This window comes from Bradyrhizobium sp. 170 (genome assembly GCF_023101085.1).
GTDB lineage: Bacteria > Pseudomonadota > Alphaproteobacteria > Rhizobiales > Xanthobacteraceae > Bradyrhizobium.
Genome location: NZ_CP064703.1, coordinates 7,474,573 through 7,586,267, shown reverse-complemented (window position 1 = coordinate 7,586,267; position 111,695 = coordinate 7,474,573). Strand labels below are relative to the sequence as shown.

The following is a 111,695-nucleotide window of genomic DNA, read 5'->3' as shown; positions in this document are numbered from 1 at the left end:
GTCTCGCGGTCGGCAAAATGCTTGTAGGGCGCCGGCTGCGAGACGCCGAGTTTTTTCGCAAGCGCGCTGATGCTGATCGCTTCGGGGCCGCCGAGCTCGACTTCGTGCAACGCGGCCTGAACCAGGGCATCACGAAGATCCCCATGGTGATAGGCGTTCAGCGCTTTGCGTGCGGGTCGAGGTGGCATTTCAATGTCATGATCTATAACTTTTGACTTGACAGCACAACGGCGAAGCGAATGTAATACGATATAACTTCGCGAGGTGCCGGCGGGTCTGCGCCGCCGTGTCGACAGAAGAGCAACGATAGAAAAACACAGCGTGCAATGCGCGCTAAAAAGGGAAACGCTGCGATGGCTGGAACGCTCAGAATCCGCGTCGACCAGGACAAATGTCAGGGCCACGCGCGCTGCAAATCACTGGCGCCCGAACTGTTCGACCTCGATGAATTCGGCAACGCGCACGAAGTCGGCGACGGTTCCGTGCCCGCGGGCCTGGAAGACAAGGCCTGGCTCGCCCAGAGCAACTGTCCCGAGATCGCGATCGAAGTGACCGAGGAATAGCCGATCGCGAGATCGATTAATCCACCTGGATCTGAACGAACCAAGCAGAGGAATTGCTCCGATGTCCGATTCCGCCAGCATTATGCCCGAACATCCTCCGGTCACCGACTGGGTCAACGATTTCGACCACACCGATCCGACCTGGACGGAAAACCCGTTTCCGATCTGGGAAAAATTGCGCGCGGCATCAGCCGTCGTTCATACCGAGCGGTTCCTCGGCTGCTACATGCCGACCACCTATCAGGCGGTAAAGGAAATCTCCTACGATACCGAACACTTTTCTTCCCGGCGCGTCATCGTGCGCGACATTCGCCCGGAAATCACGGCGCGGGCGCCGCCGATCACCTCCGATCCGCCGGAGCACAAGCCGGCCAAGCAATTGTTGTTGCCGCCATTCACGCCGGACGCGATGAAGAAGCTCGAGCCGCGGGTGCGCGCCATCTGCAACGAACTGATCGACGAGTTCATTGCCGACGGCAAATGCGACGCCGCCGCGCGCTACACCAAGCACGTTCCGGTCCGCGCCATTGCGCACATGCTCGGTATCCCCGAGAAGGATGGCGATCTCTTCATCAAGTGGATTCACGGCATCCTCGAACTCGGCATCAAGGATGACAACGCGCTGATGGAGGCGGTGAGAGAGATGACCGGCTATTTCGCCGGCCACATCGAGCATCGCAAAAAGCATCCGACCGACGATCTGATCACGACGCTGATGAACGCGCGGGACAAGGACGGCAACCCGCTGGCGGACGAGCATGTGCTGGGTTCGCTGCGGCTGCTTCTGATCGCGGGCATCGACACCACCTGGAGCGCGATCGGCTCCTCGCTGTGGCATCTGGCGAAGACGCCGGCGGACCGCGAGCGCCTTGTCGCGGAGCCCGAACTGATGCCGCTGGCAGTCGAGGAACTGCTGCGCGCCTATTCGCCGGTGACGATGGCGCGCGAGGTGATGAAGGAGACCACCATCAGCGGCTGCCCGGTCAAGCCCGGCAACATGGTGCTGCTGTCCTTCCCCGCCGCGAACCGCGATCCGGCGATGTTTCCCGATGCCGACAAGGTGGTGATCGACCGCAAGGAAAATCGCCACGCCGCGTTCGGCCTCGGCATTCACCGCTGCGTCGGCTCCAACCTGGCGCGCATGGAAATGACGGTCGCGATCGAGGAATGGCTGAAGCGGATTCCGGATTTCAAGCTCGATCCGGCCGGCAAGGTCACTTGGTCGGAAGGTACCGTGCGCGGCCCGCGTCAGTTGCCGATGCTGTTCGGCAAGGCGAGCTGAGCGCTCGAAAGGTTCTGCGGGGAGGGTCGATTGTCTCGACCCTCCCTTTGCGTCTCGTGGCTACCTGACCTCGATCTTCGCGTCACTTGCCACCTTCTTCCAGGCTTCGATGTCGCGCGCGTTGATGTCGCGCTGCTGATCTCCGGCGATGAAATCGGCGGAGATGCCGAGTGCCAGCAGCTTCTCGATGATGTCGGGCTCGGCCAGAGACGCCTTCAGCGCGCCAGAGATTTTTTGCGCAATGGAAGCGGAAACGCCCGCGGGCGCATACATCACCCAGGACAGGCTCCGTTCGAAATCGACGCCTTGCTCCTTGTAGCTCGCCACGTCAGGCAGGCTCGGAGATCGTCCGCCGCAGACCGCAAGCGCCTTCAGCTTGCCATCCTTCACCAGCGGCGTCCCGGTCGCCATGTCGACCAGGCCCACCGAGATGTGCCCGCCCATCAGGTCGTTGGCGAGTTTCGCCGCGCCGCTGAACGGGACATGCTGCAGGCGGACACCCGCCTTCTGGGAAAGGATTTCGCCGCAGAAATGCCCGGTCGAGCCGACGCCCCAGCTTCCATACTGGATCGGCTCACCCTTCTTCGATAGCTCGGTCAGCCCGCGCAGATCGTTGGCGGCAAAATCCTTCGTTGCGATGAGAAGGATGGACGACGTTCCGATGCGGCCGATGGTGGTAAAATCCTTGATCGGATCATAGGACAGGTTCGGATAGACCGCCGGCGCGAGCACATGGGTGGTCATGCCGCCGATCGTGACGGTGTAGCCATCGGGCGGGGAGGTTGCCGCCTGCTGCGCGCCGATGGTGCCTGCGGCGCCGGTGCGGTTTTCGACGTAGATGGTCTGGCCGAGACGGTTGCCCATCCGGTCGGCCAGCAGCCGGCCGAGCACGTCGCCGCCGCCACCAGCCCCGAATGGCAACAGCATCTTGATCTTCTTGGAGGGGTACTCGGCCGCGTCCTCGGCGCGTGCCGAACATGGCAATGACGCGAGCGCAAGCAGCGAAAGCATTATCGCGCGTAACTTCATTTACTCACTCCCTGGGTTTCCCGTTTGCCTTTTTGTTTTGGTCGTTCTTCGCCGGTCGTGGAGATCTCCGTCGCGTGATCAGGGCGCCCGAGGCTTGGCGCAGGAGTGCCGAAGGATGAAACGTGTCGGCAGGTAGACCGGCCGGATCTTGCGGGCCTCATCGCCGCGGCGAATCCGATCGAGCAGGATGTTGGCGGCGACCCGGCCCATCTGGTCCAGATCCCATGTCAACGCCGAGATGCCCGGTGTTGCATATCGGGCGAGATCGGTGTCGCCGATGCACACCAGCGACATGTCGTCGGGATAGCGCAGGCCATTGCTGGCAAGTGCGTCCATCACGCCGGCCAGCATGTGCGTACCTAACGTAATGATTGCGGTCGGACGGTCGGGGCCTTGCAGCAACTGACAGACGTCGCTGAACGCAATGCTGGAGCCTTGCGTCTGCGGCCGGATCAGGTCGGGATCGACCTCGAGCTTCGCCTCAGTATGGGCCTGCCGATAACCGGCTAGGCGCTCCGAACTCGGCAGCAACGCGGCGCGTCCGGTGAGAAGCGCGATGCGGCGATGGCCGAGCCCGATGAGATACCGCGTGATTTCGAGGCCACCGCCGCGATGATCAGCACGCACCGAGGGGACGCCCGGCACCTCGCGATCGATCGCCACGCAGGGCAGGTCCAGGTTTGCGAGCGCGCCGGTGAAGTCGGTATGCGCGTTGTCACCCGCAAACAGCAGCAACCCGTCCATCCGCCGCCGGCGCACCGCTGATACGAACGCCGTCTCGCGGTCTTGCTCGTGCCGGGTAGCCGCAAGCATCAGCACGTAGCCGGCGCGCTGGAATTCCTCCTCCGCGCCGTTGATCATCTCGCTGTAGAGCGGGTTGGACAGGTCGGCGACCATGCAGCCGATCGTCTTGCTCTCGCGCGAACGCAAGGCCTGCGCCGCCGAATGCGGCTCGAAGCGCAGGCGGTTCACCGCCCGCATGATGCGGGCGTGCAATTCCGGGCTGATGTGCGGCTCGCCGTTCATGACGCGGCTGACGCTGCTGACCGATACGCCGGCCTGGGCTGCGACGTCGCGAATTGTGGCACGTGCAGGCTGGGCCTGGCGCAACGACATTGCAGAGTTCCCTTGAGCATCGCCGCTCGGGCGTAGATGGACCAAATCCTAGCGCATTCTGGAAACGATATATAAGCTGAAAACCTATAAAAATCTACCTTGAACAACACTGTTAGACAAAGTATGGAAACGTTTTCAAGAAATGCCGGGGGAGCAAGGCGGGCACGCCGTTGTTCCCGCGCGACACCAAACCGGCCGAATGGCCGCAGGCGGGAAACGGGACCGAGGCATGATGCGGCGTGTCGAAGGAAAAGTCGCTTTGGTGACCGGTGCCGCCAACGGCATCGGACGCAGCGCAGCCCTGGTGCTGGCGCGCGAGGGCGCCACGATCGTCGCAACCGATCTGCAGGACGACAAGGGCGAGGGCCTGCTGCGCGAACTGCGCGCCATGGGATGCGAGTGCGAGTACTACCACCACGATGTGACGCGCGAGGAGGACTGGCAGTCGATCGTGGTCCAGACCCGTGGACGGTTCGGCAGGCTCGACGTTCTCGTCAACAATGCCGGGATTGGCCTCTCCGGACCCGTCGTCGACATGGCGTTCGCCGACTGGAAGCGGCAGATTGCCGTCAATCTCGACGGGGTCTTCCTCGGCGTAAAGCATTCGCTGCCGCTGATGCGGGCAGGCGGGGGCGGCAGCATCATCAACGTTTCCTCGATCGCAGGCATCAAGGCGTCGCCGAACGTCTCGGGCTATTGCGCGACCAAGGGTGGCGTGCGGCTGTTCACGAAATCGGTCGCGCTGGAATGCGCAGCCGCCAAGGATGGCGTGCGCGTCAACTCGCTGCATCCTGGCATCACCGAAACCGCGATCTGGGACACGCTGATCGGCACCGTCGAGGACGGCTCGAACGGCGGACGGGAGCGCGGTCCGACGCTGGATAAGCTGACCGAACGCGCCGTCCCGCTCGGGTACAAGGCCGCGCCAGAAGATATCGCCAACGGCATCCTGTGGCTCGCCAGCGACGAGAGCCGCTACGTCACCGGCACCGAACTCGTCATCGACGGCGGCAGGTCGATCGGCTGAACGCGAAAGACGAATGAGAAGGCGGAAACGATGTACCGCCGATAAACACACGGAAGGTCGTCATGAGCCGTATCTTTGGTGCAGTCTGCCAGAACGGATATATCGTGCGGGACATCCGCGCCGCCATGGACCACTGGGTCAACGTGATGGGCGTCGGGCCCTGGTACTATATCGATCGGGTCAAGACCGATTACTTCCGCCACCGCGGCCAGGACTCCGCCATGGAGATGAGCGTGGCGCTCGCTAATTCCGGCGATCTCCAGATCGAGCTGATCCAGCAGCGCAACGACGCGCCCTCAATGTACAAGGAATTTCTCGACTCGGGCCACGAAGGCTTGCAGCATATGTCGTATTGGACGCGTGATTATCAGGCCCTCTACGACCGTGCGCTGTCGCTTGGCTATAAGGTGGGGCACGAAGGACAGATCGGCGGCGAAAAGGGCCGCTTTGCCTATTTCGATACGCAGGCCCATCCCGGCACCGTTGTCGAAATATCCGACATCAGCGGTAGCAAGGGGAGTTTCTTCGAGCATATCCGCAAGGTCGCCGCCGGTTGGGACGGCTCCGATCCCATCCGCGAAGTCGGCGGACGCTGAGCGATGCGCGTATCGCGCGGTAATAGTAAGTTCGGGCCCGTGCGCGGAAGCGCGCAGCGGTAGAAAGAAACAAAAAACGTAAGGAACAAGCGGATGGCAAGACTTCCTTTGATCGACCCGGCGGCAACCAGCGGCGACGTGCGCACGTCCTTTGACAGGATGCCGGTCGTTCTGAACATCTTCAAAATGATGGCGCATGCCGAGGCCAATTTCATTCCGGCGATGCGGTTCGCCAATTCGATCCTCCATCGCCAGAAGCTCAGCCATGTCAATCGCGAACTGCTAATTCTTCAGGTCGCGCAGTGGGAGCACGGCGTCTATGAATGGCGACAGCATGTGCCGATCGCGCTCGGCGTAGGCGTCACGCAAAAGCAGATCGACTGCATCGAACAGGGCAAATACGAGGACGCCGCGTTCAATGCCGCCGAACAGGCGCTGCTGGCGTTCGGCCGGGAAGTCATCGAGAACGTGCGTGTTGCCGCACCGGTGTTCGCCGCGATGCGCCAGCATTTCAGCGAGCAGGAGATCGTCGAGTCGATCCTGGCGATCGGTTTCTACATGACGATGGCGCGCCTGACGGAGGCAACCGAGGTTGACCTCGACCCCGCCGCCGGTATGACCGTCTTCGAGAGCAGCAAGAAGCGGTCGGGCTGACCGCGCGCCAAGGATCAGCCGATGGGTGTGTCATCAAGCGCAATGTCGAGAAGCGCTTCCGCCCCCCGGCTGACACCGCACATTGACCACGCCGCCGGTTGCAGCGATCATCAGCGGGGTAACGATGACGTGGAGCACAGGCAATGACGGGTGAGCCGGGGGCGGACGGTCCGCGACCATTAGGCGAGATCGCGAGCTACCACGCCCATATCTACTACGATCCGGCGACCACGCGGGCCGAGGCCGAGCAGCTGCGCGCCTGGATCGGGGAGCGTTTCTCGGTCACGCTCGGACGCTGGCACGACGTCAAGGTCGGCCCGCACGATCAGGCCATGTACCAGGTGGCCTTTGCCCGGGAGATATTCCCCGAACTGGTGCCCTGGCTGATGCTCAATCATGGCAAACTGAGCGTTCTGGTCCATCCAAACACGACCAACCCGCGCCGGGATCATGAGGCCGATCCGATCTGGATCGGACCGGCGCTCGCAGTGCACGCCGACAAGCTACCGGAGCACGCCGAGATGGAAGTGGCGCCCGCGCCGAATACCAATCCGGTTCTGCGGCCCTGAGTGTGGCCCCGCCTGGGAATCCCGGCCCGGTTTACCATTACATGGCTTGAATCCGCCAATTCGGCCGGTCATGATGGCGGCATGGCAGCGAGCGCTTGTCTCGATTATGCCTTACTTTGGTTTGCATTATGGTGGGACTTATTCGGTGAATCCATTAGGAATCAGACGTGATTCCGAAGCGCCGAGCCGGGGACGGATGGATAGAAGGACGACCAGCACAGCCGGGCCTGCTTCGAGCCGCGGTACCCGTTTGCTCCGCGAAGCGGCATTCGGCACAGCGGCGCTTGCGATGGCGCTGGGGCTGGCCGCGTGGGTAACCGATTTCGATCCGGCTGCCTGGATCAATCCCGCATCCGCGAATGTCGGCAGCACTTCCTCGTTCGACGAGCGCTTTGGCCCGGGCTCGGCGCGCCGTTCGCTCGCCATCAACTACCCCTGGCGTCCCGCCGCCCGTTCGGAGCGCCCGGATTTCGATGCGCAGTTCGGCCACATCGAAAGCATGTTGGGGAGGCAATCGCCTGAGGAGCAGAATGCTGAACCCGCGCCGTCCGCTCCGACGGTCGAGGCGGCAATCCCGCTGCCAAGAGCCCGGCCGGTCCTGGCCAATCTTCAGTCAACGGGAAGCGCCCCCGCGCCGGTTTCGTCGGATAACCGCACCATGTTCGAGAAGCTCGCCGATCTGGTGCCGATGCGCTTCTCGCTGGCATCGCTGACGCCGGGGGATGGGCTGCTCGGCGAGCGCAAGGATCTGACGGCGCTCGGCTACGACGGTCAGACGGCGGTCTACGACATTTCGGCCCGCGCCGTTTACCTGCCGAACGGCACCAAGCTCGAGGCACACTCGGGGCTGGGCGGCCTGATGGACAATCCGGCCTATGTCGACCAGCGGATGGTCGGCGCGACGCCGCCAAACGTCTACGACCTCAAGCCGCGTGAAAAGCTGTTTCATGGCGTCGCGGCGCTGCGCATGACTCCGGTGGGCGAAAACGAAATGCACGGGCGAACGGGCCTGCTCGTGCACAGCTATTTGCTTGGTCCCAACGGCGATTCCAACGGCTGCGTCTCGATCAAGGATTATGACAGGTTCCTGACAGCGTACCGGAACGGCGAGGTCAAGCGTCTCGTCGTCGTGCCGAGCCTCAAGGAAGGCCTCACCGCGTCGCGGCGTTCACCGTCCCCGTCATGACAGTCGTCGCAAGTGGCGCTTCCGACTGCGACACTCCGTTGCGGGCGGTCTTCAAGATCAACCTGAACGGCAAGACGGTATCGATCGGGACCGTCGGCCAGGCCTACCGGTTCATCACCAATCTCAGTTCGATCGAATGGATCGAGTTTCGCTCGCTGCATGCCGATGCCGTGAGCTCCCTGCATGGCGCCGCCGGCAACGCGATGCTGACCGTGCAGGCGACCAACGCCCTGCGCGCACTGTTCGTCCGCGCGAAGCTGTTGTGAAGGCGCCGGGGCGTTAGCTAACTCCCCGGTCTACCCGACTTGTCAGCGGGCGTCCGCCGCGGCTATGTCTCATAGACGCTTGAGAAATACGTCCCAAGGGGAAACGCCCGCATGCCCGGAAGTCACGCCGAGATTGAAGATGACCGCCTGATCCGGGAATTGCTGCAGAACTGGGCGATCTGGCGCGATGCCGGCGACTGGGAGCGTTTTCGCACGGTCTGGCATCCCGACGGCCGCATGATGGCGACCTGGACGCAGGGCACCGGCGACGAGTTCATCGAGATCAGCAAGCAGGCATGGGCCAAGGGCGTCAGCATCCTGCATTTCCTCGGCGGCATCTCGGTCGACCTCGCCGGACACCGCGCCATCTCGCAGACCAAGATGACGATCTCGCAACGCGCCGAGGTCGAGGGCGTGCTGTGTGACGTGCTCTGCACCGGGCGGTTCTACGACTTCCTCGAAAAGCGCGAGGGCCGCTGGGGCATCGTGCTGCGCCAGCCGATCTATGAGAAGGACCGCATGGACCCGGTCACGCCCGGCACGGCGCCCGTTCTCGACAAGGCGCTGCTCGAGCAGTTTCCGCCGGGCTACCGGCACCTCGCTTATTTGCAGACCCGCATCGGCTACACCGTGAAGCGCGACATGCCCGGCCTGAAGGGACCGGAGGTCGAGGCTCTATATGCCCGCGGCGCGGCGTGGCTGCAGGGCAAGCCGCTTAGCTGATCTCCTTGCGGACGATCGCCGCCGCGTCGCACATCGCCTTCAGTTTTCCGAACGCTGTATGGCGCGGCATGTATTTCATGCCGCAATCGGGCGCGATCACCAGCCGGTCGGCGGCGACATGCTTGAGGCCGTTGCGGATCCGGCCAGCCACGACATCAGCGGATTCGATCTCGGGATTGCCGAGGTCGAGCACGCCGAGCATGATCTTCTTCGACGACAAATCCCTGAGCACGCCGAGGTCGAGCTTCGGCTGCGCCGCCTCGATCGAGATCTGCTCGGCGCTGGTATCGGCGAGTTCGGCGAGGAAGGAATAGCCGGCCGGCTTGGTCGAGCCGGGCACGACCGCGGCATAGCCGAAGCACAGATGCACCACGGTCGGCACGGTGATGCCCTCCAGCGCGCGGTTGATCGCCTTCACCGCATAGCGGCGGGCAAGGTCGGGATTGTTGCGCACCCAGGGCTCATCGAGCTGGATCACGTCGGCGCCGGCCTTTTGCAGGTCGAGCGCTTCGGCGTTGACGGCGGCGGCGAAGGCCATCGCCAGTTCCTCGTCGTCTTTGTAGAATTCGTTCTTGGCCTGCTGGCTCATCGTGAACGGGCCGGGCAGGGTGATTTTTGCTGCGCGATCAGTGTTCTGGCGCAGGAATTTCATGTCGTGCAGCTCGACCGGGCCGCGGCGTTTCACCGGGCCTGTGACGCGCGGCACCGGCGTCTGGTGCCCGCTGCGCGAGGTGATCATCGCCGGATTTTCGTCATCGATGCCTTCGAGCGCCGTCGCAAATCGGTTGGAGTAGCTCTCGCGGCGGATTTCGCCATCGGTCACGATGTCGATGCCGGCCCGCTCCATGTCCCTGATGGCGACAATAGTGGCGTCGTCTTGCGCCTCCTCCAGGTGCTCGGCCGGCAGCCGCCACATCGCATGCAGGCGCGTGCGCGGCACCACCTTGGACAGCATCGCGCGATCGACCAGCCATTCCGGCTGCGGATAGCTACCGACGACGGTGGTCGGCAGCAGGTGCTTTGGCAGGTTCATGAGTATCTCCTTGCTCTTGTCATTTTCCCGCTCACTTCAGGCGGCGCGCGTCGCAGCGGCCGCGGCCTCATCCTTGACCGGATTGCGCAGCACGCCGATGCCCGACACCTCGACCTCGACCACATCGCCATCCTTCATCCAGAGCGGCGGCGTGCGGTAGGCGCCGACGCCACCGGTGGTGCCGGTCACGATGACGTCGCCGGGGACGAGCTCGGTGAAAGTCGAGCAGTAGGCGATCAGGGCAGGGACGTCGAAAACGAGGTCCGAGATTGGGGCTGCCTGCACCTCGACGCCGTTGAGGCGGGTCGCGATGGTCTGCTTGCTGATGTCGGGGATCTCGTCTGTCGTGACCATCCACGGACCGAAACCACCGGTGCCGACGAAATTCTTCCCCGGTGCGAATTGCGAGGTGTGGCGCTGCCAGTCGCGGATGCTGCCGTCATTGTAGCAGGCATAACCAGCGACATGCGCCAGCGCTGTCTCGCGCGAAATGCGGCGGCCGGCCTTGCCGATGATGACGGCCATCTCGCCCTCATAGTCGAAGCGCTCGGACTCGAGCGGCCGGATCATCGGCTGGCCGCCGCCGACCTGGCTGTTGGCGAAACGGGTGAAGATCATCGGGTGCGGCGGGGTGGGATGGCCGCTTTCGGCGAGATGCGTGGCGTAGTTGACGCCGATGCAGAATATCTTGTCCGGATCGGGAACGGTCGGCAGCAACTCGATTTCGGCAAACGCGTAGTCCGGCCGTTCGCCTTGCAGCGCGCCGAGGGCATTGAGCGATCCGTTCGCGAGCAACGTCTTCAGGGTTGGCCACTCCTTCAGCCGCTTGCCGGCGTCGATGATGCCGGCATTTGTTACCAGGCCGTATGTTGCCGTCGGACCTGCCTTGAAACTCGCGATCTTCATTATTCGGTACCTTCTTCGATAGAGGACACATAGGGTTCGATGGATCGCACGATTTTGCCCGAACGGATCGGAACGCAATCAGGCGGAAAGTCCTGGTGGAAGCGCGCGCCGGCTTTCCCGGCGCGGTCGATAAAACATTCGAGATGGTTCATCGCGCCGCTGGGCAGGTCGTGCAGAACCATGAGGCTCCACGGCTGCGACCGGCACTGCTCCAGGGCCCGGTCGGCCCAGCCGTCCGGATCGTCCCAGTCGCGCGGGATCGCGTTCCAGAGCACGCAACTATGCTTGTTGCGGGCGAGATATTCGACCACGGAAGGCTTCAGCAGCCGCGCGTCGAGATTGCCGCCGCCGCCGAACGGCCGGAACCATCGCTGTGGGTGCGCGAGGTCGCCGATCGCATCCTGCGTCCGGCCGATCTCATGCTGTGCCGCATCGGGATCATGTTGCTGCCCGAGTGGCACCGTGTGCGTAAAAGTGTGATTGCCGATCCAGTGGCCCTCGCCGTGTGCGCGCGCCGCAAGCCGACGGCGTTCGGGGTCGCCAAGCTTTTCGCCGATCACGAAGAAGGTCGTCTTGATGCCGCGTTCGCGCAGGATGTCGAGCACGCGCGGCGTCACGCCGGGCTCGGGACCATTGTCGAATGTCAGCGTCAGATCGAACACGCCGCTGCTCCGTCAGGTCGCAGGCTGGATGGCGCCGGCGGTGATCTCGTCGGCGGCGCGCTGGCCGGAACGTGACCCCGTCTGCCAGATTGCGGCCTTGCGCTCGATCCATTTGATCGCGGCGTTGAAGGCAATCGCCATCGCAAGCACCAGGAGAACGCCGGCAAACACATGCGGGCTGTCCAGAATGGTGCGGTAGCGCGAGATCAGATAGCCGATGCCGGCGGACGAAATCAGCATCTCGGACACGACAACGCCGACGATCACGAGTGCGCCGCCGACGCGCAGGCCCGACAGCACGGTCGGGATTGCCGCCGGAATGATCACGCGAACCAGCCGCTGGCTCAGCGTCGCGCCCATGCTGCGGGCGGCGAGCAGCAATTGCGGATCGATGGTCTGGATGCCGGCGGCGGTCGCCAGCATCGTCGGCAGGAAGCCGTAGATCGAGGCGAATGCGATCTTGGATTCCGAGCCGATGCCGAGCCACACGGTGAAGACGGGATAGAGGATGACCAGCGGCACCGCATAGAGGCTCGAGACCATCGGCATGATCAGGATGCGCGGCCGCGGCAGGCTGCCGACGATGGCCCCTAACAGGATGCCGCCGCCGCAGGCGAACGCCATCGAAATCGCGACCTCGTAGAGCGTCACGGCAAGGGCATGGCCGTATTCGCCCGCCTCGTTCCAGCCAGCCGCGAGTGTCGACGACAGCGATGGCAGGAACAGTTCGGGAATGAGACCTGCGCGCGGCAGGATTTCCCACAGCGCAATCAGGCCGATCACGATTAATCTGCGAAGCGTTGCAGCGCTCATGTCAGCCTCATGCCGATTTGCGGATATGCCGCCAGATGCGGTCGCGCAAGGTGCCGAACGCGTCGCCGCTCAGCATCTCATAGGTGCGCGGGCGGGGCAGCGAGACCTGCAGATGATCGACGATGCGGCCGGGGCGTGGCGACATCACGATCACCTCGTCGGCGAGATAGACCGCTTCGGTCAGGCTGTGGGTGACGAATACCACGGTCTTGCCGGTGGCCGCCCAGATCCGCAGCAGCTCGTCGCCCATGGTCATGCGGGTCTGTTCGTCCAGCGCGGCGAACGGTTCGTCCATCAGCAGCACCGGCGGGTCCTGCACCAGCCCGCGCGCGATCGAGACGCGCTGCTTCATGCCGCCGGACAATTCATGCGGATGGCGCTTGCCGAAACCGTCGAGGCCGACGAGTTTGAGCGCATCCTGCGCCTTGGCGCGGCGTTCGCTCTTGGCGACGCGGCGCAGCGCCAGCGGAAACTCGACATTCTCTTCCGCCGTCAGCCAGGGAAACAGGCTCGGCTCCTGAAATACCACGCCGACCCGGTTCGGGTCGGGCTCGGGGATCGGCGCGCCGCTGATGGAGATGGTGCCCGAGGTCTGTTGGCGCAGGCCGGCCATCATCATCAGAAGCGTCGACTTGCCGCATCCGCTCGGGCCGACCAGCACGACGAAGCGGCCGGGCTTGACGTCGAGCGAAACGTCCTCCAGCGCGACGACGTCCTGCGTCGTGGTCTTGAAGATCTGCCCGACATTGCGGACCTCGACCGCGCCGGCCGGCTTCAGCGGGGTTATGTTCGCCAATGGCTGCATCGTGTTTCCACCCATCTGACCAGTTCATTGAAGGCAATCGCGATGGCGGCGATCATCAGCACGCCGGCCAGCAACTGCTTCATCTGAAAATTCTCGCCCCAGGTCGCGATCTGATGGCCGATGCCGTCGCGCGAGGCGTACATTTCGGCGAGGATCACGCCGGTGAGATTGAAGATCATCGAGATCCGCAGCGCCTCCAGCAGAACGGGGAGCATGCTCGGCAGATAGACGCGGAAGGCGGTCTGCATCGGCGTCGCGCCATAGGAGCGGGCGACCGTTAGATGCTCGACCTTGACCGACTCGACCGCCGTCGTGGTCGACATGATCACGATGAAGATGGTCGAGAAGAAACCGAAGCCGACCTTCTGCGCAAAGCCGACGCCGAACACCAGGATGAACATCGGCAGGAAGATCGATTTCGGAATGCTGAAGGCGAAGAACAGCAGCGGCTTTGCCACGTCGGAAAAATAGCGGTTCTCCGCGATTAGGAAGCCGATCAGCGCGCCGACGGGAACGGCGAGCGCGAACGCGGTCACCACTTCTGTTGCGGTGACCGCAAGATCCTTGCGCACGCTCGCCCGCTGCAGCAGCTCACCGAGCGTTGCCAGCGTGTCGGAGGCGGAAGGGAGCAGGCGCGGATTGACGATGCCACTGCGCGACAGGATTTCCCATACCGCAAACAGCGCCACCACAATGGCGACCCGCGCCGCCTTTACGCCTAATCCGCGCATCGCGCCGCCTCAGGGCTTGGTCGGAACCGGCTTGAACTGCGTCGAGATGATCTCCGCCGCCGGCCCAAGATCCTTCATGCCGCCGGCCTTGGCCATGTCGAGCGCGAGCTGGAGCTGCTCAGGAATCTTCGCACCCTCCATGCTGCCGTCGGTTTCCAGCTTCAGAATCGTGTTTTCATATTCCAGCGCCGCGATCTCGGCGGGGATTTCATAGAGCTCGGTAATCAGTTTGACGGAGGCTTCCTTGTTGGCGCGCATGAACATCAGCGCGCCATAGAGCGCGTTCAGCGTCTTCTGGACCATCTGCGGCTTGTCCTGCACGTATTTGTCGAGCGCGATCCAGCCGGCGGCGAGGTTCGGCGGCACCTCCCTGGAGAAGTCGAGGATGGTGCGCGCTTCGCCCGATTTGGAAATCTGGAAGCTCAGCGGTGAGTAGACCACGGCCGCGTCGACATTGCCGGCGAGCAGGTTCGGCACCAGCCCGCCGCCGCCGACGGGCACACGGGTGAATTCGACCTTCTTGTCCTGCTGGGTCCACAGCGCCAGCAGGTCCGAGCCGGAGCCCGCGGAGGTGATGGCGACCTTCTTGCCTTTCAGATCGTTGACGCCGAGCGTCGATTTCGAAAGCGTCATCAATTGCCAGCCGTAATAGCCCGTGGCGGCACTGGCGAGCACCTTGGAGTTCACGCCCTTCTTGCGCCCGGCCGATACCAGCGAGGTGGCGTCGAGAATGACGTCGGCGGCGCCTGCCGCCATCGCTTCAAAAGTCTCGGCGCCGCCGCGATAGATCGTAAGCTCCGCCGCGATGCCTTCCTTCTCGAACAGTTTTTGGCGTACCGCGGTTTCCGCGATCGTGGTCGGCCAGTAGGTTTTAGTGGGAAGGCCGATGCGGACGGTGTCGGCGGCCTGCGCCATGCCCGATGCGCCAAGCACGGTGGCTATCGTGATCGTTGCCAGGATGTGGCGTCGCGTGATCTTCATTGTGACGTTTCCCTTTTGCTTTTTTCTTGATTGGTTTGGTCTTCGAGCGGTCAGGCGGTGTCGCCACCTCCGAATGTTTTCGGCGTGGCGAGCTCGACGAGGTGCATGGTCGTCATGAAATGCTTCGAGAGCGCCGCGACCGCGGCATCGGCATCGCGCTTGAGGGTGGCCCGCACGATGGCCGCGTGTTCGGCCTCGACGTTGCGGGATTTTTCGCTGTTGCGCCGGATCGCGAGCCGCCGATATCGCTCGCTCTGCTCGTGCAGCACATCGCGAAAGCCGAGCAGCCATTGCGAGCCGCAGGCGTTCACCAGCGTGCGGTGGAAGACGCGGTGCCGCACCACCCATTCCTCATAGTGATGCGTCGGATCGTCGGGATAGGTGTGGGGAACGGCGCACAGCGCCGCGAACGATTTCTCCACCGAGGCAAGCCATGCCGCGTCGCCGCGCTCGATCGAGCGCCTTAGCGCCAGCCCTTCGATATCGACGCGGGTTTGCGTCACGTCGCGAAGGTCGGCTGATGATACCGGGCTGACGCGAAAGCCGCGCTGGTCGGAGGCCTGCACCAGCCCGTCGGCGACCAGCCGCGACAGTGCCTCGCGCACCGCGGCGAGACTGACCGAAAACTGCTTGGCGAGCCCAGCGATATGCAGCTTCTGGCCGGGCAACAGCCGAGTCGAAAGAATATCCGCGCGCAGCCGCTCCTGAACGGCGGATGTCAGGCTTCGCGGCCGTTCGCCGGCAGGGTTCTCACCAAAACTCAACCCGATGCTGCTCATGGCGGCGCAGATTGGCGAGGGAACCTGAAAGCGTCAATCGAAAATCGATTTTTCTTCTAGCGCATTGGTAATGCTTCAGTTTTCTAATCTGGCTGCGGCGCCCCGGCGCCGTTTGTCGGGGATCAGGATTCAGAAATCATGGTGACAATGGTCCGGCGCTAACGTAGATAGTTCGCATGCGAAATAAAATCCCTGGCCCGGTTTTCTGATGACCGCACGTCGCGAGCATCGCCTGGTGTTCCTGCTCAACGTTGCGCAGCGCCGGCTGCAGCGCTGGATGGCGGCGCGAACCCAGCACAGCGGGGTAACGGCAGCTCAGTCCGGTTTGCTGTTCATTCTGGGTCGGCGCGATGGCGTGTTGATGGGCGAGGCGGGCGCGGCGCTCGATCTCGGACCACCGGGCATCAGCGGGCTCGTTGACCGGATGACGGCGGCGAACCTGATCAAGCGGCGGGCCGATCCGGATGACGGGCGCGCATGGCGTCTCTGGCTGACGCCGGCCGGTCGCGCGGCGATGGCGCAGTCGAAAGCGGGGCTCGCTGAGGTCAACGCGCGCCTCACGGACGGATTTACGGACGCCGAGATCGACGCCGTCGCGCGCTGGCTCACCACCATGCAAATCAGATTTCCCAGAGGAGAAGACGAATGACCGAGCATATCAAGATCGAGAAGAGCGACGGGATTTTGAGCCTGACGATGGCCCGCCCCGACAAGAAGAATGCGCTGACCAATGCGATGTACGGCGCGCTGGCTAACGCAATCGAAGGCGCGGAGACCGATCCATCCGTCCGCGTCCTCCTGATCCGCGGCGAGGGCGACATGTTCACCGCAGGTAACGACGTCGGCGAGTTCGCCGCCATCGCGACAGGCGCGGTTCAGGGCGAGCGGCATGTCGGCCGTTTCCTGCAGGCGCTCGCCAAATCGAGCCGCCCACTGGTCGCCGCCGTCCAGGGGCGCGCCGTCGGCATCGGCACCACGATGCTGTTGCATTGCGATCTGGTCGTGCTGGCCGAGAACGCGCTGCTGTCGACGCCGTTCGTCAATCTCGCATTGGTGCCGGAAGCGTCTTCCAGCCTGTTGATGCCGCTCCGCATCGGCTATGCGCGCGCCTTCGAAATGTTCGCGCTCGGTGACGCCGTCGATGCCAGGTCCGCGTTTGCGTGGGGGATCGCCAACCGGGTGGTGCCGCTCGACAAACTCGACGCTGAAGCGAAGGCGTTGGCATCCCGGCTGGCGAAACAGCCGGCGGGTGCCGTCAGCACGACGAAACGTCTGATGCGCAATCCGGAGCTTCTCATGGCGCAGATCAAGGCGGAAAGCGAGCAGTTCGCGGCACGCCTGAAAACCGCCGAGGCGCGCGAGGCCTTTGTCGCGTTCGCCGAACGCCGGCCGCCGGACTTCCTGAAACTCGCAAAACAGCCGGCGTAACCGCTTTCTCCCCGCCCGCGACCGGGAGGCAATTGACCGCCCGTGACGGCCCCGCTACCTCTCTCGGGTTGCGTGCGGGGAAACAAATGAACAAGAACAATGAAGCTGCCGAATTCGACTACGTCATCGTCGGCGCCGGCTCGGCCGGATGCGTGCTCGCCAATCGCCTGAGCGCCGACGGCAAGCATTCTGTCTTGCTGCTGGAGGCCGGACCGAAAGACAGCAATCTCTGGATCCACGTGCCGCTCGGCTATGGAAAACTGTTCAAGGAGAAATCCGTCAACTGGATGTACCAGACCGAGCCCGAGCCGGGCTTGAACGGCAGGCAGGTGTTCCAGCCGCGCGGAAAAGTGCTCGGCGGTTCGAGCTCGATCAACGGCCTGCTCTATGTGCGGGGCCAGCACGAGGATTACGATCGCTGGCGTCAGCGCGGCAATGCCGGCTGGGGCTATGACGACGTGCTGCCCTATTTCAAGAAGGCCGAGAACCAACAGCGCGGTCCGGACAAATACCACGGCAGCGGCGGCCCGCTGCCGGTTTCCGACTGGCGTCACGCCGACCCGCTGTCGGAGGCTTTCGTCGTCGCCGCCGCCGAGACCGGCATTCCGACCAATCCCGATTTCAACGGCGCAACCCAGGAAGGCGCGGGATTTTTCCAGACCACGACAAGGCGCGGCCGCCGCGCCAGCACGGCGTTCTCCTATCTGCGTCCGGCGAAGAGCCGCAGCAATTTGCACGTCGAGACTTCGGCGCTGGCGCAGCGCATACTGTTCGAAGGGCGGCGCGCGAAGGCGGTCGAATACAAGCAGGACGGTCGCGTGCGCACCGCGCGGGCGCGCAAGGAAATCCTGGTCTCCAGCGGCGCGTATAACTCGCCGCAGCTGCTGCAGCTCTCCGGCGTGGGACCGGCCGACTTGTTGAAGCAGCACGGCATCGAGATCGTGCTCGACGCGCCGGGCGTCGGCAACGATCTGCAGGATCACTTGCAGGTGCGCTTGATTACGCGCTGTGCGCAGAAGGTCACGCTCAACGACGTGGTCAACAATCCGGTACGCAGGGTGATGGCGGGCATTCAGTACGCCGCCTTGCGCAAGGGGCCGTTGACGATTGCCGCCGGAACTTCGGGCGCGTTCTTCAAGACCAGTCCGCGGCTGGCCTCGCCCGATATTCAGATTCACTTCCTGCCGTTCTCGACGGACAAGATGGGCGAGAAGCTTCACGCGCTTTCCGGGTTCACCGCATCGGTCTGCCAGTTGCGCCCCGAAAGCCGCGGCTCGCTGCGCATCAAGAGCGCCGATGCTTCCGTGCCGCCGGAAATCCGCATCAACTATCTCGCAACAGAAACCGATCGCCGCGCCTTCATCGACGGCATCCGCATCCTGCGCAAGATTCTCGCAGCACCCGCGCTGAAGGCCTACGCAGTCGCGGAGGTCGATCCCGGTCCGAAGGTGCAGAGCGACGACGAGTTGCTGGATTTCTGCCGCCGCACCGGCAGCACGGTCTATCACCCGACCTCGACCTGTCGCATGGGCAGCGATGCGCTCGCCGTCGTCGACCAGCGCTTGCGCGTGCGCGGCATCGAAGGCCTGCGCGTGGTCGATGCGTCTGTTATGCCGGACCTGATGTCGGGCAATACCAACGCGCCGACCATCATGATCGCGGAGAAGGCGTCCGATATGATCCTGGAGGATGCGCGGTAAGGCACGCCGCCCGCGGCAAATACCGTTGTCATCATCCGCGAAGGCGGATGATCCAGTACGCCGTGACATCTCGATTCAAACTGCGGCCGGCGATTACTGGATGCCCGCCTTCGCGGGCATGACGACGGTGTCAGACGTCACCCCTTATACCCCCGCACCCGCTTCAGCATCTGCTCGACATGGGCGATCGGGGTTTCCGGCTGGATGCCGTGGCCGAGGTTGAAGATCAGCCGTCCAGCTGCGTAGTTCGCCAGCACGTCGTCGACGGCGCGGTCCAGCGCCGCACCGCCCGCGATCAGCGCCAGCGGATCGAGATTTCCCTGAACCGCGACGCGGCTTTGCACGCGCTCGCGGATCATGGAAGGCTCGGCCGCCCAGTCGATGCTGACGGCATTGACGCCGGTCGCTTCCACATAGGCCGGCAGCATGGCGCTGGCACCGCGCGGAAAGCCGATGATTTTCGCGTCAGGCGCTTTCGCGCGCACGCCCGCGACGATGCGTTTCGCAGGCTCAATCGACCAGCGCTCGAACTCGCGCGGCGGCAGTACGCCGGCCCACGTGTCGAATATCTGCAACGCGTCCGCGCCGGCCTCGAGTTGGCCGAGCAGATACTGGATCGAGTTCTCGACCAGCACGTCGATGATTTCAGCGAACGCTTCGGGATGGCGATAGGCCATCATTCGCGCCGGCGCCTGATCCGGCGTGCCTTGTCCCGCAACCATGTAGGTTGCGACCGTCCACGGCGCGCCGCAGAAGCCGATCAGCGCGACCTCAGGCGCGAGTTCGCGCTTCACGCGACGCAGCGCCTCATAGACCGGCTCGAGCTTGCCGAAATCGGCATCGCGAGCCAGCGTGGTCACCTGCTCCGGCGTGTCCAGCGGATCGAGCCGCGGGCCTTCGCCGGCCTCGAAGCGCACCGAGCGGCCGAGCGCGTAGGGGATCACGAGAATGTCGGAAAAGATGATCGCGGCGTCGAAGTTGAAACGGCGGATCGGCTGCAGCGTCACCTCGGTGGCATATTCCGGCGTGAAGCAGAGGTCGAGAAAACTCCCGGCCTTGGCGCGTAGCTCGCGATATTCGGGGAGATAGCGGCCAGCCTGGCGCATCATCCACGCAGGCGGCACCTTCTGCCTGCGGCCGGACAGCACTTCGATAAAAGGTTTCACGGCGGATTTCTGGGACAATCTAAAGGTTCCTGCGGGACGGCGGAGATTTGCGCCTCTGATACACGCAGGTTCCTCCCGGGCCAAGGAGGGATACCGGAGCGAAATATGGAACTGGCGTAAAACCGCGCCGTTATCTCATCCATGGAGGTCCCCGATGGCTCAGAAATTCAATCCTGCGGCGCATGACAAGCACGCCGAAGATCCCCGTGAAGCGCAGAAAGCCGATCGGGAGACCCACGAAAAGCTCGAGGCCGGGCTGGTGGATACGTTTCCGGCGTCCGACCCCGTGAGCGCCGCGCAGCCTGCACCGTCGAAAGCCGATGGCGATCGTGCAAGCGAAACGCTGTGGGACAAGGTCCGCGCCGTCTTCCGCTGACGCAAATCTCAGTAATGCGGCGGCGGCTCGTTCGCAGGACCCGGCGCGTTGCTTTCGGCTTCCTGAAGGCGCTCTTTCAGTTCGGCAACCTGGCGCGTCAGCCTGTCGATCTCAACCCACTGCGCGGTGATCGTCTGGTTCAGCGTCTCGATGGTCACGTCCTGATAGGTCAGCCGCATTTCCAGCGCGTCAATGCGCTCGCTTAAGTCGTCGGCATCACTCATGGGAGCCATCGTTCGGTCGTCGCTGCCGCAGCCCGTGGCCCAGCGCCACACGTTCGTCGAATACGAAGCATTCGCCGCGCCAGCGGCTCTCTTCTTCCGGCACGCCTTCGAGATAGCGCAGGATGCCGCCCTTGAGGTGGTAGACCTCATTGAAGCCTTGCGCCAGCAGATAGGCGCTGGCCTTCTCGCACCGGATGCCGCCGGTGCAGAACATCGCGATCCTCTTGTGCTTCGCCGGGTCGAGTTGCTGCGCGGCGAATTCCTTGAACTGGCCAAAGCTCTTGAGACCGGGATCGACCGCCCCTTCGAACGTGCCCATCGCCACCTCGAAGGCGTTGCGGGTATCGATCACCAGCGTGTCGGGTGCTGATATCAGTTCGTTCCAGTCCGACGGCTCGACATAGGTGCCAACCTGCCGCGTCGGATCGACAGCAGTATCTCCGAGCGTGACGATTTCCTTTTTCAGGCGGACCTTCAGCCGCTGGAACGGCATCTCGGAAGCGCTTGAAAACTTGAGTTCGAGACTGTCGAGCCGGCCACCGAAGAGGGTGCCGTGCTGCAACTCCTGGACGAACGCGTCGATCGCTTCGTCGCCGCCCGCAACGGTGCCGTTAATCCCCTCATGCGCCAGCAGCACGCTGCCCTTGATCCCATGGCCGGCCGCAAGCGCGCGCAGCGGCTCACGCAGCTCCCGGAAATCCGGCAGTGCGGCGAATTGGTAGAGGGCGGCGACCTTGAGCGGCATGGCGACCGTTTATCAGGCAGGCCGGGCAGGGGAAACCCCGTAAAGCCCTGCGTATTCCGCGTATTGCCACCGCGGGACCTTGGCATGCCAGCCATTGCCCAGTTGGGGATGAATATGCCAAAGAACCGTCTGTAAGCCCACCCGATCGTCCCCAGCGGGATGCCCAAGAAATATTGAAAAAGCGCTGAAAAGAAAGCACTCGCGATGAGGAATTTCCATTTCGCCGGCCGCTCCACGGTCCATGCCCAGAACGCGATGGTGGCGACGTCGCACCCAGACGCCGCGCTTGTCGCCATCGACGTGATGCGGGCGGGCGGCACGGCGGCGGACGCCGCGGTGGCGGCCTGCGCGCTGTTAGGGGTGATCGAGCCGCAATCGACCGGCATCGGCGGCGATTGCTTCGCGCTGATCCAGCCGAAGGGCGAGGGCAAGATCGTCGCCTATAACGGCTCCGGCCGCGCGCCGATGGCGGCCAAGGTCGAATGGTATCTGGAGCGCAAGATCCACTCGGTGCCGCTGACGTCGGCCCATTCGGTGAGCATTCCCGGCGCGATCGATGCGTGGGACACGATCCTGCGCGACCACGGCAAGATGGGGCTCGACACCCTGCTGCAGCCCGCCATCAAGGCCGCTGAAGAAGGCTACATTGTCGCGCCGCGTATCGCCTTCGACTGGAAGAACCAGTTCGAGAAACTGAAGAACGGCACCAACACCGAGCGATATCTGCTGCCGCATGGAAAACCGGCGGTGGCCGGCGACATCATTCATCAGCCGGAACTGGGCAAGACGCTGCGTGCGATCGCCAAGAACGGGCGCGACGCGTTCTACACCGGCGAGATCGCCGCCGACATGGTGGAGACGCTCCGCGGCATCGGTGGCCTGCACACGCTGGAAGATTTCGCCGCGCATTCGACCGAAACCACGTCGCCGATCGGCACGATGTACAAGGGGCACGACGTCTGGCAGTGCCCGCCGAATGGCCCGGGCATTACCATGCTGGTGATGCTGAACATCCTCTCGCGCTTCGATCTGACCAAATTTGCTCCGCTCAGCATCGAACGCTTCCATCTCGAGGCTGAAGCCGCGCGCATCGCCTACCTGATGCGCGAGCAATATATCGGCGATCCCCAGCAGGTTCATGTCGACGTCGCCGGCATTCTCGCGAAGGAATTTGCCGAAGAGCACATCAAGAACATCAGGATGGACCGGCTGCTCGATTTGCCGAACGTCGCGCCGCCAATGAATCCGTCCACCGTCTACATCACCGTGGTCGACAAGGACCGCAACGTCTGCTCGTTTATCAACTCGATCGCGCATTCATTCGGCTCGGCGATCGTTTCCAACAAGACCGGTATCCTGCTGCAGAACCGCGCCGGCGGTTTCCGGATCCAGCCCGGCCATCCCAACTGCATCGCGCCGGGCAAGCGCCCCCTGCACACTATCATTCCGAGCCTTGCCACCAAAAACGGTCGCGCGGTGATGCCGTTCGGCGTGATGGGCGGCCAGTATCAGCCGGTGGGTCAAAGCCATGTGCTGACCAACATCCTCGACTATGGCTGCGACGTGCAGGAGGCCATCGATATGCCGCGCGGCCTGCATTACGAGGGCTTCTACCAGCTCGAGGACAGCGTGCCGGCCGAGATCGTCGAGGGATTGAAGAAGATCGGCCACAAGACCACCAGCGTGGTCGGCCCGCTCGGCGGCGGCCAGGCGATCTGGATCGATTGGGACAAGGGCACGCTGACCGGCGGCTCCGATCCCCGCAAGGACGGTTGCGCGCTGGGCTATTGAGCCTTCGCGCCGTCAGCCACCGGAACAACGGGCCGTCGCTTTCGTTAAAGCGATGAAGCGGAGCCGTTCACATTGCAGTGGACGGCCGCCTGTTGTCAGGGGTTTGCGATCAGCGTTCTCGATTCAGATGATTCCGAACAGGCCGACCTGCGCGGCGGCCGCTCGCCGTGGTTTGCGAACTCAGGCCACCCTTCGCGCCTCTATGTGCGCGACAATCTCAAATGCGACGCGCTCGTTATCGGCGCCGGGATTACGGGATCGCTCGTCGCCGAGCGCCTGACGCGGCAAGGCCTGGACGTGGTCATCATCGATCGCGAGTTGCCGGGGCACGGCAGCACCGCGGCTTCGACCTCGATGCTGCTGTGGGAAATCGATCGGCCGTTGCGGCAGTTGAGCGAAGCCTATGGCTTCGAGCGAGCGGCGCGGGCCTATCGCGCCAGCTTCGAGGCCGTCGCCGGCCTGAAATCGCTGGTCGGACAACTCTGCATCGCCTGCGACATGCGGGACAAAAATTCGCTCTATCTTGCGGCCGACGAAAGCAGTGCCAGTCTCATCGAAGAACATTGTTACCGTACGCGGGCCGGCCTGCCAGGCGATTTTCTCGACCACGGCACATTGCTCGACAGCTTTGGCTTTGCGCGTGCCGGAGCGATCGTCTCCCAAGGCGCGGCCGATGCCGATCCCGTGCGACTCGCGCATGGCATGCTAGGGACTGCCGTTGCCCGCGGTGCGCGGTTGTTCGAGGCAGAAGCCGTCGCATTCGATGCCGCTGGGCGCTCGGTCAATGTCGGACTTGCCAACGATCGCGAGATCGAGGCGCGCGCCGTCGTTCTTGCCACCGGCTATGTCATGCCCGACATCGTTCGCTCCACCGTGCACACGGTGTCATCGAGTTGGGCGACTGCGACGACCCCACAGCCGCAAAATGCCTGGAGCGACGGCGTGCTGATCTGGGAGGATGCAACGAACTATCTCTACGCACGAACGACGCATGCAGGACGCATTATTGTCGGCGGCGAGGACAGCACCGAAATCGTCGAACCGGAGCCGCGCGACCGCCTAATTCCCGAAAAATCGCGCGCGCTCGCGCAACGGCTCGCGGCGCTCTGGCCTGCCGCAAAGCCAGACATCGAGTTTCGCTGGGCCGGCACGTTCGGCACGACGTCCGATGGCTTGCCCCTGATCGGCCCGGTCCCCGGCGCCAAAGGCATGTATGCGGCCTACGGCTATGGCGGCAACGGCATCACCTTCAGCTTTCTTGCCGCGCGGCTGATCGGCGACTTGATCGCCGGAAAAACCCCGCCATTGCTGCGCGATTTCGCGATCGATCGCGATGGCGACATGGCTGGCGGCTGAAAAATGGCTATCGAAACAGGCCGCCTTGGGCTAGAGACGTCGGTCTCTCGAACGAGGTACAAAGATGCGCTTCTCCCGACGCACGATCATCCGGACCGCATGTGCCGCCGTGGCGGCCGCGATTTCCACGCCCGTTGCCATCAGGATGGCTTCGGCCCAGACCGCAGGAAAACCCATGACCACAGCATCAGGCTTGCAGATCATCGACAGCAAGGTCGGCACCGGCGCATCGCCGAAGTCCGGCCAGACTTGCGTCATGCATTATACCGGATGGCTCTACGAGAACGGCCAGAAGGGCAAGAAGTTCGACTCCTCCGTGGACCGCAACGAGCCGTTCGAGTTTCCGATCGGCCAGCGCCGGGTGATTGGCGGCTGGGACGAGGGCGTCGCCTCCATGAAGGTCGGCGGCAAGCGCACGCTGATCATTCCGCCTGAACTCGGTTATGGCGCGCGCGGCGCCGGCGGCCTCATTCCGCCGAATGCCACGCTGATGTTCGACGTCGAATTGCTGGCGGTGAAGTAACCGCGCGCAACGGGGGAGGCGCATCGTGAAGGTCTCGATCCTCGACGATTATTTCGACACGCTGCGCACCCTCGACTGCTTCGGCAAGCTGGCCGGACACGACGTCACCATCTGGAACGATCACGTCCAGGACGTTGACGTGCTGGCGGAACGGCTGCGCGTCACCGAGGCGCTGGTGCTGATCCGCGAACGCACGCAGATTCGCAACGCCCTGCTGGAGCGCCTGCCGAAACTGAAGCTGATCAGCCAGCGCAGTGTCTTTCCGCATATCGACATCGACACCTGCACCCGGCTCGGCATTGTCGTGTCATCCAGCCAGCACGCCGATACGCCGTCCTATGCGACCGCCGAATTCACCTGGGGCCTGATCCTGGCGGCGATGCGCGCCATTCCGCAGCAGATGGCGGCGCTCAAGGCCGGCAAGTGGCAGATCGGCGTCGGCCACACGCTGCGCGGCAAGACGCTCGGCATTTATGGCTACGGGCGGATCGGCGCCGTCGTCGCCGGCTACGGCAAGGCGTTCGGCATGAACGTGCTGGTATGGGCGCGCGAACCGGCCATGGCGAAGGCCCGTGCCGACGGCTACGAGACCGCCGCCAGCAAGGCTGATTTCTTCGGACGATGCGACGTGCTTTCGCTCCACATGCGCCTGGTCGACGCCACGCGCGGCATCGTCAAGGCGGAAGATCTCGCGCGCATGAAGCCCTCGGCGCTGCTGGTCAACACCAGCCGCGCGCCGTTGATCGAGCCCAACGCGCTGGTCAATGCGCTGCGCGCTGGGCGGCCCGGCATGGCTGCGATCGATGTCTATGAAAAGGAACCGCTCCGGGACGTCAACGATCCCCTCCTGACCATGGACAACGTCGTCTGCACGCCGCATCTCGGCTACGTCTCGCGCGACGAATACGAAATCCAGTTCACGGATATTTTCGACCAGATCCTGGCCTATGCCGCGGGCACGCCGACGAATGTCGTCAATCCGGATGTGATGTCCAGACGGTGCTGATGCGCAGCCAGCGCCGGGGCGTGGATGGGCGAGGGACGAGCCCGGCCATGACGAAAACCGGGACGCCCATGCGCCGCCGGCTGCCTTAATCCTCTGGTTTGCAGCCCCGGTTTTCGATACCGTTCGGTCGAACGATATTTCGAGAAGGCGCACAATGACCGGTACGCACGACCACTCCCACGATCACGATCATTCGCACGGCGATGACGAACGCTGGAAGCATGACGGCGTCCGCGTCATTCCTGGCAATCAGCTCGATCCCAACGTGCCCTCAACCGCCGGCATGGACCGCAAGGCCGCGATCAATTTCGCCCGCGTCGGCGCTCAGAAATTATGGGCGGGTACCGTGACGATCCGGCCTGACGCCAAGACCGGCGCGCATCATCACGGCCATCTCGAAAGCATCATCTATGTCGTGAAGGGCAAGGCGCGGATGCGCTGGGGCGAGCACCTGCAGTTCACCGCCGAAGCCGGTCCCGGCGATTTCATTTTCGTGCCGCCCTACGTGCCGCACCAGGAGATCAATGCCAGCCGCGACGAGGTGCTGGAATGCGTGCTGGTGCGCAGTGACGGCGAGGCGGTCGCCATCAACCTCGACATCGAGCCGGTGGAAAAGCCGGAGACCGTGCTGTGGATCGATCCCGTGCATCGCGATCCCGCCGAGAAGAAGTAAAAAACAACGATTAGCGCCATCGTGCGGATGTCGCGGGGAATGCCATGAAGCTTGTTCGCTACGAGAGCACGGGCCACGTCGCTACCATCACGATGGATCGCGCTTCGGCGCACAATGCGCTCAACAACGCCCTGTGCGACGAGCTGCGCGCGGCTTGGCTCCGCTTTCACGAAAGCGACGACCGTGTTGCGGTGCTTGCGTCATCCGAAGAGAAGTATTTTTCGGTGGGCGCCGACGTCAGGGATCTTCCCGTCAACATGTGGCACGCGGTGCCCGGCCTTGGGGTCGAACTCGACAAGCCGGTTATTGCCGCGACATCCGGATGGGTCGTCGGCGGCGCCTTCGTGCTGGTGCAGATGGCGGACATGTGCGTGGCATCGGAGACGACGCGCTTCATCTACCCCGAAGGCAAGATCGGCACCACCGCCGGCGGCATCTCTTCGGTGATGGCGCGGATGCCGCACAAGATCGCCATGGAGTTTCTCCTGGTCGGCGAGGAAATGTCGGCGGAGCGTGCTTACCAGATCGGCTTCGTGAACAAGGTCGCGCCGAAGGGACAGCACGTCGCACTCGCCCAGGAGATGGCGGCCAAAATCGCCGCCAACGCGCCGCTGGTGGTGCGGGCGCTGAAGAAACTGGCCCGCGACGCCATGCCGAAGGGGCCGCTGGAAGGGGTTGCCGAGGTGCGCCGGCTGCTCGATGCGGTCAGGGACAGCGATGACCTGAAGGAAGGCGTCAGGGCGTTCGCCGAAAAGCGCAAACCCGACTTCAAGGGCCGATAGCGGCCATTCGCCGCCGGATGCCGGCGACGGCACGCCGCTTCGCTGCCTGAAAAAATTTGAAAAGGGATGTCGGATCCGTCTCCGCGGGTTCGTCCTTGGCTCGAGCCCCTCGAAAAGGAACCCCATTATGGCCAAAATGATCTTCATCAACCTGCCGGTCAGCGATCTCGCCCGCTCGACCGCCTTCTATCAGGCGATCGGCGGCGAAAAGAACCCGCAATTCAGCGATGATACCGCGTCCTGCATGGTGTTTTCCGACACCATCCACGTCATGCTGCTGACCCACGACAAGTATCGGCAGTTTACCTCGAAGAAAATCGCCGACGCCAAAACCACCAGCCAGGTCCTTATCTGCCTTTCCGCCGACAGCCGCGACGCGGTGGATAATGTGGTTGGAAAGGCGCAGGGCGCGGGCGGCGGCGCCGATCCGGGTCCGAAGCAGGATTACGGCTTCATGTACGGCCGCAGCTTCGAAGATCCTGATGGGCACCACTGGGAAGTGATGTGGATGGATGTCGCTGCCGCGCAATCCGCCATGGCCCAAGCCTGATCATTTCAAACCTGTGACAACCCGGAGTTCTCCCGATGTCGAAGATTTCCCCTTGCCTGTGGTTTAGCAGCGAGGCCGAGGAGGCCGCAAACCTGTACGTCTCACTGCTGCCCGATTCCCGGATCGAGAAAGTCCAAAAGAACACCGTTGATAGTCCTGCCGGCAAGGCCGGTTCGGTGCTGGTGGTCGAATTCACGCTGGCCGGCCAGCGGTTCATGGCGCTGAACGGCAACAAGCCATTCGACTTCACCCACGCCGTCTCGTTCAAGATCGACTGCGCCGATCAGGCCGAGGTCGATCGGCTCTGGGACGCATTGCTGGCGGCCGGCGGCAAGGCCGTGCAATGCGGCTGGCTGAAGGATCGCTACGGCGTGTCGTGGCAGATCGTGCCGACCGCGGCGATGAAATACATCGGCGGTTCCGATACAGCCGGGGCGCAGCGCGCGATGCAGGCGATGATGGGCATGGTCAAGCTCGATGTCGAAAGCTTGAAGCAGGCGTATGAGGGCAAGAGCGCGGCGTAGCGCAGGTTTCGCAGGGTGGGCAAAGGCGCTTTGCGCCGTGCCCACCATTCACGATGACGGTCTGCCGAGAGATGGTGGGCACGGCGCAAAGCGCCTTTGCCCACCCTACATTTCTAATAACTGATCCTCAAACCCGCGCCGCCGTGAAGCGTGTTGCCGACCGGCTGCGGGCCGGCGGTGCCGTTGAGGAAGAGGTCGGCGACCCAGCCCTTGGTGATGCGGAAGCCGAGCCGGCCGCCATATTCGAACCAGCCCTGGTTGCCGATCGTGGGCACGATGGTGCCGTCGCCGGTCACGCTGGCGACGATGCCGGAGCGCGTCCCGAAGGATTGCACCCATCCGCAGTTGATATTGGCCTCGACGCTTGAGCCGAACAGATGCGTCCACTGCCCGCCGACCTTGACGAGGTTGGTGCGGTCGGTGCCGGTGGCGATCGAGGCGTCGAACGGATTGAAGGCTGTGGCGGGGTCCATGTAGCCCTTCACACGCTGCCATAGCTGCCAGACCTCGACGGACGCCGCCACCTCATCGCGCGGCGACAGCCGGCTCATCCAGCCGGCGCGGCCGTAGACGGCGTAGTTCTCGCTCGTGGTCGAACTTTCGAGCGATACCGCGCCGAGGCTCGTCGTGTAGCTGCGCGAGTAGCGCACCTTCTGGAATGGCGACAGAATGGTGCCAATATCGAAGAACGGCCGCGACGATCCCCAGTCGACGAAATCGTAACGCAGCGCGAACGCGCCGATCGGCGAACTGGTGACGCGATAGCCGCCTTCATTGTACTGGGCATAGGCGATGCCGGCGAGCAGCGACAGATTGGGCGTCAGGTTCTTGCGGCCGTGAATGCCGGCCGAGAACGAACCCGCCGAACCGAACGCGCTGATGCAATCGTTGCAATTGACCTGCTCGTTGACCCCCAGCAGCACGTTGCCGAGCACGCGGTTGGTGATCATCTGGTTGAAGCGCTGTCCGGCCAGGTCGTTGATCGATCCGGCGCTCGAACCTGGCCCAGCCGCCGGCGGCGCGTTGGTGCTTGGTGTCGATGTCGGGCTTGGCGTCGGCGTCGGCGAAGCCGACGGCGTTGGCGTTGGAGTGGGGGATGGGTTCGGCGTTGGCGTCGGCGGATAGCACTCGACACACTCTTCCGGCGGCGTCGGGGAGGGCGATGGCGACTGCGCCCACGCGGGCGACGATTGCGTCGCGAGCAGCGCGACAAAGAGCGTTGCGGATAACAGAACGCCGCGAGTGAAATTTGCCATGGTCAGCGCCCGCACAGCATGCCGGTGGGATCGCTGCCGTCATCGACGATGACGGGCGCCGCGTCGGCATAATGCGTCTTGCTGCAAAGCCCGGCCGCGGCGCTGCAGGTCGCGGCAAACGTCCATGGCGGGTTGTTGGTCTTCTTGATCGTCGATCTGCCGCCGCCACCCGAGGTGATGATGGCGGTGTCGCCGGGCCGGGTGAGCTGGATGCATTCAAAGCTGACCGTGCAGACCGAGGCCGCACCGTCCTGCAGGTTGACGATGGTCTGGCCGCGCTGCGACAGGATATCGAGCGTGGTGCCGCGCACGCCAATGGTCGCCAGCGGCGTCGTGATCTTGTAGGCGGCCTTGTCCGAATGGCCGGTGACGAAACGAAACGCACCCGAGGTCATGCGCACCGCGACTTCGCGATAGTGATGCTCGTCGTCGAAAACGGTGCGGTCGAGCTTGAGCGTCGCGTTGGGTCCGAGCGAGAGGTTGGTGCTGTCGGCCATCACCAGCCGCGTTGCGCTGTCGATCCCGGTGCGCACGGTTTCGTCACGGACCAGTCCATCGCCGACCTTGATCTGAATGGTCGAAGGTCCGGCAACGCGGAGTACTTCATTCTTGACGACGGCCGCTTCGCCGACGCGCGTTTGCGCATACGCAGGAGCAGCCAACGCAGTTACCAGGCCAATTGATGCAAATAGCAAACGAAAGCAGTTACAGAAATTCATTTCAAAGCCGATCGATTTATCCCGACATCGCACCGGATCGCGCGCGCGTGCGATGTGGCAGAATTATCACTTGCGTGGCCTACTCGCCCGACGGTTAGTGATTGCGGAATCGAAATGCGTTCAACGCGATGGACATAAAAATATGGAGCCATCACACTCAGTTTTGCCGCAATGTCATCCAGCCCCTGATTCCGCGCCAGATTGTCCGTGAAGCCATTAGCCCCATCACATTCTGTTCTGTCCCACTCGATGATGCGCACGGGCATCGTCGCGGCAGTGCTTTTTGTTCTCGCGCATTTCGCGATGCTGATCGGCGTCACCACGCCGGAGAAATTCTATTTCGACGAGGTGCATTACGTGCCGGCGGCGCGGCAGATGCTCGAGCCGGGGATGCCACAGCCGATGCTCAACCCGATGCATCCGCCGCTGGCCAAGCAGTTCATCGCGCTGTCGATCCACTCGTTCGGCGACGGACCGCTGGGCTGGCGCTATCCGGGCGTATTGTTCGGATCGCTCGCCATCGTCGCGGTGTATCTGTGCGGCCTGGCGCTGTTCGCGGCGCAAGGGCCGGCCATTGCAGCGAGCCTGCTCGCCTTTTTCAACCAGATGCTGTTCGTGCAATCGCGGATCGCGATGCTGGATATTTTCGCGCTGACCTTCAGCCTGTTCGCGATCGCGGCGTTTATGCATGGCTTTCGAAAGCAACTGCCGCATCTGTGGTTCGCGCTAGCCGGGATCGGCTTCGGCCTGTCGATCGCTTGCAAATGGAGCGGGTTGTTCGTGCTCGCGGTCTGCATCGTCATCGTCGCCGTGATCCGCCTGATGCAAAGCTGGCGCACCCAATTCGCTGACGCCCGGCCCGATGACTGGTACCGGCCCGATCTCTGGCCCGGCTTCAAGGCCTGGCACTTCGCGGCGTGCTTCATTTTGATTCCGGCCGCCGTCTATCTCGCGACGTTCATTCCGCTGTACGGATTTTCCGTGTCGGATATCCTGGAAGCGCAACGGCGAATCTTCCGCGACAACACCACGACCGCGATCGCGGGCCACACCTATATGAGTTCATGGCCGTCGTGGCCGTTCCTGGTGCGCCCGGTCTGGTATCTCTTCGACAAGATCGGCGACGACCGGATCGCCGCCGTGGTCTTCCTCGGTAACCCGCTGATCCTGTGGCCGGCGCTGATTGCGGTCGCGATCTGCCTGCGCGACTGGATCGCGACGCGGCGGGCGGATGCATTTCTGGTGCTGGCGTTCTACTTCGGTCCCTATCTCGCCTGGGCGCTGCTGCCGCGAACGTTAGGGTTTATTTACTATTACTTGCCGGCGGCGACCACGGCGAGCCTTGCGCTGGTCTATGCCTTGAAACGCGGCAGCATGCCGGGATGGCTGCTATGGGCCTATGTTGCGGTCGGTTTTGCCGGTTTTGCGGCAATGTTGCCGATATCGGCCGCGTTCATAGGTACCTCGATGGCGACGTTCAGCCGCCTGATGATCTTCCAGAACTGGATCTGAGACCGCCCAAGACGCTTAACGAGTAGTTACCTGGCAAGTCGACTTGTACGGGTCATTGGCTCGCCGTAGATTCGTCGTTGCGTTGAGTCTTGTCGGATTCCCGCTCAAAGGAACGACTGGCATGTGGGCCTTCTTCGAACGTCTACTCGATTCATCGATGTTCGCACCGCACGGAATATGCCTGCTGTGGGAACCGCAACTGATCTGGCTGCATGTTGCGTCGGACGTCGTCATTGCCTCCGCCTATTTTTCCATCCCCATCGCGCTGTCGATCTTCGTCTCGAAACGCCGCGACGTCGACTTCGGATGGGTGTTCTGGGCGTTCGCGCTTTTCATCATGGCGTGCGGCGTCGGCCACGTGATGTCGATCGTCACGCTTTGGTATCCGGTCTATGGCATCGAAGGCATCGTCAAGGCGATGACTGCGGCGGCGTCGATCGTGACCGCGGCGATGCTGTGGCCGCTGTTGCCGAAGGTGCTGGCGCTGCCCTCGCCGTCGCAGCTTCGCGCCGCCGAAGTGGCCCTGGCGCAGGAAGGCATGTACCGGCGCGAAGCCGAAGACATGCTTCGACAATCGCAGAAGATGGAAGCGATCGGACAATTGACCGGCGGCGTGGCGCACGATTTCAACAATCTGCTCACGATCATCAGCGGCAATCTCGAGATCGCCGATCGCTGCCTGCAGACGTGGAGCGAGGCCGCGCGCGAGCGGTTGACGCGGGTGATCGCCAACGCCGCGAACGGCGCGCAGCGCGCGGCGATGTTGACGCAGCGCCTGCTGGCGTTTGCGCGGAGGCAGCCGCTCGATCCCAAACTGACCAACGTCGGTCAACTGATCGCCGGCATGTCGGATTTCTTCAGGCGTACGCTGGGCGAGAACGTCGAACTCGAAGTCGTGGAAGGAGCCGGCCTATGGCAGATCGAGGTCGACTCGAGCCAGTTGGAAGCGGCGATTCTCAATCTTGTCGTGAACGCCAAAGACGCCATGAACGCCGCGAATGCCAAGATCTCGGTTGCTATGGCCAACAGCGGCAAGCTGAAGATCGAGACCAGCAACGTTTCCGTCGACGAGGGCTATCGGCAACAGAACGCAGGCGTGCCGGCCGGGCAATATGTATTGATCGCGGTGAGCGATACCGGTTCCGGAATGCCGCGGGAAGTCCAGGAGAAGGCGTTCGATCCGTTTTTCACGACCAAGCAACCGGGGCAGGGCACCGGCCTCGGGTTGAGCCAGGTCTATGGCTTCGTCAAGCAATCCGGCGGCGAGATCAAGATATACAGCGAGGTTGGGCACGGAACGACAATCAGGATCTACCTGCCCCGCGCCGCCGCCGCGCCCGAGACCGTCGGACAGAGCGAGGCGCCGCTGGTCGGCAGTTCGGGGAGCGAGACCGTCCTGGTGGTCGAGGACGAATGCGATGTGAGGTCGTATCTGGTCGAGACGTTAAAGGACCTGAACTACCGCGTTCGCGAGGCGGCGAACGGCGGGGCCGCGCTGGCGCTGTTCGACGCCAATCCGTTCCGGATCGATCTGCTGCTGACCGACATCGTGATGCCAGGCCTGAACGGCCGCGAGCTGGCTGATCAGCTGCATCATCGCCAGTCGGGCCTGAGGGTCCTGTTCATGACCGGCTATTCGCGGGATGCAATCGTGCATCAGGGCCGGCTGGATCCCGGCGTGTCGCTGCTGCAGAAGCCCGTCACCCAGGCTTTGCTGGCGACAAAGATCAGGGAAATTCTCGACAAGTCGTAGAGCCAGACGAGCCGGCGCGTCGTTCTTCCCGTCTGCAATAGACAATCCGCCTGCCGCAAAGCGGCAGGCGGATTGACGTTCAAGACCTCACTTCGACGCGGTCTTGGTGTCCATGTTGACGACCTGAACGCGGCGGTTGGCCGGGTCCATCGGCGCATTCGCATCCTTCGGCTTGGTTTTGCCGTAACCGACGGTCACGAGGTTGGAACCGGTGATGCTGTACTTCTCGGTCAGGTACTTCTTGATCGTGTCGGCGCGACGTTCGGAGAGATCCTGATTATACGCCTCGCCGCCGATCGCGTCGGTATGACCGGCAACCACAAAGGTCGAACCCTTCAGGCTCGCATCGGAGAGCGCCTTGCCGAGTTCCTGCACGGCGGTCACCGAGCCCTTGCTGATGTCGGCCGAGTTGTAGTCGAACTGGATTTCGAGATCGATCTTCGGCTTGCTCGCGGCAAGTTCCGCAATTTCCTGGCGCTCGCCGAGCGACAGCGACCGCGTCTTGCGGTTGCGCAGCGTGTTGACGAAGCCGACTTCCTTGGCCTGTACGGCGGCGTCCACCGGCTGCTGCGCGCCGGTCGAAAGGCCGCGGGTCGCGCCCGGCCTCGGCTTCAGGGCGTCCAGGATTTTGTCGGCCGAGACGGTGTCGCCGGCGACAGCCAGGCCCACCGTCATCGACAGCGCGGCGCCGATAGTCATGATGGAAAGAAAGCGCGTCATTGTCTTAATCCTCACTGTTAACGCCTGCAAAGTGGCGTGCATGACGTTTTGATGCTGCGAGGATAGGACGGGTTCAAAGTGGGTAATGTGATTCAAGTCACATTAATAACGCCAGCTTTCCGACTAGGGCTGGCGTTGAGCCGGCATCGCAGGGGTGTTTGAAGCCGATACGCCGTGATTTTGCGTCTCGCGGCATCTTCGGTAGACCAATCATCCAATCTTGCTTGCGTGATCTGAATCACCCTTTCGATCAGCGACCGGAGGCGCGTCGCCTTCCTGCAGACGCAACCCAGGCCGGAACCGTCTCAGTCTCAACCACAACCTGCCGCCGCGATGTCGGGCGCCGCCCGGCCGGCCTCGACTTCGACATCGGGGCTTCCGGCAAGTTCGGTGGAGGCAACTCGCGCTGCGTGGCGCGGCGATCTCAATGCTCCGCAGCAGGACGCACTGCAAGTGACGGGACGGTGCGGGCTGGCATCCGGAGTCTTACGGGACAAGCGACCGCCGCATCACTTCCGCCGCTGACTTCAGAAAAGAAAAACTGTGTGCCGTCGCGCCAGCGCCGATCTGTGGACAACAAATCGGCCAGATGCGCGCCTAGCAAATCTACTCACAAAAAAATCTGAAGAAGAATTCGTTCGGGGCAACCAAACGGGCGGAGCGGGTGTTACAGTCAGTCAAGCGTCAGCGTGAGTACCAGGGTTATCGTACCAGCGCATCGGAGCCTGCTGGTTCCGGAAGTTCAATGCCAACACTGATCGGGGCGGCGATGATCGCCGCTGCAATTTTGCTGTCGACGCTGATCAACGCGCTCGGCAGCCGCTACGTCGGGTTTGAAAGCCCGACGGAGGAGAGCGCGTGGCTGGTCGATCGCCTCACCGGCCACGTCTACAAATGCCATGCGCCCCAGGCCGGCCGCGCCTCCTGCGAGGCCGAAATCGCAACCGGCAGCGTGGGAGAGCGGCCGAAGCGGTGAGGTGAGTTCGCGCCGCGAGCCGGCGATCGCGGAACCTTAAGGACTCCCCCCGCGCGCGAATCCCGCTACATTGCCGCGCAATGCCCCGCGCGACTGAACTCCGCCCCCTGACCAAGACCGAGGCCCGGCGAATCTGGCTGCATGCCCAGCGGCTCGATACGAACGCGCCGTTCGGCGCCGGACCGCAGGCGGTGGCGGCGGCGGTGGACCATCTCGGCTATGTGCAGATCGACACCATCCACGTCATCGAGCGCTGCCATCATCACATTCTCTATAGCCGCATCCCGGCCTATGCCCGCGCCGACCTGCGCCAGGCCCAGAGCGCCGACAAAAGCGTGTTCGAGTACTGGACGCACGCGCTGTCCTATGTTCCGGCGAAGGATTTTCGCTTCTTCGTCCCGGCGATGCGGGAGCACCGGCGCGAGGGCCACCGATGGTTTGCTTCCGTCAAGCCGGAGGACACCCGCAAGGTGATGCGGCTGTTGCGGCGCGACGGCGCGCTGACCATCCGCGACATCGAGGACGACGTTCTGACCGAGAAGGAACATCTCTGGCAGAGCCGCAAACCCTCGAAGCGGGCACTGCAGCTTGCCTTCTACACCGGCGAGGTGACGATCTCCGAACGCACCGGCATGCTCAAGACCTATGACCTGATGACGCGGCATTTCGGCTGGGACAGGCCGCCGAAGCCGGCAGCGTCGGCGGAAATCACCGCCTACCTGCTCGACCGCGCGTTACGTTCGCAAGGCATCGTCAGCCTCGATTCCATCTGCCATCTCGACGCGCCGAGCAAGGAAGCGGTGCGGCGATTGATCGAGGCGCGGGTGCGGCGCGGGGAATTGGTGCCGGTCGCACTCGAAGGCGCCGGCAAGCAGGAGCATTGGGCCCGGCCGGACGTGCTGGAGGCTACCCCGCCGGCAGATGCGGGCGATGGCCCGGTGCACATCCTCTCGCCATTCGATCCGCTTGTTATCCAGCGCAAGCGCACCGAATTGTTCTTCGATTACGGCCACCGCTTCGAGGCCTATGTGCCGAAAGAGAAGCGCCTGTTCGGCTATTTCGCGCTGCCGGTGCTGGTCGGCGAAGACATCGTCGCGGCCATCGACCTGAAGACCGACCGCCAGAACAGGAAATTGCTGATGCAGAAATGGAGCTGGGTCGGCAAGGGCGCGGCGCGGGCCTCGCGCAAGGATTACAAGCGCCGCATCGAGGAAGAGCTGGATCGCTTCGAGCGGTTTCAGCTTGCGGAGTAGGGTTTCGTTCAGGAACCCGGCACCGCCGGACCGGTTAGTTCCATGTCAGGAAGCTGAGGGAGACGACATGGACAAGGACAAATCGATTCTGGAAAAGCTCACCGAGACGGTGAAAGGCATCGCCAGCACCGCGACGGAAGCCGCAAGCCAGGCGCTGAAGACGGACGAGCCGGCGTTGAGAGCCGACGAACGCGCGGCGGCCTATGTGCCGCTCGCCGCCGATGGCCTCGTTTCCGATCCGCTGATGGTGCCGCCGGTTGCTTCCGCGCCCGAACGGCGGAAGCGCGCGGCAAAGAAGCGGCGCAGCGCGCCGGCAGCCAAGGCAACAAAAGCCAGAGCGGCCAAGGCAAGGACGACAAAGGCCCGGAGCTCGAAGAATACGGCCAAGAAGGCTGCCAGCAAGAAATCGAACAACAAGAAGTCCGGTCTTGCGCGGAAGGTCGCGAGGAGTGCCAAGAAGAGCATTCCTACGAAGACGCGCAAGAAAGCTCGACGCTCCGGATAAATAACGGCGGGTTTCGGCCGAGCAAGCGAAGTAGCCGCATAGCCCGAATTTCGCTGCGCTCCATCGTCCCGCCGCCATTGGTTCTAAGGAAAGCAATTACCTCTTAACCCCATTTCCCATCACGAAATGATGACCACTGACGAATATTGACATTCATCAGTCGCCATTCAATACTCTTCATCAGATGTTGCGATGGAGAGTCCGATGTTCGCCCGTTCAATTTTCTCTAGCTATTACAGGCTCTTGACGGGGGCGTCGCTGGCATTTGCGGTATTCGCCCTGGCCGGCTGCAATGAAAAGGCGGCTGAGACGGCCGCTCCCGGACGTCCGGTTCTGGTCGCCACGGTGCATTACGCGGCCGAGACGCCCGAGCGCAGTTTTGTCGGCACCATCCGGCCTCGGATCGAGACCGACATGGGATTCCGGGTTCCCGGCAAGGTCGCGAGGCGCCTGGTCGAGGTTGGCCAGACCGTCGATATCGGCCAGCCGCTCGCCACCCTCGACGAGGTCGACCTGAAGCTGCAAGCCGAGCAGTCGGAGGCTGAATTCCGCGCCGCCACTGGCGTGCTGGCGCAGGCGAGCGCGTCCGAGCAGCGCGCCAAGGATTTGCGCGCCAAGGGCTGGACCACCGATGCACAGATGGATCAGAGCCGCGCGGCTGCCGATGAGGCGCGCGCGCGCCTCAATCGCGCCGAGCGATCGGTCGAACTCACCAAGAACTCTCTTTCTTATGCAACGCTGCTGGCCGACAGCCGCGGCGTTGTCACCGCGACCCTGATCGATCCCGGCCAGGTCGTGGCATCCGGTCAGACCGCGATCCGCGTCGCGCGCTTTGCCGAAAAGGAAGCCGTGGTCGCGATCCCCGAGACGCTGGTCGGCCGCGCCAAGTCAGGCACAGCCACCGTGACGCTGTGGTCGGATTCGGAAAAGAAATATGCCGCGAAGCTGCGCGAGATCGCCCCCTCGGCCGATCCGGCGACGCGGACCTATCTCGCAAAGTTCTCGCTGCCGGAAGCCGACGACAAGGTTTCGCTCGGCATGACCGCGACGCTGACGCTGGCGGATGCTGCCACCGAGCGCGTCGCCAAGCTGCCGCTGTCGGCGCTGTTCAGCCAGGGCGCCAATCCCTCGCTCTATACCGTCGATGATGCCGGCGCCGTGAAGCTGCAGCCGGTGGTCGTGAAAGCCTATGACAGCAATTCCGTCGTGATCTCCGGCGGCGTCAACGAAGGCGCCAAGGTGGTCGCACTCGGCGTGCAGAAGCTCGATCCGGCCCAGAAGGTCCGGGTGGTCTCGTCGCTGTCGTTCTAGTCCCGTCATTGCCTGCGACAAACGCGAAGCGTTTGCGCAAGGGAGCGAAGCGACGAAGCAATCCATACTTTCTTTCCGTGGCTGGATGGATTGCTTCGCGGAGCCTGTCATCGGGCGGGCATTCGCCCGACCCGTTGGCTCGCAATGACGGTGGAAATGCAAACAGATTTTGGTTCTGGAGAGTGACATGAAGCGCTTCAATCTCTCGGGCTGGGCGGTGAGCCATCCGACCCTGATCCTGTTCCTGATGATCGCGCTCGGCGCCGCCGGCTTCTTTTCCTACCGGTCGCTCGGCCGCGCCGAGGATCCGTTCTTTACGGTGAAGGTGGTCAACGTCTCGGCGATCTGGCCGGGCGCGACCGCCCAGGAAATGCAGACCCAGGTCGCCGATCCGATCGAGAAGAAGCTGCAGGAACTGCCGTACTTCGAGAAGGTGCAGACCTATTCCAAGCCGTCGTTCACGGCGATGCAGCTCACATTCAAGGATTCGACCCCGCCCAAGGATGTGCCCTACCTGTTCTATCTGCTGCGCAAGAAGCTGGTGGACGTGCAGGGCCAGTTGCCCTCAGGTCTGCTCGGTCCGACCGTCAACGACGAATTCTCCGACGTCGATTCCATTCTCTACATGATGACCGGCGACGGCGCCGACTATGCGCAGTTGAAGAAGGCCGCCGAAGGCATGCGGCAGCGGCTGTTGAAGGTGCAAGGCGTCACCAAGGTCAATCTCTACGGCGCCCAGGACGAGCGCATCTTCGTCGAATTCTCCCACGCCAAGCTGGCGACGCTCGGCATCACGCCGCAGGCGCTGTTCGATTCGCTCGCCAAGCAGAACAACGTCACTCCGGCAGGTACGGTGGAAACCTCCTCGCAGCGCGTGCCGCTGCGCGTCACCGGCGCGCTCGATGGCGTCAAGGCCGTCGCCGAGAGCCCGGTCGAGAGCAACGGCCGCGTGTTCCGGCTCGGCGACATCGCCACCGTCACCCACGGTTTTGTCGATCCCCCGACTTTCGTCGCCCGTCAGGAAGGCAAGCCCGCGCTCGGCATCGGCGTGGTCACCGCCAAGGGCGCCAACATCCTCGAACTCGGCAAGGAGGTCGAGAAGGCGACCGCCGACTTTATGAAGGCCGTGCCGCAGGGCATCAATGTCGAGCAGATCGCCGACCAGCCGAAGGTGGTCGAGCACGCCGTCGGCGAGTTCGTGAAGTCCTTCCTCGAGGCCTTGGCGATCGTGCTGTTCGTCTCCTTCGTGGCGCTCGGCTGGCGCACCGGCATCGTGGTGGCGATGTCCGTGCCGCTGGTGCTGGCGATTGTCTTCGTCGTCATGAGCGCGATGTCGATCGATCTGCATCGCATCACGCTCGGCGCGCTGATCATCGCGCTCGGCCTCCTGGTCGACGACGCGATCATCGCGGTCGAGATGATGGTGGTGAAGATGGAACAGGGCTGGGACCGCGTCCGCGCGGCGTCCTTTGCCTGGGAATCAACTGCGTTTCCGATGCTCACGGGAACGCTGGTCACGGCCGCTGGCTTCCTCCCCATCGGCTTTGCCAATTCGGCGGTCGGCGAATATGCCGGCGGCATCTTCTGGATCGTGGCGATCGCGCTGGTCGCCTCCTGGTTCGTCGCGGTGATCTTCACGCCCTATATCGGCGTCAAGCTGCTGCCGAACATCAAGGTCCACCACAACCACGATCCGCATGCGGTCTACGAGACGCGGATCTATCGCATCCTGCGCAGCATGGTGCAGTGGTGCGTCGACCACCGGATCAAGGTGGTGCTGGCGACCGTCGGCGTGTTCGTGCTCTCGATCGTCGGCTTCGGTAATGTGCAGCAGCAGTTCTTCCCGCTATCGGAGCGGCCCGAACTGTTCCTGCAGTTGCGCCTGCCGGAAGGCACCGCGTTCAACGTCACGGAGAAGTCCGTCAAGAAGGCCGAGGCGCTGCTGAAGGACGACAAGGACATCGCAACCTACACCTCCTATGTCGGTCAGGGTTCGCCGCGCTTTTGGTTGGGCCTCAATCCGCAGCTGCCGAACGAAGCCTTCGCCGAGATCGTGATCGTCTCCAAGGACGTCGACGCGCGCGAGCGGATCAAGGCGCGGCTGGAGAAGGCGGTCGCCGGGGGCGAGCTGACCGAAGCGCGCGTCCGCATCGATCGTTTCAATTTCGGTCCGCCGGTCGGCTTCCCGGTCCAGTTCCGCGTGATCGGCCCCGACCCCAACACCGTGCGCGACATCGCCTACAAGGTGCGCGACGTGGTGCGGCAGAACCCCAACGTGCAGGAGCCCCAGCTCGACTGGAACGAGCAGTCGCCTTACCTGAAGCTCGTGGTGGATCAGGACCGCGCCCGCGCGCTCGGCCTCACCCCGCAGGACGTCTCGCAGGCGCTCGCCATGCTGATCTCTGGCGCGCCGGTCACGACGATCCGCGACGGCATCGAGAAGGTCGGCGTGGTCGCGCGCGCGGTGCCGTCCGAACGGCTCGATCTCGGCCGCGTCGGCGACCTCACCGTGACCTCGCGCAACGGCGTCGCTGTGCCGCTGCAGCAGATCGCCAGGATCGAATATGCGCATGAGGAGCCGATCATGTGGCGGCGTAACCGCGACATGGCGATTACGGTGCGGACCGACGTCGTCGACGGCGTGCAGGCGCCCGATGTCACCAACCAGATCTGGCCGAAGCTGCAGGAAATCCGCGATCACCTCGAGCCGGCCTACCGGATCGAGCCGGGCGGCGCATTCGAGGAATCCGCCAAAGGCAACGCCTCGATCGCGGTGCTGTTTCCGCTGATGATGCTGGTGATGCTGACGCTCTTGATGATCCAGCTGCAGAGCTTCTCACGCCTGATCCTGGTGTTCCTGACGGCGCCGCTCGGCATCGTCGGCGCCTCGCTCGGCCTCAACATTGCGAACCAGCCGTTCGGCTTCGTGGCGCTGCTCGGGCTGATCGCGCTGGCCGGCATGATCATGCGCAACGCGGTGATTTTGGTCGACCAGATCGAGGCCGACGTTTCCCAGGGCCTGACGCGCAAGGAAGCCATCGTCGAAGCCACCGTCCGGCGTGCCCGCCCGGTGGTGCTGACGGCGCTGGCGGCGATTCTGGCCATGATCCCGCTGTCGCGCTCCGCCTTCTGGGGGCCGATGGCGATCACCATCATGGGCGGTTTGTTCGTTGCAACCTTCCTGACCCTGCTGTACCTGCCGGGCCTCTATGCCCTGTGGTTCAGGAAGAGCCTGGAAGAAAGCGGCCAGGCCGGGCAGCCTGATCTTGCGCCGCAACATCAGATCAAGGGCCCGCGCGCAATTCCGCTTGCCGATGCCGCAGAATAATTGAACATTGAGAGCTGACATGACGCTGATTTCGGAGCACATCGAGACTGACACCCGGGAAAGGATTCTCGTGGTGGCGGAGCGTCTGTTCCGGCAGATCGGCTACCAGAAGACGACGGTCGCCGACATCGCCAAGGAGCTCAAAATGAGCCCCGCCAACGTCTATCGCTTCTTCGATTCGAAGAAGTCGATCCACGAGGGCGTGGCGCGAACCCTGATGGGCGAGGTCGAGGTTGAGGCGCAGCGGATCGCGCAGGCCTCCGGTCCGGCGTCGGTCCGCCTCCGCGAGATGATCAAGACCATCCACCGCATGAACACCGAGCGCTATGTCGGTGACTCCAAACTGCACGAGATGGTCGAGATCGCGATGCAGGAGGACTGGGACGTCTGCGTCGCCCATATGGAGTGTATCGCCGCGACCCTCGGCCTGGTGATCGCTCAAGGGGCCGCCTCCGGCGAATTCGAAGCTCCCGACCTGCAACTGGCCTCGCTCTGCGCCTGCACCGCGATGATGCGGTTCTTCCACCCGCAGATGATCGCGCAATGCGCCACCAAGCCGGGTCCCACGATCGACGAAATGATCGATTTCGTCATTGCCGGCCTCTCGCCGCGCGGCAAGGCGAATTAAACTCATCGTCACTTGACCGGCTTTCCCTGACTGCGTAGCCCGGATGGAGCGAAGCGTAATCCGGGGCGACTGCGGCCGCTTGCGAGAGACCCCGGATTGCGCTTCGCTCCATCCGGGCTACGAAGAATAAGGAAAACTCCGCCGTGACCACCAAAGACCTGCATTTCTACGAGCCGAAGAACGGCCACGGCCTCAAGCACGATCCCTTCAACGCCATCATCGCCCCGCGCCCGATCGGGTGGATTTCCTCGCGCGATGGCAGCGGCAACATCAATCTGGCGCCCTACAGCTTCTTCAACGCCTTCTGCTATCACCCGCCGATCATCGGCTTCTCCTCGACGAACTGGAAGGACAGCGCCGGCAATATCCAGGATACCGGCGAGTTCGTCTGGAATCTCGCCACCATGGATCTGGCGAAGCAGATGAACGCGACAGCGGCGCACGTTGCCCGCGATGTCGATGAGTTCAAGGTCGCGGGGCTTACGGCCGCGCCCTGCAAGCTCGTCAACGTGCCCCGCGTGGCGGAAAGCCCGGTCGCTTTCGAATGCAAGGTGACGCAGATCATCCAGTTGCAGGGTGCCAATGGCGACAAGGCGCAGGCCTGGCTGACGCTGGGTGAAGTCGTCGCCGTGCACATCGACAAGGCCTTCATCCAGGACGGCGTCTACCAGACCGGGCTGGCGCACCCGATCGTCCGCGCCGGCCGCCGCGGCGACTACTTCGAGATCAAGCCGGAAAACATGTTCGAGATGATCCGGCCGGATTAAGCGTTTACCCGAACGTAGTCGGATGGAGCGAAGCGAAATCCGGGATCTTTCTCCGGACGGACCGTCCCCCCGATTGCGCTTCGCTCCATCCGGGCTAGGCATCCGCTTACGGAACTCCAACCCGTCCAAATCCTTATTGCATGTTGTTTCGGAGATTGCCCAATGATCCGCTTGCTTGCAGGGCTGATGCTGCTCGTCTTTCTGGCCCCTCCAGCCTTCGCGGGCCTCGATGCGGCGGCAATCAACAACGCTGAATTCAAGGGCAAGGTGCCGGTCGACGACAAGATCAATCCGGCAATCGTCAAGGCGCAGGTGCTGCTCGACCGCGCCAGTTTCTCGCCCGGTGAGATCGACGGCAAGCTGGGCGAGAACGCCGAAAAAGCGCTGAGGGCATTTGCCGAATCCAAAGGCCTGGCCGTGAGCAAGCAACCGCTGACGTCCGAACTCTGGGGCGCTCTGCTCGGCACCGGATCGGATCCGATCGTCGTCGACTACAAGATCACGGAGAAGGACGTCAAAGGGCCGTTCCTGAAGAAGCTGCCTGCAAAGATGGAAGACCTGAAGGGCCTGAACTCGCTGGACTACACCAGCCCGCGCGAGGCCATCGCCGAAAGGTTTCACATGAGCGAGGCTTTGCTCGCGGCGCTCAACCCCGGCAAGAAATTCGACGAGGCCGGTCAAACGATCGCGGTGATGAACGTCGCGATCAAGGAGAGCAAGTCAGCGGTGACGCGCGTCGAAGTCGACAAGATGTCTCAAACCGTCAAGGCCTTCGCGAATTCCGAACTGATCGCGTTCTTTCCCGCGACTGTAGGAAGCGAGGAGAAGCCGAGCCCTACCGGTGTCCTCAAGGTAATCTCGATCGATGCAAATCCGTATTATCGCTACAACCCGGATTACAAGTTCAAGGGTGTCAAATCCAAACGAGCCTTCAAGATCAAGCCCGGCCCCAACAATCCCGTAGGCTCCCAATGGATCGGACTTTCAGCGGAAGGATATGGCATTCACGGCACTCCCAACCCATCGAAAGTCAGCAAGTCGGAGTCGAACGGCTGCGTGCGCCTCACCAACTGGGACGCCGACAAATTGGCAAAGCTTCTGAAGAAGGGCACGGAAGTGTCGTTCATCGAGCGAGAAGCGGCCAACAAGAAGTGATCGCAGACGCGATGCTGTCAGATCATTTGTCCGTCGCAAATGCGTCGTAAACCAGTTTCTTGAACGCGGGTGTGATGCGTCCACGTTCGTTCTGGGTCTGCTCAAGCAGGATGTAAATCATGTCCAGCTTTGGATCGACACCGAAGTAAGTGCCGCTGCCGCTATCCCATTTCAGTTCGCCGATTGAACCTGGCGGTGGCGGTTTGGCGTTTCCCGGATCGGTGCGCACCGCAAACCCATAGCCGTAGCCAAAGCCATCGCCGGGAAAGTAGTAATAGTCCCGGGCAACGCCGGAACCAGGCCCGATATGGTCTGACGTCATCGACTTGAATGCGGCCGGGCTAAGGTAGCGTTTGCCGTCGAGTTGCCCGCCGCCCAGGATCATCTGAGCAAAACGGGCATAGTCGGTGAGGGAGGAGACCAATCCGCCGCCGCCGGACTCCCATTCCGGATGGGCGCGACGTTGAGCCTCGGCGAGCTTCAGGATGGTATCGCTTGGCAGCGGCTCCGCCATCCGCGCGCGGTCCTCGTCACTTTCCAGCACGAATTTCGTGCTGGTCATGCCGAGCGGATCGAAGATGTGCTGCTTTTCAAACTGATAGAGCGTCTGTCCGGATACGATTTCGATGATGCGCCCGAGGACGTCGGTTGAGTGCCCGTAACGCCAAAGCGTCCCGGGTTGTCGCGCCAAAGGCAATCTGGCGATGCGGTCAGCAAACATCTTGTTGCTGTAGCGCCCATCGAAAAGGCCTGATTCCGAATAAGCCTTCATGATGAGCTTGCCGCCGATATAATCGTACGTGATGCCTGACGTATGGCGCAGCAGGTCCATAATGGTCACCGGCCGATCTGCCGGGACAAGCTTGAGAGCGTACTGACCATCAGGAGCGTCAGAACTGACGCCTACCTTCGCATCGGCAAACCCCGGAATGAACTTGGACGCGGGATCGGCGAGTGAGAGCTTGCCTGCATCGATCAACATCATCGCCGCGACACTGGTGATCGGCTTCGTCATCGAATGAAGCGCAAAGATCGTGTCTGATGTCATCGGAATTTTGGTCTCGACATCCTGGACGCCGAAACATTTCAGATAGACCGGCCTGCCGTGCTGCTGGATCAACACGACGGCGCCCGGCAACTTCCCGGTCGCAACCTCATTGTTGAAAAATTCGGTGATGCGCTCGAGCTTGGCCGCTGAAGGGGAGGGGTCGTCGGCCGCGTGGCTGGCCCCGATCGCCTTGGTCCATATCGCGACCGAGACGGCTGCAATAACAATTCGTCCTGCGCGCGATGCAGCGATGCAACGTCGTGCCTTATGAGTATGCGTCCACATTGATATTTCTTATTCGGTCGACGGATCAATTGATTTGACGGCGACTTCGACGGGCCGACGATAGTTACCATATCGTCCGGCTCGCATCTACTTCGGCACTTGTACTTGGACACTTGCCCAAACAAGCGACGGAGATGAATTCGAAAAGGTAATGACATCTTGCATTGCAAGCTTGAGCTGCGAGTGGAATCAAAACCAGCTCTCGCAACCGGACACGGACCGGATTAACCTCAAGTTGCCAGGCCGGATCAACGGTCGGCACAGACATTGGGAGGATGCGATGCAACACCCGGAAGAGCGCGATCCAGAAACCACGATATCACGACGAACCCTTGTCCACGGTCTGGCGGTATGCGCCGGCGCCACCGTGGCAGGGGCAAGCGCCGCGCTGGCCCAAGGGGGTCCTCAAGCCGGCGCGCAAGGCGGTCCGGTGGCGCCGCCGTCGACGATTACCAGCCCGCCGCGCGATTTCAGTCCGCGCGGCGCCCCGACCACCTATTTCTGGGACCCCGACATTATCGCGGTCGACCCGTCCTTCAACGACCTCGCCCAGCCCAACACGGCGATCAAGCGCCTCCACACCGGGCTGTTGTGGGCCGAAGGCCCGGCCTGGAGCGCGCAGGGGCGCTATTTGCTGTGGAGCGACATTCCCAACAACCGGCAGATGCGATGGTCTGAAGACGACGGTCACATCAGCGTCTTCCGCACGCCCTCCAACAACTCAAACGGCAACTCGTTCGATTTCCAGGGCCGCCAGCTCTCCTGCGAGCATCTCACCCGCCGCGTGGTGCGCTATGAGCATGACGGCACCGCGACCGTGCTGGCCGATTCCTACAATGGCAAGAAGCTCAACTCGCCCAACGACGTCGTCGCCCATCCGGACGGCAGCTACTGGTTCACCGATCCGCCCTATGGGGGGCAACTCTATGAGGGCGAGCCTGATGTTGCGGGCGGCCCGAGCAATTCCGGCGGCAAGCTCAATCCGCGGATCGGCCAGCCGGCCGGCTTCGTGCCGGGCAAGCGCGAACTGCCGACCAATTGCTATCGCATCGATCCCTCCGGCCGCATCGACCTCGTGGTGACCGAGGAGCAGGTGCCAGATCCCAACGGCCTCTGCTTCTCGCCCGACTACAAGAAGCTGTACGTCGCCTCTACCGGCAAGGGGCCGGGCGATACCGGCCCCGGCGGCAAGGGCGACATGTTCGTGTTCGACGTCGGCACCGACAACAAGCTCAGCAACCACAAGCGCTTCAGCGACTTCATGGTCGACGGCGTGAAATGCGGACCGGACGGCGTACGCTGCGACGTCAATGGCAATGTCTGGTGCTCGAGCAATGCCGGCCGCGCGGTCGGGTACAGCGGCGTGACGGTGTGGTCGCCGGAAGGCAAGCTCATCGGCCGGATCCGGCTGCCCGAAGTGTGTGGCAATGTTTGCTTCGGCGGCCCCAAGCGTAACCGCCTGTTCATGGCCGCGAGCCAGTCGCTCTACGCCGTGTATACGGCAACGCAAGGCGCAGGACCGGGTTGACGACTGGCTCTGCAGATTGCTCGATACGGCGATCAAGCGTCGGTGCAACCCGCCGACGCTTGATTATTTTAGAGCCTCTCGTCCGCAGCCAGAAGTCGAGGAATCATCAGCTCCAGCCTGCCGGAATAGTGGTGTTTTGATACCGCAAGCCTCTCTGCACGTTCTGTTAGGTGTGCTTTTCCGGCTGCAAAACGAGGCTCGGCGCTTGCTCCTTCGCTAAACTCAAGCAGACTGGTTCGGCCGGTCGATGGAGTCTTAGGGGGCAGGAATTTTGGGGGGCGGGAATTTTGTTTGACGTTCGAAAGCTCGAGGATGCCGGCAAACGCGTCGGCGATGCCGTCCTGGACCCATTGGTCTGGACCGAACTGATGGAGGAAATATGCCAGGCTGCTGATGCCAAAGGCGCGGCCATGCTCCAGGGCGATGTGCGAACCGAGGACATTCCAAGGACCGAAGCCGTCTCCGAGTTTTTCGACAACTACTTCCATAACAAATTCCACGTGGCCGACGTAAGGGCTGCGCGAGGCGTTCCTCTTCTTCAGGCTGGTGCCGACGTAGTTACGGATGCCGATTTGTTCAAATCGGAAGCCGAGATGCTGCGGGATCCGCTCTACGCAAATCTCGCCGGATATGGATTGAAGTGGTTTGCCGCGATCGGCTTCAAGGCCGGCCCGGCGCTATGGGGGCTGACGATTCAGCGCACCCCCAAGCAAGGAATGTTCGAACGCGACGAGGTAAAGGCGCTGTCGCAGCTTTCGCACAGCCTCACTGAGGCCGCCACGCTTTCCACCGCGGTTGGGCGGGCCGCAATCCTGAGCGTGACGAACGCCCTTGACCTCGTGCAACGACCTGCATTGGCGATTGATCGCCATGGAGGATTGCTTGGCTTGAACCGGCGGATGGAGGCCTATGTCGGCCACGAAATCCTCGTTCGAAACAATCGGCTGGTGCTTCACGACAACCGCGCCAATTCCGAACTGTCCGAAGTGATCGATCGGCTTAAAGAGACGTCGGACCTGCAAGCTTGTCGCCTCGATCCGATCATCGTAAGGCGAGAAAGCAAGCGGCCTCTGGTGCTGAAGGCGCTACCTGTTCCGCCGGCGGCGCGAAGTCCGTTTCTTGGCGCGCGCGCCGTGCTCGTACTAAACGATCTCGAAGGCGCCGCGACCGTCAATCCGGATATGCTTGGGAAAGTCTTTGAGCTCACGCCGGCACAAGCCAATTTGGCGGGAAAGCTTGCGACAGGCAGTTCTATGGAGACGGCTGCGGCCGAACTGGGTGTCACGGTGGAAACAGCCCGAAGTCATCTCAAGTCAATTTTCAACAGAACCGGCACGCATCGCCAGGGCGAACTCGTGGCGCTCCTTAACAGGCTGTCTCGTTAATCAATTTTTCAATTTGATTATTCGCCAGCTTTGGCGGGGCTCGACACGAATTTCCGTGAGACACCGATGTCCACGGTCATCCGCGGGCGGTTCATTAAAATTCGTCACAATCTGGCAATCAGCGGCCAACCGTTTGGGCAAAAGCTGGGCACGTCTAAACCCGGCTTTTGTGGCGCGTGGTGCACCCTCCTTTTCCAGAAAGGGAGAGCTTGTGTACCAATGCCCGTATTCAAATATTTTACCGTCGTAGGATCGACGCTGTTCGTTTTTCTGTTTATTTCGAATGCTTATCTCACCGACGACGAGAGCAATTTGCGGTTTGACGGATCGCTGTACGCCAGCGCGCTCTACGCGCCTCGCGTGGAGGAAACCCGGACGACCGTGGAGCTTCGCTTTACCCGCGATGTCACGCCTGCCGTTCGCGTCAAGGAGGTGTTTGCCGTGTTCGTCCCCAACGAGCGACGACGCAACAAGCGTGATTCATAGCGCTGATGTGCCCGCGGTTGAAACCGGCGGGCACGCCAGACGGCAACCATCCGGTAACGTCGCCAGTTTCTAAACGCTGGATAATGCGGTCATATTGGAACGGGTCCGGGACCTCCGCCGTTATCTCCCGGTTTATCAATTTCGCTTCATTCCCGGCGTGAAACGTCCCCCAATCCCGTGCTTTCAGCTAGAATGAGCCGTCGTTTGGCACAGGTGGGGCGCGACCTCGCGCCGCAGACCAGGAGGGTTCGCCATGAGCTTCCGCCGCGATTTCATCAGCAAGCCGATCTTCTCCTGGGCACGTGGCGTATTGCCCGCGATGTCCGACACCGAGCGCGAGGCGCTCGAAGCCGGTGACGTCTGGTGGGACGCGGATCTCTTCACCGGCAATCCCGATTGGTCGAAGTTGCTGGCTGTTGCGCCGGCGACGCTGACTGCGGAAGAACAGGCCTTCCTCAACGGCCCGGTCGACGAGCTCTGCGCCATGCTCGACGAATGGAAGATCAATTGGGAGTGGCGCGATCTGCCGCCGGAGGCGTGGGCCTTTATCAAGCGCCACAAATTCTTCGGCATGATCATCCCCAAGGAATTTGGCGGGCTCGGCTTCTCGCCCTATGCGCATTCGGAAGTGGTGCGAAAACTTTCCTCGCGCTCGCTGACCGCGGCCGTCACCGTAATGGTGCCGAACTCGCTCGGGCCCGGCGAACTCTTGATGCGCTTCGGCACCAGGGAACAGCAAAAGAGGTGGCTGCCGCGGCTTGCCGAAGGCGCCGACATTCCCTGCTTCGGCCTGACCAGCCCGGAAGCCGGCTCCGATGCGGCGTCGATGGTCGACACCGGCATCATCTGCAAGGGCAATTTCGAAGGCCGCGAAGTGCTGGGCTTGAGGCTGAACTGGCACAAGCGCTACATCACGCTGGGGCCGGTCGCGACGCTGCTCGGTCTCGCCTTCAAGGCCTATGATCCCGATCATCTCGCGGGAGATCAGGAAGAGCTCGGCATTACCGTGGCCCTGATCCCGACCCATCTGCCCGGCGTCGAGATCGGTCGCAGGCATCTGCCGGCGATGCAGGTGTTCCAGAACGGCCCGAACTGGGGTCACGACGTGTTCATCCCGATGGACTACATCATCGGTGGACAAGAACGCCTCGGGCAGGGCTGGAAGATGCTGATGACGGCGCTCGCCGCCGGCCGCGGCATCTCGCTGCCGTCACTGTCGGCCGCAGGCGCCGCCTATGCGGCGCGCACGTCAGGCGCTTATGCCCGCGTCCGCGAACAATTCGGCATTTCCATCGGCAAGTTCGAAGGCATCGAGGAGCCGCTCGCGCGCATCGCCGGCACGGCCTATCTGCTCGACGCCGCGCGGCGGCTGACCTGTGCTGCGCTCAATCAGGGTCATCATCCTGCGGTCATCTCCGGCATCATGAAGCTGCATGCCACCGAGCGGATGCGGATCGCGATCGATGACGCCATGGACATCCATGGCGGCAAGGCCGTAATCGACGGACCGCAAAACTATCTCGGCAATCTCTATCGTTCGGTGCCAGTCGGCATCACCGTGGAAGGCGCCAATATCCTGACCCGCAATCTGATCGTGTTCGGGCAGGGCGCAATCCGCGCGCATCCCTATCTGCTCGACGAGATGAACGCGCTTGGCGAAGCCGATCGCGTCAGGGGACTCGACGCCTTCGACAAGGCGTTCTGGAATCACGTCGGCCACAGTTTTAAAACCATGTTCCGCGCCTGGGGCCGGAGCTGGAGCGGCGGCTTGTTTGCACCTGCGCCCGATGCCGGAGAAGCAACGCGGTTCTATCGCCAGCTTTCGCGTTACTCGTCAGCGTTCGCGCTGTGCGCCGACATGGCGCTGTTGACACTGGGCGGCGTGCTCAAGCGCAAGGAAATGCTCTCCGCCCGGTTCGGCGATATTCTTTCCGAACTCTATCTGTTGTCGGCGGCGCTGAAACGCTGGCAGGACGAGGGACGGCAGCAGGCCGATTTCGCCGCGCTCGAATGGTGCATGGCCAGCGGCTTCAAGACCATCGAGAACCGCTTTGCCGAAATTCTCGCCAACCTGCCAAACCGGTTCGTGGCAATCATCCTGAAATTCCTGATCCAGCCGTTCGGCGCAAAGGTGACCGGCCCGTCCGACCGCGTCGTGCATCAATGCGCGCAGCTCGTGCTGGAGCCGTCGGCGGCACGCGACCGGTTGACGTCGGATCTTTCCGCGGTTGACGATGATGGCGGTATCGCACGGCTGGAAAAGGCATTCTTGCTGGTCACCGCGGCGGAGGAGATTTCCAGACAGATGCGCGCCGCACGCTTGCATGACTGGAAAGAGGCGGTCAAGAAGGGCGTCATTACGCAGGCCGATGGCGAGAAGCTGCAGGCCGCACAAGAGGCCGTTGCGAAGGTGATCGAGGTCGACGATTTCGCAGCCGAAGCGTTGTCGCCGATTTACAGGAAAGGCGCCGACGTACATCAATTCTTCCAGGAACTGGGTGAGCAGAGGGCAGCGAGCTGATGGCGCGACCGGTCTTTATCGTTGACGGCAGCCGGACGCCGTTCCTGAAAGCGCGCTCCGGTCCCGGCCCGTTCACCCCGGTCGATCTCGCTGTGCAGTGTGGCCGGCCGCTATTGGCGCGGCAGCCTTTTGCGCCCAACACTTTCGATCAGGTCATCCTCGGCTGCGTCAACGTCATTGCCGACGAGATGAACCCGGCCCGCGTCGCCGCGCTGCGACTCGGCATGGGCGAGAAGATGGTCGCCTTCACCGTGCAGATCAATTGCGGCTCCGGCATGCAGTCGATCGACACGGCTTACCGCTACATCCGCGAAGGCGCCTCAGACCTTATTCTTGCGGGGGGCGCCGAGGCGCTAAGCCACGCGCCGCTGGTGTGGCCGCAACAGGGTGTGCGCTGGTTTGCGGGCCTTGCGGGAGCCAAGGGCATCGGCGCGAAAATCATGGCGGCGCTGAAGGTGAAGCCGAGCTATTTCAAGCCGATCATCGGGCTTGAGCGCGGGCTCACCGATCCCATTACCGAACTCAACATGGGCCAGACCGCCGAAGCGGTCGGGCATCTCTTCGGCGTCACCCGCGCGCAGTCGGATGCCTATGCCGCCGAAAGCCACAAGCGGCTGGCGAAAGCGCAGTCCGAAGGCTGGCTCAAGGGCGAGGTCGAGACCGCATTTGCGCGCGATGGAAAATTCTATGATCACGATGATGGCGTGCGGCCGGATTCGACGCCAGAGTCGCTTGCAAAGTTGAAACCGGTGTTCGAGCGGCCCTGGGGCAAGGTCACCGCTGGCAATTCCTCGCAAATCACCGACGGCGCGTCCTGGGTGATCCTCGCGTCCGAAGAGGCCGTCGCCAGGCATGGCCTGACGCCGAAGGCGGTCATTCTCGACAGCCAGTGGTCGGCGCTTGATCCCGGCATCATGGGCCTGGGCCCGGTGTTGTCGGCAACGGAGCTGTTGAAGCGCAATGAACTGACGCTTTCCGACATCGAGACCTGGGAATTGAACGAGGCGTTTGCGACGCAGGTGCTGGGCTGTCTCGCTGCCTGGAACGATGAAAAATTCTGCAAGGAGATTCTCGGCCTCGATGGTGCGGCCGGCGAACTCGACCAGAGCAAGCTGAATGTCGATGGCGGCGCGATCAGCCTCGGCCATCCGGTGGGCTGCAGCGGAAACCGTATCGTGCTGCACCTCGTCAATGCCATGAAGCGATTGGGCACACGGCGCGGCATCGCCACCGAATGTATCGGCGGCGGGCAGGGCGGCGCGATGCTGATAGAGACGGTGTGATCATGGATTCACAGATCATGAACGTTCTCGGCGATCGCGTGCTCGAACTAGGGCCGAAGCCCAATGCCGATGGGCCATACAAGAATTTCAAGCTGACCCGCGACAGCGATGGCGTCGCTTGGCTGTTGTTCGACCGCGAAGGCACCAGCGCTAATACACTTTCGGCAGACCTGATCGAGGAACTCGACAAGGTGCTGGCGGAGCTGGAAAGCCACCGCCCCACCGGCCTCGTCATCCGTTCCGCCAAGAAGTCCGGCTTCATTGCCGGCGCCGACGTCAATGCGTTTCGCGGCGCGACCGATGTGGGCGCCGTCGAGACCGAGATCGGCCGCGCGCATGCGGTGATCGACCGGCTTGAGGCCCTGCGGGTTCCGAGCGTAGCCGTGATCCATGGCTTCTGCCTCGGCGGTGGCTTAGAGGTGGCACTGGCCTGCCAGATGCGGATTGCGATCGAGGACGCGCGGTTCGGTTTCCCCGAAGTGATGCTCGGCCTGCATCCCGGCCTCGGCGGTACCGTGCGTTTCACGCAGCTCGTCAATCCGATGCAGGCGATGCCGCTGATGCTTACCGGCAAGACCATCGATGCGCGGAAAGCGAAATCGCTCGGGCTGGTGGATGCCGTGACGCAGGAGCGGCATGTTCGCAATGCCGTGAAGGACGCCGTATCCGGTCGGCTGAAGCGCGCGCGGCCCGGGCTGCTCAACAATATTTTCAGCCTCGGTCCCATCAGGGGCTTCCTCGCCGGGCGGATGCGTAGCGAGGCCGCCAAGGCCGCGCCGGAAGCGCATTACCCCGCGCCTTACGCGCTGATCGATCTCTGGGAAAAGCACGGCGGCGACAAGCTGAAGATGCTGAGCGCGGAGAAGGCGTCGTTTGCCAAGCTGATGGTGACGCCGACCGCGCAGAACCTGATCCGCGTCTTCTTCCTGCGCGAACAGATGAAGAAGCTCGCGGGCAGCGGCAACAAGATCGAGCACGTCCACGTCATCGGCGCGGGCGCGATGGGCGGTGACATTGCCGCCTGGTGCGCCGGCCAGAACCTGCGGGTGACGCTCGCCGACATGAAGCCGGAGCCGATTGCGGGAGCGATCAAGCGTGCCGCCGATCTCTACGGCAAGATCCTGCGCAAGCGTACCGCCGTGCGCGATGCGCTCGACCGGCTGATGCCGGACATGCAGGCCGAGGGCGTCCGCAATGCCGATCTCATTATCGAAGCCGTTCCGGAAAAGCTGGAGCTGAAGCAGAAAGTCTATGCCGGCCTCGAGCCTGTCATGAAGCCGGGCGCGATTCTCGCCACCAACACGTCGAGCATTCCGCTGCAGGATCTGCGCACCTCGCTCTCGAGGCCCGAGCGGTTGCTCGGACTACATTTCTTCAACCCGGTATCGCGGCTGCAACTCGTCGAGGTCGTCAGCCATGACGGCACGGATGCGCAATTGCTGAAGGAGGCGCTCGCCTTTGTCGGCGCCATAGACCGACTGCCGCTGACCGTAAAATCGTCGCCAGGCTTTCTCGTCAACCGTGCGCTGACGCCCTACATGCTGGAAGCGATGGTGATGCTGGACGAGAAGATCGACAAGACGGTCATCGACGCCGCCGCCAAGAAGTTCGGCATGCCGATGGGGCCGATCGAGCTCGCCGACCAGGTAGGCCTCGATATCTGCCTCGATGTCGGCGATATGCTGCGTTCGAAGTTCGGCGACATGCTGCCGCCAACGCCGGCGTGGCTGCGCGACAAGGTCGCCAAGGGCGAACTCGGCCGCAAGACCGGCAAGGGCTTTTACACCTGGAAGGACGGCAAGGCCGACACCGGCGGCATGTCCGTGATCTCGGAACCGTCGGCAGAGATGATCGACCGGCTGATCCTGCCAATGTCGAATGTCTGCGTCGCCTGTCTGCGCGAAGGGATCGTCGATAATGCCGACGTGGTCGACGGCGCCGTCATCTTCGGCACCGGCTATGCGCCGTTCCGCGGTGGCCCCTTGAACTATGCGCGAACCCGCGGCGTGGAGAATGTGGTCTCGACGCTGGATGCCCTGACCGACAAGTTCGGCGGCAGGTTTACGCCGGATGCCGGCTGGGAGAATTTCAAGTGACGGAGACGCATGTGCACGCGCCGCCCACGACCGAGACCGAGCCGCGCGGCGATCTCTGTATCCGCACGCTGGCGATGCCGGCCGACACCAACGCCAATGGCGACATCTTCGGCGGCTGGCTCTTGAGCCAGATGGATATCGGCGGCGGCGTGTTCGCTTCCAAGATCGCGAAATCCCGCACCGTGACCGTCGCGATCGAGGCGATGAACTTTCGCAAGGCCGTTTATGTCGGCGATCTCGTCTCCGTTTACGGCCATCTGGTGCGGGTCGGACGCACCTCGATTACCGTTCACCTCGAAGCCTGGGTCGTGCGCCGCCAGGAGTTACAGTCGATCCTCGTGACCGACGGCAACTTCACCTACGTCTCGATCGACGATAACGGCCGTCCGCAGCCGGTCAGCCCGGACGGCGTGGTCAAGGCGTGATCCTTATGGGCAGGGACGCTCGTAGCCGTCACGGCCGATGAACGTGCCGCGGCGCGGATCATAGGAGCGGTAGCGCGTGCAGGCCGGCGCATCATAGACCGGCGCCGGGGCGTATTGCGCCTGGACACCGCAATAGCGCGGCGAAACTTCCTGCCAACCGCCGGGCTGCTCCACGTAGCAGCCGCCCTGATAATAGCGATAGCCGCCGGGCCGCGGCTCGCCCTGGGCACCGATCGCGGCTCCCGTCGTAGCCCCCACGATCGCGCCAACCGCTGCACCCCGGCCGCCACCGATTACGCCGCCGAGAATGGCGCCCGCAGCGCCACCGAACAGCGCGCCCCCGAGCGTGCTTTCCTGCGCCGCCGCCTCCTGGAGCGGTGCGCAAACCGCCAGGGCAACCAGCATCGAGAGCGCGAATTTCGGCATCATGTCAGTTCTCCGGCCATTTGGACGATTCGCTAGCGATTCCGCTACCAGCTTTGACATAGGTTGGCCTTGCGGCGCAACGGTGGGGCGAGGAACAATTCGCCGTGCAACCCGTTGTAAGCCCGGAAGAAATCACAGGTTGGGCCATGTCGGACACCTATATCATCGAAGTCGGCTCGCAGCCGGCAGGGATTATCGTTCGTGCTCCCGGCGGCTATCGGTTTTTTGCCGCCTCGCACCGCTTCAACCGGCTGGAAGGGCAGATATTCCGCAACGCCCGCGAGGCCGAGCGCGCGGCGCGCCGGCTCGCCAGCGGCATGGAGCTGGCGGCGTAACCGCCAGCCCCCGTCTTTTAGCGGTCAGAGCTTGGTGGCCGACCGCGACAGCAGTTTCCAGTCCGAGCCCTGTTTCTGCCAGTTCATCAGGATGGCAAGGTTCTGCGGAACCTTCTTGCCGTCGGCCGCAAATTCCTGCTCGCCAACAAAGTTGAAGCGCACGATGGCGGCCGGACCGACGACACGGACCGTGGGGTTCTTGTATTCAAGCGACGTCCATTTGTATTTCGCATTCTTGACGCCCGCCAGCAGTGCCGCCTTGTCGTCGATAGCTCCGCTGGAGTGGCTGTAGCTGAGTTCTTCCGCGCAGAGCGGGGCGATCCCCTCGGCATCGCCAGCCGCCTGTGCCGCACGGAAGGTTTCGACGTTCTTCGCAATGGCATCTTCGTCCGCTCCGGCAAAAGCCGGGACGACGCTCATGAGCCCAATCCCCAGCCCAAGTGCGAGTACGGGCAAGGCAAGCCGACGGCGATCGATGTTCATGGTTTCCTCCATTTTGTTTCTGGTTGTGATCACAGTGTTGCAGCCACAAATTGCTTTGTCGAGCGGCCGCGCGCATGGAGCGGGCCGCATGGCTTCCGGCGCGTCGCCTTAACCAGGATTTGTTGTTTCGCCCCGCCAAATGCCTTTGCGGCCGCTCTCCGTCGTTGACCGCGGCACCAATCAGCCGCACCATAAAGGCAACTTTGTGCCCCAGGTCCATATCTCAGGTCCATATCTCAAGGGTGCCAGCCGTGGCCGGACTGTCCCACCGTCAGACTGAAATCCTCAACATCGCTCGCGCCTTTGGCCGGGTGATGGTGGAAGACCTCGCCAAGCGTTTCGAGGTTTCGGCGCAGACCATCCGCAAGGACCTCAACGACCTCTGCGACCAGCGCTCGCTGACCCGAATCCATGGCGGCGCCATCATCGCCTCCGGCGTCGAAAACCTCGCCTATGAGGCGCGGCGCTTCGTGGCGGCGGAGGAGAAGCGGGCGATCGGCATTGCCGCGGCGTCGCGGATTCCGAACGGCTGCTCGCTGTTCATCAATATCGGCACCACGACGGAAGAAGTCGCAAGCGCGCTGACCTCGCATGAGGACCTGCTCGTCATCACCAACAACCTCAACGTCGCGATGCTCTTGTATCGGCATCCGCGCATCGAGGTGATCGTGGCGGGCGGTGCGGTGCGCCGTGCCGACGGCGCCGTGATCGGCTCGACCGCGATCAGCCTGATCGGCCAGTTCAAGGTCGATTACGCCATCATCGGCGCATCCGCGATCGACGAGGAGGGCGCGCTGCTCGACTTCGACTATCGCGAGGTGCAGGCGGCGCAGGCAATCATCGCCAATGCGCGCAGCGTCATGCTGGTCGCGGACTCGACAAAGCTCCGGCGCAGCGCGCCGGTGCGCATCGCCCATCTCAGCCAGATCCAGACCTTTGTGACCGACGCGCCGCTGCCGGCGGGCCTTGCCAGTATCTGCAGCCATCGCGGCATCGAAGTGGTCGAGGCGATGGACAAGCCGGCGGTTGATATCGATGAGCCGGGCGAGCCGATTCCTCCTCCCGCCGCCGTGCGACTGCGATAGCGCTTCGGCCCTATCGCGTCGCCGAACGCCATCGCCGTTGTTTTTCGCGATTTCCGCAGCCTTTCATGCTGCACCATTGCCGGCGCCGGCCCTTGCTCGTGTCGAGGTAATAGACGTCGCAGTCTGAGGCGCCACATTTACGAATTCTTTTGCGATCCTCGTCAACGAGCAGACATTCGATAGCGAGCGAACAGGCATGCAGGGGAATTTCGCGCGCCAGCGCAGGAGACCAGCGGCGATTGGCCAATCCGGGCGACGGCGAGGACACCAGGGTCTGGGCCGCATGTGCCGCCTGGATCGCGGCGGATAGCGCATCGAGGTCGGGTTGCCGCGCGGGCCGCCCTGAATTTGCAGCAGCCAGCACATCATGAAGGTGCTCGCGAAGCTTGCGCGCGCGTTTCACGATACGGGAGCCGGAGCGGTTATCGAGCCGTTGCAGACGCGCGGCGGTCCGACGATCGAGCAATCCCGCCAGCGCCGCGAAGCGTATCAGGTCATGATGCGTTGCCAGGTTCTCGATCGGCGTGGGCGAGGGCCGCTCATCCACGGTGTTCACGAGGTCCAGAGCCGGATGCCCGCCGCTCCATTCGAACGGATTGGCGCGTTCTGCTTGCCTCACGTCGTTCTCCATCATAACCTGTAAAATATATCAAAAGGGTTATGAGTCGTCCATTCCTGGCGGGAGCCGATGATGGCGGATTTTGCCGTCCCAGGGCGCGCTGCTGCGGAATACATCCGCGGCGCACTCTATGGCCTCGCCGCCGTCAGCATCTGGTCCGGGTGGATCGTGGTGGCTCGCCTGGGCCTCAAGACCAGCCTCACGCCATGGGACATCGCTGCGCTTCGTTTCGGCGTGGCCGGTTTGCTCCTGCTGCCGTACGTCGCGAGCAAGGGCCTTGCTCTCGCGCGTCTCGGCTGGATTGGGCTGGCGGCGATCGTGCTCGGTGGCGGCGCCCCCGTCCTGTTCGCGAACGCAGGCCTGCTGTTCGCGCCAGCGGCGCATGCCGGCGCGCTGTTTCCCGGGGTCATGCCGCTGGCGGTCGCGCTGCTTGCCGCGGCGATCCTGCAAGAGCCGTTCACGGCTGCGAAAAAGATCGGCTTCGTGCTGATCCTGCTTGGCGTCTTCGGCATCGCCTGGGGTACCGGCAGCGCGATCGGGTCCGGGCAGTCGATCGGGCACGCGCTGTTTCTCGCGGCCGCCGTGGCGTGGGCCTGCTACACCGTCGCGATGCGTCGCGCGCGGCTCGATGGGCTGCACGCGGCGGGGATCGCCGCCGTCGGCGCCTTGTTTCTCTACATGCCCGCTTATTTGTTCGTGGAGGGTGCGAGTTTCGCAAGAGCCTCATGGAGCGATCTTGCGCTTCAAGCGTTCGTGCAGGGGCTTCTGACCGCAATCGCGTCGCTCGTCTTCTACGGGCGCGCAGTCAGCATCCTCGGCGCCTCGAGCGGGGCCGCGTTTGCCGCTCTGTCCCCGGCGATGACGGCTGTCATGGCAATCCCGATTCTCGGCGAGTGGCCGACGGCGACGGACTGGATTGCGATCATCGGGATTTCCGCAGGCGTTTACGTCGTGAGCGGAGGTCCGCTCCCACAACGGCGGACATGACCGCGTCGATCAATCAGCGGCCCTCACTTGCCAGCCCCTCTTTCGTCCTGCCTTCTTTCATCTTGCTTTCGTTTTTCTTTGTGATTAACTCCCATTCGAAAGTAAAATCGCCGAAGTGAAGAGGCGATCGCCGGGGAAGCGTTTCGTTGGACAGGGTATTCGACCTCGCCATCATCGGAGGCGGCATTAACGGCTGCGGTATCGCGCGCGACGCGGTGGGCCGGGGCAATTCCGTTTTCCTGTGTGAAATGAATGATTTGGCGAGCGGGACGTCGTCCTGGTCGACCAAGCTGGTGCATGGCGGGCTGCGCTATCTCGAATATTACGAGTTCCGGCTGGTCCGCGAGGCGCTGATCGAGCGCGAAATCCTCTGGCAGATCGCACCCCATATCATTCGCCCGCTGCGTTTCGTTTTGCCGCACCACTCCGGCTTGCGCCCGGCTTGGCTGCTCAGGCTAGGGTTGTTCCTGTACGACCATATCGGCGGCCGCCATCTGCTGCCGCCGACGCGCTCGGTCGATCTGGTCCATGACGAGGTGGGCAAACCCTTGATGGCCAACCGCTACACCAAGGGCTTTGAATATTCCGACTGCTTCGTCGACGACGCGCGCCTCGTCGTGCTCACCGCGCGTGACGCGGCCGATCGCGGCGCCGAAGTTCACACCCGCTCGCGCGCGGTTGAGATCCGTCAGGTCGACGGAATCTGGCAGGTCACCGTCGAGAACACGATCAGCGGAGAGCGCACGACCATCCAGGCCCGCGCGTTGGTCAACGCCGGCGGCCCCTGGGTCGAGCAGGTGCTGTCCACGGGCTCCGGCGTCAACGCGCGGGCCAAGGTGCGGCTGGTGCAGGGCTCCCACATCGTGGTGTGCAAGCTCTATGACCATGACCGCGCCTACATGTTCCAGAACGCCGACGGCCGCATCATCTTCGTCATTCCCTATCAGGACGATTTTACGCTGATCGGCACCACGGATCGCGATTACGACGGCGATCCGGCCAAGGTGAAAGCCAGCCCTGAGGAGATTCAATATCTCTGCGCCTCCGCCAGCGAGTACCTGAAGAAGCCGGTGCTGCCCGCCGATGTCGTCTGGACCTATTCCGGCGTGCGGCCGCTCTATGACGACGGCGCCAGCGAAGCGAAAGCTGCGACCCGCGATTATGTGTTCGAACTCGATACGCCCGGTGGCGCGCCGTTGCTGTCGATCTATGGCGGCAAGATCACGACCTATCGGCGCCTGGCGGAAGAAGCGCTGGAGCGGCTCGCGCCTTATCTGCGCAGCGCGAAAGAGAAGGAAGGTTGGACCGGCAAGGCGCCGCTGCCCGGCGGCGACATGGATGTTTCGGCGGTCGCCGCGCTGACGGCGGAACTGACGCGGGAATATCCGTTCCTCACCCCCGCGCATGCCAACCGGCTCGCGCATGCCTATGGCACGCGTGCGACAAAATTGCTCGGCAACGCGAAATCTTTTGCCGACCTCGGCCAGTCGTTCGGCGCCACCTTGACGGAGAGCGAAGTCAGGTACCTGATGTCGAACGAATGGGCCTGCACCGCCGATGACGTGGTATGGCGAAGGTCCAAGCTCGGATTGCGGCTGTCGCCAGATGAAATCGCCGCGCTCGACGAGTGGATCAAAGCCCATCGCGCCCCTGGCGAGCGTCCCTTGCGTGAAGCGGGAGGGCGGTCATGAGCGTCACGCTCGAACACGTCACGCGAACCGTGGACGGCATGGCGACCATTCGCGATGTCTCGCTGACGCTCGAGCGCGGCACGCTGAGCGTGCTGCTCGGACCGACGCTGTCGGGCAAGACCTCGATCATGCGGCTGCTCGCAGGTCTCGACCGGCCGACGACCGGCCGCGTGCTGGTCGAGGGCAAGGACGTCACAGGCTTCGACGTGCGGCAGCGCTCGGTCGCGATGGTCTATCAGCAATTCATCAATTACCCCTCGCTGACCGTCTACGAGAATATCGCCTCGCCCCTGCGGGTGCAGGGCAGGCCGCGCGAGGAAATCGACCGGCGCGTCCAGGAAGCCGCGAAACTCCTGCGGCTCGAGCCCTATCTGAAGCGCACGCCGCTGCAGCTTTCCGGTGGCCAGCAGCAGCGCACCGCGATCGCGCGTGCGCTCGTCAAGGGCGCCGACCTGGTGCTCCTGGATGAGCCGCTTGCCAACCTCGATTACAAGCTGCGCGAGGAGTTGCGCGCCGAACTGCCGCGCATCTTCGAAGCATCGGGCGCGATCTTCGTCTATGCGACGACCGAGCCTTCCGAGGCGCTTCTGCTCGGGGGCAATACCGTTTGCATGTGGGAAGGCAAGGTTCTGCAGGCCGGCGACACGTCAAAAGTCTATCGCCAGCCCGATACGCTGCGGGTGGCGCAGGTGTTCTCCGATCCGCCGCTCAACATCGTCGGTATCGAGAAGAAGAACGGGCAGGTCGCATATGCCGGCGGCATCCAGGCGCCGGCCACCGGCCTCTATGCATCGCTCGCCGACGGCCTCTATCGCGTCGGCTTCCGCGCCCATCAGCTCGAGGTGGCGAATGGCGTCGCTGGCCGCCACGCGTTTCACGCCACCGTCACCGTGACCGAGATCACCGGTTCTGAAAGTTTTGTGCATCTCAACCGCGGTGCCTCCAACTGGGTTGCAGTGCTGCCGGGCGTGCATGAATATGAGCCCGGCCATTTGCTCGATGCCGTGCTCGATCCCGACAATGTGTTCGTGTTCGACGCCGCCGACCGCCTGGTCGCCGCGCCGAACATAGCGTTTTCAAGCGAAGTGCGTAGCGGTTCGCGTGAAGAAAACGCGTCAAAAAATAAAAGCAATTGAGGGAGATGCGACATGGCCCGCATTGACCTCGTCGATCTCGCGCACTCCTACGGCGGCAATGACGCTCCGGAGGAATCATTTGCGCTGAAGCCGGTGACGATGACCTGGCGGCAGGGTGGCGCCTATGCACTGCTGGGGCCTTCCGGCTGCGGCAAGACCACGCTGCTCAACCTGATCTCCGGTATTGTCGCGCCCTCGCGCGGAAAAATCCTGTTCGACGGCGCCGACATCACACCGCTGTCAACCCAGAAGCGCAATATCGCGCAGGTGTTCCAGTTTCCGGTGATCTACGACACCATGACGGTCGGGCAGAACCTTGCATTCCCCCTGAAGAACCGCGGCGTGCCGAAGGCCGAGGTCGACGCGCGGGTGAAGGAGATCGCCGACCTGCTTGATCTCACGCCCTGGCTCGGCCGCAAGGCGACGCGCCTGACGGCGGACGCCAAGCAGAAGATTTCGCTGGGCCGCGGCCTGGTTCGCTCCGACGTCGCGGCAGTATTGTTCGACGAGCCGCTGACGGTGATCGATCCCGAGTTGAAATGGCAGTTGCGCTCAAAACTCAAGGCGCTGCATCGCGAGCTCGATCTCACGATGATCTACGTCACCCATGACCAGACCGAGGCGCTGACTTTTGCCGACACCGTCGTCGTCATGCATGACGGCCGCGTGGTGCAGAGCGGGACGCCGGCAGAACTGTTCGACAAGCCCGCGCATACTTTTGTCGGCTATTTTATCGGGTCGCCCGGCATGAACATCGTGCCGGCCGCGGTGAGCGGACGCGAGGCGCGTGTCGACGGCCATACCATCGGCCTGCACCGCAATTACGGTGTGCTTCCGGCGGGTGCGAAAATCGAGATCGGCGTACGGCCGGAATTCCTCCATGTCGCGGCGCCCGCGTCCGGGCTGTTGTCGGCCACGATCGAGCGCATCGACGATCTCGGCCGCGTCCGCTTCGCCCGCGTTCGCGTCGGCGACGCAAAGTTTTCCGCCCGGGTGCCTCCGGGATTTTCCGTTGCCGACAACATGGTCGGGCTCGTGTTCGATCCCGCCCATGTTCACGTCTATGCCGACAGCCGTCTGGTCGAGGGGGTAGCCTGATGGACAAGACCATCAACCAGAAGGCCTGGTTCCTGGTGCTGCCGGTATTCCTGGTGGTCGCGTTCTCCGCGGTCCTGCCGCTGATGACGGTCGTGAACTATTCGATGCAGGACACCTTCGGCAACAACCAGTTCTTCTGGAACGGCGTCGGCTGGTTCAAGGAATTGCTCGATCCCTCGACCGATCTCGGCGGGCGCTTTTTGGCCTCGCTCGGCCGCAACCTGCTGTTCTCCGCCATCATCCTGGCGATCGAGGTGCCGCTCGGCATCGTGGTGGCGCTGTCGATGCCGCGTGAGGGCTGGACGGTTGCCGTATGCCTCGTGATCCTGGCGTTGCCGCTGCTGATCCCGTGGAACGTGGTCGGAACGATCTGGCAAATTTTCGGCCGGCCCGACATCGGCCTGCTCGGCTATACGCTCAACAGCCTCGGCATCGACTACAATTACGTCTCCAACGAGTTCGACGCCTGGGCCACCGTCATCGTGATGGACGTCTGGCACTGGACCAGCCTCGTCGCGCTGCTCTGCTACGCCGGCTTGAAGTCAATCCCCGACGCCTATTACCAGGCGGCGCAGATCGACGGCGCCTCGCGCTGGGCGGTGTTCAAGGCGATACAACTGCCGAAAATGAACCGCGTGCTGCTGATTGCGGTGCTGCTGCGCTTCATGGACAGTTTCATGATCTACACCGAGCCGTTCGTGGTGACCGGCGGCGGCCCCGGCAATTCGACTACCTTCGTCTCGATCGAGCTGGTCAAGATCGCGCTCGGGCAGTTCGACCTCGGCAAGGCCGCAGCACTTTCGCTGGTCTACAATCTGATCATCCTGATCGTGTGCTGGATCTTCTACACCGTGATGACCAACGCCGGGACCGAGCGCCCCGCCAAGCAGGGGAGCGTGTGATGAATTCGATTCCCGGCCGCCGCATCATCATGGTGTCGTTCCTGATCTTTCTGCTGTTGCCGATCTACTGGCTCGTCAACATGAGCTTCAAGACCAATGCCGAGATCGTCACCACCATGACGCTGTGGCCGCACCAGCCGACGCTGGAGAACTACAAGCGCATCTTCACCGACGAGAGCTGGTATTCCGGCTACATCAACTCGCTGACCTATGTTCTGATCAATACCGTGATATCGATCGCGGTGGCGTTGCCGGCGGCCTACGCCTTCTCGCGCTACCGCTTCCTCGGCGACAAGCATTTGTTCTTCTGGCTGCTGTCGAACCGGATGGCGCCGGCGGCGGTGTTTGCGCTGCCGTTCTTCAATCTTTATTCGGCGATCAACCTGTTCGACACGCCATGGGCGGTCGCGCTGGCGCATTGCATCTTCAACGTACCGCTGGCGGTCTGGATACTCGAGGGCTTCGTCTCCGGCGTGCCGCGCGAGATCGACGAGACCGCGTTCCTCGACGGCTATTCGTTCCCGCGCTTCTTCGTCAAGATCCTGGTGCCCCTGATCGCGAGCGGCATCGGCGTCGCCGCGTTCTTCTGCTTCATGTTCTCCTGGGTCGAATTGCTGCTGGCGCGCACATTGACCTCGGTCAACGCCAAGCCGATCTCGGCCATCATGACCCGCACGGTCTCGGCCGCCGGCATGGACTGGGGATTGCTGGCTGCCGCCGGCGTGCTCACCATCATCCCCGGCGCATTGGTGATCTGGTTCGTCCGCAACTACATCGCGCGCGGTTTCGCGCTGGGACGGGTGTAGCCATGGAACACATCGCATGGATGGCCTGGACGCTGCCGACCGCGATCTTCTTCGTGATGCTGGCGCTGACGCTCGGTACAATGACATGGCTTGCGCTCGCCTATCCCGAAGCCGAGCGCGTCGGCGTGCTGCGGATTCCGACCACACGCGGCGACCGCCTGTTCATTTCGCTGGTGCTCGCCGCCGTCATTCATTTGCTGTGGATCGCCTTTGTCGGGATCGACCCGCTTCTGACGCTTCCGATCGGAGAGGGCGTTGAAGTATCGAGCCTGTGGCTCGCAACCGTGATTTCGCTCGTCTCGGCCGTTGCGATTTTTCGCACCGTCTGAACAGCGGAAAAAGACAGATCCGGGATCAACCCGGGCCTGAGTTTGTGTTTGTCGCTGCAACCGGAGGATCCAACATGCGACGCTTGAGAGGAAGAAACGGTCCCTTGACCAAGGAGAGCTTTCTGACGATGACCAGCGCGGCTGCGCTGATCGCGGCTACCGTTACGATTGCCGCACCCGCTCGTGCGGACGACGCCGTCAATCAAAGGTGGATCGACAGCGAATTCCAGCCCTCGACCTTGTCGAAGGCCGACCAGTTGAAGGAGCTGCAGTGGTTCGAAAAGGCCGCAGCGCCGTTCAAGGGAATGGAGATCAACGTCGTGTCGGAAACGATCACGACGCACGAGTATGAATCGCGGACGCTGGCGAAGGCCTTCACCGAGATCACCGGCATCAAGGTCAAGCACGACCTGATCCAGGAAGGTGACGTCGTTGAAAAGCTGCAGACCCAGATGCAGTCCGGCAAGAACGTCTATGACGGCTGGATCAACGATAGCGACCTGATCGGAACGCACTTCCGCTACGGCCAGACCGTGATCCTGTCGGATTACATGACCGGCGAGGGCAAGGACGTCACCAACCCGCAGCTCGACGTCAATGACTTCATCGGCAAATCATTCACCACGGGCCCGGACGGCAAGCTCTACCAGCTTCCCGACCAGCAGTTCGCGAACCTCTATTGGTTCCGCTACGACTGGTTCACCAATCCCGAGTACAAGTCCAAGTTCAAGGCCAAGTATGGCTACGAGCTCGGCGTTCCCGTGAACTGGTCGGCCTACGAAGACATCGCCGAGTTCTTCACCAACGACATCAAGGAGATCAACGGCGTCAAGGTCTATGGCCACATGGACTACGGCAAGAAGGATCCCTCGCTTGGCTGGCGGTTCACCGACGCCTGGCTGTCGATGGCCGGTAACGGCGACAAGGGTATCCCGAACGGCCTGCCGGTCGACGAATGGGGCATCCGCATGGAAGGCTGCCGTCCCGTCGGTTCATCCGTCGAGCGCGGCGGTGACACCAACGGTCCGGCCGCGGTCTATTCGATCACCAAGTACCTCGACTGGATGAAGAAGTACGCCCCGCCGCAGGCGCAAGGCATGACCTTCTCCGAATCGGGACCGGTGCCGGCACAAGGTGCGATCGCGCAGCAGATCTTCTGGTACACCGCGTTCACCGCCGACATGGTGAAGCCCGGTATCCCGGTCGTGAACGCGGACGGCACGCCGAAGTGGCGTATGGCGCCGTCGCCGCACGGCTCGTACTGGAAAGAGGGCATGAAGCTCGGCTACCAGGACGCCGGCTCCGCCACGCTCCTGAAGTCGACCCCGCCCGATCGCCGCAAGGCGGCCTGGCTCTATCTGCAGTTCATCAACGCCAAGACGGTGTCCTTGAAGAAGAGCCATGTCGGCCTCACCTTCGTTCGTGAGTCCGATATCTGGGACAAGTCGTTCACCGAGCGCGCGCCGAAGCTCGGCGGCCTGATCGAGTTCTACCGTTCGCCCGCGCGCGTGCAGTGGACCCCGACCGGCAACAACGTGCCTGACTATCCGAAGCTCGCGCAATTGTGGTGGCAGAACATCGGCGATGCGTCGTCGGGAGCGAAGACGCCACAGGCGGCGATGGATGCGCTGGCAGCAGCCCAGGACTCGGTGCTCGAACGTCTCGAGAAGTCCGGCGTGCAGGGCGCCTGCGGGCCGAAGCTGAACAAGAAGGAGACGGCCGAGTTCTGGTTCGCCAAGGCGGAGAAGGACAAGACCATCGCGCCGGCCCGCAAGCTGGCGAACGAGAAGCCGAAGGGCGAGACCGTCGACTACGACGCGCTGATCAAGTCGTGGCCGGCCACTCCCCCGAAGCGCGCCGAGGCGAAGTGAGCTTCGCAAATTACGAGTGATGCAAACAAGCGAAAGGCCGGGAGCGATCCCGGCCTTTTTCTTTTCGTCATTCCGGGGCTCGCGAAGCGAGAGCCCGGAATCCATCGTGCGACAGGTTATGCGGCCGGATGGATTCCGGGCCTGCGCCCAAGAGGGCGCATCCCGGAATGACGGTGAGGCTCTACTCTGCCGCTTGCGCCGCTCCCAGCGTCGGGTAATCGGTGTAGCCCTTCGCGCCGCCGCCGTAGAACGTCGCCTTGTCCCACTCGTTCAGCGGTGCACCCTTCTTCAACCTCTCGACCAGATCCGGGTTCGAGATAAACGGTTTTCCGAACGCGATCAGATCCGCCGCGCCGGCCTCGAGCACTTTCGTCGCGAGATCGAAATCATAGCCGTTGTTGGCGACATAGGCGCCGCCAAAGCGCTTGCGCAAGGATGCGTAGTCGAACGGCGCGATGTCGCGCGGGCCGCCGGTCGCGCCTTCGATGACGTGGATGTAGGTCAGCTTCAGCGCGTTGAGCCCATCCACGATGTGATCGAACAGCGGCTGCGGGTTGCTGTCGGAGACGTCGTTGGCCGGCGTCACCGGCGAGATGCGGATGCCGGTGCGCTCGGGGCCGGCCACCGCGGCGACGACCTTGGAGACTTCCAGCATCAGTTTGGCGCGGTTCTCGATCGAACCACCATAGGCATCGGTGCGCTTGTTGGTGCCGTCCTTGGCGAACTGGTCAAGCAGATAGCCGTTGGCGCCGTGGATCTCGACGCCGTCGAAACCGGCCACCAGCGCATTCTCGGTGCCGCGCTTGAAATCCTCGATGATCCCTGGAATCTCCGAAAGCTCCAGCGCGCGCGGCTCGGAGATTTCGGTGAAGATGCCGTTGACAAACGTCTTGCCCTTGGCGCGGATCGCGGAGGGCGCCACCGGCTTGCCGCCACCGGGCTGCAACGTGTCGTGCGAGATGCGGCCGACATGCCAGATCTGGATGAAGATGCGCCCGCCTTCTTCGTGCACGCGGTCGGTGACCTTGCGCCAGCCTTCGACCTGCGCCTTCGAATAGATGCCGGGCGTATCCTGATAGCCCTGGCCCTGCTGCGAAACCTGGCTGGCTTCGGTGATCAGGAGGCCTGCGGAGGCGCGCTGCCCATAATAGTCCACCGCCAGCGGGCTCGGCACCATGCCAGGCGGCACCGCGCGGTTGCGGGTCAGCGGCGCCATCGCGAAGCGATTGGGAAGCGTTATCGGGCCAAGCTGGAAGGGCTCGAATAGTTTGGATTGGCTCATGTCGGGGATGTTCCGGGTCAATGATGATAGGGGACAGTTGGGCATTGCGGGCAATTCTCGCAATCCCCGAAGCCATCCGGCTTGCGCAGACGAGCTGCGCTCGATCCCAGCCATGTGGGCGGTGTCGCGCCATGGCGTTCGCGCGCCGACGCAGGATGATCCATTCGAAATCGGGAGCGGCGCAGCATAGGGACCTCCCACCCGGTGCCTTGAGGGCCGAACGGCACTGTCAGCGCCCGATCGGATCGCCGGCGGCTGGCCGCCGCCGCCGGTTGGCGCGCCATGAGCTATTCCGCCGCAAATCCCATTCGCCTGTTGTCCCATTCCGCGACGGGCCCCGCGGCATCGACCTGCAGCAGTTCGAAGGTCAGGCATTCGCAACCGATGGCGCGCAGCACCTGGCTGGCGGCCTTCTGCGCGCTGTTGCTGAAGCTCTGGTGATCCATCTGGATTTCGAGGCGGGGCTTTCGGCTGCATACCGCCTTCACGACCGATTGCAGGCGGATGGATATCTCGTCCCGGTAGTTCTGTGTGCTTTCGAATGCTGCCCTGGGATCGACGATTTGAGTCCGGACGACATAGATCAGGTTGACCGCGATCCGGTCGGCGGAAACGGCGCCTTGCGCAAATCGAAACACCTCGGGACGCCTGTCGATCCGCGCCAGTTGGCGGCTGCCGGCGCGGATCCGGTGCCGGCCGGGTGTCAGGGCCTTTTCAAACCGGCCGTTCCGGTAAAGCAGGACGGTCTCAAACTGCTGCACACAGATCCGATCGAAGCCGAGCAGCGCCATGGCCCCCTTCCTGAACAGCGTCGAAATCCAGGCCCACGCGCCGGCGATCACGGCGATGACGATCAAGAAAAATGCTATTGACCCCAGAAGTTCACCCACGTTCTTCCCCTGCCACGGTTTTTATCTTTGTTGGCGACACCGCGATCCCAGCTATTCCTTGGATGATCGTACGTCGAAATTAAGTCATCCGCATTTCAACCAGAGCGGGTAAACAAAAAAATAAACCGGGCCCTGTCCGGCCATTTGAATTTTTAATGGGTCATTGCGACAGCCGATTGTTCGCCTTTGACCAAGCTCCCGGACGACGTCGTGCAGCCCGCTGCGTAGGATGGGTGGAGCGAAGCGATACCCATCAATGCCGGAGCATGTGGCGATGGGTTTCGCTTCGCTCTACCCATCCTACGATAGACACACATTCGCGATCTCGCGGCGCTGACCGTCCGAGTTTTGCATCTTCGTTTGCCCTCCCAGAAATCGGAGGGCGCAGGGAAGACCGGGTGCACGCTGCACCCGCGGTCTCGTGTGCAATTTGCGCGTAAGAACACGCACACGAGCATACAGGTACAGGCGGAACACTCCGGCCTTCCCTGCGCAATGGCTTTACGGCTTACTTCGTGCTCTCCCCGGCGAACGGCTTTCTTGCCACCGTCGCTGCACGAGGACGAACCCCGCGCAACTTAATGCCAGCACCGCGACATCAGGACCACACGACTTCACCGTACGCTTGAGCCACACACGTCAGTCGCAGCTCTTGCGTCCACCGCATCCCACCGCGCGTTCGTGACGATCGCGAGCCGCCCCTCTCATCGGGTGAGACGGCGGAGTTATGCGAGTGATTTGCCCGGCATGTTAAGCGGAATATTTTTGCAAAAGGGGCTGGACAGGTTTTGAGTGATTTGCCCGTCGTGTTGGTTTGTCGCACGACCTTGAGCCAGATTGCACTTGCGCGCGAGGCAAATCAGTCCGTAGAGCGCAGGACCGTAGGGTGGGCAAAGGCGCAAAAGCGCCGTGCCCACCAACTTGCGCCGTGCTCTTGATGGTGGGCACGCTTCGCTTTTCCCACCCTACAAAGTCACTGCGCTTGCTTGTGCCAACATCGAACAGCGGCGTCCTTGCGTCTAGCGCATTCCGAAATAGGATGGCGCGACGTCACGTGACGGGAGGTTCACGATGGCCGCCAACAAGGACAAGATCGACGACGCAGCGCTGGCTCTTCTCTACATAACGCTGCATGACGACAACCGGGCATGGAAAGGTATGGATTGGGATGTCCTCGGCCGCCTGCATGAAAAGGGGATGATCCACGATCCTGTCGGCAAGGTGAAGTCGGTGGTGTTCACCCCCGAGGGACTGGAGCGGGCGAAACTGTTCAAGGAGATGTTCGAGGAATAGCGCGGCGCCGCGTAGGGTAAGGCGTGGCGAAACCCACCGACTTTTCCGATTGCGAAGCGGCAAGCTGCGTTTCCGCCGCTGCGCTTCGCGCCACGTTGGACGGATCGATGACCCGCCCTGCGATTTCCGCTACTTTTTAAACCAAGTTTTTTCGCCCGTGAGGGGATTGATTCCAAATCTCGGCTGGTCATCCGGGTCGTCATCATCGTCGGGGTATTGCTCAGGAGCCTCGCCATTCGTTGCGACGACGCGCGGATAGCGGGTTTTGGCGCTCTTCTTTCCCACTTTGCGCAGGGTGACCCGGAAGAGCCAGTCGTCGCCATAGTCGAACAGAAACAGCATCGTGTGCCCAACTTCGGGGAAGGCCTGCGATATCCCGGTCTTCTTGACGCCGAGCACCCGTGGATCGGCATCGCCCATATCCGCGAACAGTTCGTATTTGGGAAATGTCTTGTGCATGCTGGCGGGAGTGAGCCCGGTATAGAAGCCGAAGGCATGATCGAAATTGAAATTAAACGAGGAGACGATGGCTTCGGCCAGCGCGTGCAGCGACTTTGCAGGGTCGATTTCGATGTCCCGATAGACCGACGCCCTGCCCTGGAGTGCCGCCCGAAAGATGAAGGTGTCCGTTCCGGCCATCGCGAACCTCATTTGCGCTTGCAACAACGCCAAGCAGAATAGACGCGGAAACGCGCTTTCCTCAAGCGCCGGAATTTGCAGGATGGCCTACTAGCCAACGGGTCGCGCGAGCGCGCGCACTCGGATGACGGCGAAACGTGCCCGACCTAGCTGGGCGCGGGAATGTCGACGCCGTCAGTCGCATACTGCCGGATCTTATTCCGCATCGTGCGCACCGAAAGTCCGAGCACGCGGGCGGCGTGGGTGCGATTGCCGTGGCAGCGCGCCAGCGTCTGCAGCACGAGCTCGCGCTCGATCGCCTCGACCGTGGAGCCGATCAGCATCGGCACGATCTGGTGGGGTGAAAGGCCTTGAGATTCCGACAGCGGAATCTCGGGCACGGGAACACAGTCCGCGCCAAGGTACAGGTCGCCAAGATAATCCCGGGGCATCAACACCTCCCGATCAACGCTAGCCCCGAAACGCGGAGCTGAAGCATCAGGAATCAACGGCCCCCAAGCCGCAGAGGGAGGGTGGGCGCGTTTGGTTAATGAAAGGTTAATTGGCACGGAAAGGTTTTGACGGCGCTTTGTCACACCCTGAAGTATATGTTCAACAGCAGGCAGATAGACGGGTCAGCGCGGCCTCGCAGTTTCTCGTCGTCCCTGCGTTCGCGAGGGGCCCATGGCCACCGCTCTTCGTTGTTGATGGGATCCGCAGCTCCAACTCCATACCACCATCAGCGCAGCGTAGGATAGGTAGAGCGAAGCGAAACCCATCAATGCTCGCGCCAGATCCGTCGTGCTCTCGTTGTGAAGATGGCGGACCACGCTTCGCAAATCCGCCCTACGCTTCGCTAAGGCACCTTGGTGTAGCTCAGCTTGTCGAATTCCGGCGGCGGCGCAGCGCTCGCGGCGGCGGCCTGAACTGAGAAGGTGGTGTGAGTGGTGGCAGTTCTCTGCGGCACGACGACGGAGCCCACCATCGTATACGAGTAACCGGCATCTTCGGCCCAGCCCTTCGGCAGCAGATAGTAAACCTTGCCGGCCTCGACCGCGAAATTCGCGGAATGCGGTACGCCCGAAATCGCCCGGGTCCATGCCTCATTGGGCGAGCCGACGCTGTGCGGACCGGGCGCCAGCTCGACGGCCGTATACTTACCGGGCGGGAGCGACATCAGCGGTTTGTTGTCGACCTGAATGGGAAGCGCGAAAACGCTGGTGTGGAAGGTGTACGGGCGCCCGATATACACCGTTGCGTAGCCGGGCTTGGGCGGGACCGGGACAAAAAGTCCCCCTGCTGCAACTGTTTGATTGTGAATTGACGAACAGGCGGTGAGGAGATGGAGCGCCAGGCCAACAGCAAGCAAACGCACGGATCGCGCCGCCGCGACATTCAGAAATTTCACAAGGGCCCCTCGTCCCGAGAGACTGCGCGGGAAGTGCAGCTCTACGGCCGATATTTTGGCGCGAGCGATGCCTGCAAGTCAAGATAACCAGTGCGCGGCCTTGCACGCCTTGCGGTTGTTGCAGGAAACGGCGGATAATCCGGATTACCGACGTGCCCGCTGCCTACGGCTTCAGTGCCGCGACGCCGCGATCTCGATCGGACCATCGGATTGGGCAGACTTGAATCCCGGATATCGCTTCGCTCATCCGGGCTACGCTTGCTGGCGATTACGGACGAGGTAGGGGTTGCGTAGGGTGGGTTAGCGCAGCGTAACCCACCAATCGTCCAGCATCCTACGTGCTGTCACAACCAGCGCCGGAAGCGATCGCCGTGCAACGTTCGTGCAGCCAGGGCCGCTCTGCTGTTCTTTTTCCTTGAGGACGCCGGCGGCAACAAGCGCGGCACGGTCATCCGGGCAAAACTCGGATGATTTTCGATCCAACTCCTCGAGGCTAAGTGAAGTTACGAGAATGCAGGCACCCGTGCCGCGATGGCCTGTGATCTGCGCGATTGATTTGAGAATCAGCTTGTAAGCGCGTGTCGCCGTGATCTCGTAATCCCAGGGAGATTGCAGCCACCAATTGCCAGCGACGATGCGCGCGGCGGAGACGACGCCGACGTGGTAGGACGTCGTTTCGTCGCCAAAGCTCGTGGAAAACGCATAGCGCCAATTCCAGGCCTCGACCTTCATATCGAACGGAACAAGAAGATACTTGAACGAAGGCACATTTCCTTCGTCCGCTGTTCGCTGGATGAATCGGTCTGCCACCTTGGTGACCTCGAATTGCGTGGGCGTTGCGAGCAATTCGGATCCGAGCGGAAGGTCTAGAGCTTGCACAGAGACGGGGGCGGTGAGCACGCGCTGAAGCGCGCAAACCAGCGGTTGAACGAAGTCCGTGCGTTTCAAGTCTGACTGGATGTAGAGCACGACTTCCGCAGGCGCGATCGGCCGGGCAACCTCGCGCGGCTCCTCCTGCGCCAGCGCGCCCGACGTCCCAGCGAGTAAGAAGGAAAATATCAGATGGTGCAATCTGTACTTCAAAGGTGCGATACCGCTCGCCTCACATGCCTTGTTTTCGACCCTATATCGATATCAAGTTAGCGAGCAACCAAAGGGTGCAGAGACTTCACAGGTTGGTTAGCGAAGTGCAACCACCATGTTGAAGTAGGAAGCGAATGACGATTCCGCGCTCGCTCTTCGAGCTATTGCCGATTGCCGCAAACAAAAAGACCGGGCTACTCGCTAGGCTGATTTAAAGGCAATTGACGCCGCCATATGAAAAAGCCGGGCATTCGCCCGGCCTTTGCATTCGATGGATGCCGGAGTCAAGCCCGGGCATGACGCGGAGAGAGTTGGGCGCCTCACAACACCCGATTACTCTCCTTCACCTTCTCCGCATCGAGATACACACTGCTGCCCATCTCCTTGAACTTGGCGCTCATCGCCGCCATGCCATCCTCGATGGTGCCACTCACCGACATCCCCACACTCGCCGGATCGTTCAGCGTCGCCGCATAATCCCGCACGTCCTGGGTGATCTTCATCGAACAGAACTTCGGGCCGCACATCGAGCAGAAGTGGGCGACCTTGTGGGCTTCCTTCGGCAGCGTTTCGTCGTGGAAGCTTTTTGCGGTGTCCGGATCGAGGCCGAGGTTGAACTGGTCGGTCCAGCGGAAGTCGAACCTCGCACGTGAGAGCGCGTCGTCGCGGAGTTGCGCGGCGGGGTGGCCCTTGGCCAAGTCTGAGGCGTGGGCGGCGATCTTGTAGGTGATGACGCCGACCTTGACGTCGTTACGATCCGGGAGGCCGAGATGCTCCTTCGGCGTGACGTAGCAGAGCATGGCGCAGCCGAACCAGCCGATCATGGCGGCGCCGATGCCTGAGGTGATGTGGTCGTAGCCCGGCGCGATGTCTGTTGTCAGCGGGCCCAAGGTGTAGAACGGGGCTTCGCCGCACTCCTTGAGCTGCTTGTCCATGTTGATCTTGATCTTGTGCATCGGCACGTGGCCGGGGCCTTCGATCATCACCTGGCAGCCTTTTTCCCACGCGATCTTCGTCAGTTCGCCGAGCGTCTCCAGTTCGGCGAACTGCGCGCGGTCGTTGGCGTCCGCGATCGAGCCGGGGCGCAGGCCGTCGCCGAGCGAGAACGAGACGTCATACTTGCGCATGAGGTCGCAGATCTCGTCGAAGTGGGTGTAGAGGAAGCTTTCCTTGTGATGCGCCAGGCACCACTTCGCCATGATCGAGCCGCCGCGCGAGACGATGCCGGTGACGCGGTTGGCGGTGAGATGGATGTAGGGCAGGCGCACGCCGGCGTGGATCGTAAAATAGTCGACGCCCTGTTCGCACTGCTCAATCAGCGTGTCCTTGTAGAGCTCCCAGGTCAGTTTTACCGGATCGCCTTCGCACTTCTCCAGCGCCTGATAAATCGGAACGGTGCCGATCGGGATCGGCGCATTTCGAAGAATCCATTCGCGGGTGGTGTGGATGTTGCGGCCCGTCGAGAGGTCCATCACGGTGTCGGCGCCCCAGCGGATCGCCCACACCATCTTGTCGACTTCCTCTTCCACCGACGAAGTGACGGCGGAGTTGCCGATATTGGCGTTGATCTTGGTGAGGAAATTGCGGCCGATGATCATCGGCTCGAGTTCGGCGTGGTTGATGTTGCAGGGGATGATGGCGCGGCCGCGCGCGATCTCTGAGCGAACGAATTCCGGTGTGATGAAGGCGGGGACCTCGGCGCCAAAGCTTTCGCCGTCGGCCAACGCTGCCTCGGCGCGTTCAAGCTGTTGCTTGCGGCCGAGGTTTTCGCGCTCGGCGACGTAGATCATCTCCTTGGTGATGATGCCGGCGCGGGCGAATTCGAGCTGCGTGATCTTGTGGCCATCGAGGCCGCGCAGCGGCTTGTGGTGAGCGGTGAAGGCTTTTGCGGCGTGGGAAGCGCCGACATTGCCATTGTCTTCCGGCTTGATCTCGCGGCCCTGATATTCCTCGACGCCGCCGCGTTCCTTCACCCAGGCGAGGCGGTTGCGCGACAGGCCGGCGTTGACGTCGATGGTCACGGTCGGGTCGGTGTAGGGGCCCGAGGTGTCGTAGACCGGAAGGTTGGGCTCGCCGGCGCCTTCGCTCAAAATGATCTCGCGCAGGGGCACGCGCAGGTCGGGCGCGGTGTCAGGGGTCGCGAAGATCTTTCGCGACGAGAGAAGGGGGCCGGTGGTGACGGCGGGTAGGGTGGTGTCGGGATTGGAGCGGATGTTCATACTGTATCCTCCGTTGATTTCTCTAATTGGTTTCTCCGTCATTGCGAGCGCAGCGAAGCAATCCATCCCACCGAGCAAGCGGTGAGAATGGATTGCTTCGTCGCTTGCGCTCCTCGCAATGACGGCTGATGGTTTCGTAGACTTCTCACGCGGCCTCCGCACTCTGACCGAGCCATTGTCTGACCCGCGCGTCGGGATCAGCATTCTGGGTGACGTCACTGACGACGGCGATAGAGTCCGCCCCCGCCGCAAAAATCTCGGCTGATTGTTCGAACTTGATGCCGCCGATCGCGACCAGTGGGATGTCGCCGATGCGCTTCTTCCACTCGGTGATCTTTGGGATGCCCTGCGGCGCGAAGCGCATCGATTTCAGCGTGGTCGGAAAAATCGGGCCGAGCGCGATGTAGTCCGGCTTCGCTGCAAGCGCCGTCGCCAGTTCCTCGTCGTCATGGGTGGAGATGCCGAGCGTCAGTCCTGCCTTGCGGATTTCGCCAAGATCCGCGTCGGCGAGGTCTTCCTGACCGAGATGCAGATGCTTTGCGCCGGCGACGATCGCCGCGCGCCAGTAGTCATTGACCACGAGCTTGGCGTCCGTGCCCTTGATGGCCTCGAGCGCGTCGGTCACGATCTGCAGCGCCTCTGAGTCATTGAGGTCCTTGGCGCGCAACTGAATGGTGCCGGCGCCGAGCAGCGCCAGCCGCGCCACCCAGGCGACACTGTCGACCACGGGATAGAATTTATCAGGATACGGCATGCCAGAACGGTGTCCCGATCACAGGGGTTGAGGGCGAGGCGAAGTCGCGGGCTTCCATCAGGCCTGCTTCATAGGCGGTGCGGCCGGCTTCCACACCAAGGCGGAACGCATTGGCCATCACGACGGGATCGGCGGCCTTTGCGATCGCCGTGTTGAGCAGCACGGCGTCGTAGCCGAGTTCGAGGGCGTGCGCCGCATGCGACGGCGCGCCGAGGCCGGCGTCGACCACCAGCGTCACGTCGGGCATGCGCTCGCGCATCAGCTTCAGCGCGTCGCGGTTGGTGATTCCCTTGGCGCTTCCGATCGGCGCGGCCCACGGCATCACCACCTTGCATCCGGCGCCCACCAGCCGCATCGCGACCGAAAGGTCTTCGGTGCAGTAGGGAAACACTTCAAAGCCGTCCTTGATCAGGATGCCGGCGGCTTCGACCAGGCCGACCACGTCGGGCTGCAGCGTGTCGTTGTCGGCGATCACCTCCAGCTTGATCCAGGGCGTGGCGAATAGTTCGCGCGCCAGCTTTGCCGTCGTCACCGCATCGCGCACGCTGCGGCAGCCGGCGGTGTTCGGCAGCACCGTCACATCGAGCTCGCGGATCAGCGACCAGAACGCGTCGCCCGTCTTGCCGCCGGCGGCCTCGCGCCGCAGCGACACGGTCACGATATTGGCGCCGGACGCACGGATCGCATCCTGCATGATCGCGGGCGAGGGATAGAGCGCCGAGCCGATCAGCAGGCGGGAGGAGAAGGTTTTGCCGTAGAAGTTCAGCATGGTCACGGTGTCTCCTCAAACGATGCTGTCATCCCCACACCACCACTCGTCATCCCCGCGAAGGCGGGGATCCAGTACGCCGGGAAGCTTGCGATAGAACCGAAAAGCCGCGGCGTACTGGATCGCCCGGTCGTTACAGTAAAGACGCGCTTCGCGCTTTTGCCTGGCGATGACAGCGGAGTTTGCGGCGCGGCCGCTCCCTCGCCCCGCGCTTGCGGGGAGAGGGTTGGGGTGAGGAGCTCTCTCCGCGAGTGTGATCTATCGATGGACCTGTACCCCCTCACCCGGATCGCAAACGCGATCCGACCTCTCCCCGCAAGCGGGGCGAGGTTAAGAAGGAAAGAGCGCGCGCCCATCCTCACCCTCCCTGCCGTGGCGTGATGATCTCGATCTCGTCGCCGCTCTTCAGCACGGTCTCCGCCCAGCGGCTTTTCGGCAGCACGTCGTAATTCACGGCAATCGCGAAATGCGTGCCTTCGTATTCGAGCTCGCTTAGCAGCGAGTCGACGCTGGCAGAGGTGATCTCCCGCTGCTCCCCGTTGACGGTCACACGCATCGCATCACCTCATTGTCGATCGCGCCGCGCTGCACATAGCCAAGCGTCAGCTCGGCCAGCGCGGGGGCCAGCAGAAAACCGTGGCGATAGAGCCCGTTCACGGCGATCTTCCTGTCGACTGTGATCCGCGGCAGATTATCCGGGTAGGCGGGCCGCAAGCCCGAGCCGAACTCGACGATGCGCGCTTCGGCAAAGGCCGGATGCACGGCATAGGCCGCGCCCAACAGCTCCAGCGCCGAGCGGACGCTGACGCCGGTGTCCTCGGCCTCGATCGAGGTGGCGCCCAGCATGAATTTGTTGTCGCCGCGCGGAATGACATAGAGCGGCCAGCGCGGATGAATCAGCCGCACCGGGCGCGACAGCTCGACCTCGCTCGTCTCGACGATGATCATCTCGCCCTTGACGCCGCGCAATTCCGGTTGCTCGTCGCGCGCGGAGAGCCCGCGGCAGTCGATCACGATGCCGTCGAGGTCCTCGGCATCAGCATCGCAGTCGAACTTGATGGTGCCGCCGGCGGCTTCGATGCGGGCATGCAGTTCGGGAAGCACCTTTCGCGGCTCGACATGGCCTTCACCGGCATAGAACAGGCCATCGCGGAAACGGCCGTCCAGCGACGGTTCAAGGTCGCTCAACTCCCGCGCGTCGAGCCTGACATGGCCGGTGGTCAGCTTCGCAAAACGTTCGAAATCGGCGCGGTCGCGCGCATGCGCCACGACCAGCGATCCGTTGAACGGGGTTTTTGGAAAATGCTCGCGCCACAGATCGAGCGAGCGGATGCCGAGCCGGCCGATCACGGGCTCGGAGGCCTCGGCCTCGCACCAGGGCGCGAGCATGCCGCCGGCCCAGTGGCTGGTTGCGAGCGTCATATCGGCGTCACTGCGCTCATACAGCGTGACGGCATGGCCGGCCTGCGCGAACAGCAGCGCCTGCCATGCGCCGGCAATGCCCGCGCCGATGATGGAAACGGAGGAATCCCCCCGCGGATCTGACTTCTGGTACATCCCTGTCCCTTCGCCGGCATGACCCGGATCAGGTTCAAAGGGTCACCGCGGTCCAGCGCCTTTCGGCCCAAGCTTGCGGTATCTCAGCTCCTCATCGGAGCACCCCTCGGAACAGGGCTAATGTAGGCAGTTGGGCGGAGGTGTCAACGCGTCATAGCGGGAACTGCACCGCTGCCTTGCCCCGGACGCAGGCGCATTAGGCTGCGGTGGCCCTGCTGAGCCGGGGCCTGGACGGCTGGGGATGGGGTCCCGGTTCTGCGGAGCAGCGCTACCGGACGATGCTATGCATCGCCTAGGCTGCACCGCGCCTGGGACACGAGGTTTCAGCTACTTGGCAGCTACTTGACAGCTATTTGGCGGGCTGCATTGCGTTCGCGTCGGCGGGGATTCTCGCGATAATTTTCGGCGGCGCACTGCTCGCAAGCACCGGCACAAGCTGGACCGGCCGCTCCTGCCGCTGGCGCTTTGCGGCGTAGTAATAGCCGCTCGCATAATAACGCACGGCTCGGCTGTGGTCGCTGTTGGCGGCGCGGTAGGCGCCGGCGAGATATTTGATGCCCCAGGCGAGATTGGTGTCGGGATCGCGCAGGCCCGCGGCGTCGCCGGTGTAGCCGAGGCCGCGCGCGGTCGCGAGCTTGATCTGCATCAGCCCGATGGTGCCGCCGCGCCCGACGAGACCAGGATGATATTTGCTCTCGCGCACGATCACGCGGTGCACCAGCGCTTCCGGCACGTTGTTGGCGCTCGCATGGGTCGCGACCATGCTCTCATACTGCGCGCGGCTCTGCGCCATCGCATCGGGCGAAACGAACAGCGCGGCGGTGGCGGCGAGCCAGACGAATTTCGGAAAACTTTTCATAAAAAACAATCTCGGCGGATGGACGCGTGAACGATTGGTTCCTCCGGTTAGTTCCATCAGCGGGCCAAGATGTGGCGAAAAACGGACGACATCGCGGCGAGATGTCTGCGGCTAATGCACGTGTTAACGAATTCAGTCAGCGTGACGCTAACGTTGTGCGTGCGATGCATCGCTTCCGTCGACGCGAATCTGCGTCATGCGGACGCGCAAGAATGTCGTGCAAAAGACGCAGTCAAGGTGTAAAGAAGACGCTGCGACAAAAACCAATTCTTTCCGACAGCAAACCTGTCTCATTCAACGACATTTAAAAAAGCGAGACGTCGTTACGACGTCCGAAGTCTAGGGAGATGCGTCATGGCTCGAGTCGATTCCGGCTATTTACCGCACGGAAATCCCTGTGCTCAATGCGGCAAGCCGATTGCGAGACCCGATTGGGTCGAGAGCAGTCCGGGCCGCACGTCGTTCCTCTGGTTCTGCCGTGCCTGCGATTATCGCTTTGAAGCGATCGCGATCTATGAAGAGGCGCATCCGGACGCGCTGGCCGCCTGACGCCGCTGAAATCATCCTCTAGGCCGCGGAGCGTTCGCCTGGCTGTCGAACAGGGAGGCGCATCCGAACAACCAGTCCATGCGGCTGCCGGTCGTGCAGCGACAGCGTGCCGCCATGGGCTGTTGCGATCGCGTTCGTGATCGAAAGGCCAAGGCCGAACCCCGCCGCCTCATCCATGTTACGGGCCTCGTCGCCGCGCACGAACGGCTCCAGCATGTTCTGCTTCAGCGCATCCGAAATGCCGGGGCCGTCGTCTTCGACCTCGATGGTGAGCTGATCCCCCGAGACGCGAAGGCGGATCACGGCCTCCGCGCCGAATCTGACGGCATTCTCCACCAAATTGGTGACGGCGCGGTGCAAATCGTCCGGCCGCACCGTGGCCATGGCATGTGCGGGGCCGTCATAGACGACCTTGCGTCCCATGTCGCCGAACTGGTCGGTGATGAGTTGCAGCGTGCTGGCGACGTCGGCCAGCGTCATGGCCTCTGACCTGCGGCCGTTGCGCAGGAACGACAGCACGGACTCAAGCATCGCGCGCATCTGATCGAGATCGCTTAGCATGCGGCTGCGATGGGTCTCGTCCTCGATGAATTCGGAGCGAAGACGCATTCTTGTAATCGGCGTGCGCAGATCGTGGCTGATCGCGGCGAGCATTTTGGTGCGGTCGTCGATCAGGCCGGTGATGCGCTCGCGCATCCGATTGAGCGCGCGCGCGACCGAGCGGATCTCCTCCGGCCCGCGTTCGGGGAGCGGCGCCGCGGCGCCGTTGAGGCTAAAACTCTCGGCGGCTTTGGCGAATGACGACAGGGGCGCGGTCAACGCCCGCGCCGCCCACAGGCCGAGCAGGGTGACGCTGATGACGGCAAACAGCAGCGTCATCATCCAGGGGCCGCCGAGAAACGGCGGCCGCGGCCGGTCCGGCAGGACGTTGGCCGAAATCATCATGCCGTCAGGCAAGCCGATGCCGATCTTGCGGGGCTCGCCGCCGCTCGCAATCTGGAAGATGCGATAATCATGACCGAGGCGCCGCTGCAGGCCGCGCGGGTTGAACCCGCCGGCTTCGGCCGCTGCAGGCAGCGGCCCCGGCGGCAGGATCTCGATGCCGAGCTGCGGAAAGGCGCGCGCGATGTCGGCGGACAGCCGCGGCCGTTCCGGCGCGGGCGCTGTGCCGAGCAACTGCACCGCCGTGACAAGCTGGCCGTGGCCGCGGTCGGATGACGTCTCCGGCTGGTCGGGCCGGTGCAGCAGGAAGCTCGCGGTGATGATCAGATGAAGGGCCGCAATCGAGACGACGACGAGGGCTGCGATCTGGCCGCTTATGCCGCGCAGGTTCAGGAGGCCCGACAGCTTCATGATCAGTGGCCGGCGGCGGTCACCGCCTCGACGCTGATGGCTTCAACTTTCGGGGTGAACATGTAGCCGCCGGAGCGCACCGTCTTGATCATGGTGGCGGCTTGCGGATCGGGTTCGATCTTGCGGCGGATGCGGCTGACCAGCACGTCGATCGAGCGCTCGAACGAGCCGGCGTTGCGGCCCTGCGTGAGGTCGAGCAGGCTGTCGCGCGACAGCACGCGGCCGGGCCGCTCGCAGAAGGTTCGCAGCAGATCGAACTCGGCGCTGGTCATTGCGACGCGCGCGCCCTCCGGATTGCGCAATTCGCGCAGCCGGAGGTCGATCCGCCAGCCCGCAAACACCAACGCCGTCGCGCCCTCGGTGGCGCTGGCGGTGTAGGCCAAGGCCTGCCGGCGCAGCACCGCGTTGATCCGGGCCAGCAATTCGCGCGGGTTGAACGGTTTGGCGAGATAGTCGTCGGCGCCCATCTCCAAGCCGAGGATGCGATCGATGTCCTCGCCGCGCGCGGTCAGCATGATGATCGGGGTCTGCGACTCGGCGCGCACCTTGCGGCAGAGCGTGAGGCCGTCCTCGCCGGGCAGCATGACGTCGAGGATCAGAAGGTCGACCCTGCGGTCGGTCATGGCGCGGGCCATCTCACGGCCGTCGGCTGCGGTGGTGACGTTGCAGGCGTTGTTGCGCAGGTATTTTGCGATCAGCGACCGTGTCTCGCGATCGTCCTCAACGACAAGGATGTTGGGTATTGCCTGCGCCATGTCGATCTTTTGTCGGTGATTCGGGCCTGCGCGCGAAGGATTTTTGTTTCCGGATGTTTCCGGATGACTCGGAGCAACATCGGGCAACAGGTCCGGGGGCAGGCGAAAAGACCTCGTTAAGGTCGTTAACCCTACGGTCGTGACGTCATTTACGAACGCTCGGAGCTATCATGACCTCGATCTCGGCGGCCTCGGCCCAAACCTACCAGTCGCCTCTTCAGAAGTTGCAGGATGAGTTGCTGTCCGAAGTAAAATCCGGCGCCATCAAGTCGTCCGACCAGGACGCATTGTCGGCGGCCCTGACCGATATCGATTCCGCGATGCAGGCGAGCCGCGCCAGCGACCAGGCCAGCGGAACGCGACCGTCGCCCGACCAGCTCAAGTCGAAGATCGACGATCTGATCGCCGGCGAAGTTTCAAGCGGCAAGCTGACCAGCGACCAGGCCACCGAACTGCAGGGCATCTTCAAGGCGGCCTTCGCCAACGGCCCCGGCGGAGCTGGCGGGCCCGGCGGCCCGGGCGGCGCCGGCGGTCCCCCTCCGGGTGGTCCCGGCGGTCCGCCGCCTGCGGATGGCGCATCCTCGAGCGACGATACTTCGTCGAGCACGAATTCGATCGACGACATTCTCAAGCAGTTCCTGCAATCGCTGCAGGATCAGCTGTCGGCTTCATCATCGACGAGCTACGGTGCGACCGGCAGTTCGAGCACATCGAGCAGTGCTTCCTTCTCGGCGTTGCTGATCGACTATCACAGCTGAGCGCGCGCTTCGCGCTTTCGCGCGAAGCGGATAAAGCGACGCAGCAGCCATCCTTTCCGAAAAAGGGAAGGATGGCTGTCTCATTTCCGGCAGTGGGAACCGGGCGGCGATTGTGACGTTGGTTTCCCTACAGGATGTGTGGAGAGGTCCAATGGCAAGCGACGTCATGGCCAAGCCGCATCAGTTGATCGCGAGCGACCGCGTCGAGGGGACCGCGGTGCGCCGGCCGAACGGAGACATGATCGGCCATATCGAACGGCTGATGATCGACAAGGTCACCGGTAAAGTATCCTATGCAATACTGAGTTTCGGCGGGTTTCTGGGCATCGGGGCCAATCTGATTCCGTTGCCCTGGGGACGGCTTCGCTACAACATGAAGTTCGAAGCCTACGAACTCGACATCGACGATGAAGAGTTGAAGCGCGCCCCGTCATTCCGTGCGGACAAGGATTTCGACTGGGGCGATCGCGCAAAGGAGGCCGAGCTGCATCGCTATTACGGCATGCCGCCTTACTGGGGCGGCTTTTGATGCAGTGTCGCACCGCCGTGTTCCACGCGAAACATGTGGAACACTTGTTGAAGTGCCGGGTTTTCTCGTAGCGTTTCTGAAATGAGGAGAACGGATATGTTAACCAAAACTGCCGTTGCCGGCCTCGCGGCTTCCGCGCTGCTGGCGAGTGTAGCGTTCGCGCAAAGTCCTTCGGCAACGACTGACCGCGCCACCACCGCCGCGCCTGCGGCTGCGTCCGATACCTCGTCGTTCAAGGGTAACTGGCGGACCTCGAAGCTGGTCGGCCTGAACGTGTACAACGACAGCAACGAAAGCCTCGGATCGATCAACGATCTCCTGGCCGACAAGAGCGGCGACATCAAAGCCGTGGTGATCGGCGTCGGCGGCTTCCTCGGCGTCGGCGAGCATCTCGTTGCGGTGCCCATCGACAAGGTGAAGTTCGTCGAGGAGCCGATTGCCTATACCAGCACCTCGAGCGCGCCCGCCACCGGTGGCGCAAGGCCTACGACAGGCACGGGTACGACCGGTGCTGCGACGACCGCGGCTCCTGCGCCCAAGAAGAATCCGTGGTATCCGGATCACGCCATGCTCAGTGCGACAAAGGATCAGCTGAAGGCGATGCCTGAGTTCAAGTACTCGACCGAATAAGGCATCGGTCTGAACGACCAGGCTTCCTCAAAATGGCCGGACGGCGTGATGCCGCCCGGCCATTTGATTTTGAAAATGCCCCTTCGCGCAATGGTGCAGCGCATCCTATCAGCCTACGCGTCCCGATGTTAGGTTGTATCGCGGCAGGAGCATTTGCATCCTGCCAGACATCAACGGAGGACGACATGGCGGAGAGCGTCTACAAGGTCATCGAGCTGATCGGCACCAGCAAGGATTCCTGGGAGAAGGCCGCGGCTGCCGCGGTCAGCCGCGCCGGAAAATCGTTACGCGATCTCAGAGTCGCCGAGGTCGTGAAGCTCGATCTGCAACTGGACGCCAAAGGCGAGGTCGAGGCCTATCGCGCCAAGGTGAACGTCTCGTTCAAGTTCGAGGATTGATCGCGTTTCATGAGTAGGGTGGGCAAAGGCGCGCAGGCGCCGTGCCCGCCATTTCCTTGAACAGGAAGATGGTGGACAGGAAGATGGTGGGCACGCTTGCGCTTTGCCCCCTACGGATCTCGAATTGCATCACAGCGCCGGCAGCGCGGTCACATAGACGTTGATTGCACCTTCGGCCTCCGCGATCACGCGCAGCGTTTTGGAATCGAAGGCGATGTCGGCGAGCCGCAGCTTGCTGATCTCAGCCGAGACCCGCAGGCCGTCCTCGTTCTTCTGGAAATCGGCGATCACTGCCGCAATCTTTCTTTGAGCGTTGCTTGCGAACGGCTTGAGGTCGACGGTCGCCTTTTCCGCCAGCGTCTTCTGCAAATGCGGGATGGCGGCGCGCGCCGCGGCGCCCAGCAGCCCGAAGGCGGCCTCCGACTCGACGGCGAGCTCGATATCGGTCAGCCGCAGCGTCTGCTCGGCCTGATCGAGCACGGGCCTGCCCCAGATATGCACATTGGCCTCGCCGCCGAGGCCGAGGAAGCTCTTCTTTTCCTTGGCGCTCACCAGCAGCGAAATCAGCAGGCGGTTGCCCGACGCCGCGACGCTGGCGCGCTTGACGGTGACGTCGACCGAGCCGGACCCATCTTCCGGAAAAGTCTTTCCGGCGAACTGCGCTTCCACGATTCTGTTGAGTTCGGTGAAGGGCATGTCGATGGGAACGGCGATCGCGACCCGTCCCGGCGTCGGCGGCACGATGACGATCTCGGCGGGAAACGGGCAGGACGGCTTGGTCTCGGCCGGCGTGATGCGGGTCTCCGCCTCGATGCCGAGCGTCAGCGTGAGGTTCGAAGCATCGACGCGCGGCTGCGCGGCAATCGCCCGTATGGGGCGCAATTCCAGCCACAGCGCCGGCATCGTCGAACCGGCCGTCGTGCCCTGCAGCGGGATCGAGCGGCAGGCCTTGGCCCACTGCGCCCGCGCATTCTGTTCGAAGGTCGGATCGTTGCGCATGCGCGCCTGCACCAGCGCGATTTGCTCGGCGACATTCTTGTCGATCAACGGCTTCACCTGCGCAGGCACGTTGACGCGGGCGCCGGCCACGGCAAGGCTGGTATCGCCGAGATTGACCTGCGCCGCCAAATTCGGCTCGATGCGCCAGTTCGCGGCGATCTTCGGCCGCGCTGATATGGTGACGTTGCCCTTGATCTCGGCGCTGGCGTTGAGGTTCTTGATGTTCACGCTGCCGATTTGTTTCGCGACGTTGCCGCCGAGCAGGCCGCCGAGCGCGTCGCCGACCGCACCCGTCGCCTTCGCCGACAGCGAGCCTGTGACGTTGAGTGTTCCCGTCAGCGGCGTCGCCATCGACAGCACATCCTGCGCGCCGGTAGCAACGATCGGCCCGCGCGAGGCGGTCCAGCCGATATCGGCATTCTGCAGGATCTGCGATATCGGATTGTCGGCCTTGCCGGTGAAGTTGCGCGGCGCGCCGCGATCGGCGGCGTCGCGGATCGCCGACAGCGCAACCGCAATCGGCGCCATCACGGTGGATGCGCGCGGCGCCGGCGGCAGCGGCGGCAATTGGGCAAGCGCGGGCGGCCGGTTCGTGGCGCGCGGCGCGACGAAGTCCATCACCTTCAGGCTGGCCACAAACGAGACGATGAGGACCGCGAGTGCGATCGAAATCGTCTTCAGATGCATCGGCAGACGCATCGTCCCCCCGAACCCCAAATGAATCGCCCCATGAGATTTTACAGGGAAGGGGAGAGTAGCGCCAGTGCGGGGGTCCCGGATGCCGCCTCCGGCGCGCGTCCCAGGATGATCATTTACGAACGGCTTGACTCAATTTGCAGCGAGCGTCCATCCCGAGGATCAGAGGCCATTGGTGGGCCACGAAGCATGTGGCGTCTTCGTCCTGTCTTTCGCAGGCCATTGTTCGGAAAGCGGCGGTAGTGGATGTTCCTTGCCGGTCATTCGCTCGACGGCGATGGCATATACGGTGATGACATCGAGCCGCGGGAAGAATCCCCTCGGTCGCTTTGTCCCCGGCTTGCCGTATTTTACCATCAACGCTTCGCAGAATAGCTGTTTGGCTTCCCCGTCGTCGACGATCCGTATCCGGCCGAACAGACAGACGCTTCGATAGGCGAGACCCGAATCGCACTCGAACCGGCCGTAGTCAAAGACGCCTTCCTGTTCATCAACCTCAAAGCAAACGCGCTGATCCCGCTCGATGTTTGCGCGCAAATGTCCTCCTGCACTGGTGGTGTGCAAATACACTTCCCCGTTGATCCAGAGATACAGCAGCGGAATGCAGTACGGGAAACCGTCCTCGCTCACCGTTGCGAGACGGCCGCTATACCCACGTGCCAGCGTCTCCAGCGTACGCTCGTTCGACATGGCCCGGTCTGCGCGACGGATTTGCGGTGAGCTCATGATTCCAGGCACTCCGCGTCGTTCGAACGAACGGGCATTTCAGGTTTCCTTGTTTTCCGAAACAGGATAGGAAGGCGGTGGTCTTGCGCAAAGACCCACTTGGCCTCAATGGAGGCATACCACTTGGCTTATCTGGGGCAACTCTTGGCGGGCAACTGACGTTTTCGAAAGACATCCGTGACGAGCAGGCAAGGCTGGGCAAAGCTCTATGCGTTCGAAGTGGACCGTGCGGCAGATGCGCCGGTGTTCCGCCAGATCTACCTGCAGTCACGATCGGCAATCCTGTCAGGAACGCTCCGTCCCGGGACCAAGCTGCCCTCGACGCGCGAACTCGCAGCGCAACTCGGTGTTTCGCGCTCTGCCGTCGTCTCGGCTTTCGAACAGCTGCTTGCTGAAGGCTATACCTTCGGCAAGAAAGGCGCAGGAACCTATATCGCGTCCGATCTTCCTGAGCCTTTCGGAGCGATCCGTGGCCGCAGGAAACGGCAAGCACCAGTCGCCCAAGCGGCGGCCTTCCCGCGTGAGCTTGACGGTTTCCTCGATGTGACTTCGCAGAACGACGAGCGCCCATTCAATTTGGGGCGGACGCTCGTGGATGCACGCACCGCCGAGCTGTGGCGAAAACTCAGCGCACGCAGCCTGCGTTCCTTCGGCCGGCAACACCTTGGCTACGCCGATCCGCACGGCATGCTCGAACTGCGGAGATCCGTTTGCGATTATCTGCAGGCCGCCCGTGCCGTGCGGTGCGAGCCCGAACAGGTCGTGATCACTGCGGGAACGCAGCAAGCCCTCGATATCGTTATTCGTGTCATGCAAGGGCCGGACACGGAAGTCTGGATCGAGGACCCGGGATACGCCTTGACCCGCCTTGTGCTCGTCGCGGCAGGCGTGAAGGTTTGCCCGATACCGGTCGACCAACATGGCATCAATGTCACCGAAGGCATCCGGCGCGCTCCAAAGGCGCGTGCCGTTTTCATAACGCCCTCGCATCAGTTTCCGAAAGGCGTTGCCCTGTCGATGGCACGCCGCCTCGAACTTCTTGCCTGGGCACGAGAGTCAGGCGCCTGGATCGTCGAAGACGACTACGCCAGTGAATTCCGATATGGCGGCCGGCCACTCGCTTCGCTCCAGGGCCTCGATGAAGCCGAGCGTGTCATCTACATCGGGACCCTCAACAAGGCGCTCTTTCCAGGACTTCGGCTCGGCTACGCCGTGGTGCCTCCTTCACTGGCGCGGGCCTTCGTGACTACGCGCTATCTGATGGACCGCCAGCCATCGAGCCTTTGCCAGGCAGTCGTCACCGCCTTCATGGAAGAGGGACATTTCGCAGCCCACATCCGCAGAATGCGCCAGATGTACTGCAACCAGCGGGACGCACTGGTCGCAGCCCTCAGGCGCCGCCTGGGCGACCATTTGACTGTCGATCCGCCGGACCAGGGCATGCATCTGGTTGCTTACACGCGACGAGGGCTGTCGGACGTCAAGATCGAACGGACGGCGCGGGAACACGGCGTCGTCGTTCGTGCGATGAGCCGCCTCTATGTTGAGGCACCGGCGCAATCGGCGCTGATGCTGGGCTTCAGCGGCTATCCGCTTCCGATCATTGCGCCGGCGATCGCCCGGCTGGCTCGGGCCTTTGAACGATAGGCCGTCATCGCGCACAGAAAAAGGCCCCGGTGGATACCGGGGCCGTTGTTCGATGCCAACCTTGTCGACTTAGCGGATGGTCCGGCCGAGATCGGCGCGGCGATCCGTCATCGGAAGCACGATCACCTTGGTGCCGACGCCGACCCGTGAATAGAGGTCAGAGACGTCTTGGTTGGTGAGGCGGAGGCAGCCCGAGGAAACGCGGGTTCCGATTGTCTCCGGCGCGTTGGTGCCGTGGATGCGATAGATGGTGCCGCCGAGATACATCGCGCGGGCGCCGAGCGGGTTGCCGGGGCCGCCGGCCATGTGGCGCGGCAGATAGGGCTGGCGGGCGATCATTTCCGGGGGCGGGGTCCAGGCCGGCCATTCGGCCTTGCGGGTGATCGTCTGCGTGCCCGACCAGGTGAAGCCGTCGCGGCCGATGCCAATGCCGTAGCGCATCGCCTGGCCGTTGCCGAGCACGAGATAGAGATAGGTGTTCGGGGTATCGATGATGATCGTGCCGGGCGCCTCGCGGGTGTAGTAGTTCACGACCTGGCGGCGCAGGCGGGCCGGCATCTCGACCGCGCGGTCTTCTTCATCCTGGGGCACGGCCTGCACCGGCGGCGGGGCGGCTTCGATCTGCGGCAGGAAAAACGGAAACAGCGGCAGCGGAGCTGCGGCGGCGGGTACGGAAAATGCGGTCGCGCCGATCGCCAGCGCACCAAAAGCGGCGGCAGCAATGCGGGTGTTCAGCTTAAATGAATTAAACATTGGTCGTCCCCTGTTCTACGCCCTGTCGCGCCGTTTTCGGCGCGTCGTTGGGGAACATGTACAGGTGAACCGTTTCAGGACATTTGCACGAAATCGCCAAAATGGTTTCGTCCCGTTAGGGAATTGTTTCATTAAGGTTTCGTTGCCGATCCTTGGGGGGCGGATCGGCGCTCCCACTTTCCCTCTCCCCTTGTGGGAGAGGGAGGATCCGTTGCAGCAGCGCTGCTTCCGCGCTGACAATTTACCTGAACGAGGGAAAAGCCAGCCGAACCATCAGGCCTGGCTAGCGCGCATCCGCGGCGTCCCGGTCCCGCCGGCGCTGAGCACCGTGCGACGGTCGGCGACCGCGTGGTGGAATTGCTCGAGCGCCAGCCCGATCACCGAAAGATCGCCGTCCTCGACTGCGCCGTCGTCATAGCAATCGAGCGCGTGACGCAATATGCCGTCGGCTGTGTTCTGCATCTCTGCCAGCTCTTCCGGCGTTTCCGCCCTGCGTACCCTGGAAATCAGGTCGAGCAGTTCATCGCGATGGCCGACATACACCTCGCGCTCGTCCCTGTTCCAGTAGTGCCTGAACCAGGCGCCGGCCGATCCCAAGCCTGAGACAAGCAGGACCACGAACCAGATGTAGTCGGTGTATTTTTCGAGGAATGTTCGCTCGTTGCCGTCGATATAGGCGGCAGCTCCCGCATGCGCCGGCAACGCGGCGTCCTTGTCGGTATCAGGCTTTTCGATCTGCGAGGCGGTCGGCAATTCGCGCGCGAGCTGTTGGCGGTTGGTGAAGAGCTGGCGGGCGAAGGCGGCGACCGCCGTGTCCGACAACGACTTCGGCGCGATGATGAGATGGTTGACGGCAACCGTATCGACCTTGTCTTCCGGCCGCTGCGGCGAAGAGCCGAAGATGCTGGCGGGAATTTCCTCGGATTCGTAGATCGGGTTCTTCTTCGCGATGGCATCGGCGACGTCGACCGGCAGGAACTTCGGCTCGCCGCGGGCCGCAGCCGTCAACGCGATGGCGTCGACCGTGATCTTGCTCTTGAGCGGGCCGACGGCCATGAACGCGTCGATCGTCTGGTCGCGCGCCATTTCGCCGATCTTGTCAGTGGCGAACTGGCTGATCGTGACCTTGTCGGGATTGATGCCGGACTCTTTCAGGACATTGCGCAGCAGCGTGACATTGGCCTGCGTCCGCCCGATCACGCCGACGCGGTGGCCGGCCAGTTCGTCGAGACTCTTGATCTTGGGGGTCGGCTGCTTCTTCGAGCCCTTGGCGGGAAGGCCCGAAGGCGCCCACAGCACCACGACATTCTTGCGCAGGATGGCGACCGACTCGGCGTTCTCCGGCAGGTTCAGGTCGCCGCGGGCGACCGCGAGATCGGCCTTGCCGGCCGTGAACAACGCGATGCTTTCCGCCGCCCCTTCCGTCGTGACCAGCGACAGACGCACCGAGCTGCCCTCGCGCGCAAATGTTTGCGCCATCAGCTGGACCAGTTTCTGGTCCTCGCTGCCGGCAGGCCCCACCGCGATCCGCAGCGTCGTCGGCCGCAGCACGTAATACAGCGCGCCGGCGGCAACGCCGAAGGCGAGCATGCCGGCGGCAAGGATCAGAAGCGCGTAGCTCCGCCGCTGTCGCCGGCGGCGGGATCGTGCAGGATTGTCGTTCGGGTCTGACATCATTCTGTCACGTTACATGAAAAAGCGTGGAGATGGGTTTAAAAAACAACCTTACAGAACGATGACGTCATACGCCTGAAATATCCATGTCCCAACGTCGGATTTGAGAATCGTTCCGAAGCTCATCTCAGGTCCTGGACATGAAGATACTGATTGCGACCGACGCGTGGCATCCACAGGTTAACGGGGTCGTCCGCACGCTGACCTCGCTCGCCCGCAGTGCTTCAACGCTGGATGCCGACATCAGCTTTCTCACGCCCGATGGATTTCCGTCGATGCCCCTGCCGACCTATCCGGGACTGCGCGTCGCGCTGCCCAACCGGCGCGAGATCGCGCGCCGGATCGAGGGCGCTGCGCCGGACGCCATTCACATCGCGACCGAGGGACCGGTCGGCTGGGCGGTGCGCGCCTATTGCCGCCGCCGCAAGCTGGCGTTTACCACGTCCTATACGACGCGCTTTCCCGAATATGTCGCCGTGCGCACCGGGCTCCCCGCCAGCGTCGGCTATGCGGTGCTGCGGCACTTTCATGCCGCGTCTTCCACAGTGATGGTCGCGACCGACTCGCTGCGGCAGGAACTCGGCGCGCGGGGCTTCCGCAAACTCGGCTTCTGGACGCGCGGCGTCGACACCGAGCTGTTCAACCCGCATACACCTGCGACGCTCGATCTGCCGCGGCCGGTCTTCATGACCATGGGCCGCGTCGCGGTCGAAAAAAATCTCGAAGCGTTTCTTTCGTTGGATCTGCCCGGATCGAAAGTCGTCGTCGGCGACGGTCCGCAGAAGGAACAACTCGCGCGGAAATATCCGAACGCGATTTTCCTCGGCGAGAAGAAAGGCGCGGACCTGACCGCGCATCTTGCGGCTGCCGACGTATTCGTGTTTCCGAGCCTCACCGATACGTTCGGCGTCGTACAGCTCGAGGCGCTGGCCTGCGGCACGCCGGTTGCGGCATTTCCGGTCACCGGCCCAAAGGACGTCATTGCCGGTCATCCGATCGGCGCAATCGATACCGATCTGCGCAGCGCGTGCCTGCGCGCGCTGACGATGTCGCGCGAGGCCTGCCGGAATTTTGCGCTTTCGCGTTCCTGGGAAAACAGCGCACGGCAGTTCATCGGCAATCTGACCGCGCTGCAGCCAAGCCGCGCGCTGCGGCCGGTGCGCCGGGCGCCAGCCGCGAGCGCCGTGCAGGGTTGAATATCAAACCAGTCATACGAGTGAGACGAGAAGGCAGGACCACCATGGCAGACATCATCAAGCTTGACGGTACGAGGCAGCTCGATTTCGACCGCGAAACGGTCGAGCAGGCCTATGATCGCTGGGCGCCGGTTTACGACCTCGTGTTCGGCGGCGTGTTCAGCAAGGGCCGCAAGGCGGCGATCCAGGCGACCAACAAGATCGGTGGCCGCGTGCTCGAGGTCGGCGTCGGTACCGGCATTTCGCTGCCGCTCTACGCGCCGCATCTGCGCATCTTCGGCACCGACATTTCGGAAGCGATGCTGCAGAAGGCGAAGAAGCGCGTCGACGAACTCGGCCTGAAGAATGTCGAGGGGCTTGCGGTGATGGACGCCGAAAACCTCGAATTCCCGGACGATTCGTTCGACGTCGTGATGGCGCAATATGTCGTCACGGCAGTGCCGAACCCGGAAAAGGCGCTCGACGAATTCGCCCGCGTGCTGCGGCCGGGCGGCGAGCTCATCATCCTGACCCGCGTCAGCGCCGATGCCGGCATGCGCCGCTTCATCGAGCAGCGTCTGCAGCCGGTGGTTCGTCCGCTCGGCTTCCGCACCGCTGAGTTCGCCTGGTCGCGCTATGCGCAATGGCTGGCCGGCGCGCGCGGCATGGAGCTGGCGGAGCGCCGTCTGGTGCCGCCGCTCGGCCATTTCTCGCTGGTGCGTTTTCGCAAGGTCGACGTAGCCGCGGCCGCGTAATGCGCGGCTGTTGATGTTGCGTCACCGCGTCGCTTCGTTCGGTCACATGTCAACATCATGATGTCACATGCCGGACATCGAATCCCGGTAAACACAAACCCGAAAAGCATTTGGGGGTAGAGAATGATCAAGAACTTCCTGCAGGAACTGCGAACCCAGCGCTGGGACGACCATCGCTACTATCACCACAGCCGCATCAACCAGTCGCTGCACTTCGTTAGCGCGGCGAGCTTTCTGTTCGCCTATGCGATGCTGTTCTTCGATCCCGTGGTGTCGGCGCTGGTCGGCTGGCTGGTTTCGATGACGACGCGGCAGGCCGGTCACTTCTTCTTCGAGCCGCGCGGTTACGACCACGTCAATCACGCGACCCATGAGCACAAGGAAGAGATCAAGGTCGGCTACAATCTGCAGCGCAAGGTCGTGCTGATGGCGATCTGGGCGCTGTCGCCGCTGGTCCTGTATCTCGACCCGACGCTGTTCGGCCTGTTCACGCCCTGGACTTCGACCGCGGACTTCATGCGTCAGGTGGCCAAGGTCTGGCTGGCGGTCGGCATCGGCGGGCTGCTGTTCCGTACCGTCCATCTGTTCTTCATCCGCGACGTCGAGACCGGTCTGGTCTGGATGACCAAGATCCTCACCGACCCCTTCAGCGACCTCAAGCTGTACTACAAGGCGCCGCTGGCGCTCATGAAGGGCGAGCTGATCGATCCCGGCCTCGAGAAGCACGTCAAGCACGCTTGAGTGTTGCGCTTGGTCAACAACGCAGTCATGGCCGGGCTTGTCCCGGCCATCCACGTTCTTAAGCACCAGTTGTGAAGCCGTCATTGCGAGCGAAGCGAAGCAATCCATCTCTCCACGCGGGGATAGATGGATTGCTTCGTCGCTATGCTCCCTTGCGCAAACGCTTTGCGTTTGCCGCAGGCAATGACGGGTGGGGCCGGTATCCGACCATGACGAACGCCGACGCGCACGGATTATCCGAACTTTTTCCGAAGCAGTTCTTTCAGAATCCGCCGCTTGATGTCCTTGTTGGTCAGCGCGGCATCGTGCCACCACCAGCCGTCCCGCTTCATCTTCTCGGTCGCCGCGACAAAGCGATCGGCCACTTCAGTAAAGTCCGCATCGGTGTAGTTGAGACTGAAGATCAGCCGGCCGGTTCCGACCCAGCTCAGCGCCAGCCCTTCGGCACGCAGATAATACTGGAGCATCCAGTTGTAGCGGCACGGCTCGGTATATTGCACCATCCAGATCGAGGAGAAATTGCTGACGCGGACGGGCAGGTCGCCTGCCGCCAGCCGCGCGTTCAGCGCTTCGGCGCGGCCGTTCCAGGTCTCGTCGAGCCCCTGATAGACGGCGTTGAAGTTCGGGCTGGCGAGCCTCGAGAGGAATTCATCCATCGCCGTCATCACGTAAGGATGCGAATTGAAGGTGCCGCGCGCAAAGCAGACGTCGGCCGGGCGATCGTCGCGGAAGCGGCGCATCAATTCCTTAGCGCCGCAGAGCACGCCGACCGGGAGGCCGCCGGCGAGGCTCTTGCCGTAAGTGACCATGTCGGCACGAACGCCAAAGTATTCCTGCGCGCCTTTGGCGGCGAGGCGGAAGCCGACGAACACCTCGTCAAAGATCAGCACGATGCCGCGCGCGGTGCAGACCTCGCGCAGCTTCTTCAGCCATTCGGTGTAAGCCGCGCGGTCGAAGGCGCCCTTGCGCGAACTGTCGACGAGGGCGGAATCGCCGGGTGCGTTGGCGTTGGGGTGCAGCGCCTGCAGCGGATTGACCAGCACGCAGGCGATGTCCTTGCGCGTTCGCAGCACGTGCAGCGTCCGCTCCGACATGTCGGCCAGCGTATAGGTCTCGTGCGGCGAAACCGGATTGCCGACGCCCGGCTGCACGTCGCCCCACCAGCCGTGATAGGCGCCGGCGAAACGAACCAGGTGCGAGCGCTTGGTGTGGTAGCGCGCCAGCCGCACCGCCTGCATGACCGCTTCGGTGCCGGACATGTGGAACGAGACTTCGTCGAGGCCGGAGATTTCGCACAACCGGCGGACGTTGTCGGTAATCACAGGGTGATAGGGACCGAGTACGGCGCCAAGCGCATTCGCGCGCTTTTCGGCTTCCGTGATGCACTCCTTGTAAAAATCGTTGCCGAAGATGTTGACGCCGTAAGAGCCGGTCAGGTCGTAGAACACATTGCCGTCGACATCGGTGACGGTGACGCCGGCGGAGGACTGCATGAACGCGCCGGTGCCGAGATTTTCGCGCACCAGCCGGCTGTACTGGAACGGCACCCGGTAGCTTTCCGTGAACTGCAGGTCGGAGATGTGCGTTGCGGCTTCGGTCGTCATCTTCCGACCCCTGGCGTAGCGCGCCTCATAGAGGCGGGCGAGGCGGAAGAAGGCGTCCTGGCGCTGCATGGCGATTTCGGTGGGGGCGCCGTCGGAGCGGAAGAAGCCGTCGATATCGAACTCGTAATGCGGCAGCAGCCGCGCGACCATCTTGGACATTTTGGAATGTCCGGTCAGCGAGCGGTGCTTGGCGCGCGACAGCGCCAGCCGCGCCTGCAATTTGGGGAAGACTGCCGCGGCACCAGCAACCGCAGCGGCGGACAGCGAAAGAATCGGAAGGGACGAATCCATGCCTGAAGCGCTAGCCAATCCTGCTGACAGATTGATGACAATAAGGGGCCTGATCGCCCGCTTCACGCAACAGGAGGATCTCAATTTCCTCCTGACCAACCGCATCCCGCGGGCGGCGCTGACGCGCTTCATGGGCTGGTTCAGCAAGATCGAGAACCCGTTTGTGCGCGACGCTTCGATCGCGTGCTGGCGGCTGTTTTCCGATCTCGATCTGTCGGAGGCGAAGAAGACCGAATTCAGGAGCCTGCACGATTGTTTTACGCGCGAACTGCGTCCCGGCCTGCGCCCGGCCGATCCCGATCCCGCCGTTGTGGCCAGCCCCTCCGACGGCATCATCGGCGCCTTCGGCAGAATCGCGGATACCGAGCTGTTCCAGATCAAGGGCGCGCCTTACTCGCTCCTGGATTTGCTCGGCGATCCCGCGCTGGTGGAGAGCCACCGCAACGGCCGCTTCCTCACGCTGCGGCTGACGTCGAGCATGTATCACCGCTTTCATGCGCCGTATGACGGCAAGATCGAGCGCGTGACGTTCATTCATGGCGACGTCTGGAACGTCAATCCGATCGCGCTGAAGCGGGTCGAGCGGCTGTTCTGCAAGAACGAGCGGGCGGTGCTCGAGATGCGGCTGCCGTCAGGCGAAGCGCTGACGCTGGTGCCGGTCGCGGCGATTCTGGTGGCCAGCATCCGGCTGCATTTCCTCGATGTGACGCTCAACGCGCAGAGCAGGGGGCCGACGGTGTTTCCGTGCGATGTCAATGTGAGCAAGGGCGACGAACTCGGCTGGTTCGAGCACGGCTCGACCATCATCGTGCTGGCGCCGGAGCATTTCGAATTCGCCGACAATGTCATGGAAGGCGGGCGCATCCACGCAGGAGAGCCGCTGTTGCGGAAACCGCAATCCTGATCTCGATTCGGCGGCCGCTTGTCTCTATGGTCGCGAAATTCGAAGTCGGAATGCGGGAAGAGAGAAATGGCGCGAACGCCTGTGCTGGCGGCAGGAGGCATTGTGCTGCGGCAGGCGGAGCCGCCGCTGGTCGCCGTGGTGCGCTTGCGCAAGCGCAATGAATGGGCCCTGCCCAAGGGCAAGCTCGATCAGGGCGAGACGCCGCGCGCGGCCGCCGAACGCGAGGTGATGGAAGAAACCGGGCACGACGTCGCCGTGCACGAATTTCTGGGCACGCTGGTCTATGAGACCAGCGGCGGCCCCAAGGTCGTGCACTACTGGCGCATGGAAGCAGGGCGCACGCCCACGCGCAAACTGATGCGCGACGTGAAAGCCGTGGACTGGTTGCCGCTTGGGGAGGCCGTCGAACGGCTGTCGCGCGGCTATGAGCGCGCGTTCCTGCAACAAGTGGGGCCGATGGCGATGGCTGCGGCCGGAGGCATCGTGGGCGCGGTTTTGCCGAAAGCGGCGGAGCCTGTCGTCCGAGAGCACAAAGCGGGCCGCGTGGGCTTTCTTCAAAACCTGCTTCGACTATTTCGCTAACCGTGTCCCGGGCGCGACGCAGCGCGCCAGCGATGCGTCGCAGAACCGGGAGCTACCTCGCGCGGCAGCTGGTCGGCCCCGGCTCTCCGGCCGCACCACTTCGTGGTGCACCGCGTCCGGGGCACGCAAGTGGACTCCGCTAGCGCAATTCCTTCGGCAGCGGCTTGCCCCGTTGCGGCGCAGACGCAGGCCGCCGCGGCGCGGCGGGCAATCCCGGACGCTGCAGGGCCGGAGCGCCCTGAACGCCGGGTGGCCGCTGCAATCCGGGAACGCCGTACCTGTTCGGCAGTCCCGGCCGTGCCAGCGGTGCGGCGGGTTGCGCCGGCACTGAGGGCTGTTGCGGTTGCCCTGCGCGTGGCGGCAGGCCGGGCTGCGACGGCAGATCGGATCGTGACGGTTGTCCGGCCCGCGGTGGCACGCCGGGCTGATTGGGCGGGCCGGGTTGTTGCGGCTGTCCCGCGCGCGGCGGTGTGCCCGGCTGCTGCTGTTGACCGGGCCGGTTCAACTGACCCGGCTGTTGCGGCTGTCCGGGCCGATTGAGCTGACCAGGCTGCTGCTGTCCCTGGCGGTTCGGTACGGCCGGCAGTGGCGGCTGACCGGGTTGCCCCGGCAGACCGTTCTGCCGCGGCTGCCCGGGACGGTTCAACTGACCGGGCTGCTGTTGTTGTCCGGGCCTGACCTGTCCGGGCAGACCATTTGGCCGCTGCTGGCCAGGCTGAAGCTGCCGGATCGGCCGGTTCGGATTGACGAAGCTGGGATTGGCGCGGCGGAATTCGCGCTGCTGGAACACGAGCTGCCGGCCGAAATTCTGCGTCGAGTGAAGCTGACGCACAAACCCCTGGTCGCGCAAAACCATCTGCTGCGGAATCACCAGCGGCACCGCGGCGAAGCGCGCGCCGCCGGCGCCCGGGCGGATGGTGAAGCCGCTCGCGCCTTGCGTCAGAAAGCCGAGCCGCGCGCCGGCGCGGTCGTTGACCTCGATGCGGCCGACGCGCCCGTCGGCGTCGGGATAAAGCTTGACCGCGACGTTGTTCGGATTGTTGGCGGCGGCGCCCTCAGGCACCTCGACGAGGCCGGTGGTGCCGCGAATGCCGAGCGTCGCCGTCGGCGTCGTGATCTTCATGTCGCCGGTTTTCGCCACCGAGGCGGCGACGAATGCGGCGGTACCCTTGGCGACGTCGAAGATCGCCGCGTTGCTCTTGCCGCCGTCCTCATAGACGTAATTGTCGATGGTGATTTTTGTGCTGGCCTTGAGATCAAACGTGGTGGCGTCGATGAAGGTGATGCCGAGCGCGGAATTCGCAGCCGTCTGCACCACGTCGTTGAGATAGATGTCGTCCTTGACCTTGAGCGGCGTGGTCTTGTCGTTGCGGATCACGCTGGCGCTGCCGACTACGGTCGCGACGTTGCCGATCGGCTCCTCCGGCGCCTGCGCATCAGTGGCGTCAGGCGTGGCGGGGTCGGGCGCGGCGGTCGCCGGTGCGGCCGGCTGCGAAGGCTCGGTCTGTGCCTGTGCCAGTTGCGTCAGGCCGGACGCAGCTTCGGAAGCATTCGTCGTGCCGATCGTCGCGCTGCAGGCCAACAGCAGTAGCGCGAAGAAAAGCTGGCGCGACATCGGGGTATTTCCGTAAACGGGGGGAAGGCAGAAGGCGGGGCTCTGATTTCAGCGCCGTCAGGCTGAACGCGGGATGAACGCCGCGCTTGCCGTCACGGGAGGCCGAAACGAGCAAGCGCCACGTCCGGGATACCAGGACATGGCGCTGTGACCTTAATAAGGAAAATGCTCAGCTGCGCTTGTGCGGGGTCAGGTTGAGCGGCCTGGAGGGTTTTGCCGAGGGCGCGTAGTTCACGGGCGTGGTGGCAGCCGGCGGCACGTAATGAAAGACGGCCTTGCAGCCGTCGCTGAGCTGCGCGCGCTTCTGGACCATGCAGGCGGTGACGCGCTCGACATCGGGGATTTCCGAAGAGCAAAGCCGCATCGCATCGCCGGTGCACATCTGCTCCTGCTCCGGCGTGTGGGCGTTCGCGGCCGTGCCCAGCGCGGCCAGCGCAAGGGTGGCCGCGATCAGCACCTTGCAGGCGCGCATGGTCGAAGCGGTGAAAGCCATTGAGTGTCCTCTTTTTTCGGATGGTGTGGCAGCGGATGCTGCGCCCGAGTTCTCGCGCCGAGTGGCGCCTCGTTGGAGGAGAGAACTACGCGGTGTTGGTTTCGGGAATTTGTCGTCGCAAGCGCAAATGTGTTTCGTCGCTGGGAGAATTGTTTCGTCGCTGGCGCGCGGTCCCCCGCATGGCTGCCGGTCGAGCCCGTTTCCACTGTTTTCCGCCGCGTCGCCCAAGGTTGGCAATGTCCCTTCGGCACGGATCGGCTATAATCTGATTCTGGCGCGGCCCATGCCTCCCCCCTCCGTCGGGAAAGCATCATTCATGCGGGGCCATTGCGATCATCGAACCAACTGTTCGAGCACCAAGCATAAGGAGGGGTTGTGATCATTGCTCGCAATAGGAGGTTCTTCGATGAAGCTGTCTGCGCCCCTTTATCACCTGAAGCGTAAGGCCAAACTTCTATCCCGTGCGGAAAATATCCCGCTGCACGAGGCGCTCGACCGCGTTGCCAGGCAAGAAGGTTTTAGCGCCTGGAGTTTGCTCGCGGCCAAAGTGACGGCAACCGCGCCCGTTGAAAAACTTTTTTCGCGGCTGGCTCCCGGCGACCTGGTGCTGGTGGGTGCGCGCCCGGGTCAGGGCAAGACCCTGATGAGCCTCGAACTCGCCGTGCAAGCCATGAAGTCCGGCAGTCGAGGTGTGTTCTTCACGCTGGAGTATACGGAAAAGGACATGCTGGATCGTTTCCGCGCCATTGGCGTGGCGCGGGAGGATTTTGCCGGCCTGTTCGAATTCGACAGCTCCGACGAAATAAGTTCGGATTACATCGTCAAGCGGTTGGCAGGCGCGCCTCGCGGCACCCTGGTGGTCGTGGACTATCTGCAACTGCTCGACCAGAAGCGTGAGAATCCGGAATTGATGGTTCAGGTTCGCACCCTGCAATCGTTCGCACGCGATCGCGGGCTGATCTTCGTCTTTATCTCCCAGATCGATCGCTCGTACGATCCATTGAAGAAACCATGCCCCGGTCTGGAAGATGTCAGATTGCCGAATCCGCTGGATCTGAGCCTCTTCACCAAGACATGTTTCCTGAACAACGGTGAGGTTCAGTTCCGGGCGGCAAGCTAGGCCGTGGCTCATTAGCGCGAAGCCATAGTCGTATCGACGCAAGCTGCATGGCCATGCTCCTCGGCTGAGTTACAGAGCACGAGGAGCATGCGTCAGCGGGTTAGGCATTGGAATGAGGTCGGTTTTCGGCCAAGGCGGACTTCGGCTGCGGCCTGGGGGCAAGCACCCTGTAGCGAATGACCCGAAACGGACATCAGGCTTTGCAACAAGCAACTCGGGGCCAGCCCCTATCAATGCACTTAGTTGACCTGATACAATGGGCTCACTCAGGGGTTGAAATGCAACGGCGGGAACTTCTCAGCGTCTTTGGTGGTGCGGCTGTCGCGTGGCCGCACGCCATGCGCGCACAAGAGGGCCTAGAATGAAGAAGACATTTGCTGCCTTTGTCGCGGTCGCAACGATTGCCGGTTCGTTCGCCGCGACGCCCGCAAGCGCACAGCGTGGCGTCGCCGCTCCGGGCCGCTATTACGAGCCCGCCCCTTACGGGGCAGGTCGCGGGCCATACGACGATTTTGGCAGTTGCGAATGGGTGACACAGCGTTTCTGGGACGGCCATGGCTGGCGGGTCCGCCGAGTGCGAGTCTGCGGCTGATCCGCGATTGCGGCGAGATTGAACGGCTCATAGCAACCGTCGACGTCGAGCGGAGGCCGTCCAGACCGGGACCGCGACGCGCAAAGCCAGTATGCTTCGCTGAAACAGGCACAGTGAGCGTCGTATTTACCAAGGGCGGTTTTATCGTCGATGTCGGCGGCGGCCAGGGTGTACTAACCTTTCACGGTTTCGGGGCATGAGCTTGAGCCTTTCGATCGGCGCCTCCACCAGTAAGTTCGTTGGCAGGGCACTGAACTTGCGGGGCCCCGGCGATCTTGCAGGCAGCTATGTCGAAGCCGGCGCAGGCGGTGCGATCGCCGCCGGAGCTGGAGGCGTGCAGTTGCAGAACGCCAACGGCGTCATCCTTCAGCTCAGTGGTGCCCGGGTCGGCGCTGAGGTGTCGGCTGCCGTGGGCGGGGTGCCCATCACAATGCAACAAGAAGCAGGTCCGCCGACTGGAGGATGAACCTCTGCAAACTTCATGTGCTGTGGCGGCCTGGAACATTCAGCGGCGCTGAGTTTTTCGCCGGTGCGCCCGGTAACTCCTTGCATCACGTTTGGGAGCTGCAATGATGATATGCACCAAATCGACGAAAGAGAAGCGAAGCGCTGCCATTAGAAATGGCCTAATCGCACTTGCTGGCGTAGCAGCGGTGTTCGCCAGCGGTGCGCTGGCGCAGGCACCACCAGTCGCGCCCACCGGCTCGGCAGTACCGGCATTTGGCGTACTAGTTGGCCGGTGGGCGCGAACCGAAGGCCCATACGTAATCAACATCAGTGCTGTTGATGAAAACGGCAAGCTTGACGCCAGCTATGCCAATCCGAGGCCGCTACCTTTTCACACCGCAGAAGTTACCCGCGACGGAAACGCGCTCAAGCTATTCTTTGAATTACGCGCTGCCGGTTACGGCGGCTCAACTTACACACTCAAATATGATGCCGCGAGCGACAGTCTGAGAGGCGTCTACGACCAAGTCGTCGTAAAGCAAAAGTTCGACGTGGTTTTTAATCGTACGAAGTGACGGTACCCGGCGTAATTTGACGATGCGCATAAAGATGGCCCTGTGGCGAACCACAGGGCCTCAAGTCTCGGGGAGAAATAATCAGCTCACGCGCTTCCAGGTCTGGCCGCCGCAGAACATGCCGCCGAAGGCGCAGCCCTGGACCTTGAGCGTGTTGGTGCTCTTCAGCGCAATCGTGGAGTCGTAATTGCGGCCGCTGTCGGGGTCATGGATCCGGCCGGTCCACTTGGCGCCTTGCGGCTTCATGTTGATCAGGATCCGTGCGCCGGTGTTGACGGAATAGCCGCACAGATTGGCGCCGCATTCCTCGATGCGAACGTTGCCCTTGTTCTCTTCCGTCGCCCAGATGCCGAGCGGCGAGCTCGGATCGGACGCGGCGGCTGCGGCCACCGGAGCCGGCTGCGGCGCGGGCGCAGGTGCGGCGGCGACCGGCGCGGGCGGCGGAGGCGGAGCGGGCGGCGCAACTTCGGTCCGTGCCGGTGTCGCGGCCGCAACGGTGGTTTGAGCGGGTGCGGGCGTCGCGGCGGGAGCAGCAGGCTGCGGCGCGGTGGCCTGAACCGGAGCCGGAGCGGGTGCCGCCGGCGCGGTCGTCACGACGTCATCGTCGTCCTTGCGCTTGGAGCCCATGCCCTTGAGATCGACATTGCCGAGCGTGCCGGTATAGCCGGGCGAGGTGATCTTGATGCAGGAAATGCCGTTGCAGTTGCGCGGCGCTTCAACGCGAACGCGCTCGCCGTTGATCTGGAGCGTAATTCCGCCGGCATGCGCCGAGGTGGTGGCCATCAACAATGCGGCGAGGATGTAGAGCTTCTTCATGACAGGCTCCTGAGCGGCTTGTGAGCGCGTGGCGGTGAACATGGGCGGACCCTACGCGGGGACGAGGGGCACGCTCTGTGATGTACATCACGCGACGCGTGCTGGCGTCGCAACGGCGCAAATCGGTGATTCAAATCACATTCAGCCGAGGTTCCCCGCGACTAGTTTTCCGCATCGCATGCGGAGGCTTCGATGAAACGATTTTGTTTTCTCGCCGTGCTGATGGTGCTCAGTTCTTCGGCCTATGCCGGCCGTTCGATTTCATTCAGCGTCGGCGGTCATCGGGTGTACATCGAGTCCTCCAGGCATTGCCGTTTGGGCTCGTGCGTCTCGGTGTCCAGAAGCCTCGACTGGCGCCACAAGCGCGACCGTCATGACGACGAACGCGACGCGCGAATGCCGGCGAAGTCTGTGCCGCCTGCGCCGCAGACGGTTACCCCGCCCGTGCCGCCCGCACCGCCGGCGACCACGGCGCCAACCAAGACCATCGTCACCGCGCCGCCTCCGGCTATCTACACGCCGGCCGCATCGGCAACCCAAATCGTTGCTGCGCCTGCAGCTCCGCCACCGCCGCTCGCTCCGTCGCCGGCTCAGCTGGCTTCTCCAGTGCCGCCACCGCCGTCCGAAAAACCGATTGAAGCCGCGCAGCCTGCGCCGCCGGTCGAGCGCGTCTCGCATCGGGCCGAGGAAGAGCCGTCCGATTCTCCGATCGGCGATTGGCAGACCGAAGGCAAGGGAACGGTGCGGATCGCAAAATGCGGCAATGCGCTGTGCGGCTTCGTGCTCGGTTCATCGAACGAGAAGGGCGAAGCGATCCTGATCAACATGAAGCCGAAGACGGAAAGGCAATGGACCGGCGGCGTCTACAGCCAGGACTCTGGCGAGACCTATTACGGCACGATGTCGATGAAGGGGATCAACACGCTTCGCATCGAAGCCTGCGCGCTCGGCCGATTCTACTGCTCCGGCAACAATTGGAGCCGCATCACGCGCCGCGCCGACGGCCTGGTGACGTCGCGGCAGGTGTCCGCCGAACAGCGCTCGTAGAGCATTCATCGGTTCTGATTGAACCAGAACCGGGCGCCACCCTCGGATCAGGTCCGAGGGCATGCTTCGCTCGAAAACGCCATGTGCCCACGAAAACGCCCGGTGACACGGCCACCGGGCGTTCAGGTCCATCTCTGGACGGGAAGTCTAGAACACGCCAAGCACAATCGCGCCGACAAAGGCGAGTGCAAGATACGCGGTGACAACGCTAAGTCTGCTCACGAGAGGACTTGCGAAATCCATCGGGGAAAGCTCCCTGGGTTCACGTCGTGCGCGCACATAACACTTTAGGCTAGCAAAGCGTTCCCGGCCCAAAAAGTCAGCGTTGCTGTCCATCCATCGGCTCTCCACAGCCTCCAGCCCCCGAAAACATGGTAAAAAATTCGTAAAATCAATATGTTGAAGAGTCTTTAAATAAATTCGTTGAACGTGCGGGGGATGACGCGCGGAGTTCGTTTGTATCTCGTCGGCTCCTTCGTCCTCGTCTCGCTAGCGGGTTGTGGCCGCGGATTTTTTCAGTCCGCCGAGCGCGAACCGTGGCGTGCCGAGGCCGAAGTCGCTTGCCTGAAGTCCGGCGCGGTCAAGGAAAGCCCGGAACTGGTCCGGATCGACCCGATTTCCGGTCCCGGCGCATGCGGCGCGGAATATCCGCTGAAAGTGGCGGCGCTCGGCGAAAACATCACCAGCTTCGGATTTGCCGACGAAAGCCTGCGGCCGCCCGGCAATATCGGCAACCAGCCGCGCTGGCCGATCACCCGCGCTCCGGCGGCGGCTCCGCCCCAAGGGAATTATCAAGGGAATTATCAAGGAAATTCTCAGGGAAGCTATTCGGGAAACTATCCGGCTCCGGCACCGCGCCAGCCGACCTATGCCGCGCCGTCGAACGGCCCGATCTCGCTGTCCGCGCCGGGCATCGCCACGCAGGAGGATGACGTCGATCTGCCGCCGGAAGGTACGCCGGCATCGCGCGACGGCCGCTACATGGCCGCACCGTCCTATCCGCCGCGCGACCGTTACACGGCGCCTTCTTCTGCGCCGTATCCACAGCCATCCTATTCGCCTCCGCCGGCAACGCCGGCCGCGCCACGGCTCGGGCCCGCGCAGGGCAATTCCGTCAGCGCCTTCGGGCAGGTTTCGATGAAGCCGGCGGCGACGCTGGCGTGCCCGATCGTCTCGGCGCTCGACCGCTGGCTCACCGATTCCGTGCAGCCGGCAGCGATGCGCTGGTTCGGCGCGCGCGTCGTCGAGATCAAGCAGATCTCCGCCTATTCCTGCCGCGGCATGAACGGCAATCCGCACGCGCATATTTCCGAGCACGCCTTCGGCAACGCGCTCGACATCGCGGCCTTCACGCTCGCCGACGGCCGTCGCATCACGGTCAAGGGCGGCTGGCGCGGCATGCCGGAAGAGCAGGGTTTCCTGCGCGACGTGCAGGCGTCCGCCTGCCAGCAGTTCAACACCGTGCTGGCGCCGGGCTCCAACTCCCACCACGAGGATCACATCCACGTCGACCTGATGCGCCGCGCCTCCCGCCGCACCATCTGCCAGCCCGCCGCCGTGCCGGGCGACCAGGTCGCCGCGCGCGCCGGGCAGCGCAATCCCTATGCGTCACGCGATCCGTATTCGACGGGATCGCTCGGCAGCAAGAAGTCGGTGTCGCGCTGGTTCAGGGGCAACAGCAAGGTCAACGAGGAAGACGAGTTCGAGGATCATTAGAACGATCTCGGCTTCGTAGGATGGGTGGAGCGAAGCGATACCCATCAATCCCGTTCCCGTTCGTGAAATGATGGGTATCGCTTCGCTCCACCCATCCTACAGGCTACCCCGCCAGCCGCTCCAGCAAATCCTGCACGACGCCTTTCAGCAGATCGAGCTTGTATCCCGTCATCGGTAGCGGCTTTGCACCTGATGCCGCGCGTTCTGCGGCAACGGCAATCGCTGCTACATTGGCCTTCTTCCCCTGCAATGCATCTTCCACTGCCATGAGCCGCAGCGGCACCGGGGCGATGCCGCCGGCGGCGAGGCGGACGAACTGGAACGTGCCGTCCTTGATCACGGCGCGCGCGCAGATCTCGACCAGCGGCCATTCGGCATAGGTGCGGCTGATCGCGCGCTTGTACAGCGCGCGCTCGCCTTGCAGCGGTGAAGCAAGCTCGATGCTCTTGATCATCTCGCCCGGCTGCAGCGCGTTGTCGGCGGTACCGTTGGAGCCGTCGCCGAGGAGGTCGCCGATCGTCAGCGAACTCCTGCGGTCGGTGGTTATCTTCGCTTCATAGGCCAGCAGCGCCGCCGCCATGGTCGAGGGATGCGGCGCCACGCAGGGGCCGAGGTCGAAGACGACGTGATAGAGATGATTGCCCGATCGCGCCGGACAATCCGATCCGCCCTTCTTGAGGCAGGCGATGTGCGGATTTCGAAAATACCAGCAGCGGGAACGTTGCGCGAGGTTGCCGCCAAGGGTCGCGAGGTGACGGATCTGCGGCGTCGCCAGACCTTGCGCCGACGCCGCAATGCCCGGATACGCCGCGGCGAGGCGCGCGTCTGCGGCGATGGCGGCAATGGAGGTGAAGGCGCCGATGCGCAAATTCCCCTCGGTGCCCCAATGCATCCCGATCGTGTCGGGCGTGGCTGATAGATCGATCAGCGGTCCCGTCGAGAGGCCGCTGCGCCGCCGTTCGGAGAGGTCGGTGCCGGCGGCGCGGAATTCGCCTGCTTGCGTGGCGGTCATGGCTGATGGTGTCATGCGGCGGCCCTCCCTTTGAGCGCGGCGACGAGGCGGTCGGGACGGATCGGCAGTTCGGTCAGCCGAACGCCGGTGGCGTTGAGAATTGCGTTAGCGACCGCGGGCGAGGTCGGCACGGTGGCGACTTCGCCGATGCCGACGCTGCCGCCCAGCACGTGATCGAAGCCGCCCTGGTCGAAATGCACGTCGATCATGGGCGTGTCCGCTATGCCGGGAATGCGATAGTCCTCCATGCCGCCGCTGAGCACGTCGCCGGTGCGGGAATCTACTTCGCGGGCTTCATAGAGCGCGTAGCCGATGCCTTGAATGACCGCGCCGGCCGCCTGGCTGTGCGCCAGCGCGGGCGCCGCGATTTTGCCGACCGCAATGCCGGTGTGAACGTTGACGACGCGGACATGGCCGAGCCAGGTGTCGACTTCGACTTCCACGACCTGCACCGAACTCGGCATGCCGGCGCCGATCGCAAGATTGGAGAAGCGCCGCATCATCCAGCCGAAGATCCAGCCCATTAAGCCGACCTGCTTGAGTGGCGACTCGATTCCCGGCGCCATCTGCCTGGAGTCTTCCGGCCGCACGCGGGAAGCGGAGAGATCGGGCGAGGCCGCGAGCCATTCGCGCCACGGCGCGTTGGAGCCGGGGACCGGTTGCCGCTTTGCGTGTTGCTGGATCGCGGCCTTCAGCTGCTCGATCGCCAGCAGCATCGGCGGGATCACCGAAGCCGTGACGCGGCTGCCGCCCGAGCCCGGTCCCTCTGGCAGTTTTGAATCGCCGATCCTGACTTCGATCTCATGCGGCTCCAGGCCGAATTCGCGCGCGACCGTATTGGCAATTACCGTGCGGGTGCCGGTGCCGATATCCTGCGTCGCGGTGCTGGCGACGAGGCGTCCGCCCTTGACGGCTACTTCGACCTTCGAGCCGGGCTGCCACAGATAAAGCCAGTAGCCGGTGGCGACGCCGACGCCGCGGCGATAACGGCCGCTCTGCGCGGCGATGGGTTTCCGGTTGCGCCAGACCTCCAGGCTTGACGCCCAATCGTACAGCCGTTGCCGGTTGGGATCGGGATCCCAGCGCTTGCGCAGCGCGATCGGATCGATGTTCATGCGCAGCGCGGCTTCGTCGATCGCCTGTTCCAGCGCAAACGCCATCGGCGGCCCGCCGGGCCCGCGGAAGGGAGCGCCGGCCGGCAAATTGCTGATGACGTCGAAATCGGCCAGCTCCTTGCCTTCTGCGGGATAGATCAGGCGGGCAAGTGCCGCGATGGTCGAATTGGTCGCGGCTCCCGTGTCGGCATAAGCGGTGAGCGAAAGTGCTTTCAGTTCGCCCTGCTCGGACGGCAGCAATGCAATTTTCAGTTCCGTCGCCGGCCGATAGCCCGTCACCGAAAGCTCCTCGTGCCGGTCGTAGGCAACTCTGACCGGCGCCCTGGCTTCGCGCGCCAGTTCGATCGCGGTGGTGGTTTCCACGCCAAGTGCTGCCTTCGAACCAAAACCGCCGCCGACATGATCGGCAATCACGCGCACCTTGTCGTGGCCGAGCTTGTAGCGCTTGGCGATCAGCTCCATCACATGAAACACCGACTGCGTCGAAACGTGCACGGTCAGCCGGTCACCGTCGAAACGCGCCACCGCGGCATGCGGCTCGAGGCAGGCGTGCTGTTGCGTGCCGGTGCGGAAGGTGCCCTCGACCAGCAGCGGATTACTCGCTGCGCGCGCGGCGTCGACCCAGCTCCGCACTTTTTTCGGCTTCTTGGAGAACGCCGCCGACGGGCCGCGGATATTGCCTTTCCAGGAGGCCGGCGAACCGCCGCCCTCGGAGACGTTGCCGGCCTTTTTTCGCGCGGATTTTTCGAACACCACCGGCGCATCGGCCCTGCGCGCCTCGTCGAGCCCGATCGCCGACGGCAGGCGTTCGCTGCCGAGCTTGATGGCGGCTATCGCGGCCAGCGCGGTCTTGCGATCCCTGGCCGCAACGGCTGCGATCGGTTCGCCGACATAGCGGACGATGCGATCGTCGCCGAGCAGCGAGATCACAGCACTCACGCCTGCAATCGTGCGCGCCGGCGCCAGATCGAGTTCGCTGATGCGCGCATGCGCGAACGGCGAGCGCAGGATGACGCCTTCGAGCTGGCCGTCATGATGGATGTCGACGGTGTACTTCGCCGATCCCGTCACCTTGTCGCGGGCTTCCATGCGCGGCGGCAGGATATCGTTGCCGTCGAAGCGGCCGGCGCAGGCATCCGCCACGGCGCGGAAGATGCCGTCATAGGCGCCGCAGCGGCAAAGATGTCCCGACAGCGCCGCGCCGATTTCCTCGCGCGACGGCACCGCCGTCCCCTTTGCCGCCCGCCAGGAATCGTGAAACGCCGCGGCCTCGACGATGAAGCCCGGCGTGCAGAAGCCGCATTGCAGGGCGTCGTGTGCCATGAAGGCTTTCTGCACCGGGTGCAGTGCCTTGGCGCCGATGCCTTCGACCGTCGTCACGTTCGTGTTGGCGGCTGATCGAGCCGGCATCAGGCAGCTCACGGCGGGCTCGCCATCGACCAGCACAGTGCAGGCGCCGCAGACGCCGGCGCCGCAGACCAGCTTGGTGCCGGTGAGATCGAGCGCGTCGCGCACGACGTCGACCAGCAGCGCATCGGGATCGTCGGGGAGGGGAGCGAGCTTGCCGTTGATCGTCATCGTGCTCATCTGCGATCTCCAGGTTTGCGGGAAGTGGATCGGGGGACTGCCTTCTTCGCAGGCCTCAGTGTGGCGGCGCGCGGCTTCGCTGCCGGGCGCATGGCGCCCGCGATCAGCGTGCGCAGCATGATTTCCATATCCTTCAGGAAAGCATCGGCCGGCTGCATCGCGGGGTAGGCAGATTTCGTGCCGTTGACCGCCATCTCGACACAGCGTGCAAGATCGCGCGGTGTCATGCCGGCGGCAAGCGTCAGGCCCTGCTTGCGGCAGACGCGCGCAATCGTCGCGGCAAGCTGCTCCGCATACAAAGTGGTGTATTTCTGGTAGAGGTCGCGCGCCTGCAGGAGATGTTCGGAGAACAGTTCTTCGACATGGGGCGAGCCGTCGAGCGAAGCGGCCAACTGCCCGAGCTTGGCGGTGACCGATGCGACGAGAATATCGGCAAGGCTGCCGCCTTGCTTCTCCGCGTTGCCGGCCGCCGCGATCTCGGCGGCGAGCGCGTCCTCATGCAGCCGTTCGATGACGGCGCGGAACAGCGCTTCCTTGGACTTGAAGTGATGGTAGAGCGCCTGCCGCGTCAGCCCGGCGGCCTCCGCCGCCTGCTCGATCGACGAGCGCCGGAAACCCTGCCGGCGGAACACCAGCATCGCAGCGTCGAGAATGCGGGTGCGCGGGCCCATTTGACGATTTTGACAAAATTAGAAGAAGTGTCAAATAACGAGATCGCGAACAGGGATCCGTGCCGCGACGGCAGGCCTGATGTCACTGATAGGACGGCACTTTATGTGTGCGCCAGCCGTACGGGCCGTTCCCGTCACGGCCGGCCGCCATGATGTTCGCGTTGAAGAACTGGCCCATAGAGGGCGCGTTCAGAAACGCATCGAGCGTGTCCTTCGGCAGATCGCAATATTGGTGGTAGGCCGCGTGGCGCTGGACGAGCATGCGCCGGTTTTCGTTATCGTAGCAGACCCGGCTGATGACGCTGCTCCGGGTGATGTCCTGGCAATTGAACGGCTTGAGATCGACCGGGCCGCGGTCCTTCACATCAACGATCTCGGCTTCCTGCAAATCGGCGGTGAAGAGCAGGGCGAGGATAAAAGCAAGACGGATCATGACGCCTTCGTGCAATTGGACGCGACAAACCGGCGGCCAGGACCGCGCAGCGGCTACCGACCCCGAGGGCAGGCTACACGAACTTGATCCCGATCACGTCGCCCTTTTTCCAGGCGACCTTGCAGGCCCTGCCGGGCGATGTCCGGTCGAACTTCAGTTGAAACTGCGGCTTGACGAAGTGCGGGTCTGGACGGGACAAAAACCGCTGTCGTCGGGCAGCATCGGCAGGGTTAGCGAAGCCCTAACAGCCGACGTCGCATTGCGCTCAAATCGCGGCCGCTTCTTCAAGACGAAAGCACTACGAAAGCAGCAGGCGCGGGGGCGCTGTGGGGGACGCCGATGACCGAGGGCATCGCGAGACAGAAGACCGTGCCGACCAAGCGGCTGTTGGCGTTGGGGCTAACCGTTACCTTGAGCTTTTCGGCGATCTGCGGCTGGGTTCTCTGGCATGCGGGCGACCGCGACTACCTGCACAGCCGGGCGGCCGCGACCAATCTGGTCTCCAGCCTGGCGAGCGAGATCGATCGAAACATCGAACTCTACGATCTGTCGCTGCAGGCGGCCGTGGACGGCATGAAGCTGCCCGATATCAACAGCATCAGCCGCGAGTTGAAGCAGGTCGTGCTGTTCGACCGGGCGGCCACCGCCAAGGACATGGGCGCGATCCTGATGATCGATCCTCTCGGCAGGGTCGTGATGGATTCCCGCTCGCTGGTCCCGGTCGAGGCGAATTACGCAGGTTATGATTTCTTTCAGGTTCACGCCACCCGGTCCGACGCCGGGCTGTTCATCAGCCGTCCGTGGGTCGCCTCCGACGGGCAATATCTGATCGGTCTCAGCCGGCGCATCACCAACGACGACGGCTCGTTCGGCGGGGTCGTCGCGGGCAGCATGCGCGTGAGCTATTTCCACAGCCTGTTCAGAAAACTGAA

Annotated in this window: 113 protein-coding genes, 3 pseudogenes and 1 riboswitch (2 of these 117 only partly in view); of the genes and pseudogenes, 67 read left to right on the top strand and 49 right to left on the bottom strand. The window is 63.1% G+C overall.

Going from position 1 to position 111,695, the window contains the following annotated elements:
- Positions 1-188, bottom strand: the start of a protein-coding gene (locus IVB05_RS35390; protein WP_247780620.1) for a TetR/AcrR family transcriptional regulator. 451 nt of this gene lie to the left of the window's left edge; only the first 188 of its 639 coding nucleotides appear in the window; the start codon lies at positions 186-188; its stop codon lies off the left edge, out of view.
- A 165-nt stretch (positions 189-353) separates the two neighbouring features.
- Between IVB05_RS35390 and IVB05_RS35385 the strand changes: the two genes are divergently transcribed.
- A complete protein-coding gene (locus IVB05_RS35385; RefSeq protein ID WP_247780618.1) occupies positions 354-563 on the top strand; it encodes a ferredoxin in 210 nt (69 codons plus the stop codon).
- A 61-nt stretch (positions 564-624) separates the two neighbouring features.
- On the top strand, positions 625-1,845 hold the full coding sequence (locus IVB05_RS35380; RefSeq protein ID WP_247780616.1) for a cytochrome P450: 1,221 nt from the start codon (positions 625-627) through the stop codon (positions 1,843-1,845).
- Between the two features lie 60 nt (positions 1,846-1,905).
- On the opposite strand, the gene IVB05_RS35375 is transcribed toward IVB05_RS35380, so the two are convergent.
- Together IVB05_RS35375 and IVB05_RS35370 are read right to left on the bottom strand one after the other, a co-directional pair.
- Positions 1,906-2,874, bottom strand: coding sequence for a tripartite tricarboxylate transporter substrate binding protein (locus tag IVB05_RS35375; RefSeq protein WP_247780615.1), 969 nt, complete (start codon positions 2,872-2,874; stop codon positions 1,906-1,908).
- Between the two features lie 78 nt (positions 2,875-2,952).
- Positions 2,953-3,990 carry a LacI family DNA-binding transcriptional regulator gene (locus IVB05_RS35370; RefSeq protein ID WP_247780613.1) on the bottom strand — a complete coding sequence of 346 codons (1,038 nt, stop codon included), beginning with the start codon at positions 3,988-3,990 and terminating at the stop codon, positions 2,953-2,955.
- A gap of 229 nt (positions 3,991-4,219) precedes the next feature.
- Between IVB05_RS35370 and IVB05_RS35365 the strand changes: the two genes are divergently transcribed.
- The 7 genes from IVB05_RS35365 to IVB05_RS35335 all read left to right on the top strand — a co-directional run bounded on the left by IVB05_RS35365 (position 4,220) and on the right by IVB05_RS35335 (position 9,011).
- Positions 4,220-5,017 carry a glucose 1-dehydrogenase gene (locus tag IVB05_RS35365; protein ID WP_247780611.1) on the top strand — a complete coding sequence of 266 codons (798 nt, stop codon included), beginning with the start codon at positions 4,220-4,222 and terminating at the stop codon, positions 5,015-5,017.
- A gap of 62 nt (positions 5,018-5,079) precedes the next feature.
- On the top strand, positions 5,080-5,613 hold the full coding sequence (locus IVB05_RS35360; protein WP_247780609.1) for a VOC family protein: 534 nt from the start codon (positions 5,080-5,082) through the stop codon (positions 5,611-5,613).
- A 93-nt stretch (positions 5,614-5,706) separates the two neighbouring features.
- Positions 5,707-6,267, top strand: a complete 561-nt coding sequence (locus IVB05_RS35355) for a carboxymuconolactone decarboxylase family protein (protein ID WP_247780607.1) — start codon at positions 5,707-5,709, stop codon at positions 6,265-6,267.
- Between the two features lie 143 nt (positions 6,268-6,410).
- Positions 6,411-6,836, top strand: coding sequence for a DOPA 4,5-dioxygenase family protein (locus IVB05_RS35350; RefSeq protein WP_247780605.1), 426 nt, complete (start codon positions 6,411-6,413; stop codon positions 6,834-6,836).
- Positions 6,837-7,032: 196 nt separating this feature from the next.
- A complete protein-coding gene (locus tag IVB05_RS35345) occupies positions 7,033-8,022 on the top strand; it encodes a DUF2778 domain-containing protein (protein WP_247780604.1) in 990 nt (329 codons plus the stop codon).
- The gene (locus IVB05_RS35340; protein WP_247780602.1) at positions 8,019-8,288 is read left to right on the top strand and encodes a hypothetical protein; all 270 of its coding nucleotides are present in this window, start codon (positions 8,019-8,021) and stop codon (positions 8,286-8,288) included. The genes IVB05_RS35345 and IVB05_RS35340 overlap by 4 nt, the downstream gene beginning before the upstream one ends.
- A 111-nt stretch (positions 8,289-8,399) precedes the next feature.
- A complete protein-coding gene (locus tag IVB05_RS35335) occupies positions 8,400-9,011 on the top strand; it encodes a nuclear transport factor 2 family protein (RefSeq protein ID WP_247780600.1) in 612 nt (203 codons plus the stop codon).
- Here the strand turns inward: IVB05_RS35335 and IVB05_RS35330 are convergent.
- From IVB05_RS35330 to IVB05_RS35295, 8 genes are read right to left on the bottom strand one after another with little or no spacing between them, the layout of a single operon-like run.
- Positions 9,004-10,044, bottom strand: a complete 1,041-nt coding sequence (locus IVB05_RS35330; protein ID WP_247780598.1) for a uroporphyrinogen decarboxylase family protein — start codon at positions 10,042-10,044, stop codon at positions 9,004-9,006. The genes IVB05_RS35335 and IVB05_RS35330 overlap by 8 nt on opposite strands.
- Before the next feature lie 36 nt (positions 10,045-10,080).
- Complete coding sequence (locus tag IVB05_RS35325; protein WP_247780596.1) at positions 10,081-10,950, bottom strand: fumarylacetoacetate hydrolase family protein; 870 nt, start codon at positions 10,948-10,950, stop codon at positions 10,081-10,083.
- Complete coding sequence (locus IVB05_RS35320) at positions 10,950-11,612, bottom strand: polysaccharide deacetylase family protein (protein ID WP_247780595.1); 663 nt, start codon at positions 11,610-11,612, stop codon at positions 10,950-10,952. Before IVB05_RS35320 ends, IVB05_RS35325 begins: the two co-directional genes overlap by 1 nt.
- 12 nt (positions 11,613-11,624) lie before the next feature.
- Positions 11,625-12,425: an ABC transporter permease gene (locus IVB05_RS35315; RefSeq protein ID WP_247780593.1), complete on the bottom strand. Its 801-nt coding sequence runs from the start codon at positions 12,423-12,425 to the stop codon at positions 11,625-11,627.
- A 7-nt stretch (positions 12,426-12,432) separates the two neighbouring features.
- On the bottom strand, positions 12,433-13,230 hold the full coding sequence (locus tag IVB05_RS35310) for an ABC transporter ATP-binding protein (RefSeq protein WP_247780592.1): 798 nt from the start codon (positions 13,228-13,230) through the stop codon (positions 12,433-12,435).
- A complete protein-coding gene (locus tag IVB05_RS35305; RefSeq protein ID WP_247780591.1) occupies positions 13,209-13,961 on the bottom strand; it encodes an ABC transporter permease in 753 nt (250 codons plus the stop codon). The genes IVB05_RS35310 and IVB05_RS35305 overlap by 22 nt, the downstream gene beginning before the upstream one ends.
- Before the next feature lie 9 nt (positions 13,962-13,970).
- Positions 13,971-14,942 (bottom strand): ABC transporter substrate-binding protein, encoded by a 972-nt coding sequence (locus IVB05_RS35300; RefSeq protein ID WP_247780589.1) that lies wholly within the window; start codon positions 14,940-14,942, stop codon positions 13,971-13,973.
- Between the two features lie 50 nt (positions 14,943-14,992).
- Positions 14,993-15,721, bottom strand: a complete 729-nt coding sequence (locus IVB05_RS35295; RefSeq protein ID WP_247780588.1) for a GntR family transcriptional regulator — start codon at positions 15,719-15,721, stop codon at positions 14,993-14,995.
- A 208-nt stretch (positions 15,722-15,929) separates the two neighbouring features.
- Here IVB05_RS35295 and IVB05_RS35290 point away from each other — a divergent pair, with 208 nt between their 5' ends.
- The 3 genes from IVB05_RS35290 (at position 15,930) to IVB05_RS35280 (ending at position 18,849) form a co-directional block, all read left to right on the top strand.
- Positions 15,930-16,370, top strand: a complete 441-nt coding sequence (locus IVB05_RS35290) for a MarR family winged helix-turn-helix transcriptional regulator (RefSeq protein ID WP_247780587.1) — start codon at positions 15,930-15,932, stop codon at positions 16,368-16,370.
- Positions 16,367-17,149: an enoyl-CoA hydratase gene (locus IVB05_RS35285; RefSeq protein WP_247780586.1), complete on the top strand. Its 783-nt coding sequence runs from the start codon at positions 16,367-16,369 to the stop codon at positions 17,147-17,149. Before IVB05_RS35290 ends, IVB05_RS35285 begins: the two co-directional genes overlap by 4 nt.
- An 86-nt stretch (positions 17,150-17,235) precedes the next feature.
- A complete protein-coding gene (locus tag IVB05_RS35280) occupies positions 17,236-18,849 on the top strand; it encodes a choline dehydrogenase (RefSeq protein ID WP_247780584.1) in 1,614 nt (537 codons plus the stop codon).
- Between the two features lie 137 nt (positions 18,850-18,986).
- Here IVB05_RS35280 and hemE read toward each other — a convergent pair whose 3' ends face one another.
- A complete protein-coding gene (gene hemE, locus IVB05_RS35275; protein ID WP_247780583.1) occupies positions 18,987-20,033 on the bottom strand; it encodes a uroporphyrinogen decarboxylase in 1,047 nt (348 codons plus the stop codon).
- Between the two features lie 136 nt (positions 20,034-20,169).
- On the opposite strand from hemE, the gene IVB05_RS35270 reads away from it, so the two are divergent.
- On the top strand, positions 20,170-20,391 hold the full coding sequence (locus IVB05_RS35270; RefSeq protein WP_247780582.1) for a hypothetical protein: 222 nt from the start codon (positions 20,170-20,172) through the stop codon (positions 20,389-20,391).
- Positions 20,392-20,399: 8 nt separating this feature from the next.
- Here the strand turns inward: IVB05_RS35270 and IVB05_RS35265 are convergent, their stop codons facing one another.
- Positions 20,400-20,615, bottom strand: a complete 216-nt coding sequence (locus IVB05_RS35265) for a SlyX family protein (RefSeq protein WP_108522139.1) — start codon at positions 20,613-20,615, stop codon at positions 20,400-20,402.
- Positions 20,608-21,360: a rhodanese-related sulfurtransferase gene (locus IVB05_RS35260; protein ID WP_247780581.1), complete on the bottom strand. Its 753-nt coding sequence runs from the start codon at positions 21,358-21,360 to the stop codon at positions 20,608-20,610. Before IVB05_RS35260 ends, IVB05_RS35265 begins: the two co-directional genes overlap by 8 nt.
- Before the next feature lie 204 nt (positions 21,361-21,564).
- Between IVB05_RS35260 and ggt the strand changes: the two genes are divergently transcribed.
- The 8 genes from ggt (at position 21,565) to IVB05_RS35220 (ending at position 28,565) form a co-directional block, all read left to right on the top strand.
- A complete protein-coding gene (gene ggt, locus IVB05_RS35255; RefSeq protein WP_247780580.1) occupies positions 21,565-23,151 on the top strand; it encodes a gamma-glutamyltransferase in 1,587 nt (528 codons plus the stop codon).
- Between the two features lie 72 nt (positions 23,152-23,223).
- A complete protein-coding gene (locus IVB05_RS35250; protein WP_247780579.1) occupies positions 23,224-24,507 on the top strand; it encodes an FAD-dependent oxidoreductase in 1,284 nt (427 codons plus the stop codon).
- Positions 24,508-24,571: 64 nt separating this feature from the next.
- Positions 24,572-25,030: an FKBP-type peptidyl-prolyl cis-trans isomerase gene (locus IVB05_RS35245; RefSeq protein WP_247780578.1), complete on the top strand. Its 459-nt coding sequence runs from the start codon at positions 24,572-24,574 to the stop codon at positions 25,028-25,030.
- A 25-nt stretch (positions 25,031-25,055) separates the two neighbouring features.
- A complete protein-coding gene (locus IVB05_RS35240; protein WP_247780577.1) occupies positions 25,056-26,036 on the top strand; it encodes a D-2-hydroxyacid dehydrogenase family protein in 981 nt (326 codons plus the stop codon).
- Between the two features lie 154 nt (positions 26,037-26,190).
- On the top strand, positions 26,191-26,709 hold the full coding sequence (locus IVB05_RS35235) for a cupin domain-containing protein (protein WP_247780575.1): 519 nt from the start codon (positions 26,191-26,193) through the stop codon (positions 26,707-26,709).
- 44 nt (positions 26,710-26,753) lie between these two features.
- Positions 26,754-27,491, top strand: a complete 738-nt coding sequence (locus tag IVB05_RS35230) for an enoyl-CoA hydratase-related protein (RefSeq protein WP_247780574.1) — start codon at positions 26,754-26,756, stop codon at positions 27,489-27,491.
- A gap of 127 nt (positions 27,492-27,618) precedes the next feature.
- The gene (locus IVB05_RS35225) at positions 27,619-28,041 is read left to right on the top strand and encodes a VOC family protein (protein WP_247780573.1); all 423 of its coding nucleotides are present in this window, start codon (positions 27,619-27,621) and stop codon (positions 28,039-28,041) included.
- Positions 28,042-28,076: 35 nt separating this feature from the next.
- Complete coding sequence (locus IVB05_RS35220) at positions 28,077-28,565, top strand: VOC family protein (RefSeq protein WP_247780572.1); 489 nt, start codon at positions 28,077-28,079, stop codon at positions 28,563-28,565.
- A gap of 113 nt (positions 28,566-28,678) precedes the next feature.
- Here the strand turns inward: IVB05_RS35220 and IVB05_RS35215 are convergent, their stop codons facing one another.
- Both IVB05_RS35215 and IVB05_RS35210 read right to left on the bottom strand, forming a co-directional pair.
- On the bottom strand, positions 28,679-29,821 hold the full coding sequence (locus IVB05_RS35215; RefSeq protein ID WP_247780571.1) for a hypothetical protein: 1,143 nt from the start codon (positions 29,819-29,821) through the stop codon (positions 28,679-28,681).
- A 2-nt stretch (positions 29,822-29,823) separates the two neighbouring features.
- Positions 29,824-30,483: a FecR family protein gene (locus IVB05_RS35210; RefSeq protein WP_247780570.1), complete on the bottom strand. Its 660-nt coding sequence runs from the start codon at positions 30,481-30,483 to the stop codon at positions 29,824-29,826.
- Positions 30,484-30,789: 306 nt separating this feature from the next.
- On the opposite strand from IVB05_RS35210, the gene IVB05_RS35205 reads away from it, so the two are divergent.
- Complete coding sequence (locus tag IVB05_RS35205; protein ID WP_247780569.1) at positions 30,790-32,052, top strand: phospholipid carrier-dependent glycosyltransferase; 1,263 nt, start codon at positions 30,790-30,792, stop codon at positions 32,050-32,052.
- A gap of 121 nt (positions 32,053-32,173) precedes the next feature.
- Positions 32,174-33,805: an ATP-binding protein gene (locus IVB05_RS35200; protein ID WP_247780568.1), complete on the top strand. Its 1,632-nt coding sequence runs from the start codon at positions 32,174-32,176 to the stop codon at positions 33,803-33,805.
- Positions 33,806-33,892: 87 nt separating this feature from the next.
- Here IVB05_RS35200 and IVB05_RS35195 read toward each other — a convergent pair whose 3' ends face one another.
- Positions 33,893-34,525: an OmpA family protein gene (locus tag IVB05_RS35195; RefSeq protein WP_247780567.1), complete on the bottom strand. Its 633-nt coding sequence runs from the start codon at positions 34,523-34,525 to the stop codon at positions 33,893-33,895.
- 745 nt (positions 34,526-35,270) lie between these two features.
- On the opposite strand from IVB05_RS35195, the gene IVB05_RS35190 reads away from it, so the two are divergent.
- The 8 genes from IVB05_RS35190 (at position 35,271) to IVB05_RS35155 (ending at position 44,448) form a co-directional block, all read left to right on the top strand.
- Positions 35,271-35,501 (top strand): hypothetical protein, encoded by a 231-nt coding sequence (locus tag IVB05_RS35190; RefSeq protein WP_247780566.1) that lies wholly within the window; start codon positions 35,271-35,273, stop codon positions 35,499-35,501.
- 80 nt (positions 35,502-35,581) lie between these two features.
- Positions 35,582-36,754: a crosslink repair DNA glycosylase YcaQ family protein gene (locus tag IVB05_RS35185; protein WP_247780565.1), complete on the top strand. Its 1,173-nt coding sequence runs from the start codon at positions 35,582-35,584 to the stop codon at positions 36,752-36,754.
- A 67-nt stretch (positions 36,755-36,821) separates the two neighbouring features.
- Positions 36,822-37,259 (top strand): hypothetical protein, encoded by a 438-nt coding sequence (locus tag IVB05_RS35180; protein WP_247780564.1) that lies wholly within the window; start codon positions 36,822-36,824, stop codon positions 37,257-37,259.
- Between the two features lie 204 nt (positions 37,260-37,463).
- The gene (locus IVB05_RS35175; RefSeq protein ID WP_247780563.1) at positions 37,464-38,570 is read left to right on the top strand and encodes an efflux RND transporter periplasmic adaptor subunit; all 1,107 of its coding nucleotides are present in this window, start codon (positions 37,464-37,466) and stop codon (positions 38,568-38,570) included.
- Between the two features lie 187 nt (positions 38,571-38,757).
- A complete protein-coding gene (locus IVB05_RS35170) occupies positions 38,758-41,898 on the top strand; it encodes an efflux RND transporter permease subunit (RefSeq protein ID WP_247780562.1) in 3,141 nt (1,046 codons plus the stop codon).
- Positions 41,899-41,917: 19 nt separating this feature from the next.
- A complete protein-coding gene (locus tag IVB05_RS35165; protein ID WP_247780561.1) occupies positions 41,918-42,526 on the top strand; it encodes a TetR/AcrR family transcriptional regulator in 609 nt (202 codons plus the stop codon).
- Positions 42,527-42,669: 143 nt separating this feature from the next.
- Positions 42,670-43,293: a flavin reductase family protein gene (locus tag IVB05_RS35160; RefSeq protein ID WP_247780560.1), complete on the top strand. Its 624-nt coding sequence runs from the start codon at positions 42,670-42,672 to the stop codon at positions 43,291-43,293.
- 162 nt (positions 43,294-43,455) lie between these two features.
- The gene (locus tag IVB05_RS35155) at positions 43,456-44,448 is read left to right on the top strand and encodes a L,D-transpeptidase family protein (protein ID WP_247780559.1); all 993 of its coding nucleotides are present in this window, start codon (positions 43,456-43,458) and stop codon (positions 44,446-44,448) included.
- Between the two features lie 22 nt (positions 44,449-44,470).
- Here IVB05_RS35155 and IVB05_RS35150 read toward each other — a convergent pair whose 3' ends face one another.
- Positions 44,471-45,781, bottom strand: a complete 1,311-nt coding sequence (locus IVB05_RS35150) for a serine hydrolase domain-containing protein (protein ID WP_247780558.1) — start codon at positions 45,779-45,781, stop codon at positions 44,471-44,473.
- 280 nt (positions 45,782-46,061) lie between these two features.
- Between IVB05_RS35150 and IVB05_RS35145 the strand changes: the two genes are divergently transcribed.
- From IVB05_RS35145 to IVB05_RS35115, 7 genes are all read left to right on the top strand, one after another.
- Positions 46,062-47,309 carry an SMP-30/gluconolactonase/LRE family protein gene (locus IVB05_RS35145; protein WP_247780557.1) on the top strand — a complete coding sequence of 416 codons (1,248 nt, stop codon included), beginning with the start codon at positions 46,062-46,064 and terminating at the stop codon, positions 47,307-47,309.
- A 350-nt stretch (positions 47,310-47,659) separates the two neighbouring features.
- Complete coding sequence (locus tag IVB05_RS35140; protein ID WP_247780556.1) at positions 47,660-48,694, top strand: helix-turn-helix transcriptional regulator; 1,035 nt, start codon at positions 47,660-47,662, stop codon at positions 48,692-48,694.
- A 66-nt stretch (positions 48,695-48,760) separates the two neighbouring features.
- The gene (locus tag IVB05_RS35135) at positions 48,761-49,180 is read left to right on the top strand and encodes a hypothetical protein (protein WP_247780555.1); all 420 of its coding nucleotides are present in this window, start codon (positions 48,761-48,763) and stop codon (positions 49,178-49,180) included.
- A 253-nt stretch (positions 49,181-49,433) separates the two neighbouring features.
- Positions 49,434-51,701, top strand: coding sequence for an acyl-CoA dehydrogenase (locus IVB05_RS35130; RefSeq protein ID WP_247780554.1), 2,268 nt, complete (start codon positions 49,434-49,436; stop codon positions 51,699-51,701).
- A complete protein-coding gene (locus IVB05_RS35125) occupies positions 51,701-52,984 on the top strand; it encodes an acetyl-CoA C-acetyltransferase (RefSeq protein ID WP_247780553.1) in 1,284 nt (427 codons plus the stop codon). The genes IVB05_RS35130 and IVB05_RS35125 overlap by 1 nt, the downstream gene beginning before the upstream one ends.
- Positions 52,985-52,986: 2 nt before the next feature.
- Entirely contained in the window at positions 52,987-55,080 is a 2,094-nt protein-coding gene (locus IVB05_RS35120; protein WP_247780552.1) for a 3-hydroxyacyl-CoA dehydrogenase NAD-binding domain-containing protein, read from the top strand.
- A complete protein-coding gene (locus IVB05_RS35115) occupies positions 55,077-55,505 on the top strand; it encodes an acyl-CoA thioesterase (RefSeq protein ID WP_247780551.1) in 429 nt (142 codons plus the stop codon). Before IVB05_RS35120 ends, IVB05_RS35115 begins: the two co-directional genes overlap by 4 nt.
- A gap of 3 nt (positions 55,506-55,508) precedes the next feature.
- Here IVB05_RS35115 and IVB05_RS43605 read toward each other — a convergent pair.
- Together IVB05_RS43605 and IVB05_RS35105 are read right to left on the bottom strand one after the other, a co-directional pair.
- Positions 55,509-55,572 (bottom strand): annotated as a pseudogene (locus IVB05_RS43605) (BA14K family protein); the annotation flags it as partial.
- Positions 55,573-55,634: 62 nt separating this feature from the next.
- Positions 55,635-55,934, bottom strand: a pseudogene (locus IVB05_RS35105) (YMGG-like glycine zipper-containing protein); the annotation flags it as partial.
- A gap of 143 nt (positions 55,935-56,077) precedes the next feature.
- Here IVB05_RS35105 and IVB05_RS35100 point away from each other — a divergent pair.
- Complete coding sequence (locus tag IVB05_RS35100; RefSeq protein ID WP_247780550.1) at positions 56,078-56,266, top strand: hypothetical protein; 189 nt, start codon at positions 56,078-56,080, stop codon at positions 56,264-56,266.
- Between the two features lie 24 nt (positions 56,267-56,290).
- On the opposite strand, the gene IVB05_RS35095 is transcribed toward IVB05_RS35100, so the two are convergent.
- Positions 56,291-56,749: a nuclear transport factor 2 family protein gene (locus IVB05_RS35095; RefSeq protein WP_247780549.1), complete on the bottom strand. Its 459-nt coding sequence runs from the start codon at positions 56,747-56,749 to the stop codon at positions 56,291-56,293.
- Between the two features lie 251 nt (positions 56,750-57,000).
- On the opposite strand from IVB05_RS35095, the gene IVB05_RS35090 reads away from it, so the two are divergent.
- Complete coding sequence (locus IVB05_RS35090) at positions 57,001-57,834, top strand: DeoR/GlpR family DNA-binding transcription regulator (RefSeq protein WP_247780548.1); 834 nt, start codon at positions 57,001-57,003, stop codon at positions 57,832-57,834.
- A gap of 10 nt (positions 57,835-57,844) precedes the next feature.
- Here IVB05_RS35090 and IVB05_RS35085 read toward each other — a convergent pair whose 3' ends face one another.
- Complete coding sequence (locus IVB05_RS35085) at positions 57,845-58,453, bottom strand: ABATE domain-containing protein (RefSeq protein WP_247780547.1); 609 nt, start codon at positions 58,451-58,453, stop codon at positions 57,845-57,847.
- A 72-nt stretch (positions 58,454-58,525) separates the two neighbouring features.
- Here IVB05_RS35085 and IVB05_RS35080 point away from each other — a divergent pair, with 72 nt between their 5' ends.
- The 8 genes from IVB05_RS35080 to IVB05_RS35045 all read left to right on the top strand — a co-directional run bounded on the left by IVB05_RS35080 (position 58,526) and on the right by IVB05_RS35045 (position 67,273).
- Positions 58,526-59,440 (top strand): DMT family transporter, encoded by a 915-nt coding sequence (locus tag IVB05_RS35080; RefSeq protein WP_247780546.1) that lies wholly within the window; start codon positions 58,526-58,528, stop codon positions 59,438-59,440.
- Positions 59,441-59,586: 146 nt separating this feature from the next.
- Positions 59,587-61,131: a glycerol-3-phosphate dehydrogenase gene (gene glpD, locus IVB05_RS35075; RefSeq protein WP_247780545.1), complete on the top strand. Its 1,545-nt coding sequence runs from the start codon at positions 59,587-59,589 to the stop codon at positions 61,129-61,131.
- A complete protein-coding gene (locus tag IVB05_RS35070) occupies positions 61,128-62,267 on the top strand; it encodes an ABC transporter ATP-binding protein (protein ID WP_247780544.1) in 1,140 nt (379 codons plus the stop codon). The genes glpD and IVB05_RS35070 overlap by 4 nt, the downstream gene beginning before the upstream one ends.
- 12 nt (positions 62,268-62,279) lie before the next feature.
- The gene (locus IVB05_RS35065) at positions 62,280-63,365 is read left to right on the top strand and encodes an ABC transporter ATP-binding protein (RefSeq protein ID WP_247780543.1); all 1,086 of its coding nucleotides are present in this window, start codon (positions 62,280-62,282) and stop codon (positions 63,363-63,365) included.
- A complete protein-coding gene (locus IVB05_RS35060) occupies positions 63,365-64,267 on the top strand; it encodes a sugar ABC transporter permease (protein ID WP_247780542.1) in 903 nt (300 codons plus the stop codon). Before IVB05_RS35065 ends, IVB05_RS35060 begins: the two co-directional genes overlap by 1 nt.
- Positions 64,267-65,073: a carbohydrate ABC transporter permease gene (locus IVB05_RS35055; RefSeq protein WP_247780541.1), complete on the top strand. Its 807-nt coding sequence runs from the start codon at positions 64,267-64,269 to the stop codon at positions 65,071-65,073. Before IVB05_RS35060 ends, IVB05_RS35055 begins: the two co-directional genes overlap by 1 nt.
- Positions 65,074-65,075: 2 nt before the next feature.
- Positions 65,076-65,402 (top strand): DUF2160 domain-containing protein, encoded by a 327-nt coding sequence (locus IVB05_RS35050; protein WP_247780540.1) that lies wholly within the window; start codon positions 65,076-65,078, stop codon positions 65,400-65,402.
- A gap of 128 nt (positions 65,403-65,530) precedes the next feature.
- Positions 65,531-67,273, top strand: a complete 1,743-nt coding sequence (locus IVB05_RS35045) for an ABC transporter substrate-binding protein (protein ID WP_247787241.1) — start codon at positions 65,531-65,533, stop codon at positions 67,271-67,273.
- A 181-nt stretch (positions 67,274-67,454) separates the two neighbouring features.
- On the opposite strand, the gene IVB05_RS35040 is transcribed toward IVB05_RS35045, so the two are convergent.
- On the bottom strand, positions 67,455-68,555 hold the full coding sequence (locus IVB05_RS35040; RefSeq protein WP_247780539.1) for an alkene reductase: 1,101 nt from the start codon (positions 68,553-68,555) through the stop codon (positions 67,455-67,457).
- Positions 68,556-68,842: 287 nt separating this feature from the next.
- Positions 68,843-69,445, bottom strand: a complete 603-nt coding sequence (locus IVB05_RS35035; protein WP_247780538.1) for an SPFH domain-containing protein — start codon at positions 69,443-69,445, stop codon at positions 68,843-68,845.
- A gap of 1,071 nt (positions 69,446-70,516) precedes the next feature.
- Between IVB05_RS35035 and IVB05_RS35030 the strand changes: the two genes are divergently transcribed.
- Positions 70,517-70,738 carry a DUF6429 family protein gene (locus IVB05_RS35030; RefSeq protein WP_247780537.1) on the top strand — a complete coding sequence of 74 codons (222 nt, stop codon included), beginning with the start codon at positions 70,517-70,519 and terminating at the stop codon, positions 70,736-70,738.
- A gap of 129 nt (positions 70,739-70,867) precedes the next feature.
- Here the strand turns inward: IVB05_RS35030 and IVB05_RS35025 are convergent, their stop codons facing one another.
- The 10 genes from IVB05_RS35025 to IVB05_RS34980 all read right to left on the bottom strand — a co-directional run bounded on the left by IVB05_RS35025 (position 70,868) and on the right by IVB05_RS34980 (position 79,939).
- Positions 70,868-71,377 (bottom strand): plasmid pRiA4b ORF-3 family protein, encoded by a 510-nt coding sequence (locus IVB05_RS35025; protein WP_247780536.1) that lies wholly within the window; start codon positions 71,375-71,377, stop codon positions 70,868-70,870.
- 146 nt (positions 71,378-71,523) lie between these two features.
- Positions 71,524-71,808, bottom strand: a complete 285-nt coding sequence (locus IVB05_RS35020) for a helix-turn-helix domain-containing protein (RefSeq protein ID WP_247780535.1) — start codon at positions 71,806-71,808, stop codon at positions 71,524-71,526.
- Between the two features lie 404 nt (positions 71,809-72,212).
- Complete coding sequence (locus IVB05_RS35015; RefSeq protein ID WP_247780534.1) at positions 72,213-72,608, bottom strand: DUF2846 domain-containing protein; 396 nt, start codon at positions 72,606-72,608, stop codon at positions 72,213-72,215.
- 456 nt (positions 72,609-73,064) lie between these two features.
- On the bottom strand, positions 73,065-73,835 hold the full coding sequence (locus IVB05_RS35010; protein WP_247780533.1) for a hypothetical protein: 771 nt from the start codon (positions 73,833-73,835) through the stop codon (positions 73,065-73,067).
- 332 nt (positions 73,836-74,167) lie between these two features.
- On the bottom strand, positions 74,168-76,066 hold the full coding sequence (gene thiC / locus IVB05_RS35005) for a phosphomethylpyrimidine synthase ThiC (protein ID WP_247780532.1): 1,899 nt from the start codon (positions 76,064-76,066) through the stop codon (positions 74,168-74,170).
- Positions 76,067-76,211: 145 nt separating this feature from the next.
- Positions 76,212-76,820: a thiamine phosphate synthase gene (locus IVB05_RS35000; protein ID WP_247780531.1), complete on the bottom strand. Its 609-nt coding sequence runs from the start codon at positions 76,818-76,820 to the stop codon at positions 76,212-76,214.
- On the bottom strand, positions 76,807-77,589 hold the full coding sequence (locus IVB05_RS34995; protein ID WP_247787240.1) for a thiazole synthase: 783 nt from the start codon (positions 77,587-77,589) through the stop codon (positions 76,807-76,809). Before IVB05_RS34995 ends, IVB05_RS35000 begins: the two co-directional genes overlap by 14 nt.
- 358 nt (positions 77,590-77,947) lie before the next feature.
- Entirely contained in the window at positions 77,948-78,145 is a 198-nt protein-coding gene (gene thiS, locus IVB05_RS34990; protein WP_247780530.1) for a sulfur carrier protein ThiS, read from the bottom strand.
- Entirely contained in the window at positions 78,136-79,146 is a 1,011-nt protein-coding gene (locus IVB05_RS34985; RefSeq protein WP_247780529.1) for an FAD-dependent oxidoreductase, read from the bottom strand. The genes thiS and IVB05_RS34985 overlap by 10 nt, the downstream gene beginning before the upstream one ends.
- Positions 79,134-79,263: riboswitch (TPP riboswitch) on the bottom strand. (Overlaps the previous gene by 13 nt.)
- Before the next feature lie 232 nt (positions 79,264-79,495).
- Complete coding sequence (locus IVB05_RS34980; RefSeq protein WP_247787238.1) at positions 79,496-79,939, bottom strand: transglycosylase SLT domain-containing protein; 444 nt, start codon at positions 79,937-79,939, stop codon at positions 79,496-79,498.
- Positions 79,940-80,359: 420 nt separating this feature from the next.
- Here IVB05_RS34980 and IVB05_RS34975 point away from each other — a divergent pair, with 420 nt between their 5' ends.
- On the top strand, positions 80,360-80,554 hold the full coding sequence (locus IVB05_RS34975; RefSeq protein ID WP_247780528.1) for a hypothetical protein: 195 nt from the start codon (positions 80,360-80,362) through the stop codon (positions 80,552-80,554).
- Positions 80,555-80,572: 18 nt separating this feature from the next.
- Here the strand turns inward: IVB05_RS34975 and IVB05_RS34970 are convergent, their stop codons facing one another.
- Entirely contained in the window at positions 80,573-81,907 is a 1,335-nt protein-coding gene (locus IVB05_RS34970) for an ATP-binding protein (protein ID WP_247780527.1), read from the bottom strand.
- A 2-nt stretch (positions 81,908-81,909) separates the two neighbouring features.
- Positions 81,910-82,662, bottom strand: coding sequence for a response regulator (locus IVB05_RS34965; RefSeq protein ID WP_247780526.1), 753 nt, complete (start codon positions 82,660-82,662; stop codon positions 81,910-81,912).
- A 170-nt stretch (positions 82,663-82,832) separates the two neighbouring features.
- Here IVB05_RS34965 and IVB05_RS34960 point away from each other — a divergent pair, with 170 nt between their 5' ends.
- From IVB05_RS34960 to IVB05_RS34945, 4 genes are all read left to right on the top strand, one after another.
- Positions 82,833-83,420, top strand: coding sequence for a hypothetical protein (locus tag IVB05_RS34960; protein WP_247780525.1), 588 nt, complete (start codon positions 82,833-82,835; stop codon positions 83,418-83,420).
- A 151-nt stretch (positions 83,421-83,571) separates the two neighbouring features.
- Positions 83,572-83,949 carry a PRC-barrel domain-containing protein gene (locus IVB05_RS34955; RefSeq protein WP_247780524.1) on the top strand — a complete coding sequence of 126 codons (378 nt, stop codon included), beginning with the start codon at positions 83,572-83,574 and terminating at the stop codon, positions 83,947-83,949.
- 96 nt (positions 83,950-84,045) lie between these two features.
- Positions 84,046-84,579, top strand: coding sequence for a PRC-barrel domain-containing protein (locus IVB05_RS34950; RefSeq protein ID WP_247780523.1), 534 nt, complete (start codon positions 84,046-84,048; stop codon positions 84,577-84,579).
- 185 nt (positions 84,580-84,764) lie between these two features.
- Positions 84,765-84,977 carry a dodecin domain-containing protein gene (locus tag IVB05_RS34945; RefSeq protein ID WP_247519119.1) on the top strand — a complete coding sequence of 71 codons (213 nt, stop codon included), beginning with the start codon at positions 84,765-84,767 and terminating at the stop codon, positions 84,975-84,977.
- Positions 84,978-85,106: 129 nt separating this feature from the next.
- Here IVB05_RS34945 and IVB05_RS34940 read toward each other — a convergent pair whose 3' ends face one another.
- Positions 85,107-86,675, bottom strand: coding sequence for a DUF4403 family protein (locus IVB05_RS34940; RefSeq protein WP_247780522.1), 1,569 nt, complete (start codon positions 86,673-86,675; stop codon positions 85,107-85,109).
- A 159-nt stretch (positions 86,676-86,834) separates the two neighbouring features.
- Positions 86,835-87,398: a pyridoxamine 5'-phosphate oxidase family protein gene (locus tag IVB05_RS34935; RefSeq protein ID WP_247780521.1), complete on the bottom strand. Its 564-nt coding sequence runs from the start codon at positions 87,396-87,398 to the stop codon at positions 86,835-86,837.
- A gap of 177 nt (positions 87,399-87,575) precedes the next feature.
- On the opposite strand from IVB05_RS34935, the gene IVB05_RS34930 reads away from it, so the two are divergent.
- On the top strand, positions 87,576-89,045 hold the full coding sequence (locus IVB05_RS34930; RefSeq protein WP_247780520.1) for a PLP-dependent aminotransferase family protein: 1,470 nt from the start codon (positions 87,576-87,578) through the stop codon (positions 89,043-89,045).
- 69 nt (positions 89,046-89,114) lie between these two features.
- Here IVB05_RS34930 and IVB05_RS34925 read toward each other — a convergent pair whose 3' ends face one another.
- Both IVB05_RS34925 and IVB05_RS34920 read right to left on the bottom strand, forming a co-directional pair.
- Positions 89,115-89,798 (bottom strand): L,D-transpeptidase, encoded by a 684-nt coding sequence (locus tag IVB05_RS34925; protein ID WP_247780519.1) that lies wholly within the window; start codon positions 89,796-89,798, stop codon positions 89,115-89,117.
- Positions 89,799-90,071: 273 nt separating this feature from the next.
- The gene (locus tag IVB05_RS34920; protein ID WP_247780518.1) at positions 90,072-91,472 is read right to left on the bottom strand and encodes a TAXI family TRAP transporter solute-binding subunit; all 1,401 of its coding nucleotides are present in this window, start codon (positions 91,470-91,472) and stop codon (positions 90,072-90,074) included.
- Between the two features lie 140 nt (positions 91,473-91,612).
- Between IVB05_RS34920 and IVB05_RS34915 the strand changes: the two genes are divergently transcribed.
- From IVB05_RS34915 to IVB05_RS34905, 3 genes are all read left to right on the top strand, one after another.
- Positions 91,613-92,668 (top strand): glycosyltransferase family 1 protein, encoded by a 1,056-nt coding sequence (locus tag IVB05_RS34915; RefSeq protein WP_247780517.1) that lies wholly within the window; start codon positions 91,613-91,615, stop codon positions 92,666-92,668.
- 44 nt (positions 92,669-92,712) lie between these two features.
- Entirely contained in the window at positions 92,713-93,402 is a 690-nt protein-coding gene (locus IVB05_RS34910; RefSeq protein WP_247780516.1) for a methyltransferase domain-containing protein, read from the top strand.
- A 123-nt stretch (positions 93,403-93,525) separates the two neighbouring features.
- Positions 93,526-94,143 (top strand): hypothetical protein, encoded by a 618-nt coding sequence (locus IVB05_RS34905; protein WP_247780515.1) that lies wholly within the window; start codon positions 93,526-93,528, stop codon positions 94,141-94,143.
- A gap of 233 nt (positions 94,144-94,376) precedes the next feature.
- Here the strand turns inward: IVB05_RS34905 and IVB05_RS34900 are convergent, their stop codons facing one another.
- Positions 94,377-96,038: an aminotransferase class III-fold pyridoxal phosphate-dependent enzyme gene (locus IVB05_RS34900; protein WP_247780514.1), complete on the bottom strand. Its 1,662-nt coding sequence runs from the start codon at positions 96,036-96,038 to the stop codon at positions 94,377-94,379.
- Between the two features lie 34 nt (positions 96,039-96,072).
- On the opposite strand from IVB05_RS34900, the gene asd reads away from it, so the two are divergent.
- The gene (gene asd / locus IVB05_RS34895) at positions 96,073-96,942 is read left to right on the top strand and encodes an archaetidylserine decarboxylase (protein WP_247787237.1); all 870 of its coding nucleotides are present in this window, start codon (positions 96,073-96,075) and stop codon (positions 96,940-96,942) included.
- Between the two features lie 66 nt (positions 96,943-97,008).
- Positions 97,009-97,524: an NUDIX hydrolase gene (locus tag IVB05_RS34890; RefSeq protein WP_247780513.1), complete on the top strand. Its 516-nt coding sequence runs from the start codon at positions 97,009-97,011 to the stop codon at positions 97,522-97,524.
- Between the two features lie 139 nt (positions 97,525-97,663).
- On the opposite strand, the gene IVB05_RS34885 is transcribed toward IVB05_RS34890, so the two are convergent.
- Positions 97,664-99,139, bottom strand: coding sequence for a FecR domain-containing protein (locus IVB05_RS34885; protein ID WP_247780512.1), 1,476 nt, complete (start codon positions 99,137-99,139; stop codon positions 97,664-97,666).
- A 169-nt stretch (positions 99,140-99,308) separates the two neighbouring features.
- Positions 99,309-99,632, bottom strand: coding sequence for a hypothetical protein (locus IVB05_RS34880; RefSeq protein ID WP_247780511.1), 324 nt, complete (start codon positions 99,630-99,632; stop codon positions 99,309-99,311).
- Between the two features lie 406 nt (positions 99,633-100,038).
- On the opposite strand from IVB05_RS34880, the gene IVB05_RS34875 reads away from it, so the two are divergent.
- From IVB05_RS34875 to IVB05_RS34860, 4 genes and pseudogenes are all read left to right on the top strand, one after another.
- Positions 100,039-100,752, top strand: coding sequence for a DNA helicase (locus IVB05_RS34875; protein WP_247780510.1), 714 nt, complete (start codon positions 100,039-100,041; stop codon positions 100,750-100,752).
- 361 nt (positions 100,753-101,113) lie between these two features.
- Positions 101,114-101,344: a hypothetical protein gene (locus IVB05_RS34870; protein WP_247780509.1), complete on the top strand. Its 231-nt coding sequence runs from the start codon at positions 101,114-101,116 to the stop codon at positions 101,342-101,344.
- A gap of 113 nt (positions 101,345-101,457) precedes the next feature.
- A pseudogene (locus IVB05_RS34865) lies at positions 101,458-101,810 on the top strand (hypothetical protein).
- A gap of 103 nt (positions 101,811-101,913) precedes the next feature.
- Positions 101,914-102,366: a hypothetical protein gene (locus IVB05_RS34860; RefSeq protein WP_247780508.1), complete on the top strand. Its 453-nt coding sequence runs from the start codon at positions 101,914-101,916 to the stop codon at positions 102,364-102,366.
- A gap of 81 nt (positions 102,367-102,447) precedes the next feature.
- Here IVB05_RS34860 and IVB05_RS34855 read toward each other — a convergent pair whose 3' ends face one another.
- The gene (locus tag IVB05_RS34855) at positions 102,448-103,182 is read right to left on the bottom strand and encodes a DUF2147 domain-containing protein (RefSeq protein WP_247780507.1); all 735 of its coding nucleotides are present in this window, start codon (positions 103,180-103,182) and stop codon (positions 102,448-102,450) included.
- A 192-nt stretch (positions 103,183-103,374) separates the two neighbouring features.
- Between IVB05_RS34855 and IVB05_RS43665 the strand changes: the two genes are divergently transcribed.
- Complete coding sequence (locus tag IVB05_RS43665; RefSeq protein ID WP_276578729.1) at positions 103,375-104,229, top strand: DUF2147 domain-containing protein; 855 nt, start codon at positions 103,375-103,377, stop codon at positions 104,227-104,229.
- Between the two features lie 438 nt (positions 104,230-104,667).
- On the top strand, positions 104,668-105,945 hold the full coding sequence (locus IVB05_RS34845) for an extensin family protein (protein ID WP_247780506.1): 1,278 nt from the start codon (positions 104,668-104,670) through the stop codon (positions 105,943-105,945).
- Positions 105,946-106,048: 103 nt separating this feature from the next.
- Here the strand turns inward: IVB05_RS34845 and IVB05_RS34840 are convergent, their stop codons facing one another.
- From IVB05_RS34840 to IVB05_RS43600, 5 genes are all read right to left on the bottom strand, one after another.
- Positions 106,049-106,972: an FAD binding domain-containing protein gene (locus tag IVB05_RS34840; RefSeq protein WP_247780505.1), complete on the bottom strand. Its 924-nt coding sequence runs from the start codon at positions 106,970-106,972 to the stop codon at positions 106,049-106,051.
- Entirely contained in the window at positions 106,969-109,659 is a 2,691-nt protein-coding gene (locus IVB05_RS34835) for a molybdopterin-dependent oxidoreductase (protein ID WP_247780504.1), read from the bottom strand. Before IVB05_RS34835 ends, IVB05_RS34840 begins: the two co-directional genes overlap by 4 nt.
- Complete coding sequence (locus tag IVB05_RS34830; protein WP_247780503.1) at positions 109,656-110,330, bottom strand: helix-turn-helix domain-containing protein; 675 nt, start codon at positions 110,328-110,330, stop codon at positions 109,656-109,658. Before IVB05_RS34830 ends, IVB05_RS34835 begins: the two co-directional genes overlap by 4 nt.
- 82 nt (positions 110,331-110,412) lie before the next feature.
- Positions 110,413-110,763: a KTSC domain-containing protein gene (locus IVB05_RS34825; protein ID WP_247780502.1), complete on the bottom strand. Its 351-nt coding sequence runs from the start codon at positions 110,761-110,763 to the stop codon at positions 110,413-110,415.
- A gap of 73 nt (positions 110,764-110,836) precedes the next feature.
- Positions 110,837-110,962 (bottom strand): hypothetical protein, encoded by a 126-nt coding sequence (locus tag IVB05_RS43600; protein ID WP_256472757.1) that lies wholly within the window; start codon positions 110,960-110,962, stop codon positions 110,837-110,839.
- Between the two features lie 140 nt (positions 110,963-111,102).
- On the opposite strand from IVB05_RS43600, the gene IVB05_RS34820 reads away from it, so the two are divergent.
- Positions 111,103-111,695, top strand: the beginning of a protein-coding gene (locus tag IVB05_RS34820; RefSeq protein ID WP_247780501.1) for a sensor domain-containing diguanylate cyclase. Its footprint extends 916 nt past the window's final position; 593 of the gene's 1,509 nt are visible here — the first part of the coding sequence; the start codon lies at positions 111,103-111,105; its stop codon lies off the right edge, out of view.

Excerpts from the sequence above, each read along its gene's own strand:
- IVB05_RS34960 (WP_247780525.1), top strand. The coding sequence starts at position 82,833 with ATGACCTCGATCTCGGCGGCCTCGGCCCAAACCTACCAGTCGCCTCTT.
- IVB05_RS35350 (WP_247780605.1), top strand. The coding sequence starts at position 6,411 with ATGACGGGTGAGCCGGGGGCGGACGGTCCGCGACCATTAGGCGAGATC.
- IVB05_RS35380 (WP_247780616.1), top strand. The coding sequence starts at position 625 with ATGTCCGATTCCGCCAGCATTATGCCCGAACATCCTCCGGTCACCGAC.
- IVB05_RS34870 (WP_247780509.1), top strand. The coding sequence starts at position 101,114 with ATGAAGAAGACATTTGCTGCCTTTGTCGCGGTCGCAACGATTGCCGGT.
- IVB05_RS35290 (WP_247780587.1), top strand. The coding sequence starts at position 15,930 with ATGACCGCACGTCGCGAGCATCGCCTGGTGTTCCTGCTCAACGTTGCG.
- ggt (WP_247780580.1), top strand. The coding sequence starts at position 21,565 with ATGAGGAATTTCCATTTCGCCGGCCGCTCCACGGTCCATGCCCAGAAC.
- IVB05_RS34975 (WP_247780528.1), top strand. The coding sequence starts at position 80,360 with ATGGCTCGAGTCGATTCCGGCTATTTACCGCACGGAAATCCCTGTGCT.
- IVB05_RS34860 (WP_247780508.1), top strand. The coding sequence starts at position 101,914 with ATGATGATATGCACCAAATCGACGAAAGAGAAGCGAAGCGCTGCCATT.
- IVB05_RS35070 (WP_247780544.1), top strand. The coding sequence starts at position 61,128 with ATGAGCGTCACGCTCGAACACGTCACGCGAACCGTGGACGGCATGGCG.
- IVB05_RS35065 (WP_247780543.1), top strand. The coding sequence starts at position 62,280 with ATGGCCCGCATTGACCTCGTCGATCTCGCGCACTCCTACGGCGGCAAT.
- IVB05_RS34880 (WP_247780511.1), bottom strand. The coding sequence starts at position 99,632 with ATGGCTTTCACCGCTTCGACCATGCGCGCCTGCAAGGTGCTGATCGCG.
- IVB05_RS35360 (WP_247780609.1), top strand. The coding sequence starts at position 5,080 with ATGAGCCGTATCTTTGGTGCAGTCTGCCAGAACGGATATATCGTGCGG.
- IVB05_RS35205 (WP_247780569.1), top strand. The coding sequence starts at position 30,790 with ATGATGCGCACGGGCATCGTCGCGGCAGTGCTTTTTGTTCTCGCGCAT.
- IVB05_RS34920 (WP_247780518.1), bottom strand. The coding sequence starts at position 91,472 with ATGTCAGACCCGAACGACAATCCTGCACGATCCCGCCGCCGGCGACAG.
- IVB05_RS34830 (WP_247780503.1), bottom strand. The coding sequence starts at position 110,330 with ATGGGCCCGCGCACCCGCATTCTCGACGCTGCGATGCTGGTGTTCCGC.
- IVB05_RS34965 (WP_247780526.1), bottom strand. The coding sequence starts at position 82,662 with ATGGCGCAGGCAATACCCAACATCCTTGTCGTTGAGGACGATCGCGAG.
- IVB05_RS34950 (WP_247780523.1), top strand. The coding sequence starts at position 84,046 with ATGTTAACCAAAACTGCCGTTGCCGGCCTCGCGGCTTCCGCGCTGCTG.
- IVB05_RS35330 (WP_247780598.1), bottom strand. The coding sequence starts at position 10,044 with ATGAACCTGCCAAAGCACCTGCTGCCGACCACCGTCGTCGGTAGCTAT.
- IVB05_RS34970 (WP_247780527.1), bottom strand. The coding sequence starts at position 81,907 with ATGAAGCTGTCGGGCCTCCTGAACCTGCGCGGCATAAGCGGCCAGATC.
- IVB05_RS34945 (WP_247519119.1), top strand. The coding sequence starts at position 84,765 with ATGGCGGAGAGCGTCTACAAGGTCATCGAGCTGATCGGCACCAGCAAG.
- IVB05_RS34905 (WP_247780515.1), top strand. The coding sequence starts at position 93,526 with ATGATCAAGAACTTCCTGCAGGAACTGCGAACCCAGCGCTGGGACGAC.
- IVB05_RS34980 (WP_247787238.1), bottom strand. The coding sequence starts at position 79,939 with ATGGCGCAGAGCCGCGCGCAGTATGAGAGCATGGTCGCGACCCATGCG.
- IVB05_RS34925 (WP_247780519.1), bottom strand. The coding sequence starts at position 89,798 with ATGTTTAATTCATTTAAGCTGAACACCCGCATTGCTGCCGCCGCTTTT.
- IVB05_RS35180 (WP_247780564.1), top strand. The coding sequence starts at position 36,822 with ATGGACAAGGACAAATCGATTCTGGAAAAGCTCACCGAGACGGTGAAA.
- IVB05_RS35185 (WP_247780565.1), top strand. The coding sequence starts at position 35,582 with ATGCCCCGCGCGACTGAACTCCGCCCCCTGACCAAGACCGAGGCCCGG.
- IVB05_RS35000 (WP_247780531.1), bottom strand. The coding sequence starts at position 76,820 with ATGCCGTATCCTGATAAATTCTATCCCGTGGTCGACAGTGTCGCCTGG.
- IVB05_RS35095 (WP_247780549.1), bottom strand. The coding sequence starts at position 56,749 with ATGAACATCGATCGCCGTCGGCTTGCCTTGCCCGTACTCGCACTTGGG.
- IVB05_RS35100 (WP_247780550.1), top strand. The coding sequence starts at position 56,078 with ATGTCGGACACCTATATCATCGAAGTCGGCTCGCAGCCGGCAGGGATT.
- IVB05_RS35060 (WP_247780542.1), top strand. The coding sequence starts at position 63,365 with ATGGACAAGACCATCAACCAGAAGGCCTGGTTCCTGGTGCTGCCGGTA.
- IVB05_RS34840 (WP_247780505.1), bottom strand. The coding sequence starts at position 106,972 with ATGACACCATCAGCCATGACCGCCACGCAAGCAGGCGAATTCCGCGCC.
- IVB05_RS34825 (WP_247780502.1), bottom strand. The coding sequence starts at position 110,763 with ATGATCCGTCTTGCTTTTATCCTCGCCCTGCTCTTCACCGCCGATTTG.
- IVB05_RS35165 (WP_247780561.1), top strand. The coding sequence starts at position 41,918 with ATGACGCTGATTTCGGAGCACATCGAGACTGACACCCGGGAAAGGATT.
- IVB05_RS35145 (WP_247780557.1), top strand. The coding sequence starts at position 46,062 with ATGCAACACCCGGAAGAGCGCGATCCAGAAACCACGATATCACGACGA.
- IVB05_RS35040 (WP_247780539.1), bottom strand. The coding sequence starts at position 68,555 with ATGAGCCAATCCAAACTATTCGAGCCCTTCCAGCTTGGCCCGATAACG.
- IVB05_RS35030 (WP_247780537.1), top strand. The coding sequence starts at position 70,517 with ATGGCCGCCAACAAGGACAAGATCGACGACGCAGCGCTGGCTCTTCTC.
- IVB05_RS35325 (WP_247780596.1), bottom strand. The coding sequence starts at position 10,950 with ATGAAGATCGCGAGTTTCAAGGCAGGTCCGACGGCAACATACGGCCTG.
- IVB05_RS35310 (WP_247780592.1), bottom strand. The coding sequence starts at position 13,230 with ATGCAGCCATTGGCGAACATAACCCCGCTGAAGCCGGCCGGCGCGGTC.
- IVB05_RS35230 (WP_247780574.1), top strand. The coding sequence starts at position 26,754 with ATGAAGCTTGTTCGCTACGAGAGCACGGGCCACGTCGCTACCATCACG.
- IVB05_RS35190 (WP_247780566.1), top strand. The coding sequence starts at position 35,271 with ATGCCAACACTGATCGGGGCGGCGATGATCGCCGCTGCAATTTTGCTG.
- IVB05_RS34985 (WP_247780529.1), bottom strand. The coding sequence starts at position 79,146 with ATGTACCAGAAGTCAGATCCGCGGGGGGATTCCTCCGTTTCCATCATC.
- IVB05_RS35375 (WP_247780615.1), bottom strand. The coding sequence starts at position 2,874 with ATGAAGTTACGCGCGATAATGCTTTCGCTGCTTGCGCTCGCGTCATTG.
- IVB05_RS35385 (WP_247780618.1), top strand. The coding sequence starts at position 354 with ATGGCTGGAACGCTCAGAATCCGCGTCGACCAGGACAAATGTCAGGGC.
- IVB05_RS35305 (WP_247780591.1), bottom strand. The coding sequence starts at position 13,961 with ATGCGCGGATTAGGCGTAAAGGCGGCGCGGGTCGCCATTGTGGTGGCG.
- IVB05_RS35260 (WP_247780581.1), bottom strand. The coding sequence starts at position 21,360 with ATGCCGCTCAAGGTCGCCGCCCTCTACCAATTCGCCGCACTGCCGGAT.
- IVB05_RS35080 (WP_247780546.1), top strand. The coding sequence starts at position 58,526 with ATGGCGGATTTTGCCGTCCCAGGGCGCGCTGCTGCGGAATACATCCGC.
- IVB05_RS35340 (WP_247780602.1), top strand. The coding sequence starts at position 8,019 with ATGACAGTCGTCGCAAGTGGCGCTTCCGACTGCGACACTCCGTTGCGG.
- IVB05_RS35335 (WP_247780600.1), top strand. The coding sequence starts at position 8,400 with ATGCCCGGAAGTCACGCCGAGATTGAAGATGACCGCCTGATCCGGGAA.
- IVB05_RS35050 (WP_247780540.1), top strand. The coding sequence starts at position 65,076 with ATGGAACACATCGCATGGATGGCCTGGACGCTGCCGACCGCGATCTTC.
- IVB05_RS35235 (WP_247780575.1), top strand. The coding sequence starts at position 26,191 with ATGACCGGTACGCACGACCACTCCCACGATCACGATCATTCGCACGGC.
- IVB05_RS35130 (WP_247780554.1), top strand. The coding sequence starts at position 49,434 with ATGAGCTTCCGCCGCGATTTCATCAGCAAGCCGATCTTCTCCTGGGCA.
- IVB05_RS34855 (WP_247780507.1), bottom strand. The coding sequence starts at position 103,182 with ATGAAGAAGCTCTACATCCTCGCCGCATTGTTGATGGCCACCACCTCG.
- IVB05_RS35295 (WP_247780588.1), bottom strand. The coding sequence starts at position 15,721 with ATGAGCAGCATCGGGTTGAGTTTTGGTGAGAACCCTGCCGGCGAACGG.
- IVB05_RS34885 (WP_247780512.1), bottom strand. The coding sequence starts at position 99,139 with ATGTCGCGCCAGCTTTTCTTCGCGCTACTGCTGTTGGCCTGCAGCGCG.
- IVB05_RS43665 (WP_276578729.1), top strand. The coding sequence starts at position 103,375 with ATGAAACGATTTTGTTTTCTCGCCGTGCTGATGGTGCTCAGTTCTTCG.
- IVB05_RS35170 (WP_247780562.1), top strand. The coding sequence starts at position 38,758 with ATGAAGCGCTTCAATCTCTCGGGCTGGGCGGTGAGCCATCCGACCCTG.
- IVB05_RS34900 (WP_247780514.1), bottom strand. The coding sequence starts at position 96,038 with ATGGATTCGTCCCTTCCGATTCTTTCGCTGTCCGCCGCTGCGGTTGCT.
- IVB05_RS34935 (WP_247780521.1), bottom strand. The coding sequence starts at position 87,398 with ATGAGCTCACCGCAAATCCGTCGCGCAGACCGGGCCATGTCGAACGAG.
- IVB05_RS35175 (WP_247780563.1), top strand. The coding sequence starts at position 37,464 with ATGTTCGCCCGTTCAATTTTCTCTAGCTATTACAGGCTCTTGACGGGG.
- IVB05_RS35195 (WP_247780567.1), bottom strand. The coding sequence starts at position 34,525 with ATGACGCGCTTTCTTTCCATCATGACTATCGGCGCCGCGCTGTCGATG.
- IVB05_RS35045 (WP_247787241.1), top strand. The coding sequence starts at position 65,531 with ATGACCAGCGCGGCTGCGCTGATCGCGGCTACCGTTACGATTGCCGCA.
- IVB05_RS34940 (WP_247780522.1), bottom strand. The coding sequence starts at position 86,675 with ATGCGTCTGCCGATGCATCTGAAGACGATTTCGATCGCACTCGCGGTC.
- IVB05_RS34910 (WP_247780516.1), top strand. The coding sequence starts at position 92,713 with ATGGCAGACATCATCAAGCTTGACGGTACGAGGCAGCTCGATTTCGAC.
- thiC (WP_247780532.1), bottom strand. The coding sequence starts at position 76,066 with ATGAACATCCGCTCCAATCCCGACACCACCCTACCCGCCGTCACCACC.
- IVB05_RS35300 (WP_247780589.1), bottom strand. The coding sequence starts at position 14,942 with ATGAAGATCACGCGACGCCACATCCTGGCAACGATCACGATAGCCACC.
- IVB05_RS35220 (WP_247780572.1), top strand. The coding sequence starts at position 28,077 with ATGTCGAAGATTTCCCCTTGCCTGTGGTTTAGCAGCGAGGCCGAGGAG.
- IVB05_RS35055 (WP_247780541.1), top strand. The coding sequence starts at position 64,267 with ATGAATTCGATTCCCGGCCGCCGCATCATCATGGTGTCGTTCCTGATC.
- IVB05_RS35025 (WP_247780536.1), bottom strand. The coding sequence starts at position 71,377 with ATGGCCGGAACGGACACCTTCATCTTTCGGGCGGCACTCCAGGGCAGG.
- IVB05_RS35285 (WP_247780586.1), top strand. The coding sequence starts at position 16,367 with ATGACCGAGCATATCAAGATCGAGAAGAGCGACGGGATTTTGAGCCTG.
- IVB05_RS35370 (WP_247780613.1), bottom strand. The coding sequence starts at position 3,990 with ATGTCGTTGCGCCAGGCCCAGCCTGCACGTGCCACAATTCGCGACGTC.
- IVB05_RS35215 (WP_247780571.1), bottom strand. The coding sequence starts at position 29,821 with ATGGCAAATTTCACTCGCGGCGTTCTGTTATCCGCAACGCTCTTTGTC.
- IVB05_RS35345 (WP_247780604.1), top strand. The coding sequence starts at position 7,033 with ATGGATAGAAGGACGACCAGCACAGCCGGGCCTGCTTCGAGCCGCGGT.
- IVB05_RS35125 (WP_247780553.1), top strand. The coding sequence starts at position 51,701 with ATGGCGCGACCGGTCTTTATCGTTGACGGCAGCCGGACGCCGTTCCTG.
- IVB05_RS35280 (WP_247780584.1), top strand. The coding sequence starts at position 17,236 with ATGAACAAGAACAATGAAGCTGCCGAATTCGACTACGTCATCGTCGGC.
- IVB05_RS35225 (WP_247780573.1), top strand. The coding sequence starts at position 27,619 with ATGGCCAAAATGATCTTCATCAACCTGCCGGTCAGCGATCTCGCCCGC.
- IVB05_RS34835 (WP_247780504.1), bottom strand. The coding sequence starts at position 109,659 with ATGAGCACGATGACGATCAACGGCAAGCTCGCTCCCCTCCCCGACGAT.
- IVB05_RS35020 (WP_247780535.1), bottom strand. The coding sequence starts at position 71,808 with ATGCCCCGGGATTATCTTGGCGACCTGTACCTTGGCGCGGACTGTGTT.
- IVB05_RS35270 (WP_247780582.1), top strand. The coding sequence starts at position 20,170 with ATGGCTCAGAAATTCAATCCTGCGGCGCATGACAAGCACGCCGAAGAT.
- IVB05_RS34890 (WP_247780513.1), top strand. The coding sequence starts at position 97,009 with ATGGCGCGAACGCCTGTGCTGGCGGCAGGAGGCATTGTGCTGCGGCAG.
- IVB05_RS35315 (WP_247780593.1), bottom strand. The coding sequence starts at position 12,425 with ATGAGCGCTGCAACGCTTCGCAGATTAATCGTGATCGGCCTGATTGCG.
- IVB05_RS35265 (WP_108522139.1), bottom strand. The coding sequence starts at position 20,615 with ATGAGTGATGCCGACGACTTAAGCGAGCGCATTGACGCGCTGGAAATG.
- IVB05_RS34875 (WP_247780510.1), top strand. The coding sequence starts at position 100,039 with ATGAAGCTGTCTGCGCCCCTTTATCACCTGAAGCGTAAGGCCAAACTT.
- IVB05_RS35150 (WP_247780558.1), bottom strand. The coding sequence starts at position 45,781 with ATGTGGACGCATACTCATAAGGCACGACGTTGCATCGCTGCATCGCGC.
- IVB05_RS34915 (WP_247780517.1), top strand. The coding sequence starts at position 91,613 with ATGAAGATACTGATTGCGACCGACGCGTGGCATCCACAGGTTAACGGG.
- IVB05_RS35155 (WP_247780559.1), top strand. The coding sequence starts at position 43,456 with ATGATCCGCTTGCTTGCAGGGCTGATGCTGCTCGTCTTTCTGGCCCCT.
- IVB05_RS34955 (WP_247780524.1), top strand. The coding sequence starts at position 83,572 with ATGGCAAGCGACGTCATGGCCAAGCCGCATCAGTTGATCGCGAGCGAC.
- IVB05_RS34845 (WP_247780506.1), top strand. The coding sequence starts at position 104,668 with ATGACGCGCGGAGTTCGTTTGTATCTCGTCGGCTCCTTCGTCCTCGTC.
- asd (WP_247787237.1), top strand. The coding sequence starts at position 96,073 with ATGACAATAAGGGGCCTGATCGCCCGCTTCACGCAACAGGAGGATCTC.
- IVB05_RS35245 (WP_247780578.1), top strand. The coding sequence starts at position 24,572 with ATGCGCTTCTCCCGACGCACGATCATCCGGACCGCATGTGCCGCCGTG.
- IVB05_RS34995 (WP_247787240.1), bottom strand. The coding sequence starts at position 77,589 with ATGCTGAACTTCTACGGCAAAACCTTCTCCTCCCGCCTGCTGATCGGC.
- IVB05_RS35355 (WP_247780607.1), top strand. The coding sequence starts at position 5,707 with ATGGCAAGACTTCCTTTGATCGACCCGGCGGCAACCAGCGGCGACGTG.
- IVB05_RS35200 (WP_247780568.1), top strand. The coding sequence starts at position 32,174 with ATGTGGGCCTTCTTCGAACGTCTACTCGATTCATCGATGTTCGCACCG.
- IVB05_RS35365 (WP_247780611.1), top strand. The coding sequence starts at position 4,220 with ATGATGCGGCGTGTCGAAGGAAAAGTCGCTTTGGTGACCGGTGCCGCC.
- IVB05_RS35135 (WP_247780555.1), top strand. The coding sequence starts at position 48,761 with ATGTCCACGGTCATCCGCGGGCGGTTCATTAAAATTCGTCACAATCTG.
- thiS (WP_247780530.1), bottom strand. The coding sequence starts at position 78,145 with ATGCGTGTGACCGTCAACGGGGAGCAGCGGGAGATCACCTCTGCCAGC.
- IVB05_RS35120 (WP_247780552.1), top strand. The coding sequence starts at position 52,987 with ATGGATTCACAGATCATGAACGTTCTCGGCGATCGCGTGCTCGAACTA.